This window comes from Streptomyces sp. NPDC079141, from assembly GCF_040686775.1.
In the GTDB taxonomy this organism is placed as follows: Bacteria; Actinomycetota; Actinomycetes; order Streptomycetales; family Streptomycetaceae; genus Streptomyces.
The window spans coordinates 454,071-566,740 of record NZ_JBFBLP010000001.1 but is presented as its reverse complement, the minus strand read 5'-3'; the positions used below and the strand labels follow the sequence as shown (position 1 = coordinate 566,740).

Genomic DNA, 112,670 nt, shown 5'->3' with positions numbered 1-112,670 from the left:
CGGTCTCCGCGGTGTCCCTGGTGACGGTGGGCGCGATCGTCGGCTTCGGCGGGCTCGGGAACCTCATCTACGCGGGCATGAACACCTACTTCAAGGCCCAGGTGCTCACCGCGTCGGTACTGTGCGTGGTGATCGCCGTCGCCGCCGACGTCCTGCTGCTGGGCGTGCAGCGGCTGATCACCCCGTGGACGAGGGCGGCCCGCGGATGAACACCCTCACCGACGCCTGGGACTGGCTGGCCGACTCCGCGCACTGGGCCGGGGACGACGGCATCTGGCACCGGCTGCTGGAACACCTCGTCCTCACCGTCGTCTGCCTGGTGATCAGCTGCCTGATCGCCCTGCCGGTCGCGCTGGTCCTCGGCCATCTCGGCAAGGGCGGCGCGCTCGCCGTCAACATCTCCAACATCGGCCGCGCGGTCCCCACCTTCGCCGTGCTGGTCCTGCTGCTCCTGACCCCCGTCGGCCGCTGGGGCGAGGGCCCGACCGTGGTCGCCCTGGTGCTGTTCGCCGTACCGCCCCTGCTCACCAATGCCTACGTCGGCATGCGCGAGGTCGACCGCAGTGTCGTGCGGGCGGCGCGCGGAATGGGCATGACCGGACGACAGGTGATGTTTCACGTGGAACTGCCCCTTTCGCTCCCCATGGTCGTCAACGGTGTCCGGATCGCCGCCGTGCAGCTCGTCGCCACCGCGACCATCGCAGCCCTGGCCGGCGGGGGAGGGCTCGGCCGGATCATCACGGCCGGCTTCAACCTGGCCAGTACGCCGCAGGTGGTGGCCGGCGCGGTGCTCGTCGCCGCCTTCGCGCTGATCGTCGAGGGCGTCTTCGAGGTGGCCGAACGGCTGGCGCCGCGCTGGGCGAGAGGGGTGTCATGAGACGGGTGAGGGGTGCGATGGGACGGGTGAGGGTGCCATGAGACGCCGCCACGCCCTGGCCGCCCTGCTGCTCCTGACCGGCTGCTCCACCGGCCCGTCCCTGGAGAACCGCGGCGCGGTCACGGCCCCACCCGGCGACAGCCACAGCCTCACCATCGGCTCCGCCGGCTTCACCGAGAGCGACCTGCTCGCCCAGATGTACGCGCTGCTGCTGAAGCAGGCCGGCTACAAGACCTCGATGCTCACCGTCGCCAACCGCGAACTGTACGAACCCGCCCTGGAGTCCGGGCAGATCGACGTCGTCCCCGAGTACGCGGCCACCTTCGCGGACTGGCTCAACGCCAAGACCAACGGCGCCGACGCGCCACCGGTCGGCTCCCCGGACCTGGACGAGACGATGACGGCACTGCGCCGCCTCGCCGCACCCCGCGGCCTCACCGTCCTCGACGCCGGCCGGGCCGTCGATCAGAACGCCTTCGCGGTGACCGCGTCCTACGCACGCAGCCATGGCTTGAAGACACTGAGCGACCTCGGCGCGTCGGGTCAGGAGGTACGGCTGGCGGCCGGCGACGAGTGCGTGCAACGGCCGTACTGCGCACCGGGGTTGAAGAGCACCTACGGCATCGACATCACCGGCGTCGACCCCAAGGGCGTGGGGACGACGCAGGCGAAGCGGGCCGTGCAGAGCGGCCAGGACCAGATGGTGCTGACCACGACCACCGACGCCACCCTGGACGACTTCGGCCTGGTCCTCCTCGCCGACGACAAGCACCTGCAGAACGCCGACTACGTCGTCCCGGTCGTCAACCGCTCCCGGGCCGGCAGCGAGACGGTGACCCGGACGCTCGGCGCGCTCAACGACGTCCTGACCACGGCCGACCTGGCGTCGATGAACCAACAGGTCGACAGCTGGCGCCGGTTGGCGTCGGACGTGGCACGGACCTACCTCCAGGACAAGGGCCTGCTCAAGTGACGGAGCTGTGACGTACGTGACCGTACTGGTGCGGCGAGCCGTCTTCCCGGGCGACGCCCCCGGGGGTACAGGTACTTCATGACGGTCGACGGGGGACACCGCCACAGTGCGTGGCAGAAAATGCGTGAGTCGATCGAGGGGGCCGACACCGAGCTGAAGCCCGAAGGGCTGATGCATCTGGTGCCGGCCGGACTCGGCGAGCTCTATGTGAAGTTCGGTGACCTGTATCCCGAACAGCAGCTTGATCTACAGCTCCTGTACGGCGCCTCGCAGCGCGCCTTCGAGCGCAACACCAGGGTCGCGGCGCGCGTCTCCGTGCAGCGCGTGCTCGGCAACACGCTGACCGACCGGCGGCTCGACACCGCCAAGCCGAACGACGACCTGCTCAAGTACCTGGACGCGGAGATAGCCGACCTGCGGGCACGGCTCGTGCAGGACAGCGCGACCGCGGTCAGCCGGGGCCTCAACGTCGGTCTCGCGCTGGGCTCCGCCGCCAGCCTCGTCCTGCTCGCCGTACCGCTGCTGTGGGGGGTCGGCCTGCTCCAGGCGCTGGGTGTGACGCTGAACTGCACCAACCGCTGGCATCTGCTGGGCGCGTTCGTCTGCGGAGGCGTCGGCGCGTTCGGCGCGGTGCTCAGTGTGCTGGTCCGACTGCGGGGCAACGCCGAGCAGTTGACGAAGCGGCAGAACAACGGGCGGGAAGGCCTGATCGTGCCCGGGCAGATGGCCCGCAGCATGCGCCACGAAGGCGTCTACCGGGTGTTCGTCGGATGGATCCTCGCGCTGGCGGTCTACTTCCTGCTCAGCGGCGGCCTCGTACCCGTCTTCGAGGTCCCCGCCACCGCGAGCCAGATCTGCCCCTCCGCCGGAGACCCCGGCTCGCCCGCCAAGGGCACCGACTTCTGGGGCTTCTGGTGCGCCATCGGCTTCGTCGCCGGCTTCAACGAGCGCTGGGCGTTCGGCATCCTGGGCCGGGAGGCGACGCGCAGGCCGAAGAGCGGCTGACACTCACGCGTCGGCTGCGGTGTGCAAGCGCACCCGAGGCCCACGCATGCGCGTCGGCCGTAGTCTGCAAGCACCCCCAAGGCTCACCCACGCGCCTCAAGCGTCCGCCACGGAGTCGAACCGCACCCGGTCCCGCGGCACGCCGAGTGCGTCCGCGTCCACGGAGCGGCGCAGCGCCTCGTGCAGCTTCGCCGGGGTCAGGACCCCGAGGAAGCGGGCGCCGTCCAGCACCGCCACCCATCCGGCGTCGTGCTGGAGCATCACCCCGAAGGCCTGCTTGAGCGGCGCGCCCACCGGCACCCAGGCGTTCATCCGGTGTGCGTGGTCGCCGACCGAGCCGCCCGCCGCGAGATCGTCGGCCCCGGCCCAGCCGTGCAGCTCGCCGGCGCCGTCGAGGACGACGAGCCACCTGCCGCCCTCGGCGCGCAGCCGCTCCGCGGCCGCGGCGGCCGGTTCCTCCAGCCGGGCGACGGGCGGCTGCTCCAGGTCGGCGGCCTCGATCTCGGTCACCGACAGCCGCTTCAGGCCCCGGTCGGCCCCGACGAACTCGGCGACGTACGGCGTTCCCGGGTTGCCGAGCACCGTCCCGGGTGTGTCGAACTGCTCGATGCGCCCCTGCCCGTACACCGCGATGCGGTCGCCGAGCCGCACCGCCTCCTCGATGTCGTGCGTGACCAGCAGCACCGTCTTGCGCACGGCGGCCTGCATCCGCAGGAACTCGCCCTGCAACTGCTCCCGCACCACCGGATCCACCGCCCCGAACGGCTCGTCCATCAGCAGCACCGGCGGGTCGGCGGCCAGCGCCCGCGCCACGCCGACCCGCTGCCGCTGTCCGCCCGAGAGCTGGTCCGGATAACGGGGCCCGTACGTCTTCGGATCCAGGCCCACCAGCTCCAGCAACTCCGCGGCCCGTGCCCGGGCCTTGGCCTTCTTCCAGCCGACCAGCGCAGGCACGGTGGCCGTGTTGTCGAGGATCGTGCGGTGCGGGAAGAGCCCGACCTGCTGGATGACGTATCCGATCCGGCGCCGCAGCCGTACCGGATCGACCGTCATGACGTCCTCGCCGCCTACGAGGATCCGCCCCGAGGTCGGCTCGATGAGCCGGTTGACCATCATCATGGTCGTCGTCTTGCCGCACCCGGACGGCCCCACGAGGGTCACCAGTTCGCCCTCGGACACCTCGAAACTGAGCCCGTCCACGGCCGTCGTTCCGTCCGGATACCGCTTGCTGACCTGCTCGAACCGGATCATGTCCTCACGCTAACGGCGCGGGTCGCAAGCCGCCCATCAGCGGTGTCCCACTGGCTGGTGAAGGATGGGTTCCGATTTTGAACGGTTTCAATCCGCAACTCCTCGCGCCGAGGCGTGAAGAGTTCTGCCGGAAAGTGCCTGCATTTCACGCTGCTGAAGTGGTGGACACCTGCCACACCTGCCACTAGCTTCAACCGCCGACCGAGCTGAATCGATACAACTCCGAGCAGCCGAAGGGACAACGGCATGACCGACGGAGTCGACAGCACGAACGGCAGGACAGTGCGCCGCAGAACGGTCCTCACCACCGCGCTGGGTGCCGTACCGGTGGCCATGGCGGGTGGAATCGGGAGCGGGGGGACGGCGGCGGCCGCCCCTGCCTCGGACCGCTCGGCCGTCGAGGGCCTCACGGTGGAACACCGCACGAACCCGCTCGGCGTGGACGCGCCGCACCCGAGATTCGGGTGGCGCACCGCCTCCCGCGCCCGCGGACGGCGCCAGACGGCGTACCGGATCCTGGTCGCCTCCACACCCGAGCGTCTGGCCCGGGGTCGCGCGGACGTCTGGGACAGCGGCCGGGTCGCCTCCGCGGACTCGGTGGCCGTGCGCTACGCGGGCCGCGCCCTGGCCCCCTCCACCCGCTACCACTGGACGGTCCGCGTGTGGGACGAGGACGGCCGCGCGCTCCCCGCCGCACCCACCGCCTTCTTCGAGACCGGCCTGCACAGCACCGACGGAACGACCGGCTGGGACGGCGCGCAATGGATCGCCATGGCCGGGAAGAAGTCGAACAGCGCGGGCGCGCCCCTCCTGAGACGCCAGGCCGCCCTCAAGGACCGACACATCAGCGCCGCCCGGCTGTACGTGTCCGCCCTCGGCGTGTACGACGCCTACGTCAACGGCCACCGCGTCGAGGTGCCCCAGGACGGCGGCGCCACCCACGAACTCCTCACCCCGGGCTGGACCAACTACGACACCACCGTCAGCTACTTCACCTACGACGTGACCGGCCTGGTCGCGGGGGAGCGGCAGGTCACCCTCGCGGCGGTGCTCGGCAACGGCTGGTACAACGGCCGCATCTCCGACAACAGCGCCTACTACTCCAAGGACGGCAACCGCCTCGCCCTCAAGGCCAAGCTGCTCATCCGCTACACCGACGGCTCGACGCAGACCGTCGTGACCGCGCCCGGCGACGACTGGCGGGCGACCGACACCGGCCCCTACCGCGCCGACGACATCTACGACGGCCAGACCTACGACGCCCGCAAGGAGCTACCGGGCTGGACGGCGAACGGCTTCGACGCCGCCGACTGGACCGGCACCGAGGAACACGACTTCGCCACCAGGTTCCCGGACGCCCGACTCGTCGCCTACCCGGGCGAGAGCGCCCGGCTGATGCCGCAGTGGGACCGGACCCCGGAGTCGATCACCGTCTGCACGGGCGTCACCGGCGAGGGCAGGGGCCGTGTCGTCGTCGACCCCGACCGGACCGTCACCGACCCCGCCAAGGCGGCGACCGCCCGCATCACCCTGCGCCCAGGCGACACCGCCGTCATCGACCTCGGCCAGAACATGGTCGGCGTCCCCCGCTACACCCTCTCCGGCCCCGCCGGCACCCAAGTCACCGTCCGCTTCGGCGAGATGCTCAACGACGACAGCGAAGGCGCCGACGGCCCCGTCGGCTCGGTCTACCGGGCCAACCTGCGCACCGCCAAGGCCACCAGCACCTACACCCTCAAGGGCGCCCCCGACGGCGAGACCCACCAGGACTCACTGACCTTCTACGGCTTCCGCTACGCCTCCGTCACCACCACCGACACCGTCACCTTCACCGGCTTCACCGGCCGGGTCGCCACCTCCGCCCTGCACGACATCGGCACCGTCACCACGGACGACGCGGGCACCAACCAGCTGATCAGCAACGTCCGTTGGGGCCAGCGCAGCAACTACCTGTGGGTGCCCACCGACTGCCCGCAGCGCGACGAACGCTGCGGCTGGACCGGCGACACCCAGCTGTTCTCGGGCACCGGCCTGTACAACGCCGACGCGGTGAATTTCCTCGGCCACTTCCAGGACATCCTGATCGACTCCCAGCGCACCTACGGCGCGGACGGCGCCCAGTTCACCTGGATCGCACCGGGCGCCCGCTACAACGCGCCCATCCCGGCCAGTGGTTGGGCGGACTGCGGGGTGGTCGTGCCCTGGACGGTGTGGCAGATGTCCGGCGACACCACGGTCGTGGAACGCAGTTGGGACGCCATGAAGGCTTACATGGACTGGATCCGCGGGCGCACCGGCGACACCTACGCCGGACAGGGCGCGATCTTCGGCGACTGGCTGGCGTTCCAGGACACCAGCACCCAGCTGATCAGTGACGTCTACTACGGCTACAGCGCCCGCCTCATGGCCGACATGGCCCGCGCCACCGGCCGCACCGCCGAACTACGTGCCTACGACGAGCTGTTCACCCGGATCAGACGCGCCTTCATCACCAAGTACCTCGTCACCGACGCCACCACCGGCGAGGTCACCGTCCGCTCCAGCCTGGGCGAGGCACCGCCCTGGATCGGCGGCAAGCCCGAGGACAACAGCCAGACCGCCCTGCTGTGGGTCCTCAAACTCGGCCTCTACGACACGGAGGCCCAGCACCGCCGACTGGTTGAGCTGCTCGCCGAGAACATCGGCAACGACGAGGCCTACAAGGCCTCCCACCCCGACAGCACCCGGGTCAAGTACGCCGAGAACACCCTCTCCGTCGGCTTCCTCGGCGTGAACGTGCTGGCCCCCGTCCTCACCGACGAGGGCCGCGTCGAGCTGGCGTACCGGATCCTCCACCAGGACGCGATGCCGTCCTGGCTGTACTCGGTGCGCAACGGCGCCACGACGATCTGGGAGCGCTGGAACTCGTACTCGAAGGAGGACGGCTTCGGCCCGGTCGACATGAACTCGTTCAACCACTACTCCTACGGCGCGATCATGGAGTGGATGTACGAGAGCATGGCCGGCATCGCCAAGGACCCCGCGCATCCGGGCTTCAAGCACTTCTTCCTGCGCCCGCACCCCGACCCCACGGGGAGGATCGCACAGGTGCGCGGCGCGCACCGGTCGCCGTACGGGGAGATCGTCAGCGAGTGGACGATCGAGGACCGCAGGCTGAGCTACCTGGCTGCGGTCCCCGCCAACAGCACGGCGACCCTGCGCCTGCCCACTGCGGACCCCGACTCCGTCCGCGAGGGCCGCGCACCGCTGTCCCGAGTCCGGGGCGTCGAGTACCTGGGCTTCACGGACGGCACCGCCTCCTACCGGCTGCCCTCCGGCCGTTACGAGGTGACGTCCGCGCTCGCCTGACTTCCGCTCACCAGCACCACCTCCAGGGTGCGCGGACCGTGCACCCCCTCGACCCGGTCCAGCTCGATGTCGCTGGTCGCCGACGGACCCGAGATCCAGGTCAACGGGCGGGCCGGGTCGAGGCGTTCGAGGGCCTGCGGGACGGAGGAGACGACCTGGTCGGGTACGCGTACGACGCAGATGTGGTGGTCGGGGACGAGGGTGATGCGGCGGCGGCCCTGGTCGGGGCTGCCGTCGAGGACGAGGGTGCCGGTTTCGGCGATGGCGAGGGCGCAGCCGGTGACCACGCTCTCCACCTGGTCCAGTTCGTGCGGGGTGCTCTCGGTCCGGTCCGGGATCTGCTCGGCATCGGCGTCCGCGAGCCACGACGGATCGAGCCCCGGTGGCGCGAGCACCGTCTTCGCGCCCCGCGCGGCCAGCATCCCGGCGATCGTCGTCGCCAGGTCGCCGGGGGTGCACCGGTGCACGATCGCCCGGTAGTCGGCGAGGTTCTCGGCCAGCAGGTCCACCGTCTGCTCGACGCTGCGCTGCCCGTGTTCCCGCAGATACGCCCGCTCGATCGTGACGTCCTCGCCGGGGGTGTGGGCCAGTGCGCGTCGTACCCGGCCCAGGATCTGTTCCCTGCTGCTCACTTGGCGTCGTCCTTTCCGCCGTTGGTGCGCTGCCACCAGTCCCGGAACGGTTCCGCCGGTACGGGTGGCAGATCGCGGGTGTCGCTCCAGGCGCGGCCCGGGCCGGGCAGGCTGCGGGGGTGGAAGCGGCGGGTGCGGGAGGCGAGCCGCTGCCCGGTGCGCAGGGCGCCCGGGTGCGCGAACGCCCAGCGCGCCGCCCGCATGGCCGCCCGCTCGGCCGCGTGCCCCTTCGCGGGCTTGAGTACGGCCTTGTTGCCCTCGCGGGTGACCTCGCCGCCCTGCACGACCCGCTCGCGCAGGTGCACCAGCACCTCGGGGATGTCGATGGCCACCGGGCACACCTCGTAGCAGGCCCCGCACAGGGAGGACGCGTACGGCAGGGAGGCGTCGATCTCGCTTGCGGTGCCGCGTAGTTGGGGGCTGAGGATGGCGCCGATCGGGCCCGGGTAGACCGAGCCGTAGGCGTGGCCGCCCGCCCGCTCGTAGACGGGGCAGACGTTGAGACACGCCGAGCAGCGGATGCAGCGCAGGGCCTGGCGGCCGACCTCGTCGGCGAGGGTGTCGGTGCGGCCGTTGTCGAGCAGGACGAGGTGGAAGGTGCTGGGTCCGTCGCTGTCGGTGGTGCCGGTCCAGGTCGACGTGTAGGGGTTCATGCGTTCGGCCGTCGAGGAGCGGGGCAGGGTCTGCAGGAAGACTTCCAGGTCCTGCCAGGTGGGGACGATCTTCTCGATGCCGACGACCGAGATGAGTGTCTCGGGCAGGGTCAGGCACATCCGCCCGTTGCCCTCGGACTCCACCACGACCAGGGTGCCGGTGTCGGCGACCATGAAGTTGGCGCCGGAGATGCCGACCTTGGCGCGCAGGAATTTCTCCCGCAGATGCTGCCGGGCGGCCTCGGCGAGCTCGGCGGGCGTGTCGGTCAGGCCCTCGGGGGCCGGGCGGCCCCACTGGCTCATCTCGCGGGCGAAGATGTCGCGGATCTCGCCGCGGTTGCGGTGGATGGCGGGGACCAGGATGTGCGAGGGCCGGTCCTGGCCCAACTGCACGATCAGCTCGGCGAGATCGGTCTCAAAGGCGCGGATGCCCTCCGCCTGAAGGGCTTCGTTGAGCCCGATCTCCTGCGTGGCCATCGACTTGACCTTGACGACCTCCGACTCACCCGTCTGCTTGACGAGGTCGGCGACGATCCGGTTCGCCTCCTCCGCATCGGCGGCCCAGTGGACGATGCCGCCCGCGGCCGTCACCGACTCCTCCAACTGCACGAGGTAGCGGTCGAGATGACGCAGCGTATGGTCCTTGATCCGCTTGCCGGCCTCGCGCAGCTCAGCCCAGTCCGACATCTCGGCGACGGCCTTGGCCCGTTTGTCGCGGATGGTGTGGGTGGCGTGGCGCAGATTGCCGCGCAGGGTCTGGTTGTGGACCGCCTCGTGCGCGGCCTTGGGGAAGGCCGGCATGCCCAGATACGTCCCGCTCATACGGCCTCCTCCTCGGTGCTCGCCAGGATCTCGGCGATGTGCACCGGCCGCATGCCTGTCCTGAGCCGGGTCATCGTCCCGCCGATGTGCATCAGACAGGAGTTGTCGGCCGCGCACAGCACGTCCGCGCCCGTGGACTCGGCGTTGCGGACCTTGTCCGCGCCCATCGCCGCGGAGACGTCGGAGTTCTTCAGGGCGAAGGTGCCGCCGAAGCCGCAGCATTCCTCGGCCCCCGGCAACTCGACCAGCTCCAGCCCCTTCACGGCCTGCAGCAGCCTGCGGGGCCGGTCGGCGAGGCCCAGGCCGCGCAGCCCGTGGCAGGTCGGGTGGTAGGTCACCTTGTGCGGGTAGTACGCCCCGACATCCGTCACCCCCAGCACATCCACCAGGAACTCGGTCAGCTCGTACGTCTTCGGCACCACCGGCGCCAGCACGGCGGCGAGGGTCTCCCCACGGCCCTCCGCCCGCGCCCGTGCACCCATCCGCGGATACAGCTCCCGCACCATCGCCCCGCACGACCCGGAAGGGGTGACGATCGCCTCGTACTGGCCGAAGACCTCGGAGAAATGCCGCGCCAGAGGCTCCGCCTGATGGCGGTAGCCGGTGTTGTAGTGGGCCTGCCCGCAGCAGGTCTGGGCGACGGGGAAGTCGACCTCGACACCCAGCCTGGTCAGCAGTTTCACCACCGCGCGGCCGGTGTCCGGATAGAGCGTGTCGTTGACACAGGTCAGGAACAGAGCGACACGCATCGCGGCTCCTCGGGGTTGATCATGGGATGAATGCAGCCTAGTGCGGGTTGGGCGGCCCGGGGAGACCCCGCTCACCCATCGGTGAGCCGGGCCTCCGCCTCCTGCCACCGGGCGGTGCCGCCCCGCGGTTCGTACCGCGTGAGCGGCTGGGTGCGGGTGAGCAGTTGCCGCCCGTCCGCGAGGTCACGGACGAGGCCGTGCGGCCGGGCCTGGACCAGGACGTTGCCGAGGGCCGCCGCCTCCGTCGGACCGGCCACCACGGGCAGCCCGCAGGCGTCGGCGGTCAGCTGGCACAGCAGGGCGTTGCGGGTGCCGCCGCCGACGACGTACACGACGTCAACCGGCTGGTCGGCCAGCCGCTGTGCGTCCGCGATCGCCCTGCGGTGGGCGAGGGCGAGGGAGTCGAGAATGCAGCGCGTGATCTCGGCGGGCGAGCCCGGCACCGGCTGGCCGGAGGCCCGGCAGGCCTCCGCGATCCGCTCCGGCATCCGGCCCGGCGCCAGGAACGCGGCGTCGCCCGCGTCCACCACCGACCGCAGCGCCGGCGCCTTCGACGCCTCCAGCAGCAGCCCGCCCAGATCCGGGTCGCCCCAGGCGCGCACGCACTCCTGGAGCAGCCACAGGCCCATGATGTTGCGCAGGTAGCGGACGGTGCCGTCCAGCCCCAGCTCGTTGGTGAAGTTGGCGGCCCGGCTCTCCTCGGTCAGCACCGGCGCGTCCAGCTCCAGGCCCGCGAGGGACCAGGTGCCGGTGCAGATGTACGCGAACCGTTCGCCGGCCGCGGCCGGGACGGCGGCCACCGCCGAGGCGGTGTCGTGCGAGCCGACCGCGGTGACCGGCACCGGCCCGGCAAGACCGGTCTCCTCCAGCACCTCGGGGCGCAGGAAGCCCGCCGGATCACCCGGCTGACGCAGATCCGCGAACAGGTCCAGGTCAATGCCGAGACGTGCAGCGATGTCTGACGCCCAGTCACGGGTGCGGGGGTCGATGAGCTGGGTGGTGGAGGCGTTGGTGAGTTCGGTGCCCTGCTCGCCGGTGAGCCAGTACGTCAGCAGATCGGGAATCATCAACAAGCGCTGTGCGCCGTTGAGATGATCCGCCGTCAGTTGGTACAGGGTGTTGAAGGGCGCGTACTGGAGCCCGGTGGCCGCGTACAGCTCCTCGGCCGGCACCGTCGCCCACACCTTCTCCGCGATCCCGTCGGTGCGGGAGTCCCGGTAGTGCACGGGGTTGGCGAGCAGTGCCCCGTCGGCGTCCAGCAGGCCGTAGTCCACGGCCCAGCTGTCGATGCCGACGGAGTCGACCTGCCCGGCCGCGCGCAGCCCCTCCAGCACTCCCGCGTAGAGCCCGAGGATGTCCCAGCGCAGTCCCTCCGGGAGGCGGACCGGCCGGTTGGCGAACCGGTGTGCCTCGGCCAGCTGAAGGCTGTCGGGGCCCACCCGGCCGACCATGACCCGCCCGCTGGACGCGCCGAGGTCGACGGCGGCGTACGACTTCACGAGCGCGCTCACCGCAGGAAGGCGGCCGCGACGCCGGCGTCGACCGGGACGTGCAGCCCGGTGGTGTGGGTGAGCTCCCCGCCGGTCAGCGCGAACACCGCGTTCGCCACGTGCTCGGGCAGCACCTCCCGCTTGAGGATGGTCCGCTGGGCGTAGAACTCGCCCAGCTTCTCCTCCTCCACCCCGTACACGGCCGCCCGCTGCGCGCCCCAGCCACCGGCGAAGATCCCCGAGCCGCGCACCACGCCGTCCGGGTTGACACCGTTGACCCGGATCCCGTGCTCGCCCAGCTCGGCCGCCAGCAGCCGCACCTGGTGGGCCTGGTCGGCCTTGGTGGCGGAGTAGGCGATGTTGTTCGGCCCGGCGAAGACGGCGTTCTTGGAGGCGATGTAGACGATGTCACCGCCCAGCTCCTGCGCGATCATCACCCGCGCCGCCTCCCGCGACACCAGGAAGGAACCGCGGGCCATGATGTCGTGCTGCAGATCCCAGTCCCTGGCCGAGGTCTCCAGCAGCGGCTTGGAGATGGAAATACCGGCGTTGTTGACCACCAGGTCCACCCCGCCGAACGCGAGCAGCGCGGCCTTGAACGCCTCGGCGATCTGCTCCTCCGAGGTCACGTCCACGGCAACGGCGACCGCCTTGTCCGGCCCGCCCAGCTCCTTGGCGACCGCGGCCGCGTTCTCCGCGTTGAGGTCGGCTACGACCACGCAGGCGCCCTCGGCGACCAGCCGCTCGGCGATGGCCCTGCCGATCCCGCTGCCCGCGCCCGTCACCACAGCCACCCGCGTCGCGAGCGGCTTCGGCTTCGGCATCCGCTGGAGCTTGGCCTCCTCCAGCGCCCAGTACTCGATGCGGAACTTCTCCGCCTCCTCGATCGGCGCATACGTGGAGACCGCCTCCGCCCCGCGCATCACGTTGATCGCGTTGACGTAGAACTCGCCCGCCACCCGGGCCGTCTGCTTGTCCTTGCCGAAGGAGAACATCCCCACACCCGGGATCAGCACGATCGCCGGGTCGGCGCCCCGCATCGCGGGAGAGCCGGGCAGGGCGTTGCGCTGGTAGTAGGCGGCGTACTCCTCCCGGTAGGCGGCGTGCAGCTCCTTCAGCCGGGCGACCGCCTCCTCCAGCGAAACGGCCGGCGGCAGATCGAGCACGAGCGGGCGGACCTTCGTGCGCAGGAAGTGGTCCGGGCAGGAGGTGCCCAGCGCGGCGAGGCGCGGGTGCTCGGCGCAGGCGAGGAAGTCCAGGACGGCCTCGGAGTCGTTGAAGTGCCCCACCTGCGGCCTGTCCTGCGAGGCGATCGCCCGGACATACGGCGCCAGCGCCGCCGCCCGCTCCCTGCGGTCGGCCTCGCCGAGCGCCTCGTAGCCCTCGATCACCGGGCCGAAGGGCTCCGCCTTCCCCTTCTCCTCCAGGAACTTCTCCGCGGTACGGATGATGTGCAGCGAGTTGCGCTCGCACTCCTCGGAGGTGTCACCCCACGCGGTGATCCCGTGCCCGCCGAGGATGCACCCGATCGCCTGCGGATGGGCGGCCTTCACCGCCGCGATGTCCAGCCCCAGCTGGAACCCGGGCCTGCGCCACGGCACCCACACCACACTGTCGCCGAAGCACTCCGCCGTCAGCTTCTCCCCGTCCGCCGCACAGGCCAGCGCGATCCCGGAGTCGGGGTGCAGATGATCGACGTGCGCCGCCTCCACCAGCCCGTGCATGGCCGTATCGATCGAGGGCGCCGCACCTCCCTTGCCGTGCAGGCAGTAGTCGAACGCGGCGACCATCTCGTCCTCGCGCTCCACCCCCGGATACACATCCACCAGCGCCCGCATCCGGTCCAGCCGCAACACGGCAAGCCCGCCCTCGGTCAGCGTCCCGAGATCACCACCGGACCCCTTGACCCACATCAGCTCCACATCACCCCCGGTGACGGGATCGGTATCGATACCTTTCGCCGAGGCATTGCCGCCGGCGTAGTTGGTGTTACGGGGATCGGCGCCGAGCCGATGGGACCGGGCGAGGAGATCGGCGGCGGAGGGATGGGTTGCCATGACTTCGGTTCCTTACTGAAGAGAGGGTGACGACGTTTCCCTGGGGGCGCGGGGAACTGCGCGACCAGCCACAGCCGGCCCGCACCCCGCGACGAACAGCTCCCGGCAGACGCTCACGCGCCCCAGCCGGCCTGCTCACCTCCGACCCGCTCAGCCACGATCTTCGAGGCCCACCCGGACCGGGCATACGCGGCCATGGGATCGGGGTCCAGCCCCATCTCCTCGCGCACCTCGGCAAGCAGCGGCCGCACATCCGTGTTGTACGCATCCATCACCACGGCATTCGCGCCGAGCACGTCACCGGAGGCCTGCGCCTCGGCCAGAGCGACGCCGTCAACCAGCAGCGCCTTCGCCGTCGCCTCCTGCACATTCATCACCGACCGGATGATCGCCGGGATCTTCGCCTCGATGTTGTGGCACTGGTCGAGCATGAACGCCACATCCGGCGTGAACCCGCCCCCACGCACCACCTCATACATGATCCGGAACAGCTGGAACGGATCCGCGGCCCCCACCATCAGGTCGTCGTCCGCATAGAACCGCGAGTTGAAGTCGAACCCGCCGAGCTTGTTCTCCCGCAGCAGCGTCGCCACGATGAACTCGATGTTGGTACCCGGCGCGTGATGCCCCGTGTCGACGACGACCTGCGCCTTCTCACCCAGCTTCAGACAGTGCGCATACGCCGTCCCCCAGTCCGGCACATCCGTCGTGTAGAACGCCGGCTCGAAGAACTTGTACTCCAGCAGCATCCGCTGGCCCTCGCCCAGCCGCCCGTACACCTCCGCAAGACCCTCCGCCAGCCGGTCCTGCCGCCCCCGGATGTCGTCCTGACCGGGATAATTCGTGCCGTCGGCGAACCACAGCTTCAGATCCGTCGAGCCGGTCGCGTCCATGATGTCGACGCACTCCAGCAGATGATCCACAGCCTTGCGGCGCACCACCGCATCGGGGTGGCAGATGCTGCCCAGCTTGTAGTCGTCGTCCTGGAAGGTATTGGAGTTGATCGCCCCCAGCCGCACCCCCCGCTCCTCCGCGAACTTCGCCAGCGCCGCGTAGTCCTCCACCTTGTCCCACGGAATATGCAGCGCCACCGTCGGCGCCACACCCGTGAACGCATGCACCTGCGCCGCGTCCTCCAGCTTCTCCTGCGGGGTACGCGGGACGCCCTGTTGTGCGAACACCTTGAATCGCGTGCCCGAGTTCCCGTACGCCCACGACGGCGTCTCTACGGCCTGTGTCTTGAGCGCGGCCTTCACCGCGGCGAGCTCGGTCACTTCGTGGCTCCTGTGACGTCGGGTCGGAAAGTCTTCTGAAACGCATCTCTGAAACGCATCGCTGTGAAACGATTCAAGACGGGAAGCTATGAGCCGTCCGCAGGGGTGTCAAGCCCTGCGGCCCAGGCTGATGCTCGTGACTCTGCCGTGACCTTCGTTCATCGAAATTTTTTCGATACGAACCCATTGACGTGACATGCGCTCCGTGCCTAACGTCCCGGCAACCAAGTTGAAACCTTTCACGACGTCGAGAGGGCCGTCCCGCCGACGTCGTCGAGGAGCCCCCATGACCCACCCGTCCACCACGGGTCCGGCCCCGGTTCTTGCGCTCAGGGACATTTCGAAGTCCTTCGGCGCGGTCCGCGCCCTGCGGGACGTCTCCCTGGAGCTGTTTCCCGGGGAGGTGCACGCCCTCGCCGGAGAGAACGGCGCGGGCAAGTCGACCCTGATCAAGACACTCGCCGGAGTGCACCGGCCGGACACCGGCCACGTGCTGCTCGACGGCGCGCCCGTCGTCTTCCACGGCCCCGGCGACGCCCGCGACGCCGGTATCGCCGTGATCTACCAGGAGCCGACCCTCTTCCCCGACCTGTCGATCGCCGAGAACATCTTCATGGGCCGCCAGCCGCGGCGCGTCCTCGGCCGCATCGACCACAAGGCCACGCACCGGGCGACCCTGGCCCTGATGCAGCGCCTCGGCGTCGAACTCGACCCCGACCGCCCGGCGCGCGGCCTGTCCATCGCCGACCAGCAGATCGTGGAGATCGCCAAGGCGCTCTCCTTCGACGCGCGGGTCCTGATCATGGACGAGCCCACCGCCGCCCTCACCGGCAGCGAGGTGGCCCGTCTCTTCGGCGTCGTGCGCACCCTGCGCGAACAGGGCGCCGCCGTTCTGTTCATCTCCCACCGGCTGGAGGAGATCTTCCAGATCTGCCAGCGGGTGACCACCCTGCGCGACGGCGCCTGGATCGCCAGTGAGCCGCTGGACGGCATGACCGAGGACGATCTGGTCCGCCGGATGGTCGGCCGCGACCTCGACGAGCTCTACCCCAAGCAGGACGTGAAGCCGGGCGAGGTGGCCCTGAGCGTGCGCCGGCTGACCCGCGAGGGCGTTTTCACCGATGTCTCCTTCGAGGTCCGCCGCGGCGAGATCGTCGGCCTCGCCGGACTCGTCGGCGCCGGCCGCACCGAGGTCGCCCGGGCCGTGTTCGGCATCGACCGCTGGGACGCCGGCGAGGTCTCCGTGGACGGCAAGGCCCTGGTCAACGGAGCCCCCTCCACCGCGATGGCCTCCGGGCTCGCCCTGGTCCCCGAGGACCGGCGCGCCCAGGGCCTGGTGATGGACATGTCCATCGAGCGCAACATCGGCCTCACCGGACTGCGTACGACCGTCAAGGCGGGCCTGATGGACCGCGGCGCCGAACGCAGCCGCTCCCTCGACTGGGCCGTCAAGCTCCAGGTGAAGTACGCGCGGATCGCCGACACCGTCAACACGCTGTCCGGCGGCAACCAGCAGAAGGTCGTCCTCGCCAAGTGGCTCGCCACCGGCCCCAAGGTGCTGATCGTCGACGAGCCCACGCGCGGCATCGACGTCGGCACCAAGGCGGAGGTCCACCGGCTGCTGTCCCAGCTCGCCGCCGACGGCGTCGCCGTCCTGATGATCTCCTCCGACCTGCCCGAGATCCTCGGCATGGCCGACCGCGTGCTGGTGATGCACGAGGGCCGGCTCACCGCCGAGATCGCGCGCTCCGAAGCCACCGAGGAAACCGTGATGGCCGCAGCCACCGGGAGGGCCGCCGCATGACGGTGACCACCCCTCAGCAAGCCCCCGTCGCCGAGGTGCCCAAGGCCGGTGCCACCCGGCTCGTCGACCGTGTCTTCAAGATGCGCGAACTGGCCATCCTGATCGTCTTCCTGGTGATGATCGCCGTCACCCAGGCGGGCAACAGCGAGTTCCTGTCCGAACAGGGCATCAAGGACCTGCTGCTCAACGCGACCATCCTGGTGCTCGTCGCCACCGGCCAGTCCCTCGTCGTCATCACCCGCAATGTCGACCTGTCCGTCGGCTCCACGCTCGGCATCAGCGCCTTCGCGGCCGGCACCTACCTCCAGGGCGGCGGCAACTCCGTCGTGGCGGTCCTCCTCGCGGTCCTGATGGGCATCGGCTTCGGCCTCCTGAACGGCCTGCTCGTCAGCCTCGGCCAGGTGCCCGCGCTCGTGGTCACCCTCGGCACGCTCTACATCATCCGCGGCATCGACTCGATCTGGGTCGGCTCGCGGCAGATCACGGCGGCCGACCTCCCGGACGGCTTCGTCGACTTCGGCTCCGGAGGCATCTCGGCCGTACCGTGGCTGGCGCTGATCGCCCTGGCCGTCCTGGTGGCCACCGCCTACTACCTCAAGCACTACGGCAGCGGCCGCGAGCTGTACGCCCTCGGCTCCAACCCGGAGGCCGCCCGCCTCGCCGGCATCCCGGTGCGCCGACGGATCCTGGCCGCCTACACCTTCTGCGGCGCGCTGGCCGGACTCGCGGGCGCCATGTACCTGGCCCGCTTCGGCAACGTCGACTCCGGCACCGGCAACGGCTACGAACTCACCGTCGTCAGTGCGGTCGTGGTGGGCGGTGTCGTCTTCACCGGCGGCTCCGGCAGCGTCTACGGCGCGGCGCTCGGCGCGCTGCTGCTGACCTCCATCAACAGCGTGCTGCCCGCCCTCGGCGTCAGCTCCGTCTGGGTGCTCGCCATCAACGGCATCCTGCTCATCCTCGCCATCGCGGTCGACCGGATCGTCGCGCTGCGCGTGGCCACCGCCCTGAAGAAGAGGAACGCCCGCCATGGCTGACTTCTCGCTGAGCCGAGCCATCCGCTGGGACACGGTCGTCGGCGCGCTTCTGATCGTCGTGCTCCTGCTGTCCTTCGGCACGGTCGACGGTTTCGGAAACGCTTTCAACCTGTCGTTCCTGATCGGCAGCACCCTTCCGATCGCTCTGATCGCCCTGCCCATGACCCTTCTGGTCGTCTCGGGCGAAATCGATCTCTCGGTCGCCTCCACGGCCGGTCTGTCCGGCGCCGTGATGGGCGCCCTGTGGAACCAGGGCATGACGATCGAGACGATCATTCCGATCTGTCTGCTGCTCGGTGTGGTCTGCGGACTGATCAACGGCCTGCTGGTGACCAAGCTGGGCCTGCCGTCCCTCGCCGTCACCATCGGCACCCTCGCCGCCTACCGGGGCATCGCACAGATCGTGCTCGGCTCCGACGCGGTGACCGACTTCCCCACCCAGTACCTGGACTTCGCGGCCGGACGCATCGGCGACACCTTCATCCCGTACGCCCTGCTGCCCTTCCTGGTGCTGCTCGCCATCGCCGTGGTCGCCCTGCACGCCACCCCGTTCGGCCGGTCGCTGTTCGCTATCGGTGCCAGCGAGGAGGCGGCCCGGTTCGCCGGCATCCGGGTCAAGCGGCAGAAGCTGATCCTGTTCACGGTGACCGGCCTGATGGCCTCCCTCACCGGCATCTTCTGGGCCCTGCACTACGCCAGCGCCCGCTACGACAACGCCACCGGACTCGAACTCTCCGTCGTCGCGGCCGTACTGCTCGGCGGTATCGACTTCGACGGCGGCAAGGGGACGCTCGGCGGCGCGATCGCCGGTGTCTTCCTCCTCGGTGCGCTCCAGAACGTGATGAGCCTCCAGGACGTCTCCGCCCAGTCGCAGATCGTCGTCACCGGCGTCCTGCTCGTCCTGTCCGTGCTCGGCCCCCGGGTCGCACGACAGATCGCCGTCGCCAGGGCCGGCCGCAGGGCAGCCGCGGCACCGGTGTCCAAGACGCCCGAGCCCACCCCGTAGCACCCCCCTCCGTCACTCCGCCCCATAAGGAAGAGCCGTCATGCGCAAGTCATCCCTCCGCCGTGCCTGTGTGGCCGTAGCCGCTGTCTCCGCCCTCTCCCTCGCCGCGACCGCCTGCGGTGGCACCACCAAGGAGGACGTGAAGAACGAGGGCGCCTCGGCCGCCTCGGGCGGCAAGGCCGACCCCAACGCCGAACTGAAGAAGGGCCTGACCGTCGGCTTCCTGCCCAAGCAGGTCAACAACCCCTACTTCACCTCCGCCGACAAGGGCGGCGAGACCGCGCTGAAGGAGCTGGGCTCCAGCTACAAGGAGGTCGGCCCGTCCAGCGCCACCGACACCGCAGGACAGGTCTCCTACGTCAACACGCTCACCCAGCAGCAGGTCGACGCGATGGCCGTCTCCGCGCAGGACCCGGGCGCCCTGTGCACCGCGCTCAAGCAGGCCATGAGCAACGACATCAAGGTCGTCACCTACGACTCCGACACCAAGCCGGAGTGCCGCAACGCCTTCGTCTCGCAGGCCTCCGCCGAGGACCTGGGCCGCACCGAGGTGCAGCTGCTCGCCGAACAGATCGACTACAAGGGCGAGATCGCGATCCTGTCCGCCGCGCAGACCGCGACGAACCAGAACATCTGGATCGACTTCATGGAGGACGAGCTCAAGGACCCGAAGTACAAGGACATCAAGCTCGTCAAGGTCGCCTACGGCAACGACGACGCCCAGCAGTCCTTCCAGCAGACCCAGGGCCTGCTCCAGGAGTACCCGAACCTGAAGGGGATCATCTCCCCGACCACCGTCGGCATCAAGGCCGCCGCCCAGTACCTCTCGGGCTCCAAGTACAAGGGCAAGGTCAAGCTGACCGGCCTCGGCACCCCCAACGACATGCGCAAGTACGTCAAGAACGGCACCGTCGAGGCGTTCGAGCTGTGGGACCCGGCCAAGCTCGGCGAGCTCGCCGCGCGCACCTCGGTCGCGCTGGTCTCCGGGCAGATCACCGGCAAGGAGGGTGAGACCTTCACCGCCGGCGACATGGGCGAGTACACGATCGGCAAGGACGGCGTGATCAGCCTCGGCAAGCCGACCGTGTTCAACGCCGAGAACATCGACCAGTTCAACTTCTAGTTCAGGAGCGGTACTTCATGCAGCGCGTCTGTTTCCTCCTCAAGGTCCGCGAGGACCGGCTCGCCGAGTACCGCGAACGCCATGCCGCCGTGTGGCCGGAGATGCTCCAAGCGCTCTCGGCCACCGGCTGGCACAACTACTCGCTCTTCCTGCGCGACGACGGCCTGCTCGTCGGCTACCTGGAGACCGAGGACTTCCAGGCCGCCCTCGCCGGCATGGAGGCCACCGAGGTCAACGCCCGCTGGCAGGCCGAGATGTCCCCGTTCTTCGAATCCCTCGACGGGGCCCGCCCCGACGAATCGATGAAGCCGCTCACCGAAGTGTTCCACCTCGCCTGACCCTCCCCATCAGGACCAACTGGAGCCGCACTATGAGAAGACGCACGCTGCTGGCAGGTGCCGTCGTGACCGCCATGTCCACCTCCGCCGTCACCGGCGGCACCGCCCGCGCGGCCGACCCCGGCCCCTCGGTGACGCAGACCGGCAGCACCACGCTTGACAGCCAGGCCCTCTTCTTCGTGTCGTACGACGGCCTGGTCAACAACAACTCGTTCCAGAAGAACGGCCTGTTGACCTACAAGGGCTACCAGTACGCCGTCTGGTACACCGCCGACCGCAACGCCGTCGTGGGCCGCCGCGCGCTCGGCGCGAGCACATGGTCGACGGTCCAGGTCGGCCACACGCTGCGCTACAACGACTCCCACAACGTCATCTCCATGGGCGTCTCCAAGGTCGATGGCCGGCTCCACCTCAACATGGACTCCCACAGTGACGGCTTCACCTACGTCAAGTCCGTCGCCGGGCTCATGGACAACCCGGCCGGACTGAGCTGGACCGCAAGCCGGTTCGGCGCCCCGCAGTCCACGCTGGACGGTCTGACGCTCACAAGCCAGTTCACCTACCCCCAGTTCATCTCCACCCCCGAGGGCAGGCTCCAGCTCAGCTACCGGGTCGCCGTCTCCGGCAACGGCCGCAACGCGCTTGCGGAGTACGACGGTTCGGCCTGGACCGCGCTCGGCGAATGGTCCAGCTCCACCGGCACCTACACCAGCGAGCACGGCTCCTCGACGGCCCGCAACATGTACCTGCACGGCATCGACTACGACAAGAACGGCCGACTGCACTCGTTCTTCACCTGGCGCGAGCAGAACGGCGCCGTGATGTGCAGCAGCGGCGGCATCACCAACCACGACACCGGCTACGTCTACTCCGACGACCGCGGCCGCACCTGGCGCAACAACGCCGGCACACTGGTGGGCACCACCGGCGGCTCCGACAAGGTCGCCGTCACCGACAGCGGCCTGGTGATCGACCCGCTGAACCCGGACCACTCCCTGATGAACCAGGAGAGCCAGTTCACCGACTCCACCGGCCTGCCGCACGCGATCATCTCCTACGTCCCCGGCCGCTTCGGCCAGTGCACCACGAACTACGTGACCGACCGCACCACCAACGGCCGCGCCTTCCACGTACGGAAGAACTCCTCCGGCGCCTGGCAGAAGACCGAGATCCCGGTCCCGCTCAACTCCAGCCAGCGCACCAAGCTGATCCTGGACAAGTACGACAACGCCTACGCGATCTTCCCCTTCGGCCGGATTGCCGGGGCCTCCAAGGCCTCCGGCTACACGGACTGGACGCTGCTGTACGACGGCAGCGGGCTGAACGCCTTCGGTGAGGTCGTCGTCGACGAGACCCGCATCGCGCAGGACAACGTCCTGTCGGTGATGTACCAGGTGAAGTCCACCGGTACGACACCGTCGGCGCTGCATGTAGTCGACTTCCGGCTCCCCGCCTGACCGATGCCGTTGTGGGGCGGCCTGACGGTAATGTGAAGGCCTCCCGCCGCCCCTCGTTCTCCTGGAGGTTCCTGCCTTATGGCCCAGTCGGTGGGTATCAAGGACGTCGCCCGCGCCGCCGGAGTCTCCGTCGGCACGGTGTCGAACGTCATCAACCGTCCGGACTCGGTCGCCACCGAGACCCGGGCGCGGGTGCTGTCCGCGATCGACCGGCTGGGCTATGTCCGCAGCGAGTCCGCGCGGCAGCTGCGCGCGGGCCGCAGCCGGATCATGGGGCTGCTCGTGCTCGACATGGGCAACCCCTTCTTCGTCGACGTGGCGCGCGGCGCCGAGCGGGCCGCGCGCGAGGCCGGGCTCGGTGTGATGGTCTGCAACAGCGCACAGAACCCGGGGGAGGAGGCCGAGTACCTCTCGCTCTTCGCCGAGCAGCGGGTCCGCGGCGTCCTGCTCACCCCCGCCGACGCCACCGGCCGCAACATCGAGACGTTCCGGCGCCACAACATCCCCTTCGTCCTCGTCGACCGGGTCGCCGAGGGCACCACCGAGTGCTCGGTCTCCGTCGACGACGTCGCGGGCGGCGCGCTGGCCGTCCGCCACCTGGTCGACCTCGGGCACCGCTCCATCGCGTACGTCAGCGGCCCGCCCGGCTTCAACCAGGTGCGCGACCGCCGCACCGGCGCCCTGAACGCCCTCGCCGAGGCGGGCCTGGGCCCCGAGGTGCTGCGCGAGCTGCCCACCGAGCGGCTCGACGTCGCCGCCGGCCGGGACGCCGGCGCCCGCCTCCTCGGCCTCGCCGACCGCCCTACCGCCGTGTTCTGCGCCAACGACCTGCTCGCCCTCGGCGTCCTGCAGGCCATGTACGCCGCCGGCATAAGCGTCCCCGACGACCTCGCCATCGTCGGCTACGACGACATCGAGTTCGCCGCCGCCGCGGCCGTCCCGCTCACCTCGGTCCGGCAGCCCGCCGTCACCATGGGCGCCCTGGCCGCGGAGCTGCTGCTGGAGGAGACGGAGGAGGAGAGCGGCGTGAACGGCGGACGGGGACACGAGCACCGGCGGGTCGTGCTCCAGCCCGAGCTGGTGGTGCGGCGCTCCAGCCTGTCCGCCCGCTGATCCGGCGTTCAGTACGATTTCATGATCCCGGGGATCGGATATCGGACGGACATGTGCTGAACTGGGACGCGCCTTGAACATCCGTCCGTCCCGGGAGCCCTGTTGACCGCGACCTACCGCCAGCCCGGCGTCGTCCTCACCGACCGCACCTTCACCGTGCCCCTCGACCACGACGACCCGGCGGGGGAGACGATCGAGCTCTACGCCCGTGAGGTCGTCGCCTCCGACCGGGCGCGCCAGAACCTGCCGTGGCTGGTCTACCTCCAGGGCGGCCCCGGCTTCGGGGCGAACCGTTTCGTCGGCAGGCCGGCCTGGCTCGGCCGCGCCCTGAAGGAGTACCGGGTCCTCCTCCTCGACCAGCGCGGCACCGGCCACTCCAGCCCCGCCAACCGCCAGACGCTCCCGCTGCGCGGCGGCCCCGCCGAGCAGGCCGACTATCTGACCCGCTTCCGCGCCGACTCGATCGTCCGCGACTGCGAGGCCATCCGCCCCGAGCTCACCGGCGGCGCCCCCTGGACCGTCCTCGGCCAGAGCTTCGGCGGCTTCTGCACGGTCAACTACCTCTCCACCGCCCCCGAGGGCCTCACCGCCGCGATCGTCACCGGCGGCCTGCCCTCGCTCGACGCCCACGCCGACGACGTCTACCGGGCCGCCTACCCCCGTATCGAGCGCAAGGTCACCGCCCACTACGCCCGCTACCCGCAGGACGTCGAGCGGGCCCGCCGGATCGCCGACCACCTGCTGAGCCACGAGGTGGTGCTGCCCAACGGCTACCGGCTCACCGCCGAGGCCTTCCAGTCCCTCGGGATCCTCCTCGGCGGCGGCGAGGGCAGCCACCGTCTGCACTTCCTGCTGGAGAACGCCTTCGTCCGCACCCCGCAGGGCATGCGGCTCTCCGACGCCTTCCAGGAAGAGGTCCAGGGCCTGCTGTCGTACGCCGGCCACCCGCTCTACGCCCTCGTGCATGAGGCGATCTACGGCCAGGACGCCCGCCCCACCGCCTGGTCCGCCGAGCGTGTGCGCGCCGAGTTCCCGCAGTTCGACGCCGCCAAGGCGCTGGCCGGAGACGGTCCGCTGCTGTTCACCGGCGAGTCGATCCACCCGTGGATGTTCGACTGCGACCCGGCGCTGCGCCCGCTGCGCGAGACCGCCGAACTCCTCGCCGCCCGCACCGACTGGACCCCCCTGTACGACCCGGCCCGGCTCGCCGCCAACGAGGTCCCGGTCGCGGCGGCCGTCTACCACGACGACATGTACGTCGACACGGCCCACTCGCTCACCACCGCCCGCACGATCCGCGGTCTGCGCACCTGGGTCACCGACGAGTTCGAGCACGACGGCGTCCGCGCGGGCGGCCCGCGCGTGCTGGACCGCCTGCTGGGACTGGCGCGTGACGAAATGTAAGGTCCTCGCCCATCCCTCGAACTAGTCTGCGGGCATGAGCGATCCGAAGATCACGCAACTCCAGCCCATGCCCGACGACTGGCACCGCGCGCTCGCGGTCGTGGCACACCCGGACGACCTGGAGTACGGCTGCTCGGCCGCGATCGCCGCCTGGACGGACGCGGGCCGCGAGGTCTCCTACGTCCTGGTGTCCCGGGGCGAGGCGGGCATCGACACCCTGGAGCCCGCGAAGTGCGGCCCGCTGCGTGAGCAGGAGCAGCGGGCCAGCGCTGCGGTCGTCGGCGTCTCGGAAGTGGAGTTCCTCGACCACCGCGACGGTGTGATCGAGTACGGCACCGCCCTGCGCCGTGACATCGCCGCCGCGATCCGGCGCCACCGGCCCGAGCTGGTCATCACCCTCAACCACCGGGACACCTGGGGCGGCGTCGCCTGGAACACCCCCGACCACGTCGCGGTCGGACGCGCCACCCTGGACGCGGCGGCCGACGCCGGCAACCGGTGGATCTTCCCCGAACTCATCGAGCAGGGCCTCGCCCCCTGGAACGGCGTCCGCTGGGTCGCCGTCGCCGGCTCCAGCACGCCCACTCACGCCGTGGACGCCGCACCCGGTCTGGAGCGCGCGGTGCGCTCACTGCTCGAACACCGCACCTACATCGAGGCGTTGACCGACGAGGACCCCGAGACCTACGTCCGGGGCTTCCTGAGCGCGCACGCCGAGCAGACGGGGCAGCGGTTCGGCGGGAAGCCGGCCGTGTCGTTCGAGGTGTTCGCCCGCTGACCCGGCAGGCTCAGGCGGCCACGGCCAGCTGCCCGAGCGTGCGGTCCGGGGCCACCACCCGCCCGTCGGGGAGGAGTTCACCGGTGTCGTCGAAGGCGATGGTGCCGTTGCACAGCAGGTTCCAGCCCTGTTCGGGGTGGGACGCGACGATGGCGGCGGCGTGGTGGTCGGGGCTGTCGGCGGTGGGGCAGGCGGGCCGGTGGCTGCACATGGCGTCTCTCCTCGGTCGTACGGCTCCAGCTTCTGTCGGGTCGTACTCCAGTGGTAGCCGAGCTAGTTTTCCGTTGTATGAGGGGACCCCCACAGGGCCGGAAACTCATCGGTGAGTTTCCGGCCGTAGGCTTTTCGTCATGCAAGATCACACGACCGCCCAAACCGACCTGCGCGGCGACTGCCAGAACTGCTTCGGGCTGTGCTGTGTCGCCCTGCCCTTCGCCGCGTCCGCCGACTTCGCGGTCGACAAGAAGGCCGGGACGCCCTGCCGGAACCTCCAGGACGACCACCGCTGCTCCCTCCACGCCCGGCTCCGCCAGGAGGGCTTCACCGGCTGCACGGTCTACGACTGCTTCGGTGCCGGTCAGCGGGTCTCGCAGGTCACCTTCGGCGGCCAGGACTGGCGGACCGGCCCACGGGAGCACGCCCGCGCCATGTTCGACGTCTTCCCGGTCGTCCGTCAGCTCCACGAACTGCTCTGGTACCTCACCGAGGCGCTCACCCTGCCCGCCGCCCGCCCGGTCCACGCCGAGCTGCGCCGGATGCTGGAGAAGACCGAGGAACTCGCCGGCCGCACGCCGGAGGAACTGGGCGCGCTGGACGTGGCCGCCCACCGGCAGGAGGTCAACGTGCTCCTGCTGAAGTCCAGCGAACTGACGCGGGCCGGTATCCGTGGCCGTAAGAAGGACCGCAGGGGCGCCGATCTCATGGGTGCCCGCCTCAAGGGCGCGGACCTGCGCGGGGTGAGCCTGCGTGGCGCCTATCTGATCGCCGCCGACCTGACCGGCGCCGATCTGCGGGGCGCCGACCTCATCGGGGCGGACCTGCGCGACGCCGACCTCACGGACGCCGATCTGACCGGGGCGTTCTTCCTCACCCAGCCGCAGCTCAACGCGGCCCGGGGCAGCGCCGGGACCCGGCTGCCCGGGTCACTCACCCGGCCCGCGCACTGGACAGCGCAGCTCCTCTGACGCGGGCTCGTCGGCCGAAGTGGGGGAGCACCGGGCGAGGCTCAGGAGCAGCCCTTCGGGCATCGGCGTCAGCTGCTCGATCAGGTGTGGCCGGTCTGCGGGTCGGGAGTCGGCCCCGGCGCCGTGCGGCTCGGAGAGCCGGCCGACCGCTTCATTCGCCCAGCCCGCGCACGGGACAGCGCGGCTCTGACGCGGGTTCGTCGGCCGTGGCCCTGGCCGGGCCGGAGGGGCGGCGGCGCTTGAGCCCCAGGCGCAGCCCCTCGGGCATCAGCGTCAGCCGTTCGGTCACGCGCAGCCGGTACTCCGGGTCGGGCAGCAGCTCGTAGCGGCGCAGCAGCAGGCCGAGCACGAGGGTGGCCTCGTGCAGGGCGAACTGGCGCCCGATGCACGCCCGGGCCCCGGTGCCGAACGGCTTGAACACGTGCGGCGGACGGGACCGCACCGCCTTGGGGTCGAAGCGGTCGGGGTCGAAGCGTTCGGCGTCCTCGCCCCAGACCTCCGGATCGCGGTGCAGCATCGGCGTGAGCACCAGCGCCCAGGCACCGCGCCGCATCGGGTGCTCCCCGGCCAGGACCGTGTCCCCGCGGGCCTCCCGGGCGAAGGCGGGCGCGGTCGGCCACAGCCGCAGCGACTCGTCCAGCACCCGGCGCAGATAGCGCAGTTTGGCCACCTGGTCGTAGCCGGGCCGAGCCGTGTCGCCCCAGACGCGGTCCACCTCGGCGCGGGCCCGCGCCGCGACCTCCGGGTGCCGGGCGAGGTAGTACAGGGCGAAGGACAGCGCGCCCGAGGTGGTCTCGTGGCCCGCCACCAGGAAAGTGATGACCTGGTGCCGGACGTTCTGTGCCGACAGCCGCTCCCCGGTCTCGGGGTGGGCCGTCTCCAGCATCCGGTCCAGCAGGTCGCCGTCGCCGCTCTTCGTACGGCGCTCGCGGACCAGGTCGTCGACCGTGCGGTTGAGATAGGCGATGTCGGCGTCGTTGCGCCGGGCGGCCCCGCGCAGCAGGAACGGCACCGGCACGGTGTTCAGCCGTTGCGCGTGGGCGAGCGTGCCCACCATCGCGGTCACGAAGGGGTGCGGCCGGGCCCGCTCGAAGGAGCCGAAGTCGTGGCCGAAGCCCGTGCGGGCGATCGTCTCCAGGGTCAGCTTGGTCATGTCGCCGGGCACGTCCACGGTCCGGCCCGTGGCGAGCGCGCCGTCCCAGTGGGCGGTCAGCCGTTCCGCCACGTCCAGCATCATCGAGTGATAGCCCTCCATGGCCTCCCGGCTGAACCCCGGCGCCAGGACGTCGTGCGCGAGCTGCCAGTTGGGCTCGTGGTTGTACGCCGTGAACAGGGCGTCCCCGACGACCGGGCGCAGATTGGCGATGCCGAGGCCCACATGCTTGGCGAACCGCGTCTCGTCGGCGAGGTCGGCCGTGAGACCGGCACCCCACACGAACACGAACTCCTTGTTGAACGCCCTGCGCCGGAAGATCGGGCCGAGCAGGCGGGCGTAGCGGAGGGAGTCCTGGAGCGGCCTGGTCCTGCTCGCGCCCAGGATGTCGCCGAGCAGCGGGAGCCGGCGCGGCGGATGCGGAATGCGGTGCAGCTCGGGCCAGCCCTGTTCGGCGCTGCGGAATCCCCTCGGCAGCGCGGCCTGGGTCGTCGTCTCCGCCATGACGCGATCTCCCTTGATCCTGCGGCAGGTTGAGCCTTTTTGTACGTGGGTTCAATAGCGGGTTTCAGTCTGGTCCGCTCGTTGAATCGACGTCAAGTAAGGTGCGGGCATGAGCGCGAACCAGGGGGAGCGCACCCGGCGCAGACTCAGCACCGAAGAACGCCGGGAGCAGCTGCTCGCGGTCGGGGCCCGGCTGTTCTCGGAGAGCCCGTACGACGAGGTGTGGATCGAGCAGGTCGCCGAGATCGCCGGTGTCTCGCGCGGGCTGCTCTACCACTACTTCCCGACCAAGCGGGACTTCTTCGCGGCGGTCGTCGAGCGCGAGAGCGAGCGCATGCTGCGGCTGACCGCCGCCGTGCCCGGCGTTCCGGTGCGCGAGCAGCTCACCGCGAGCCTCGACACCTACCTGGAGTACGTCGAGGCGCACGCGCACGGCTTCCGCGCCTTCCATCGCGCCGACGCGGCCGGCGACCAGGCCGTGCGCAAGGTCTACCAGCGGGCCCTGGCCGCGCAGGAACAGCAGATCCTGGCGGCGCTTGCGGCCGACCCCGAGTTCGGCGCGGTCCTGGAGGAGCGTCCCGACGTACGGCTGGCGGTGCGCGGCTGGCTGGCGTTCACCACGGCCGTCTGCCTGGAGTGGCTGCGCGGTTTCGATCTGACCCGCGAGCAGGTGCGCGAGCTGTGCGCGCGGGCGCTGCTCGGGGTCATCTCACGCTGAAGGCCCGGTAAAGGCTCCGTAGAACTCCGCACATCGGGGGCACAGGTTGGAGGTGCCGGTTGGCGTGCGCCCCGATCTTCGATAGGTTAGGCAAGGCTTACCTAAGGGAGGTACGGAATGGGTGACACCCAGAGCTGGACGGCCGCGCCTGCCGCGGCGGAGCGGGCCCGGTCGGTGCTCGCCGCCGCATGGTCCTGCGCGGTGACCGCGGAGGGCGGCCGGGAGGAGTTCGTCGGCGCGCACTCCGTGGCCGAGGACGGCAGGGTGCTCCTGGACGTGCCCGAGGACAGCGCCCTCGTCACGGCGGCGATCTGCGCGCCCCGCGGAGAGCCGACCGCCGTACTGGAGTTCGCGGACGTCGCGCCCGTCCCCGTACGCAACCGGATCCGCGCCCGCCTGTGGCTGGCCGGCTGGTTCGCCGCCGAGGAGGGCCGGCTCGCCTTCCAGCCCACGCGCGTGGTGCTGCGCCGCCCGGACGGCGCCGTGGTCGTCGACCTCGACGAGTTCGCCGCTGCCGAGCCCGACCCGCTGACCCTGGCCGAGGCCCGGCTGCTGACCCACCTCGCCGACTGCCACTCCGACGCCGTCGAGCGGCTCACCCGGCTCGTCGAACCCGACAGCCTGCACGGCGCGGTGCGCGTCCAGCCCCTCGCCGTCGACCGGCACGGACTGACGCTGCGCATCGAACGCGCCCGCGCCCACGGCGACGTACGGCTGCCCTTCCACCGGCCCGCCGACGACGTCGCACAGCTCACCGAGCGCATGCACGTCCTGCTCGCCCAGGCCAGCGCCGCCTCCTGCCCCCGCGCCCTACAGCGGCAGCGCACAGACGGCGACGGGTGACGCGAACGGTTCGCCCGCCAGGCGCAGTTCACCGCTCGCGTCGTCGACGTGGAAGACACTCACGGTGCTCGACCGCTGGTTGGCGGCGAACAGCAGCCCGCCGTCCGGCGAGAAGGCGATCTGCCGCGGGAAGTCACCGGCCACCGGCACCGTGTCGAGGAGCCTGAGCCGGGCGCCGTCCGCCTCCACCGCGTACCGGGTGAGGCTGTTGTGGCCCCGGTTGGCGAGATAGGCGTAGGCGCCGTTGGACGTCACCAGGAGCTGCGCCGGGTAACTGGTGCCCGAACCGGTGCCCGTGGACTGCGCGTCGCCGACGGTCAGCCGGCCGGTGTCGGGGTCGTAGGCGCAGACGGCGACGGTGTTGTCGACCTCGTTGGCGAGGTACGCGAACCGGCCGCCGGGATGGAAGGTCAGATGGCGCGGACCGGCGCCCGGCCGGGTCTGCGCCCGGGAGACCTCGGTGAGCGTGCCCTTCGCCTCGTCGAGGCGGTAGGTGTACACGGTGTCCGTGCCCAGGTCGACCGCGAGGACGTGGCCGCCGTCCGGGCTCGTGACGAACTGATGGGCGTGCGGGCCCTGTTGACCGGGCCCCGGCGCGGGAGACGTGTGCGTGACCAGGTCGGTGCGCTCCCCGAGCGCGCCCGAGTCCGTGACGGGGTGCACGGCCACGCTGCCGGAGGCGTAGTTCGCGCTGAGCAGCCAGCGCCCGCCCGGATGAACCGACAGATGACACGGCGCGCCGCCGCCGGTGCCCCGGCTGCCCAGCACCTTGCGGTCGGCGAGCCGGACCGCGGTGACGGCGCCGTCCGCGCGCTCGTCGACCGCGTACAGGGTGCGGCCGTCCGGATGCAGCGCCAGATACGACGGGTCGCCCATGCCGGTGAGCGTGCCCGCCCCGGTGACACGCCCCGTGCCGGGGTCGTAGGAGGCCAGCCCGATGCCCCGGCCGCCGCCCTCGACCGAGGTGTAGGTGCCGAGGTAGAGCGGGCGCGGTCCGGAGGGTCTGCGGGCCGCGCGCGTGGGGCTCACGCTCGCCTCGGCAGGCGTCGAATCCGCCGGAGCCGGGGCGTCGTCGCAGGCCGTCGCCGCCGGGAGGGCCACCGCGGCGGCCGTCCCCGCGAGGGTGCCGACGAAACGGCGCCTGCTCACGCCTGCACTGCCCATGTCCACACCTCGGGTCGTCCCTCGTCGCTGTCGCGACAGCCACCCTCGCGTGGATCACCCGGCCGGTGCAACCGAGGGACTACCAGTCACCGTCCTCCACCGGCTTGCCCGGCGCGTCCTTGAGCTGCTTCACCTGGCCCGGCGCGGGCTGCTGCCAGGGCTCGTGGTCGTCCCCGATCCAGTCGCCCACCGGCTTCACACCCTCCAGGGCGTCCGTGGGCGCCAGATCCTGCGCCTCGTCGTCGTAGTAGTCGTACCAGGGCAGCCCCGCGCGCGTGTACGCCGCCCGGTTCACGGGGGACGGAGGCGGCTCCTCGCCGGTGATACGGCGCCACTCCGGGGGCGTCACCAGGTGGACGAAGACCCGGCCGGCCGGTGTGTCGGCCCAGTCCGTCGCCGGGCGGTCGTCCCGGTAGACCTCCTGGCGCATCGAACCGCCGACGCCCAGGCCCATCGCGGGGGCGGACCGGGGGCGGCCGCCGGGCGCGGCCGCTGCCGGGGCGGGCGCCGACATCGGCATGATGGCGCCGTAGCTCCCCGTCGCGGTGACCGACCGCTGCCGCTCGGCCAGGCGCCGCTGCTCCTCACGCCAGCGCTCCCGCGCCTCGTCGGTCAGCGGGAACGACTGGAGCTGCACCCCGCCCCACACCTCCTCGCCGGTGACCTGCCCCTCCACGGTGGCCCCGAGGCCCAGCGGCACGGCCACGAACTGGCGGACCGTCCCCTTGCCGGAGTTGATGCCGTCCAGCCACGGCTGGCGCGGCAGCACCACATAGTTCTGCGGGTCCCGGGTCAGCCGGTCGCTCCACGGCCTGCCCGAGACCGCGCACACCTTGCCCACACCGACCTGGAGGGCGGCGGGCTCGGCGCTGCCCGCGAAACTCAGCCACATCGCCTCGCGCAGATACATCGGCAGCAGCACACCGCCGCGCGCCCGCCACGCCTCGGGCACGGTGTCCGGGAAGTCGGCCACCCGCCGCACCGGGAACTCACCGAGCCCGGGCGGCAGCGGATGCGTGCCGCTCTCGGGCAGCCGCAGGGTGCGGACGAACCGCACCGCCACACCGCCCGGCAACCGCAGGGTGTTCCCGTCGATCCGTACGCCCTCGCCGCTCATCCGCACGCCCCCTTGCTCCGTGGTGACTTCGTCACCTAGAACGACGCGCGGCGGCGAGACGGTTCCGGCGCAGCCGCTCGGGCACGCGGATGTTCTCCCGCAGCCGGGTCAGCCGGGGCATGCGCTCACGCTGCTCGCGCGAGACACGGTCGAGCTCCTCCAGCAGACGGCGGGAGCGGTGCTCGGTGTCCATCTCGTCCAGGATGCGGTTGACCTCGGTCAGCACCGCGCCGTGCAGCTGCCACTGGCGGGCGTCGCGCTGAACCTCCTCCAGCAGCAGCTGGGCGAGCTTGTCGCGGGTCGCGGCGGCCTGGCGCAGCTCGGTGGCGAGCCGCTCCTCCGCGGACTCCGCGCTCCGGCTGGCATGGGCGGTGACCAGGACCGCGAAGCTCACCATGGCGTCCGCGATCTCGGACAGCAGCTGCTCCACCGCGGCGCCCGTCCGGTCGGGGAACAGCGGGTCGGGGTCGCGTTCCTTCGCCAGGTCGGTCAGGGTGCGGGCGAGTACCCGCAGCACGACCATGCAGATCTCCAGGGTGTCCAGGCCGGTGCGCAGCACCACCCGGTGCAGCAGGCCCTCGCGCACCCTGGGATTGAGCCGCAGACTGTCCTCCGCCTGCCGCAGCGCCGCGTCCACCTCGACGATGTCGTGGTCGAGGCGGCGCGCCTCGTGCAACCGGGCCGCGGCGCGCTCCACGGGCGTACGGCCCGCGGCCTCCTCGCCCATGCTCAGCATCAGCTGCCGCATCCGGCGGGCCAGCCCCTCGATGGACTCGCCCGCCTCGCCCACCCACACCGGCGGCGCCAGGAGCAGGTTGCAGGCGAGCCCGACGACCGCGCCGATCAGGGTCTCCAGCACCCGCGCCCAGGCGGTGTCCCCGACGGTCGTCACGCCGAGCACCAGCATCGCGCTGATCGCCACCTCGGGCACGTACTCGTCGACCCGCACCAGATGGCCGACGGCCAGCGAGGCCACGATCAGCAGCGCCAGGCTCCACCAGGTCAGACCCACCAGCAGACTGAAGGCGATGGCGACGAGAACCCCGGCCACCACGGAGTTCACCCGGCGCACGCCGTTGGTGAGCGTGGCGTAGAGGGTGACCTGGACGACCAGCAGCGCGGTCAGCGGCGCGGTGAGCGGCGCCGCCTCGGGACTCAGCCGCAGCGCGATGACGTACGCGACCGTCGCGGCGACCGCGGACCGCATCGTCTGGACGACCACCGGGTCCCGCCTGAGCTTTGCCGCCCACGCGCGGAATTCCTGCCACTCCTGTACGTCTCGCATCCTCGCGATGTTCCCCTCTCATGCGGAACGCAAGTGTCCGCATGAAGGCTCAGGTTGATCGACAACGGGATCCCTGGCAAGGGGCGGGGACGGAGGTCCTCACACGTACAGTTTGTCCAGGAAAGCCATGAGATTTCCTGTTGTGCGGGCGATCTGCTCCTCCAGCGTGAGGCTCTCCTCGATCCGCGGGCCGCTCTCCGGGACCTTCTTGCCGCGCAGATAGAGCGAACAGGCCAGGTCGGCGCACATGTACAGGCCGACCGAGTTGCCCTCGCGGCCCGCCGTGCCCGTCTTGCGGGCGGTCATCAGGGAGACGCCGCCGCGCGGATGGGACGTCAGGCAGAGTGAGCACATGCTGTACCGCAGCAGGCTGCGCTGCGGGGGCGGAAAGCGCAGCGTGATGCCGACCTCCTGCCCCTCCCGCTCGGCCACCAGGTGACTGCGGTCCGGTGCGCCCGGATCCCGCCACCCCAGGAAGTCCAGATCGTCCCAAGGGCGTGCGTCGAGATCCCTGGGCACATAAAGACGTTTGGCCTCCCCCTTCGAGCAGTTGATGAACGACTTGCGGATGTCCTGCTCGGTGAGTGGTCTCATGGGGGGCTCCCGGGATAAGCGAGACGGCAAAACCTAGGGACACTAGGTATGTGGCTAGGCTAAGCAGCTTCATGGGGGAGAGGCCAGTGAATTTCGGCGACATCGGATCCACGCGCGCGCGGGCGGCCGTACACCACGTCGCGGCCTCGTCCCACGGACCGGAAATGCCGCCCGTTCAAGTACAGATCCTGATGCTCATGCGTGCTCAGCAGCAGTTGCAGCCGGACAGAGGCTAGCGAAGATCGCGATCCGCTCTCGGGAACGTCTGGTTCAGCTGCGGCCCCGTGGAGATGTGCTGGTGTGCCGGACGCTGCACTGTTCACCGCGGGACAGGTGGTCCGCCTGCCGTGAGATTCGACAGAGGCACGCACACGAGAGCGGCCAGGGCGTTGCCCGTGCTCCGGTGGGCAGGACACAATCACCGTCCATGCAGGGGGCATTGACGGCCGAGCGGTGGATACGGAGGACGGCATGGGGCAGCCCATTCTGGTGCGGGCAGGGGGCACCGAGTTCTATGCGGAGGTGTCAGACGGCGGCGGTCCACAGCCGGTCGGGTTGGGGGACGCGCTGTCCTTCGACGGCGTACGCGACATGATCGAGGCCGTGGGTGGGCATCTGTCCGCCGCATGGGAGAGCGCCAAGCCCGCCGAGGCCACCGTGAGCTTCGGCGTCAACCTGTCGACCAAGACCGGAAAGCTCTCCGGGCTCTTGGTCGAAGGCGGCGGCTCGGCGTCCTTGGAGATCACCCTGACCTGGAAGTACGACACCGACGGCGCCGCAGCGTCGTGACCATGGGCGGGTCCGCGCACACCGACGGGGATCGCGAACTGCGGCGCCACGTCGTGAAAGTGGTCGGCGAGGCCGGGAGAACCCTCGGCACCGGCTTCTTCGCCGCGCCCGGCCTGGTGCTCACCGCAGCCCATGTCGTGGGGGACGAGCAGGTCGTGGAGTTGGTCGCGGCAGCCGCCGCGTACGAGACGACGCACGAGGGGAGGTCCGACAAGGAGCACGAGCTGAAGCTGAGTGCGCGCGTCGTTGCCCGGTCCCGGCCGCGCACCGAGGGCGCGCTGTGGCCCTTCCCCGATCTGGCGGTGCTGCGCATCACGACGGTCCCGCTGCCCGAGCACCCGTGTGTCCGCCTCGCCCCGACCGACCCGGACCCCGAGCGGGACTGCCGGACTTGGGGGTTCGCACGTCGCGAGTACGGGATCGAGCCCCATGGCTCACCCGCGACCTTCCGCTGCGAAGGCGTCGAGGGGGATGGCAGCCTCCGGTTGAAGGGCGGGCAGGCGAGCCCGGGCTTGTCCGGAGCGCCGCTGGTGTGCCCGCGCAGCCGCGCCGTGGTCGCCGTGATCACCGCATCGCGTGACATCGACGGCGATCTCGGCGGTTGGGCGACCCCCATCTCCGCCCTCCTGCCCGGCACGCACCCCGAGAACGAACTGGCTGCCTGGGGCGGAGAGTTGCTCACCCGCAACGAAGAGACGTTCCTCGCCGACCGCGCCTCCTGGAACCGTGTCCTGCCCATGCGCGATCACCCCGGGCACACCGCCCTGAGTCGCCCCTGGGGAACCTTCAATCGCGGCCCCAGGACCAGCCCCGCCGATCTCCTGCGTGCCGACTACGGCATCGTGCCGTACGCCTTCCGCGACGACGTACTCGCCGACATCGAGCGCTGGTGCGAACAACCGCAGGCCATCGCTCTGGCCCAGGTGGCGGCGCCTGGCGGGGCCGGAAAGACCCGCTTCGCCCTGGAGCTGGCACGGTGCACCCTCGCACGCGGCTGGGTCAGCGGACTGTGGACCCGCGAACGGGACGCCGGCGCCCTCGCGGCCCTCGCTCTGCCCCGACTGGTGATCGTCGACTACGCGGAGGCCGTCGACACGGCGTCCCTGTGCGGCTTGTTGGAGATCCTGAGCGCCCACGCGTCACCCGCGGCCCCGGTACGTGTCCTGCTGCTCACTCGAGGGCAGGGCGCATCGGCGCGGGCACCCCTGACGCGCCTCGACGAGGACGCCCCGGCCGCGCTGCGCGCCGTCGTCGACCACGCCGAGGACATCACGGCCGCCGTGCGCCCACTCGACCCCGAGGAACGCGCGACACTCCACGACCGCGCCGTCCACGCCTTCGCCGAAGCCTGGGGCGTCACTCTGCCGACACTCGACACCGCCCGCCCCGACCTGACGGGCGATGCGTACGCGCGCCCCTTGGATGTGCTCTTCGAGGCGTACGACACCGTCCTCGGGGGTGGATCGGGTGGCAACCGAGTACCCGGCGTGGAGAGGGTGTTGAGCCACGAGCGCCGCTACTGGGACACCACCGCGCCGGCCGTTCCCGGACTCGGAGACGCGGCACGGCGCCGGGCCGTCGCGGCCGCCACGCTCGCTGCGGCGGCCGACGGAACACAGGCCCACGCCCTGCTCGCCGCCGCCCTCCCGGACCTCGGGATCGACGACCGGCAGACGGTCGTGGACTGGCTCGCCGACGCCTACACCGGCGACGCCCTGCTCAACCCACTGCGCCCCGACCGACTCGGCGAGGCATTCCTGGCGCGCGAGTTGGCGCAGGAGCAGCGTGCCGGGGCCGTGTCAGGGGCGCGTACGCCGCTGCTCGAAGCGGTGCTTGGGCTCCCGCATGACACTCAAGTTGCCCACGCCCTGGACGTGTTGGCGCGACTCGCCGCATCAACGCCCACGGCCATCGCGGCCATCGCGCGCGCCCTGACCGCACGACTGCCCGACCTGGTCGAGCGGGCCACGACGGCCGCGCAGGGCACCGCCCGGCACCCCGCGCGCCCCGAACTCGCCGGGAGTCTGCTGCGCTGCCTGGACGGACCGGTGCTCGCCGAGACGGCCGCCGGTGTCGAGGGCGGCGACCTCGCGCACGCCTGCCTCCGCCTCGGCGACCTGGCACGGTCGACCGGCGGCGGGCGCGTGGGCGAGGCGCTGTACGAGCGCGCCCGTGACCTGCACGAGGAAAGCGCCGATATGTACCCGACGCGCCAGACGCACCCCGAACTGGTCGCTGTGTACGGCAGGTTGGGGGACACGGCACGCGCCCGAGGCGATTTCCGCCAGGCCGCCGAACGGCACCGGCAGGCCCTGCGGCACGTCGAGAAACTCCTCGCCGCCGACCCGACCGACCGGACCTTCCTGCGCGCGGCGGCCGTCTCGCACGACCGACTCGGCGAACTCGCCCGCCTGGCCCGGGACTGGGACGAAAGCGAGCGCCGCTACCGCCGTTCCCTCGGCATTCTGCGGACCATGGCGGAGCCTGGAGCGCAGCCCGAGGAGGAAGCCCGGCAACTCCAACGGGACACCGGCGTGGCGTACAACCGCCTGGGCGATCTCCTGCGCGGCCGGGGCCGTATCGCCGAGGCGCTGGCCCACCACGGCCACGCCCTGTCCATCACCGAGACCCTGCTCGCCGGCTCCCCCGACGACGCCGTACTCCGGCGCGATCTCGCCGTCGGTCACGGCAGACTCGGTGAACTCCACCGCGAACAGGGCGATCTCGACCGTGCGGAGCGGCGCTTCGGTCAATCCCTGCGGATTCGCGAGGAGTTAGCGCGCCACGAGCCGGCGAACGCCACGTACCGGCGCGATCTCGCCCTCGGGTGCGCACGACTCGCCGAATTGGCGGCCGAACGCGCCGACGCACAGCGCGCCCGCGAGCTGTACCGCCGAAGTCTCACACTCTCCGAGGAGCTGGCCGACGGCGAGCCCGACAACGTGGTCTATCAGCGGGACGTGGAGGTGGTGCGCCAGCACCTCACCACCCTGGCGGCGAAGGCCGATCGGCAGGATCGACAATCCCTCACGATGGGTCAGTTGATGTCCACCCTCGCGGAATGCGCAGGCGAGGACGACAGCATCGACCTGGACGACGCCGACATCACCGACGTGACTTTCGACGAAATCGGCTACGACTCCCTGGCACTGCTCCAGGTCGCCGGTAGGCTGGAGCGTGAGTACGGCGTGACCCTCGACGAGAAGGATCTCGTCGACGCCGACACCCCCGGTCGATTCCTGAGCCTGGTGAACAGGACGATCCGCTCCGAGCACGACACGGAGATATCCGACCACGCGGCGACCCAACTCCCGCCCACGGAGCGCGAGATCCAGTCCTGGCTCGCCGCCCGCATCACCCACCACACCGGCATCGGGGCAGTGGCCATCCTGCCCGAGGTGCTCGTCAACGAGATCGACGGCTTCGACTCGGTGGTGTTCACCAAGCTGTTGGACGACATCGAGAAGACCTACGGCGTCTATCTGCCCTTCAGTATGAGCTGGGTGACCACCACCACACTGCAGCGCCTCGCCCAACGCCTCACCGCCGCCGTCACCGACGCCCACCCGGCGACCACTGCCTAGGCGACGTCCCTGGTGGTCGTCGCCCACTCCAGTGGCAACACCCGCGGGTCACGCAACTGCCGTGCCCCGCCTCCTCCAGCCACTGCCCACGAAGCCGGCGCGCGAGGTCGTCCGCGAGTACGGCAGGGTCGGGAGGCGCGAGCCTGAGAAGCCCCGGCGGCGGGCTCCCCGGCGGACCGGCCGAGGAGCCCGCCGTGGCACGACCGCCGGCGCGGGGCCGCCCGTGAGGCCGGGCGGTCAGCCGATGAACGACTCGGGGCCGAAGCGCCCCCAGGCCAGGAAGGCGGCCAGGGCGAGATAGGTCAGGTTCAGCGCGGCGTGCAGGGACTCCTTGCGGCGCAGGGTCACGACCGCCGCCCCCGCCATGATCAGCACTACGCCGACGGCCGCCAGCGGCACCAGCACGGGCGCGATGTCGAGCGTGGCGGGCAGGATCAGGCCGACGGCGGCCAGGAGCTCGACCGCTCCGAGGGCCTTGACGAGGCCGGGGCTGAACAGCAGGACCCAACCCCCGCCAGGGGCCTTGGCCAGCTTCTCGTAGGGGAGGAGCAGCTTGTTCGCGCCGGCGATCAGGAAGACGGCGGCCATCAGTCCGGCGATGATCCACAGGGCGAGGTTCATGGGGGCGCTCCTTGAGGTGTTGCACTCGTTGCGGTAACTCGTCGCCCACAAGGCACCGTTGACGCGATGTCTGTGACAGCCCGCCTGTGTGATGTGGGACACACGTTGCTGTGATCGTCCGCACCCGTGATTGATCATGGGCCGGTCCGCAGTCGAGTCGAGGAGACAGGAGCTGACCATGGGGGGCCAAGTCGGCGGTGACGGTGGGGTCGTGGACGGGGACGGCGGTCCGGACGCCGCCACCCGGGCGTTCGTCGCCCACCGCAATCTGCTGTTCACCGTCGCCTACGAGATGCTCGGCTCGGCGGCCGACGCCGAGGACGTCGTCCAGGAGACCTGGCTGCGCTGGACCGCCGTCGACCTCGACACGGTGCGGGACCACCGCGCCTACCTGGTGCGGATCACCACCCGTCAGGCACTCAACCGGATGCGCACGCTCAGCCGCCGCAAGGAGTCCTACGTCGGCTCCTGGCTGCCCGAGCCGCTGCTGACCGCGCCCGACGTGGCCGACGACGTCGAACTGGCCGACAGCGTCTCCATGGCGATGCTGCTCGTGCTGGAGACCCTCGCACCCGCCGAGCGCGCGGTCTTCGTGCTGCGCGAGGTCTTCGACCTGCCCTACGACGAGATCGCCGACGCCGTCGAGAAGACCCCCGCCGCGGTCCGCCAGATCGCCCACCGCGCACGGTCGCACGTCGCGGCCCGACGGCCGCGCGGCACCACCTCCGCGTCCCAGAGCCGGGCGGCCCTCGACGCCTTCCAACGGGCCGTCGAGACCGGCGACTTGCAAGGGTTCTTCGACGTCCTCGCGCCGGACGTCGTCATCCTGAGCGACGGCGGCGGCATCCGGCAGGCCGCCGTGCGGCCCATCGTGGGCCTGGACAAGGTGTCCCGCCTGCTGGCCGGCGGCCTGGGCAAGGTCGGCTCCACGCTGTCGGTCGAGCCGGTCCAGGTCAACGGCGCCCCGGCGCTGGTCCTGTGGCGCGACGGCGAGCTCGACACCGTCATGACGCTGCGCATCGACGAAGGCCGCGTCACCGGGATCTACTTCGTGCGCAACCCCGAGAAGCTGTCCCGAGTGGAACAGGAGAACGCCGTGGGCCGCTGAGCCGGGGCGGGAACTCCCCGCCGTGCGGCGGGGTGAGTCCGTAGAGTTCCTGGCACACAGCTCGGATCGGGGAGGGTGGGGCAGGGTGACGGACTCCTGGGAACGGGCCCGGCGGATTCTCGCGACGGCGGGCCTGCCGCCCGAACGTCTCGCCCGTGTACGCGTGTTGACCGGCGGCACGTACAACACCGTCGAGGAGCTGCGCCTCACCGACGGCAGCCGCTACGTACTGAAGGTGCCGCCTCCGCCCACCGTCCCGGGGCTGCGGCACGAACGTGAACTCCTCGTGTCCGAGGCGGAGTTCTACCGCGCGGCCGCCACCGTCGGCGTACATGCGCCGCGCGTGGTGGCCTTCGCGGAGCGAGAACTGCTCATGACCGCCTGCCCCGGCGACCCCTGGGACGACTCGTTCACGGACGCCGAACAGGAGGACCTGCGCACGGAGTTGGGACGCCAGGTGGCCCGCCTCCACCGCGTCACCGGGCCGGGTTTCGGCTATCCGTCCGGCGCCCTCGGCCCGCTCGCCCCCGACTGGCGCACCGCCGTCGGCGGGATGCTCGACGCCGTCCTCGACGACGCCCGGCACTACGGCGCCCGGCTGCCCCGCCCCGCCGACGAGGTGGCCCGCACGCTCCGGGCTGCCTACCCGGCCCTCGACGACGTCACCGTCCCGCGTCTGGTCCACTTCGACCTGTGGCCGGGCAACATCCTGGTCGACCGTTCGACGGGCACGCCCCGCATCGGCGGCCTCATCGACGGCGAGCGCATGTTCTGGGGCGACCCGGTGGCCGAATTCGTCTCCCTGGCCCTGCTGGGGGACATCGAGAAGGACGAGGGGTTCCTCGCGGGCTACCGGGAGGCCGGCGGCCGGGTCGACTTCGACACCGCGACCCGGATCCGGCTGGCCCTCTACCGCGCCTACCTCTACCTGATCATGATCACCGAGACGGTCCCGCGCGGCCCCGACGCCGGACGCGACCGCTGGGTACAGGAAGCGGTTGCCCCGGAACTGGTCGCGGCGCTCGACGAGATCGAGGATCTGACCCGCACCGCCTGAGCCGCCCGCCGCCCGGAGAGGTATCTTCCAGGTCGGACGGGGTACGAAGGGAGCCACATGGCGGGGCGGAACGGGCGCACGGTACGCGATCTCAGACGGGCCAACCGCGCGGCCGTCCTCAAGCGCCTCTACTTCGACGGCCCCCTCAGCCGCTTCGAGCTCGGCCCGGTCACCGGACTGAGTTCCGGCTCGGTCAGCAACGTGGTGGCCGACCTGATCGCCGACGGCCTGCTGGAGGAGGCCGGCAGCGTCGAATCCGACGGCGGCCGGCCCCGCACCCTGCTCCGGGTGGCCCCCGGCAGCGGCCACATGATCGGCGTCGACGTCGGGGAGACCCGGGTCCGCGTCGAGCTGTTCGACCTGGCCCTCACCGAACTCGCCCGCACGGAACGGCCGTTGGAGCGCCAGGGATACGAGGTCGAGGTCGTCGTCGGTCACATCCGCGAGGGCGTCGCCGAGGTGCTCGCGCACGCCGGCATCGCCCCCGATCGGCTCCTCGGCGTGGGCATCGGCGTCCCCGGCATCGTCGAGCACACGCCCGACCGCGGAGCCGTCGTCCACGGACAGACGATCGGCTGGGACGCGGTGCCGCTGGAGTCGCTCCTGCGGGAGGGCTGCGAGCTCCCCGACACCGTCCCGTACTTCATCGACAACGGCGCCAGGACCCTCGGCCAGGCCGAGATGTGGTTCGGCGGCGGACGCGGCGCCCGCAGCGCCGTCGTCGTCCTGTTCGGCTCCGGCGTCGGCGCCTGCCTCGTCACCCCCGAGGCCGAGCACGGGCGGGCCATCGAATGGGGGCATCTGACGGTACGGGTCAGGGGGCGCCGCTGCCGGTGCGGCGCGCTCGGCTGCCTGGAGGCGTACGCGGGGGCCGAGGCCCTCCTCGACCGCTGGCGCGAGGCGGGCGGGCAGCCGCCGGAGACCGCCGACCAGGAGAGCGGCCTGGCCGCGCTGGCCGCCGCGGCGGATCCGGCCGACGGCGGCCCGGCCGACCCGGCGGCCCGTGCCGTACTGGAGGAGACCGCCGAGTACGTCGGCGCCGGTCTCTCCGACCTGATCAACCTCTTCCAGCCCGAACGCATCCTGATCGGCGGCTGGGCCGGCCTCCGGCTCGGCGCCCGGCTGCTGCCCGACGTACGCCGCCACGCGTCCGCGTACGCCCTGCGCCACCCGGCCGAGCGGGTCACGATCGAGCTCGGCGGGCTGGGGCCGGAGGCGGTCACCGTGGGGGCCGCGGTCCTGCCGCTCGCCGACTTCTTCGCCCGCGGCGGCCGCCGCGCCGACCCCGAGCCCGAGGGCGCGCCGCCCGCCTGGCGCACGGCCCTGGAGGAGCGCGCCACGCACTGACGTTTCGCCGGCCGCCCGGGAGGTACTCGCGCGACCCCGGACCGCAAGAGGAACGCGTGGGAAGGAGGACGCCGTGGCCGACCGTCGCTTCGAAGAGCCCGCGGACAACGGCGGAACCGTCCCGAGGGACATGCCGGACCAGCAGGTCGGTGCGGGCGAGGACCCGTGGGACGTGGACCCCGCCGACGTGGACGAGGAAACCGACGACGTCCCCGGCGCCGACGAGGCCGGGGCGGGCCGGCAGTCCGGCCCCAGGTCGGCCTCCGTCCACCCCGAGCAGCCGGTGCCGGACGAGTCCTCGGCCTGACCCCGTCAGCTCGCCTTGCGCCCACGCAGCGGCTCGGTGTCGGCACCCTCGCCCTGCTGGATGCCGAGCAGGAACTCCTCCAGCACCTCGGGCGCCGTGTGCCGCGGACGCCAGCCCAGCTCCGTGCGCGCCCGGGCGCAGTCCAGCAGGGGCAGCCTGAGGGCCGCGTCGAACAGCTGCGGCGAGGCCGGCAGGATGTGCAGCCCCCACGCCGCGGCGATGGCCGAGCGGGCCGCCGTACGCGGCAGCCGCACCGGGCGGGCGCCGAACATCTCGCCCAGCAGCTCCGCGTCGACCGGCGGCTCGGCCGCCAGATTGAAGGCGCCCCGCACGTCGGAGTGGATCGCGAGCCGGTACGCCTCAGCCGCGTCGTCCGTGTGGAGCGCCTGGACCCGCAGCCCGGGGATGTCGGGCAGGAACGGCAGCATGTGCGGCCGCACCAGAGGGCCGGGCAGGAAACGCCCGCCGAAGATCCGGCGCTGCTCGCTCGCCGACTCCCGCTTGAAGAGGAACGCGGGCCGCATCCGCACCACCCGCACCTCCGGGTGGTCGCGCTCAAAGGTGTCCAGGGTCCGCTCCAGATAGGCCTTCTCCCGGCAGTACGCGGCGTCCGGCCAGCCGTGCGTCGGCCACGACTCGTCCACGGCGTGGTCCTTCGGCCCCGGCGAGTACGCCCCGACCGACGACGCGTGGATCAGCGCCGGCACCCCGGCGGCAGCCACCGCGTCGAACACGCGGATCGAGCCGAGCACGTTCGTGCGCCAGGTCACCGCCGGCTCGTGAGTCGGCTGGAACGCCCAGGCCAGATGGACGACGGCGGCGGCGCCCGCGAACCGCTCTGCGAGCTCCGACCCGTCGGCGGACAGGTCGACCGCGGACCACTGTGTCTTCGGGGGCGACCAGCCGGGGATCCTGCGGGCCAGCCCCAGCACGGATCCGACCTCCGCGTCCTCCGAGAGGAGACGCACCACGCTCGTGCCGACATTGCCGGTGGCGCCCGTGACGACGATCCTGCTGCTCACCTTGGACTCCTCTCGACCGCTGTCGGGGCACCCCGAGTACCCGGTGGACACGGATGCACGCGACACGCGGCTTGCGTTCCAGGCATGCCTCATTCATCCTACGCATGAGCAGGGGTAGGGTGGGCCGGGTGGGACTGTCCTTGGGAGAGCGGGTGCGGTCGGCCGTCGCCGCCCTGATGCATGCGACGGGCGAGTCGCAGACGGACCTGGCGCTGGCGCTCGGCGTGAGCCAGGCGCAGGTGAGCCGACGTCAGTCCGGCAGCGCCGCCTGGAGCCTCGCCGACTGCGACGCGCTGGCCGCGCACTTCGGCATCGATGTACTGGACCTGCTCGCCGGGCCGACCCGCGCGTGCGAGTCCCTGCCGGTACGGCGTCGGCGGCGCCGGGACGCGAGGACGGTGACGGGATGACGGGCTTCGAGGCGATCGACGACCTCCTGGCGAACGCCCGCCAGGAGGTGCCCCTGCCGCCCGCGGAGGAGCGGCGCGCCCTGCGCGAGGGCCTGAACCTCTCCCGTACCCAGGTCGCCCAGGCACTCGGCGTGAGCCCCTCCACCGTCGGCGGCTGGGAATCCGGCCGGGACCCGGGCGGCGCGGTGCGCGAGAAGTACGCGTACTTCCTCGAAGGCGCCCGCACGAAACTGGCGCCGCCGGAGCCCGAGGACAGCGCGCCGGAGCAGCCGGACCCCGGCCGCTCCGAGCCGGGCGACGACGTCGGGACGCTCACCGTCGCCCGCCCCTGTGTGCTGTGCGGCGCGCCCGCGCATCACGAGGTGGCCGGCTTCCCCCAGCACCTGGACCCCGCCGAGTGCGGCACCCCGCCCGCCCCCGAGCCCGTGCAGTCCGTGAAGGTCGCCCCCGTAGGCCGCCGTATGCAGACCGCCTCCGACACCCCCGACCCGATCGGCGAGGCGGTCGCGGCCGCGCTGGCGCAGCATGAGGGCGACGTCGAGGCCGCCACCGCCGCACTGGTCAGGCGGGCCATCCCGGACGCCATGGCGCTGCTGGACGCGACCCGCAAGGGCGGCCGCTACGACGTCGTGGCGCACCCCTGGATCCCGGACGTCCTGCGCAAGCAGACCGCCCGCGGATCCGACAGCATCTGGGAGGCCCGCCCCAAGTGGGCCCGTACCGAACTGCCGCCCGGCGCCCACGAGGTGACCGCGCTCGACATCAACGGCGCCTATCTCAGCGCATTGAAGACGCACCTCCCCATCGGCCAGCTGGAGCACTCCACCGGCTTCGGCCACGACCGGCGCCGGGCCGGCGTCCACCTGATCACCCCGCCCGCGTGGGAGCACGAGGCGTATCTGCCCAACCCGCTCGGCAACCGGGACGAACCCGGCCCGCTGTGGGTCACCGAACCCACCCTGCGCCTGCTGCTGCGCCTGTCGGGACCGAAGTACGGCTTGTGCGAAGCGCCGCAGATCCACGAGTCGTTCACCTCGGGGGCCACGGAGAACCTGCTGGAGAAGTTCCGTATCGCCATGAAGGACGCCCGTGACCGGGCGATCGCCGAGGACGACGAGGTGACGCTGGAGTACGTGAAGGCCATGTACGCCAAGTTCGTCTCCACGATGGGGGAGTCGAACTACAACCGGGAGCTGTACCGCCCCGACTGGATGCACCTCATCCGCTCGCAGGCCTTCGCCAACCTCTGGACCAAGGCGTACAAGGCGCATGACGAGGGTCTGACGGTCGTCCGCGCGATGGGCACCGACGAGCTGCATGTGATCGGCGACTGGCGGCGCGTCTTCCCGGAGGGGCGCGGGGTCACCGAGGTGAAGGTCAAGGACGTCTACTCCGTCGGCGAGAGCGACTGACCCGCCGCGCCGCGCCGCGCGCCCAGCGCCTGGCGGGCAGGAGAAAGCCCCGACCGCGACGGGGGAATCACGGTCGGGGCGGACCAAGGGCGGGTACGGATGGCGGTCGCCTCTCGGCGAAAGGCGCCACAGGGCTTCAGCCGAACGATCGTCCCTGTGAGCAAAGGTGAGGCCCGGGGACACTGTCCCATCCGTACCCACGCCTCGTTCAACGGGCAACCACCCCCGGGTGTTCCGTGCTCCGGCCCGTTTTGGGGTGATCTGCATCACCGGTCGCCGGCCTGGCGCTCCCGGGTCCAGGCCAGCAGCTCCGGAAGCGACCACGTGGTGACGACGCGGTCGGCCGGCACCCCGCACTCCTCGGCCCGGGCGCAGCCGAGGATCTGCCAGTCCAGCTGGCCGGGCGCGTGGGCGTCGGTGTCGATGGAGAACAGCACTCCCGCCGCGACCGCCCGGCGCAGCAGGCGCCGTGGTGGGTCCAGCCGCTCGGGGCGGCTGTTGATCTCCACGGCCGTGCCGGTCTCGGCGCACGCGGCGAACACCTCCTCCGCGTCGAACTCGGACTCGGGCCGCCCCCGCCCGGTGACCAGCCGCCCGGTGCAGTGCCCGAGCACGTCGGAGTGCGGATTGCGGACCGCGGCCACCATGCGGCGGGTCATCGAGCGGGCGTCCATGCGCAGCTTGGAGTGGACCGAGACCACCACGACGTCGAGCCGCTCCAGCAGCTCCGGCTCCTGGTCGAGCGTGCCGTCGTCGAGGATGTCGCACTCGATCCCGGTCAGCAGCCGGAACGGCGCCCAGGTCTCGTTCAGCGCCGCCACCACCTCCAGCTGCTCGCGCAGCCGCTCGGGCGACAGGCCCCGGGCCACCGTCAGACGCGGGGAGTGGTCGGTGAGCGCCGCCCACTCGTGCCCGAGCGCGGCCGCCGCCCGGCCCATCTCCTCGATCGGGCTGCCGCCGTCGGACCAGTCGGAGTGCAGATGGCAGTCCCCGCGCAGCAGCGCCCGCAGCCCGGCGCCGCCGCCGTCGTCGTCGTACGGGCTCCCGGTCTCGCCCTCCAGCTTCTCCAGATAGCCGGGCACCTGCCCGGCCAGCGCCTCTCGCACCACCTGCGCCGTCTTCGGGCCGACCCCGCGCAGCGTCTCCAGCGTCCCGGCGGCGGCCCGCTCGCGCAGCTCCGCCTCCGGCAGCGCCGCCAGCACCCGGGCCGCGGTGCGAAAGGCCCGTACCCGATAGGTGGGCGCCAGTGACCGCTCCAGCAGGAAGGCGATCCGGTCCAGTGCCTCGACGGGATCCATCGCCACCTCCCCCTCCAGGGTTCCCCAGCGCCGCGGACGGCGCACCGCGGGCGGGGCCCGAGAGGGCGCAGTGGCTGATCGGGTGAGCTGTCCGGTTGGCAATTGGCGGATGCGTTCTACGCTCTATTGCATGACCGAAATCGCGAGCCCGTACATCTCCCATCCGCGGATCATGGTGCTCGGGGTGCAGCCGGGCACGCCGCCGTTCCGCATCGTGGAGATCGACGGCATGGTGGTCGGTGAGGCGAGAGCCCTCATCGACGTACTGGAGACCGCCGCCGCGTACGGCATCACCGTCCACGACCTGGACGATCCGGACGTGGTGAGGTGGGTCGGCGGCGACAAGTTCACCTGGACCCGGCACTAACCCGGACCCGGCACCAGGACCGCTCAGCCCACGGTCCATTTCTGGTTGGCGCCGCCGGTGCAGGTCCAGATCTGCAGCCGGGTGCCGTTGGCCGAGTTGTTGCCGGTCACGTCCAGACACTTGTCGGCCTGTGGGTTGACGATGTCGCGCGCCGCGGTGACGGTCCACTTCTGGTTGGCGCCGCCGGTGCAGTCCCACAGCTGGACGGTCGTGCCGTCCGCGGTGCCGTTCCCGGTCGCGTCCAGACACTTGCCGAGCGCCCGGAGCGTGCCGTCGCCGCCGGCGGTCCACTGCTGGGCGGCGGTGCCGTTGCAGTCGTAGAGCTGGACGGGGGTGCCGTTGGCGGGGTTGGCGCCGGCGACGTCCACGCACTTTCCGGCGAGCCCCCTGATCGGCACGCCGGCGGCGGAGTCGCTCGTCGTCACCGACACATGGTCCACCACGAGCTGCTGCGGGAAGACGGTGGAGCCGTCCGGGTCGCCGGGCCAGTAGCCGCCCACCGCCAGGTTCAGGATCAGGAAGAACGGCTTGTTGAACACCCAGGTGCGGCCGCCGAGGTCCGCGGGTGTGCGCCGCTGGTAGACGTTGCCGTCCACCGACCAGGTGATCGAGTCCGGTGCCCAGTCGACGGCGAAGGTGTGGAAGGCGTCCGCGAAGGCCTGGCCGTTCGGCAGGGAGTAGGCCGCGCCGATGCCGCCCGCGCCGGAGTAGCCGGGGCCGTGGAGCGTGCCGTGGACGGTGGACGGCTCGAACCCCACGTTCTCCATGACGTCGATCTCACCCGAGTCCGGCCAGTTGACCGGTGTGCCGAGCATCCAGAACGCCGGCCACATGCCCTGTCCGCGCGGGACCTTCATCCGCGCCTCGACATGCCCGTACTGTGCGGTGAACTTCCCCGCGGTGTTGATCCGGGCGGAGGTGTACTGGCAGGTGCCGTACCAGCACTGGTAGTTGGCCGGGTTCTCCCGCCGGGCCGTGATGACCAGATGGCCCTGGCCGTCGAGGGCGGCGTTGCGGTTGCCGGCCGTGTAGTACTGGCGTTCGTGGTTGTTGACGTTGTCGCCGGTCTCGACCTGCCACTTCGAGGAGTCGACGGCCGTTCCGGCGGGCCCGTCGAAGGTGTCGGAGAACGTCACGGCGGCCACGCCGACGCCCGGGTCCTCCGCCCGGGCGGGGCCGACCGCCACCGACGCGACGAGCGCGCCGGACAGGGCGGCGAGAAGGATTCTGCGCAGTGAGCGGGGGGAGACCATGGCGCTCCCTTCCGTCGGGTGCCCGAGGGGACGGGTGCGCCGACCGAGGTGGGGGTGAAGGTGTCGCTTCTTGATTTAAGGAGTGAGATAAGTGCGCGTCAATACCTTGGTACGGACCAGTAGTTGAGCGAGCCCGGGCACCCCTCGCCGGCGGCTCAGACCCCGGCCTGGTCCAGGGCGCTCTGCAGGGACTGCCGGTAGCCCTGGCTGGTGTACGTGGCGCCGGACACGGTGTCGATGTCCGCGCTCTGCGCCTGGAGGGTCTCCTGGTTGAGCGTGGGGACCGCCGAGGCGGAGATCTCCCTGCTGCGCGGCGCCTCGCTGGGGGACTGGACGGCGCTCGCGCCGGTGATCCTGCCGTCGGTGAGGGTGATCCGCACCTGGACCGGCCCGTACTTCGTCTCGGCCGCGACCCCGGTGACCGTGCGCGTGGTGGGCGCGGCCGAGGTGGTCTTCGGCGGCGCCGGGGCGCTGGTGGTCTTCGTCGGGGCGGCCGACGTCGCCGTGGCGGACGGGCTGCGCTTCTTCCCGGGGGTCCTCGACGGCGAGGCCGACGCGGAGGGAGAGTGCGAGGACGCCGAGGGGGACACCGCTGACACGGCGGCGCTCGGCGTGATCGTCGGCTCGGCCTGCGCCACCGCCGGGTCCGTGGTCGGCTTGAGCGCGAGCAGCAGCACGATGCCCGAGACGGTGCCGACGGTGGCCAGCAGCGCATGCCGGAACGGATGTTTCTTCCTCACGGGACTACCAGCGCATCAGCAGCATCAGCTGTCACATGGGCCTCAGAACTCGAAGGACTCGTGGTGGATCCGGCGGTGCGGGACGCCCGCCTCGCGCAGTGCGGCGTAGGACTCCTCGGCCAGCCCCTGCGGACCGCACAGGTACACGTCGTGACGCGCGATGTCCGGCAGGATCCTGTGCAGCAGCTTCGCGGTGATCGCCGTCCTGCGGCCGTCGGGCCGGTTCACGAGGTACAGCAGTTGCGCCCCGCGCGCGTCGGCGATCGCCTCCAGCTCGTCCCGGAGCGCGAGTTCCTCGGGCGTGCGGGCCCGGTAGAGGAGGGTGAGGTCCCCGGGCGCGCCCGGCAGCGTCTCGAACAGGGCGCGCAGCGGAGTGATGCCGGCGCCGCCCGCGAGCAGCAGCACTTTGCCGCGGCTGCGCCGGGCCGCTGTCATCGCCCCGTACGGTCCCTCCGCCCACACGCGTGTGCCCGGCCGCAGCCGGGCCAGCGCCGCGCTGTGTCCGCCGACGGCCTTGACGGTGATCCGCAGCAGGTCGGGGCGGGGCGGCGCCGACAGCGAGTACGGGTTGGCGCTCCAGCGCAGCCCCTCGGTGAGGAACCGCCAGCGGAAGAACTGCCCCGCCTCGGCTCCCAGCCGATGCAGCCGCCGCCCGCGGATCAGCACCGAGACCACCCCCGGCGCCTCCGGCACCACCGACTCGACCCGCATGCGGTGCCGCAGGTTGAGCCGCACCGGGGTGAGCACGCGGTACCACAGCAGCAGGGCGCAGACCGTGCCGTACAGGGCGTACCAGGCGGCGCGGGCGGTGGCGTCGCCGACGAACTCGGCGCCCGTGCCGAGCTGGTGCCAGAAGGCGAGGTAGACCGCGGCGTAGGTGAGCAGGTGCAGGTAGTACCAGACCTCGTAGCGCATACGGCGCCGCAGGGCACCGGCGGAGACGAAGCCGACGAGGAGCAGCAGGCCCGTGCCGACCGCCGCCTCGATCATGTGCGGGTAGTCGGTGACGACGGACGTTGTCTGCGCCACGATGCCGGTGTCCGCCTGGAGTGCGTATCCGTAGAGGATCAGCACGACGTGGGCGAGGGTCAGCGACAGCGCGTAGCGGCCGGTCCGGGCGTGCCACCGCGTGACACGGTCGGATCCGACCCGTCGTTCGAGCGCGGGCACGCGCGCCATCTGGGCGACCACCAGGGCGATCACATAGCCGGCGAGCAGCCCGGTGATGCGGCCCGCGTGCACCAGCCGGTCGGCGGTGGTCGCGGCGACGGCGGGGGTGTTGCGCCACCACAGCCACAGCACGGCGGCCGCACCCGCCCAGGCGAGCGCCAGCAGGGGTGTCGCGGGAGATCGCCGGGGCCGGACCCGGCGCATGGCCTGGCGTCTGCCCGCCCGGCTGTGCTGGATGGTCGTCAACGCTGGTCTTTCTCTTGCCGGCAGCCTTCGTGTCCCGGGGACCGTACAGCGGACGGACGGCTGAAAACGATCGGGGAAGTGCGGGTGCGAGGCCGGACGCTCCACCCCGGGACCGGGGAGCGGAACGATGCACACTTCCCCGCAGCCACCTACTCCAGCGCACGCACGGGACGCGGTGTCACACCCTCGGTGGCGAAGCGGCCGCCCGGTCCGTTTCGGACACGCCCGCGGTTTCGGCTGTGGCAGACTCGCCGCCCATGCAAGACCGCGACCGGAAGACAAACCACCAGAAAACGCAGCGCCCTTCAGTGGGCGTCGCCTGTCTCGACCAGCGCGGGAAGACCGCGCGGCGCGCGACCGGCTGCACTGCCGGAACGAGGTTCTCCCTACCGGCGTCCGTACCCCGCGCGCTTGCCAGCGCCACCCGCGAAGCGCCCCCGCCCGCCCCCGACAGCGGTCCAACAGCCTCTGAATCCACCGTGATTAACCTCACCCCGAGGACGGCTGCGTGAGTCGCGCGGAACGACGCCGCCACGCCCGTTCCCGCGAGCCCCGCGGCCACTGGAAGCTCCTCGCCCTCACCCTGTCCGTCGTCTTCGCCGTCCTCCTCTTCGAGGGCTGGACCAGCCACGAGGTCGACGCCGCCAAGACACGGATCCCGTGCACGAAGCCCGTACCCGAGGCCGTCGACCGCGGCGGGCCCGTACTGCACCGCATAGACGGCAACCGCGCCGTCTCCTCGGCCGCGCCCGCACGGACCGTCGCGCTCACCTTCGACGGCGGCCCCGACCCCGTCCGGACCCCGCGCCTGCTGAACCTGCTGCGCAAGCACCACGCGCACGCCACCTTCTTCGTCCACGGCGCACGGGCGGCCCGCCACCCGGAGCTGGTCCGGCGGATCCTCGCCGAGGGTCACGAGATCGGCTCGCACACCTACACGGGGGCCGACCTCGGATCCTCGTCGCGGGTGCGCGCCGCGATGGAACTGACGCTCACCCAGAAGACCCTCGCGGGCTCCGCGGGTATCCGCACCGACCTGCTGCGCATGCCGCTGACCACTCAGGTGGACACCCTGTGCGGCGCCGAGTGGACGGCGGCCCGCCGCGCCGCCGCGGACGGCTACGTCGTGGTCGCCGCGGACCGGCCCGACCGCGATCCGGCGCACGGCATGGTCCGCCAGTTCAGCCAGACGGACCTGGCGTACCAGGAGGCCAAGGCCCTGCTCGGCAACGCGCGCGCCGACCGGTTCACCACCGTGACGGACGCGCTCGGCATGCCCCCGGCCGACACACCCGTGTCCACTGCCGAACGCTGGCAGGGCAGGGCGCTGAACTGGGCCACGACCGCCGGACACACCTTCACCGGCGCCATGACCTGGGTGCTGCTCGCGCTGGGCGTCCTCGGTGTGCTGCGGCTGCTGATGCTCACCTTCTTCGCCCGCGCCCACGTCCGGCGCCTGACCCGCTTCCGGCCCGGCGCGCCCTGGCTGCGCGAGATCAACGCGCCCGTGACGGTGCTGGTCCCGGCGTACAACGAAGAGGCCGGCATCGAGTCCACGCTCCACTCGCTGCTCGCGTCCACGCACCCGTACCTGGAGGTCATCGTCATCGACGACGGCTCGACGGACCGGACCGCGGACCTCGCCACCTGGATCGACGACCCCCGCGTCCGGGTGATCCGGCAGCCCAACTCGGGCAAGGCCGCGGCGCTCAACACCGGCCTGGCGAACGCCTCGTACGACATCGTGGTGATGGTCGACGCCGACACCGTCTTCGAACCCGACGCCCTGCACCGGCTCATCCAGCCGCTCGCCCACCCTGCCGTCGGCGCCGTCAGCGGCAACACCAAGGTGGGCAACCGGCGCGGCCTGCTGGGCAGATGGCAGCACCTGGAGTACGTCTTCGGCTTCAACCTCGACCGGCGGATGTTCGAGGTGCTGGAGTGCATGCCGACGGTGCCGGGAGCCATCGGCGCCTTCCGCCGGGACGCGCTCCTGGGCGTCGGCGGGGTGAGCGAGGACACCCTCGCCGAGGACACCGACCTGACGATGGCCCTGTGGCGGGCCGGCTGGCGGGTGGTCTACGAGGAGTCGGCCGTCGCCTGGACCGAAGTACCCACCTCGCTGCGGCAGTTGTGGCGCCAGCGTTACCGCTGGTGCTACGGCACGCTCCAGGCGATGGGCAAGCACCGCGGGGCCCTGACGGAAGTGGGCCCGGCCGGGCGCTTCGCCCGCCGCGGACTGACGTATCTGATGCTGTTTCAGGTGATCCTGCCGCTGATCGCCCCGGTCGTGGACCTCTTCGCGCTGTACGGGGCGCTCTTCATGGACCCCGCGCAGTCGGTGGGGGTGTGGCTGGCCTTCCTCGCCGTCCAACTGCTGTGCGCCGGACACGCGTTGCGGCTCGACGGGGAGAAGCTGCGGGCCCTGTGGTCGATGCCGTTCCAGCTCTTCGTCTACCGGCAGCTGATGTACCTGGTCGTCATCCAGTCCGTGGTCGCCCTGCTGGGCGGCACCCGGCTGAAGTGGCAGCGCATGCAGCGCTCCGGGACGGCCGCGGCCGAACAGCTCAGACAGCCGGTCGCCGCACGGGAGTTGTCGTCGAGGTGAGGCACCATGAGTGAACCCCGCGTGATCACGGGACGGATAGTCGGCGCAGAGGTCGTCACCGAGGACGCACCGCCCTACGAGGAGCACGAACCGGTCCGCGGCGGCCGCAGCCACAGCCTGCGGCCGCCCTGGGTGCGCCCCAGCCGGCGCCGCCGGGTCGCCCGTCTGCTGGCGCTCCTGCTGTGCGCCCTGCTCGTCACCGGCCTGGGCACCTACGCCTGGGCCGACCTCCGGCTCGACCGGGCGGTCGACCTCGGCGGCGACGCCGGGCGTCCGCCGGACGGGAGGGGGACGACCTACCTGATCGTCGGCTCCGACAGTCGGGACGGACTGTCCGAGCAGGCCAAGGAGGATCTGCACGCCGGCGGCGGCGGGGGCGGCCGCACCGACTCGATGATGCTGCTGCACACCGGCGCCCACGGCACCACGATGGTCAGCCTGCCGCGCGACTCGTGGGTGACGCTGCCGGCGTACCTCGATCCCGGCACCGGCAAGCACCACCGGCCCGCGAAGGACAAACTGAACGCCGCCTACGCCCTGGGCGGCGCCCGGCTCCTCGTGCGCACCGTCGAGCTCAACACCGGCCTGCGCGTGGACCATTACGCCGAGATCGGCTTCGGTGGCTTCGTCGAAGTGGTGGACGCGGTCGGCGGTGTGGACATGTGCGTGGACCGGACCGTCAAGGACGAGAAGTCGGGCCTGGACCTGACCGAGGGCTGCCACACCCTGGACGGCGGCCAGGCGCTCGCGTTCGTCCGGCAGCGGCATCAGGAGGCCGACGGCGACCTCGGGCGCAGCAGGAACCAGCAGAAGTTCCTCGCCGCACTCGCCCGCACGGCGGCCTCGCCGCGCACCGCCCTCGACCCGCTGCGCACCTACCCCCTGCTGGACGCGGCACTGGACACCCTCGTCGTGGACCAGGACATGGAACTGCCCACCCTCGCCGCGCTGTTCCGGGCGATGAGAAGCGTCTCCTCCGGAAACGGCAGACAGCTCACCGTCCCCGTCGCCGGGTCGGGCATCAGCACGTCCAAGGGCAGCGCCCTGCGGTGGGACGCGGAGCGGGCGGCGAGGCTCTTCGGCGAGCTGAGGAACGACCGGCCGGTGACTGCCCCCAAGTAAGGCCGCCGTCACGCTTGGTGACGCCGTGACACCTTTGGCCCGCCATCCGATGGGATATGTGTGGGGCTGGTGTTACTCATGGTGCATCTGGTGCAGGTGATGCAGCTGATGTGACGACCTTCACCCTCATGTAGCCGAAAGTGATGAATTCCTTACCCAACGGGCGCGTAAGGGACTGTACGCAGACAACGCGCCACCCTTGGAGGTTTTTCGAGTGCGACCGTTCACCCTCAACTACGTCTGTCCCAGCGGGCTTACGACCATGGTGACGCCGTACCACTTCGACGCCGCACGGCAGTTGAACGTGCTGGCCGACGGCCGCCCGGCGGTGATGGACCGGGAGCTCCTCCTCGCGGCCGGTACGACCACGTCCACCGCGGGTTCCCAGACGCACTTCGACGACTGAGGATCCCTCACCGCATGACCGTACTGATCCTCACGTCCGACGAGGACGTGACCGCCGACATGGTGGTGGCCAGGCTGCACGGGACAGGAACTCCCGTGATGCGCCTGGACCCCGCCGACCTGCCCGGCAGGGCCGTGCTGTCGGCCGACTACGCGCACGGCGACTTCGCCGGCCATCTGTCGGTCAACGGGCACGTGCTCAGCATGGGCGGCCTGCGCTCCGTGTGGCTGCGCAGGCCCGGCGAACCGGCGGCGCACGCGGCACACCCCTCGCCGTGGCTGACCGCCGAGACCCGACAGGCGCTGTTCGGGATGCTCTTCTCCGCCTCCGCGCGCTGGATGAACCATCCGCGCGACGCGGACCGGGCACGCCTGAAGCCCTGGCAGCTGAGGGTTGCCCACCTCAGCGGCTTCGCCGTACCGCCGACCGTGTTCACGACCTCGCCGCGCCTGGCGCGGGAGTTCGCCGAGGAACACCGGGAGGTGGTGGTGAAGTCCGCCTCGGGGCCGCCCCCCGACGAACCGGGGATGGCCCTGCCCACGACGCTGATCGGCCCCGACGCGGACTTCTCCGCCGTCGCGGCCGGTCCCGCGTTGCTCCAGCGGTATGTGCCCAAGCGCGCCGACATCCGGCTGACCTGCGTCGGCGTACAGCAGTTCGCGGCGCGCAAGAGGGCCGACCCCGGCCAGGTCGACGGGCGTTTCGGCGACACCGGGCACGGCTGGGAGCCGGTCGCCGTGCCCGGGCGCATCGGGGGCGCGGTGCGTGAGTACATGCACCTCGCCTCACTGGCGTACGCCGCCTTCGACTTCGCCGAGGACGAGGACGGCGTCTGGTGGTTCCTGGAGTGCAACCAGGGCGGCCAGTTCGGCTTCGTCGAACTGGAGACCGGGCAGCCGATCTCGGCGGCGGTCGCCCACTGGCTGGCCCAGCCGAAGGACACCCCCGTCTAGGGGCGACGCTCCCGCGCATGCACTGCCCGGCCCATCCGCCGCCCCAGCAGCAGATAGCCGAGCAGTGCTCCGGTGGTGTTGAGGATGACGTCGTCGATGTCGAAGGCGCGTCCGGTGACCAGGGCGCCCTGCGCGAACTCGACCAGCAGCATCACGGTCGCCGTCAGGAGCAGCACCCGCAGGACACCGCGCGCCTTCGGCGCGACGACCGGGGCGAGCACTCCGAACGGCACCCCGAGCAGCAGGTTGCCGCCGATCTGCTTGACGGCGTCGCGCAGGGCGGGCTGGTCGAGATAGGCCCGCAGCGAGCGGCCCGGGCGCACATTGGTGTGGGCCAGCGACTCCGAGGCGGGCGAGGGCTGGAGCGTGAGCCGGGCCAGGACGACGGCGAACGCGACCATGAGCGCGAACGCGGCGAGCATGGCCACCAGACGGGCCAGGAACTGAAGGGGGTTGCGCTCGCGTAGGGCGGCACGGGCCATGGGGGATCCTCCAGTCTTCAACTTCCCTTCGTGGTAGGGCGGTTACCCCCACGGCCGCTGATCACGCGGTCCCGTAACGGACGTCCACCTCCTTGAAGCCGAGCGAGCGCAGCAGCCCCTTGAGCATGTCCGTCGTGTTGCTCTCGGCGCGCTTGGTCAGCGCGCTCTCCTTCGCGGCCTCGCCGATGTGCTGTGCGGCGAGCTTCTGCACGGCCTGCTCGCTGTTGGGGTTGTCCGAGAAGAGATCGCCGAGCCGGTCGAACAGCCCGCGCTGCTTGGACACGGCGTAGGAACGGTCGGGGTCGAGTGCGGGTTCGCCGAGCGCCGCGTGCGGCAGCTCGATCGTGGCGGACGTACGGTCCTCGTCGACCCGCACGTCGTCCTTGCCGACCTTGCCGAGGTCGACGTAGGCGTCCACGGTGCCCGCGCCGACGTACAGCGTGCGGGTGCCGCGGATCGCGTCGGGCAGGTACTTGGCGTCCTTCTCCAGGTCCACGACGACCTGGAAGTTGCCCGAGGCGGCGTCGTAGCGGCTGATGTCCTGGATGGATTCCAGCAGTGCGGGGCCCGAGCGGTCTTGGGTCTCCGTGCCGAACAGGTCCTTCAGACCCGGGAGCACGCTCAGCCCGATCCCGGCGAACAGCAGCGCGAGCACCAGCGCGAAGGCGCTCACCGCCTTCGCCCAGCCGGGAATGCGCCTGGACAGGCGCCTGATGGGAGTCGTCATGGCGACGGCCCTCCTTCCTCCTGTCCGAATGCCCCCCAAGAGCCGTATGAGACCGGTCCGTTGGCCGATAGGCGCCCCTGACGGAAGCACACGGGGCGCACTAGCGTGAGAGGCCGCCCCCACCTGCCGGCCAGGAGTCCCGGATGAGCGCAGACACGCCCCGGCCCCTTCGCCCCATGCACCACATCACCTTCCCCGAGCCCGGACCGCCCCGGCCGGGCACCCTCGCCACCGGAACCCCGGTATGGCTCGTGACCCGCTACGCCGAGGCGCGCCAGGTCCTCATGGACCCGCGGTTCGACCGGCGCTCCCTGCACGCTCCCGGCGCTCCGCCGCTGCTCGTCGTGCCGAACCTGCTCGACGACCCGGGCGGGCTCCTCAACCAGGACGGGCCCGCTCACCAGCGGCTGCGCGGCACCGTGCAGCGGGCGTTCACCCCGCGCGCCATCGCCCGCTGGCGGCCCTGGGTGGCGTCCGTGGTCGACTCGCTGCTCGACGCCTTCGCCGGGCGGACCCGGCCCGCCGACATCGTCGAGGGCTTCACCTGTCCGCTGCCCGTGTCGGTGATCTCCCGGTTGATGGGCCTGGACCACGTGGACCGCGACCGGATCCGGTACTGGGCGGACCACGCCCTGTCCGGCGGCGCGCACACGGCCGAGCAGGTCGGCGCCGCGATGCGGGAGTTCGGCGTGTTCGCCGGGGAACTGGTCGCCGAACGGCGCCGGAAGCCGGGCGACGACCTGGTCAGCGGCATGGTGGCGGCGGGCGACGGGCTCGGCGGCGACGACCGGCAGCTGGTGCCCCTGGTCTGCGGGCTGGTCGTCGCCGGGCACGAGACCACCATGACCGCGCTCGGCAACGCCGTCGTGCGCCTGCTCACCGACGGCCGCGACGCCTGGCCCGGCCTCGCCCGCGACGAGGAGTCCGCGGCGACCGCGGTCGAGCAGCTGCTGCGCACCGTCCCGCTCAGCGAGGGACGGCTGCTGCCCGGACTGATCCGCCGTGCCGTCGAGGACGTGGAGATCGGCGGAGTGACGATCCCCGCGGGCAGTGTCGTCGCCGTCCAGACGAACTCCGCCGGCCGTGACCCGGAGGTCTTCCCGCCCGGCCCGCCCGACCTGTTCGCGCCACTGACCTCGCCCGGCGTCGCCTTCGGCGCCGGACCCCACCACTGCCTGGGCGCCTGGCTGGCCCGTATGGAGCTCGCCCTCGCCCTGCACGGCCTCGCCACCCGCTTCCCGTCGCTGCGCGCCGAGTTCACGCCGGAGACGATCGACTGGCGGGAGGGACAGCTGACGCGCAGCCCGCGGAGCCTGCCGGTCTCCTGGTGAGGCCGTCACGGCCGGCGGATCTCCCGGTCGCCCGACGGACGCGACCACCACACCCCCTCCCCGTGCGTGAGTCCCGGCAGCCGCAGCCCCATCTCGCGCACCCGCCGGGCCGGCAGCTCCCCGCTGATCAGCCAGGCCGTCGCCCCGCCCGTCGTGCCCGTGAACTCGGCTCCCAACGAAGCGAGTTGAGCCGTGACCGGGGCCAGCGCGTCGAGCGGGACCTCCGTCTCGAAGGCGTGGTACGGCTCGAACAGCCGGGTCCCCGCCCGCTCCAGGGCCCGGCGCAGCACGACCGGGGTCAGCCCGCGGAAGTCGGCGGCGGTGCTGACCGGGGCGCAGTAGCCGGAGCGGACGAGCGTGACCCGGTAGTCCGTGACGGCCGCGCCGCACAGGCCGGTGCCCATCGTGGCGTGCACGGTCTCCTCGATCGCCTGGTGGAAGGCGCGGGGCAGCGCCCCGAGTTCCGTCTCGTAGGCGAACCGTCCGCCCGAGCCGCGCGGCCCCGGCTCCACCCGCAGGCCCACGGTCGCCCAGTAGCGGGTGCGGTCGAGCCACGGCAGCTCCTCGCATGCCTCGCCCGTTCCCGCCGGGCGCTCCAGGAACCGCACCCGGCCCGGCTCGAACTCGGCCTCGATGCCGAAGTCCTGGACGAGCGTGGCCGCGAGCACCTCCATCTGGACCTCGCCGTACAGCAGCAGCGCGGTGGCGCCCGAGTCCGTGGGCCGGGCGTGGAGGAGCGGGTCCTGGTCGGCCAGGGCCAGCAGCGCCGAGCGCAGCGCCGCCGCCTGCTCCGGGCGCCGGGCCCGGACCAGGGTCTGCAGGGTCGGCGGCGCGAACTGCGGTGCGCGGTCGGTGACCTCGCCGAGCCGGTCGCCCACGCGCAGTCCGGCCGGGACGGTCAGCGCCGCGATGTTCCCGGCGGACAGCGGCCCCGCGCCGCCGACCACGTCCAGGCGCGTCACCCGTCCGGACACCTCGCTGGTCCGGCCGTCGGCATCCCGGCGCAGGAACGTCAGCCGCTGGCGCAGCGCCACCTCACCGTCGTACAGCCGCAGATACGCGGTGCGCTCGCCGCCGGGACCGGGGCGTACGGCGAACACCGTGCCGCGTGGGGCGGTGCCCGCGGCCGGCGGGGCGGGCGGGATCAGCCGGACCAGGCCCGCCACGAGCTCGGCGACTCCCTGGCCGCCGAGGGCGGAGCCGAAGAAGACCGGGTGGAACGAGCCGTCGGCGGTGTGTGTCGCCAGGGCGGTGCTCAGGGCGTCGGCGGTGGGGGCGGGGCCGTCCACGACCGCCGCCAGGATGGCCGGGTCGACCTCCGCGAGAGCTTCGGCCTCCGGCGGCACAGGCGTCACCCGGGCATCGGAGGTGCCGATGTCCGTGACCGACGTCAGGGGGGCGACGTTCGCGGTCAGCAGGCGCCGGATGTCGTCCAGGAGTGTGTCTGCGCGGGCGCCCGCGCGGTCGACCTTGTTGACGAACAGCAGCGTGGGCAGCCGCAGCCGGCGCAGGGTGCGCAGCAGCACACGCGTCTGCGCCTGGACGCCCTCCACGGCGGAGAGCACCAGCACCGCGCCGTCGAGGACCTCCAGGGCGCGCTCGACCTCGGCGATGAAGTCGGAGTGCCCGGGGGTGTCGATGAGGTTGATCCGGGTGCCGCCGACGGTGAAGGAGGCGACGGCCGAGCGGACGGTGATACCGCGCTCCCGCTCGATCGCGCCGTCATCCGTACGGGTGTCACCGGCGTCGACGCTGCCGAGCCGGTCGATCGCGCCGTGGTCGAACAGCAGCCGCTCGGTGAGGCTGGTCTTACCGGCGTCGACGTGGGCCAGGATTCCGATGTTCAGGGTGTGCATGCGAAAGGTCGTCCTCGAAGACCGTGGGCCGATGGGGGCACTGGGTGGTTTCGAGGAGTCGGCGCATGCGGGCGGTCCTGACATGAGGGAACACGGACGTCGCCCATGATGGCGCGCACCCCGAGGCGCTCGGCAACCGGTTTTCGCGAGGTCAGTAGCATGTGGCCGACAGCCGAGATGATCATGCGAGGAGCGGATCGTGCGAGACATCGCCGTCTTCAGCGGTAGTGCCCATCCCGAACTGGCGGCGGAGGTCTGTGCGCATCTCGGTGTGCCGCTCAGCCCCACCCGGGTCAGCAGGTTCGCCAACGACTGTCTGGAGGTGCAGCTTCAGGCGAACTGCCGGGAGCGGGACGTCTTCCTGATCCAGCCGCTGGTCGCCCCCGTCCAGGAGCACCTCGTCGAGCTGCTGCTGATGTGCGACGCGGCCCGCGGGGCGTCCGCCGGACGGATCACCGTCGTCATGCCGCACTATTCCTACGCCCGCTCCGACAAGAAGGACGCGCCCCGGATCTCCCTGGGCGGACGCCTGGTCGCCGACCTGATGGTCGCGGCCGGCGCGAGCCGGGTCCTCGCCATGACGCTGCACTCGCCCCAGGTGCACGGCTTCTTCTCGGTGCCGGTGGACCATCTGCACGCGCTGCGCGAACTGGCCACGCACTTCCGGCAGTACGACCTGTCCCGCACCACCGTCGTCTCGCCCGACCTGGGCAACGCCAAGGAGGCGGCGGCGTTCGCGCGCATGCTCGGCGCCCAGGTGGCCGCCGGCGCCAAGCAGCGCTTCGCGGACGACCGGGTCAGCATCAACTCCGTCATCGGTGAGGTCGCCGACCGCGATGTCATCGTGCTGGACGACGAGATCGCCAAGGGCAGCACCGTTCTCGAACTTCTGGACCGGCTGCGGGAGTTGGGCCCGCGCTCGATCCGGGTCGCCTGTACCCACGGCCTGTTCACGGCCGGGGCGCTCAAGCGGATCGGCGAGCAGCCCGACGTACTGGAGATCGTGTGCACCAACACGGTCCCCGTGCCGGAGGAGGAGCGCACCGACAAGCTGCGGGTCCTCACCGTCGCCCCCCAGCTCGCCGAGGCCGTGCGCCGTATTCACAACGGCGAGTCGGTCAGCGCCCTGTTCGATGCGCCGCGGAGCGAATAGACAGGAGATAGCCGGGTAACGCCCGGCCTCACTCCCGTGACCAGGAGGGCCCCAGTGGCGAAGGCGAAGTTCGAACGGACCAAGCCGCATGTGAACATCGGCACCATCGGTCACATCGACCACGGCAAGACCACGCTCACGGCGGCCATCACGAAGGTGCTGCACGACCGGTTCCCCGATCTGAACCCCTACACGCCGTTCGACCAGATCGACAAGGCGCCCGAGGAACGGCAGCGCGGCATCACCATCTCGATCGCCCATGTCGAGTACCAGACGGAACGCCGGCACTACGCCCATGTCGACTGCCCGGGGCACGCCGACTACATCAAGAACATGATCACCGGAGCGGCGCAGATGGACGGCGCGATCCTCGTGGTCGCCGCGACCGACGGGCCGATGCCGCAGACCAAGGAACATGTGCTGCTGGCCCGGCAGGTGGGCGTGCCGTACATCGTCGTCGCCCTCAACAAGACGGACATGGTGGACGACGAGGAGATCCTGGAACTCGTGGAGCTTGAGGTGCGCGAGCTGCTCACCGAGTACGAGTTCCCGGGCGACGACGTGCCGGTGGTCAAGGTCTCCGCGCTCAAGGCGCTGGAGGGCGACGGGCAGTGGACGCAGTCGGTGCTCGACCTCCTCGACGCGGTCGACTCGGCGGTGCCGGAGCCGCAGCGTGATGTGGACAAGCCGTTCCTGATGCCGATCGAGGACGTGTTCACCATCACCGGCCGCGGCACCGTCGTCACCGGCCGGATCGAGCGCGGCACGCTGCACGTCCACAGCGAGGTCGAGATCATCGGCATCCACGAGCAGAAGACCAGGACGACCGTGACCGGCGTCGAGATGTTCCGCAAGCTCCTCGACGAGGGCCGGGCCGGCGAGAACGTCGGACTGCTGCTGCGCGGGGTCAAGCGCGAGGACGTCGAGCGCGGGCAGGTCGTCATCAAGCCCGGATCGGTCACCCCGCACAAGGAGTTCGAGGCGCGCGCGTACATCCTGTCCAAGGACGAGGGCGGCCGGCACACGCCGTTCTTCGACAACTACCGTCCCCAGTTCTACTTCCGCACGACCGACGTCACGGGCGTGGTGACCCTGCCGAAGGGCACCGAGATGGTCATGCCGGGCGACAACACCACCATGTTCGTCCAGTTGATCCAGCCGATCGCGATGGAGGAGGGTCTGAAGTTCGCGATCCGTGAGGGCGGCCGGACGGTCGGGGCGGGGCAGGTCACCAGGATTGTGAAATAGCGCGGTTCATCGAGAACAGCACCGGTTACACCGAGCCGGACGTGGCCTCGGGCTGACCCTGGCCCAGGGCCGCGTCCAGCGTCGGATGCGGAGGCAGCAGCCGGGCCAGCCCGGTGATCCGCAGCACGCGCAGCGTGAGCGGGTGCGTACAGACCAGGTGGAGCTGTCCGCCGTGGTCCAGGACCCGGCCGCGCGCCCGGTACAGCAGGCGCAGACCGGAGCAGTCGAAGAACTCCACCGGCCTGAGGTCGATCACGATCCGCGGCGCCGGCTGTGCCGTCAGCCGGTCGAGGTAGGCGACGAGCTCGATCGCCGCGGCGATGTCGATCTCGCCGCGGAACTCCAGCACCGTGTGTCCCCGGTCCTGGCGGACGCGCAGGTGCCGGCTGAGCGGTGCGGGTTCCTGCTGCACGTCGATGTCGCCTCCAACCGGCTCATTCGGCGGTGGGGTTGCAGGTCACCGGGGACCGGGGTGACATCGTGCAGCGAGCGTACGAGCGCGAGAATGTCACGGGACACCGAGTGAGCGCAAAACCGTTCCTCGCCCAGCAAGTTACCCCCGATGGGATGAAGTTGAGCATGTTCGATTGACATATGTCGTCGAATTCGGCCGGAGACCTCCCGAGGTGGCCGGGACGCGTTACGACAGGGCGTGCCAGGCCTTCGACAGGGCCTGGCGGAACTGCTCGGACTGGTGTGCCGTGAGATCCCGGACCATCCGCTCCTCCAGCTCCCGCACCGGACCCTCGTGCCGTGCGAGCACCTCGCGCCCGGTGTCGGTGAGCAGGATGAGCAGTTCGCGGCGGTTGCGTGGATTGCGCTCCCGGCGGACCAGACCCCTGCCCTCCAGTGTCCGGACGAGGTCGGCGATGGACTGCGCGGTCACGAACGAGTCGCGGGCCAGCTGGGCGGCCGACAGTCCGTCGTGCCGCTCCAGCACGGTCAGCGCCGTGTACTGCAGCGCGGTGATCCCCGACGGCCTGACCAGCTCGTCCAGGTGGGATCGCACCACGAGCTCCACTTGTTTCACCATGTAGAGGAGTGACGGAGGAGCCTTGGTTCCCTGTGTGCCGACCATGGACCCAGCCTAGGGCATTGACAGGAATCCTGTCTGTAATGAGACTGCGGACCAACAGGAATCCTGTTTGTTGAACTCTTGGCAACGAGGCTGAGGAGTGGCGATGACCGCCTTCGAGATCGAACCCGGCCGGCTGTTCATCGGGGGCCGGTGGTGCGAGGCCGCCGACGGAGCGCGCACCGAGGTGGTCGACCCGTCCCGGGGCGCGGTCGTCACCACCGTCGCCGAGGCGGGCCCCGCCGACGTCGACGCCGCCGTGCGCGCCGCACGAGAGGCCTACGACGACGGCGCCTGGTCCGGGCTCGGCGGCCGGGAACGCGGCCGGATCCTGTACCGCGTCGCCGAGCTCATCCGGGCCAACGCCGACGAGCTCGCCGAGCTGGAGAGCCTGGACGTCGGCAAGCCGATCACCCTGTGCCGCGCGGTCGACGTGGCCAACGCCGCCAACGACTACGAGCACTACGCCGCCTTGGCCCACTCCCTGCACGGCGCCAACCGCGACACCCCCATGAACGCCCTCGCCTACACCCGGCGCGAGCCGCTCGGCGTGGTCGCCGCGATCACCCCCTTCAACTTCCCGCTGATCCTGGCCGGCTCGAAGATCGCCCCCGCGCTCGCGGCCGGCAACACGGTCGTCCACAAACCGGCCGACGAGACCCCGCTCAGCGCCCTGTACATGGCCCGCCTGCTCACCGAGGCGGGCGTCCCGGACGGCGTCGTCAACGTGGTCACCGGCACCGGCCCGGTGGCCGGCGAGGCCCTGCTGCGCCACGCCGGCATCGACAAGATCGCCTTCACGGGGTCCACCGCGGTCGGCCGGCACGCCGCGAGCGTCGCCGGTGCGGCGCTCAAGCCCGTCACCATGGAACTCGGCGGCAACGCCGCCCACGTCGTCTTCGAGGACGCCGACCTGGAGAACGCCGTCGGCGCGATCATCAAGGGCTTCGTCTTCAACACGGGCCAGTTCTGCATGGGCGGCCCCCGCCTGCTGGTCGCCCGCCGGGTCTACGACACCCTGCTCGGCATCCTCGCCGAGGCGGTCCCCGGCGTCCCGGTCGGCGACCCCCGGCGGCCCGAGACCGTGGTCGGCCCGATGGCGGGGGAGAGGCACCTGAGGAAGGTCGAGGAATACGTCGACCTGGCCCGCAAGGAGGGCGGCCGCATCGTCTGCGGCGGCGAGCGCATCGACCTCGACGGCGGCTACTACTACCGGCCCACCGTGATCGCCGACCTGCCGAACGACTCCCGCGTCGTCCAGGAGGAGATCTTCGGCCCGGTCCTCACGGTGCAGCCCTTCGACTCCGAGGACGAGGCCGTCGCCCTCGCCAACTCCACCCCGTACGGCCTGGCTTCGGGCGTCCAGACCCGCAACCTCGCCCGCGCCCACCGCGTCGCCGGCCGGCTCCGCGCGGGCATCGTGTGGATCAACGACTGGGCGATGCTCGACCCCGCCGTCCCCTTCGGCGGGGTCAAGGACTCCGGGTTCGGCCGCGAGTACGGTCCCGAGGCGCTCGCCGCCTACACCCAGGTCAAGTCCGTCGTCGTCTCGCTCGACTGAGCCCGCTTCCCAGGGAGTTCCTGCGATGCCCATCACCACCCGAGCCGCCGTCGTCGAGTCCGGCGGCGCGCCCTTCACCCTCTCCGAGGTCACCCTCGACGACCCCGGACCCCACGAGGTGCTCGTCCGCCTCGTGGCAACCGGTCTGTGCCACACCGACCTCGGCGTCGCGAGCGGCGGACTGCCCTTCCCGCTGCCCGGAGTCCTCGGCCACGAGGGCGCCGGAGTCGTGGAGGCCGTCGGAGCGGCGGTCTCCGGCGTCGCGCCCGGCGACCACGTGGTGCTGTCCTTCACCTCCTGCGGCGACTGCCGCAACTGCCGCGGCGGCCACCCCGCCTACTGCGCGACCTGGCTGCCGCTGAACCTGATCGGCGGGTGCCGGGCCGACGGCACCGGCACCATCAGCCGGGACGGCACCCGGCTCGGCGGGCACTTCTTCGGCCAGTCCTCGTTCGCCGAGCGGGCGTTGGTGGACGAACGCAGTCTGGTCAAGGTCGATCCCGAGGTGCCGCTGACGTCGATCGCGCCGCTCGGCTGCGGAGTGCAGACCGGCGTCGGCGCCGTGTGGAACGTACTGAAGCCCGAGACCGGCGACACGGTCGTCGTACTCGGCGCCGGGGCCGTCGGCCTGTCGGCGGTGATGGCGGCCGCACTCACCCCGGCCACCACCGTCGTCGCCGTCGACCGTGTTCCCGAACGCCTGGAACTGGCGCGGGAGTTGGGTGCCACGCACACCCTGGACACCGTCGCGGGGCTCGCCGACTTCACCGCCGACGGCATCGTCGAGACCACGGGCAGCACCGCCGTCCTGCGCCAGGGCGTCGACGCGCTCGCCGCCCGCGGCACCCTGGTCGTCGTAGGGGCTCCGCCGTTCGGCACCGAAGTCGCGCTGGACGTCAACGGGTTGCTGGCCGGCAAGCGGATCGTCGGCCTCACCCTCGGCGACGCCGAGACGCGGACCTTCATTCCGGCCCTGGTACGGCTGGTGAAGGAGGGGCGTCTCCCGCTGCACCGTCTGATCAGCACCTATCCGTTCGCGGACATCGAGCGGGCGGCGCGGGACATGCGGGAGGGCAAGGCCGTCAAACCCGTGCTGGAGTTCTGACCCCGGTCAGTCCACCGTCAGCACCAGCTTCCCCGCGGTCCGGCCGGTGTCGCCCAGCTCGTGCGCCTTGGCGGCATCGGCGAGCGGGAAGGCCCCGGCGACCGTCGCCCGCAGCTCGCCCTTCTCGACGAGGTCGGCGATCGCCTTCATCCCGCTGTGCGAGGCGTCGACGAGCATCCACAGCGCCCGCACGCCGAGCCGCTCCGCCTGCGTGTACAGCTCGTCGGAGGCGACCGGCAGGATCGAGACCAGAAGCCCGCCCGGGCGCAGTACGCGCAGCGAGCGGAGGCCGGTGTCGCCGCCGATCGTGTCCAGGACGACGTCCACGTCCCGCACCGCCTCGGCGAAGTCGGTCGACCGGTAGTCGACCGGCTCGTCCACGCCCAGCTCCCGCAGGAAGTCGTGCTTGCCCGCGCTCGCCGTGCCGATGACATACGCGCCGCGCGCCTTGGCGATCTGCACGGCCACGTGCCCGACGCCGCCGGCCGCCGCGTGGACCAGCACCCGCTGCCCGGGCCGGACGTCGGCCGTCTCGACCAGCGCCTGCCACGCGGTGAGGGAGACCAGGGGCAGAGCGCCCGCCTCGGCGTGGTCGATCACGGACGGCTTGTGTGCGAAGGCCCGGGCCGGGCCGGTGACGTACTCGGCGTGCGAGCCCTGGCCGTAGGGGTAGGGCAGCATGCCGAAGACCTCGTCGCCGGGCCGGAACCGGGCGACGCCGAACCCCACCGCCTCGACGACGCCGGAGACGTCCCAGCCGAGGACGAACGGCGGCTCGCCCAGGAAGAGGCCCAGGGCCCGGTGCTTCCAGTCGGTCGGGTTGACGCCGGCCGCACGCACCCGGACCAGCACCTCGTTGGCGCGCGGGGCGGGGCGTTCCAGCTGTACTTCGGCAAGGACCTCGGGGCCGCCGAGGGCGTTCTGGCTGATGGCTCGCATGGTGTTCTCAGTGCTCATGGTCATTCAGCCTGCCGGGGGCGGCGACGCCGGGAAATGGCATGATGGCCAACCTTCGATAAGATCGTGCCATGCAGCACATGGAGCGCGTAGTCGTCCTGGCGCTCGACGGGGTCTACCCCTTCGAGCTCGGCATCCCCGCCCGCATCTTCGGCGCGGCGGACGGCCGCTACGAGGTGGTCACCTGCTCGGTCGACGGCAGTCCGGTGCGCAGCAACGCCGACTTCACCATCGGTGTCGGGCACGGCCCGGAGGTCCTGGCCACCGCCGACACCGTGGTGATCGCGCCGATCTCGCCGACGGAGATCACCGAGACCCTGCCGGAGCCGGTCACCGCCGCCCTCGCGCTGATTCCCCCGACGGCGCGCATCGTCTCCATCTGCACCGGTGCCTTCGTCCTCGCCGCGGCCGGGCTCCTCGACGGGCACCGGGCCACCACCCACTGGCAGCTGGCCGACGCCTTCCGGCGCCGGTATCCGCACATCGCCCTCGACCCCGACGTGCTCTTCGTCGACGAGGGCCGCATCCTCACCTCGGCCGGTGCCGCCTCCGGCGTCGACGTCTGTCTGCACCTGGTGCGCAAGGACCACGGCAGCGAACTGGCCAACTCCGTCGCCCGCCGCTGTGTGGTCCCGCCGTTCCGCGACGGCGGCCAGGCGCAGTACATCGAACAGCCCGTCCCCGACCAGGGCGCAGCCAGCACGGCCGCCACCCGCGCCTGGGCGCTCGCACGTCTCGGCGAACCCCTGACCCTGGCCGCCCTCGCCGCCCACGCCCGGATGAGCCTGCGCACCTTCGCCCGCCGCTTCAACGACGAGGTCGGCCTCAGCCCCGGCCGCTGGATCGTGCAGCAGCGCGTCGCCCGCGCCCGCCATCTGCTGGAGGCCAGCGACCTGTCGGTGGACCACATCGCCGGCGAGGTCGGCTTCGCCACGGGCGCCTCCCTGCGCCAGCATCTGCACGCCGCGATCGGGGTCTCCCCACAGGCGTACCGGCGCACGTTCCAGGCGGCCCGGCAGGGGTGAACGTTCTGTGTCACTGCCGCGTCGGAGGAGGGAACGGCAGGACGAAGGAACAGGGGTGGGGATGCGCAGAGGACTGATGGCGACGGCGGTCGTGCTGGCCGTGGCCGCGGTGGGCTGCGGCGACGGCGGCGGCGAGGAGGCGGTCGTCGAGGGCTCGGCGCCGACCACGCCGTACAGCGGGCCGCTGTACGTGCCCGTGAAGAACCTCGACGAGGACAGCCCGCGGGCGACACGCATCGAGTCCGGCGCCGCGGGCCGCGCCCTGGAGTGCGACGGGGAGATCTACGACGGCGGCGGAAGCGGAACCTGGAGCGAGGGCGACGGCGGCGGCACGCCGGAGGAGGGCCTGGAGGCCTACTTCGACATCGAGCAGCCGGACGTGCCCCGCACCGGCTACCGGGTGGAGCGTGAGGAGGACGAGCGCGTCCTGTTCTCCCTCGACGTGGACGGCCGGACCAAGGTCGCGGTCGTGGTCGCCAAGGACGGGAAGAACCGGCCGGGCTGGGGGCCGGAGACCAGCGCCTCCTGCGACCCGGCCGAACTCCCCGAGAGCTTCACCGACTCCCAGTGGTACGAGATCTGGACCGACCGGGACGGGCGGCGGGTGCCGATCACGACGGTGCACAGCAATGTGGGACCGGAGCACTGCGACTGGCAGTCAGCCCACTTCCTGTCGACGGGCCGGGGCAAGGACGGACGGCTCTACGCCCGCGACCCCGACAAGGTGCTTCCGCCGGGGGCGCTCACCTCCGCCTACGACGGCGACGTCCCGATGCCGGGCGACGCCCGCGACACCGGATACCGGTACGGGGAGCGGGAGTTGTGGCTGACGAAGGACGACCGGGCGCCGGCGTACGTCCGCACCCCGGACGGCGTGGAGGCCTGGCCCCAGGTGAACGACGGCTTCGGCTGCGCGTAGCCGTCAGCGGCTGGCGTGCAGGGCGACCAGCAACTGCCAGACCTGATGGGCCACTTCCTCGGAGCCGGCCTCGATCATCCCGTGCAGCCAGTCGGCCAGCACTCCGGCGAACGTGGCGGCGACGGCGGACGCGACGAGGGGGGCGTCCGCCGCGCCCACCAGCTCCCGTTCGCGCAGGCTGTACGCGCGCAGGTCCCGGTGCAGCACCCGGCCGAGTGGGCCGCCGCCGCCCGGGCTCAGCAGCGCCCGGTACAGCGCGGAGTGCGGGGTGAGCGAGGCGAAGAACTCCACCAGCGCGGGCGGGGCGTGCACCGGGTCGGGCCGGCCCCGCCAGGCGTGCAGTGCCTCCACGGCCTCGCGCACGACATCGGCGCACGCGTCGACGGCCAGCGCCTCCAGGTCGTCGTAGTGCACGTAGAAGGTGGCCCGGCCGACCCCGGCCCGGCGGACCAGGGCGGCCACCGACACCTCCGCCAGCGGGCGTTCGGCGCACTCGTCGAGAAGGGCCTGCCGCAGCCGGGCCCGGGTGCGCGCGGACCGCGGGTCCTCGGGCGGGGGCGTGCTCACCCGGCGACCAGGACGGCGGCCAGGGCGAGGGCGCCGGGCAGCGCCTGGGCGATCAGGATGCGGGGGTTGGCGGTGGCGGCGCCGAAGACGCCCGCGACCACGACACAGACCAGGAAGAAGACCTGGACGCGGTAGCCGGTCGGGTCGGCCGCGATCAGGCCCCAGATCAGACCGGCCGCCAGAAAGCCGTTGTACAGACCCTGGTTGGCGGCCATCGGCGCGGTCGCCCGGGCCATCTCCGGATCGAATCCGTGCAGCCCCCGGCCCGGCTTCTTCTGCCACAGGAACATCTCCATCACCAGGATGTAGAGGTGCAGCGCGGCCACCAGGCCCACCAGCACGTTCGCGACCGTTTCCATCGATGCTCCACTCTCTCGTTCCTGGACAGATGTCCACTGTACATGGACAGGTGTCCAGGTTCGATTCGGACCGATTCCTGGCGGAGAGTGACGGAACCCTCACCTCCGTCGACCGGGCCTGGTTGATCCTTTCGCCCTTGAACCCGATAAGCTCCCGTACAGCGCTGCGAGTTGACCCGGTCGCGATCGGTGCTCTCGCGGTGCGTACTCATGAGTGCGGTCCCCTTGCACACCCCCCTTGTTCGGTCGCGTTGGTTCGAAGGATGCAGATGGAACTCGCCACTCCGCCCCCGGCGGCGCGGGCACCTGTCGCCTGGTACAGCTGGTGGCTGATGCCGCTGGCTTTAGGAGGCGGAACGGTCGCCGCGACATTCATGAGCTCCGAGCGAATAACCGCCGCCGTCGCCGGTGCCGCCGCGACCGCGGCGAGCAGCGTGTGCGTACGGCTCCTCGTCCGCACCCGGACGCAGCTGCGCCGCGCCGAGAGCGGGTTCCGTGCCTCGCAGGCCGAGCACTCGCAGCAGTGGCAGCAGCATGTGGCGGGCCTGGAGCGGAAGTTCGCGGCCGAGCGCGTGGCCCAGGAGGGCGAGCGCGCCGCCGTGGAGGGCCGGCTCGCCGAGCAGGCCGACGCCTATGAGGCGCAACTGGCCGAGCAGGCCCGGGCGTTCGAGGAGCGGCTGGCCGGACAGGTCCAGTCCTACGAGGCCCAGCTGGCCGATCAGGCCGACGTCTTCAAGGAACAGCTGGCCCACCAGCACGAGGCGGTCGCCCGCCTCGCCGCCGAGCAGCTGCCCGAGGCGCTGGAGCGGCTGCGCGCCGGAGAGGCGGTCGACGACCTGCTGCCGGTCGCCAACCAGTGCGCCAAGGTGAGCACCGAGCTCCAGGGCGAGCTGCGCAAGATCATGCGCACCTCCCTGATCGGTGTCGAGGCGGAGTTCAACCGCTCGACCTCCGCCGAGCAGGCCGTGATCAGCATCGGCAACCGCATCCACGTGCTGACCAGCAAGCTGCGCGGGCGCCTGCACGAGATGCAGGGCGAGCACGGCCGGCTGCCGTCCGTGGCACGCGGTCTGATGGAGCTGGACCAGGCGATCGGCCCCGCCGACTGTCTCGCCGCCAGCGTCGGCGTGCTCGGCGGCTCGGACCGCCCGGGCCGGCAGTGGCAGGAGCCGCAGCGGCTGCTCAGCGTGGTCCGCGGCGGCATCGGCCGGATCAAGGACTTCCACCGGGTCGAGGTACGGCAGCTGCCCGAACTCGGCGTCGACGGCGGTCTGGTGGACCACCTCACGCTGATCTTCGCCCACCTCCTGGACAACGCGGCCCGCTACTCGCCGCCCACCGAGCCGGTGGTCGTCTCCGGCAAGGAGGTGCCGAACGGCGTCGGCATCGAGATCCAGGACTCCGGCAAGGGCCTGAGCGAGGAGAAGAAGCGCGAGGCGGAGCATGCCCTGGCCGGCACCGCGCCGGGCGCCGGACTCGGCGGCATCTCGGAGGACGCCAGCATCGGCCTCCGGGTCGTCGGCAGCCTGGCCCGCCGCTACGGCATCCGGGTCACCTACGCCGACTCGCCGTGGCTCGGCACCTCCGTGGTGATCGTGGTCCCGCACAAGTACTTCAGCCAACTGCCCACTGCCGCCGCGGCCACCGCGCCCGCCGCCCCGGCCGCCCCGGCGGCCCGGACCGCGGCGACCGCCACGGGTCTGCCGGCCCGTACCCCGGTCACCGCCACCGAGCCGGCCGAGGCGGAAGCGGGTGACGACGTGGAGACCACGCCCGGAGGTCTGCCCCGCCGCCGCAGCAAACGCGGCGAGACGGCCAGGACCGAGCCGGCCGAACGCGCCGAGCGCAGCGAGGGGACCCCGGTCGCGGCCGTCCCGCCGGACGCGTCCTTCGCCGGCCTGGCCGCCTTCGCCACCGCGGGCCGCGAGCCCGGCGAGGGCGGGCCCGCCGAAGGCCCCGACGCCACCGCCGGACGCGAGTCCACCGAGCAGCGAACTGAAGAGAGCGACAAGTCCGTATGACGCAGCAGGGAACCGACGTGAGCTGGGCGCTCCGCGATCTCGTGGAGTCCATCCCGGAGATCCGCTTCGCCCTGGTGGCCTCAAGTGACGGCAAGGCCATCACTTCCTACGGCGCCGAAGACCCCGACGACGTGGACCGCTTCGCCGCCGTGGTGGCCGGTCTGCAGGCACTGGCCCAGCCGGTCGCCGAGCAGTTCCCCAAGTACGCGGGACAGCTCAGGCTGGCGATGATCGAGGTCGACGGCGGCCACCTGTTCGTCGTACGGGCCGGGGTGGAGACGTATCTCGGCGTCCTCGCCCGGGAGGGCCTGGACCAGGGTCTGCTCGGCCACCAGATGAGGGACCTGGCGCGCAGAATGGGAGAGCTTCTGGGCACCACTCCGCGCCTGGAGGAGCACTCTGGATGAGTGCCCCCCGCCGGCCCATGGACCCGTCCGGTCTTGAGCGCTACTACGTCCTGACGAAGGGGCGCAGCGGACCGGGCGGTTCGGCGTCGAGCCTCGACGTGGCGACCCTCATCGTCTCGCGCGGGGCCCCCGTACCAGGCATGCAGCACGAGCACGAGGAGATCCTCCGGCGCTGCCGCGATCCGCTGTCGGTCGCCGAACTCGGCGCCCACCTCGGACTGCCCTTCAACATTCTCGCGGTGCTGCTGACGGATCTGCTGGAGGCAGGCCGCGTCGAAGCCCGTGACCCCATCCCGGCGCACGACGCCGGCCGCGGGCCCGACCTCGCGCTCCTTGAGGAGGTACTCAGTGGACTTGAAAGGCTTTGACCATCCCGGGGTGCAGGCGGCCCACGGCGGCACCCGCTCGGTGAAGGTGATGATCGCGGGCGGGTTCGGCACCGGGAAGACCACCATGGTCCGCTCGGTGAGCGACATCAAGCCGCTCACCACGGAGGAGACCCTCACCCAGGCGAGCGTCGACGTCGACCACCTCATCGGGGTCGCGGACAAGACGGAGACCACCGTCAGCCTCGACTTCGGCAAGATCGGCATCAACGACAGCCTGATGCTGTACCTGTTCGGCACCCCGGGCCAGGAACGTTTCTGGTTCCTGTGGAACGGCCTGTTCAAGGGGGCGCTCGGCGCGGTCGTGCTGGTGGACACCCGTCGGCTCGCCTCCAGCTTCCGGGCGATCGAGGAGATGGAGCGGCAGGAGGTGCCGTTCGTCATCGCCCTCAATGTCTTCCCCGACTCCAAGGAACACCCCGTCGAGGAGATCCGGGACGCTCTGGACATCCCCCCGCACATACCGATCGTTGCCTGCGACGCCCGCGACCGGGCATCCAGCCGTGACGTACTCATCGCCCTGATACGTCACTTGCAGGAACGCTCCGCCGTCGCACTGGAGCCCCGATGAACGACCAGAACCCCGCCGGTCCCGACGCCCCCCGCGGCTGCCCGGTCGCGCACGGTTCGGACGAACTCGTCCGGCTGTACGGGCCCGAGGCGGCGACCGACCCGCGCGGCATCTACGAGCGGCTGCGCAAGGAGCACGGCTCGGTCGCGCCGGTGCTGCTGGAGGGCGACATCCCCGCCTGGCTGGTACTCGGCTACCGGGACAGCCGGCGCGTGCTCGACAACCCCCGCCAGTTCGCCCGCGACGGGCGGATCTGGCGGGACTGGCGGGAGGGCCGGGTCGCGGACAACTCTCCGCTGGTTCCGATGCTCGCCTGGCGCCCCGACTGCGTGTCCCAGGACGGCGAGGCCCACCGCCGGCTGCGCGGTGCCGTCAGCGACGGGCTGCAGTCCGCCGCCGCCCGCGGTGTCCGGCGCCACGCCACGCACTTCGCCAACAAGCAGATCGACGCGTTCGCGGACTCCGGCCGCGCCGACCTGGTGGCGGACTACGCCGACTTACTGCCGATGCTCGTGATGGCCCGTGTGCTGGGGCTCGCCGAGGCGGAGGGGCGTCGGCTGGTCGAGTCCTGCGCCCAGGTCATGAAGGGCGGCGAGGACGCCGTCAGGCACGACGGCGTGATCAGGGAGATCTTCGGCGAACTCGCCGAGCGCAGACGGTCCGAACCCGGCTCCGACCTCGCCACCGGCCTGCTGGAGCATCACGCGGCTCTCGACCACGACGAGGTCGTGCTGCACCTGCGCGCGGTGCTGATCGCCGCGCACGTCACGACCAGCCTGCTGGCCCGGGTGCTGGAGCTGGTCCTGACCGACGCCTCCCGGCTCTCCGGGCTGATCAGCGGTCAGCTGAACATCTCGGCGGTGGTGGAGGAGGCCATGTGGAACTCTCCGCCGCTGGCCGTCCTGCCGGGGCGTTTCGCCGCCAGCGAGGTCGAACTGGGCGGGCACCGCATCGAGGAGGGCGACCTGCTCGTCCTCGGTCTCGCCCCGGGCAATGTCGACCCCGAGATCCGGCCCGACCCGGGAGTGTCGGTGCACGGCAACCAGGCGCACCTGGCGTTCGGTTCGGGCCCGCACGAGTGCCCCGGGCAGAGCATCGGGATGTCCATCATCGAGGTCGCGGTGGACGTCCTGCTGCACCGACTGCCGGGCCTGCGCCTGGCCGTGCCGCCGGAGGAGCTCGGCTCGACCGCGTCGACCTGGATGTCCCTGCTGGACAGCCTGCCGGTCGAGTTCGAGGTATAGGCCCTGAGACGACGATGCCCCGGCCGGGTCACCCGGCCGGGCCATCGTCGTCCGTGGCGTCAGCCGTCGAGCCAGTCGCCCGCGACGTCCGAGGGACGGTGTCCCGTGGCGTTCCAGAGGAAGTGCGGGTGGGCGCAGCCGAACATGTAGGCGAGCAGCGCGGTGTCCTCCCGCCCGGTCCCCGGGTCGTGCAGGGTGTGGTAGAACTCGGCGCCGACTGCGCCGGAGTCCTGTTGGACCTGTCGGGCGCGGGCCGTGGACGCTGCGGCCCTGGATGCCTCCACGGCCGCGATGTACGTACGGCGCAGAATCTCCCACGTGGTGTCGGTGTTGCCGTGCCAGGGGCCGTGCACTGCTTCGAAGGCATGGAGCTCGGCGTCGAACAGGGCCCAGGTCTCGGGGAACTGGGCTCGGCAGCGTGCGGACAGTTCGGCGGTCCGGGGGCTCAGCGCCGGTGCGGTGGGCCGCGGGGCGATGGTGAGCGTGGTGCCGTGGGTGAGGATGCCGGTGCACGCGTTGGGCTGCAGGTCGCACAGCGGGCAGTCCTGGGCCGGGGCCAGGCCCTCGGTGATGCCGTCGAACCACAGGGCGTGGCGGCCCGTGAGCCCCATCCAGACGATGGTGCTGGGCATCAGCCACGTGTCCCACATCGGGAGATGCGCCTCGGGCATGCAGCCGTACTTGACGGAGGCGATGGCGGAGGCGGCGTAGAGGGCCTTGGTGTGGGCGGGTATGTCGGCGAGCCAGAAGTTGCTGATCTCGCCGGTGAGGGCGTCGGCCCGTACGTCGGACATGTCGTCGATGACGCGGCACAGCAGCAGGGAGGCGAGGTGTTCCTCCTGCCAGAGTTCGGTGTCGGGTGCGACGTGCCAGAACAGGCAGTCCATCATCTGCAGGAGTGAATAGGTGCTCTGGCCGAGGGGGTTGGTCTGGGGGAGTACGACGTTGCCCGCTTCGTGCTGCTGGAGCCAGTACTCGTCGACGGATCGCTTGTGGGCCGCGAAGAGGCCGCAGACCAGGGCCCGTGCGGTGTTGATGCTGAAGTTCTCGGCCAGGCGGTCTTCGATGAGTTGGGTGAGGCGGGTGGTGTCTATGGTGTCGATCACGCGTTTGTACTCGTGGAAGAGCAGGATGTCGTCCTCGAAGCGGTGGCGGTAACCGAGGTCCCGTTCGAGGTCGTTCATCTGCCGGGCCAGGGACCAGCCACCGGTCAGGACGCTGTCGAGTTCCCGGTGGTACGGCCAGGTCTTGACGGCGAGGGGAAGACCGGCGCTCTGCCGCCAACCGTAGTCGGCCGGCGTGCGTGCGGGAGGCTCGGGCAGCCGACGGCACAAGGAGCAGTCACAGGCGGCCGTCCGCTCCTCCTCGCGCGGCGGGGTGAGTGCCCGGCTCCGCCAGGCCCCCTCCAGCATCGCGCAAGTCAGCCGGCAGACCTCGACATCGGTGGCGACCTGGGGGAAGGCCGCTTCGATCACGCGCAGGCCGGCGTCGAGCCGCCGCAGCCTGGCATGGCCCTCCTCGTCGGGCGGGAGGAACGCGCGCGGCGCCAAATGGAGGGCTCCCTCCACATGCAGCGTGGTGCCGGTGTGGGGGGAGCCGAGGGCGTCCAGCCGCTGCTGAGCGGCGTTCTGGCAATCTCGGAACTCTTCCGCGCACTCCTTGGTGTGCTTCACGAAGAGGCGGGCCAGGGCGTTCCCCGCCTCCGCCGACTGGAGCTGGGCGTTGGGCTGCGCCGGGATCAAGCTGTCGGTGGATGTCATGCGCTTCCTTTCGGGAGACGTGGCGCGAGGTCCCCCCGCCCTGCGGGCGGGCGGCCGTACGACCGCCCGCTCATTCGAACTCACCTTCCCGATGCGAAAGTTGAATCGGGAAGCGGAACGAGGCTTCCCAGGGCGCAAATGATCTACACCGTGACCCGGGCGTGATCTCCGTTACTGCTCAAGCGCCTTGAGCTGCGTACACTCGCGCGCCCCCGACATAGGTCAGGGCCACCCGGGTCTCGGCGAGCGCCTCCGGCGGAATGGCGAACGGATCCCGGTCCAGGACCACGAGGTCCGCCAGTGCCCCCGGTTGCACCCGGCCGGTGTCGTCGAGGTGGTTCACGTACGCCGATCCCGCCGTGTAGGCGGTCAACGCCTCGGCGAGCCCGATGCGTTCACCCGGCAGGAACACCGGCCCCGCGCTCCCCGGCGTCACCCGGTTGACCGCCACATGGATCCCCTCCAGCGGGTCGGCGCTGCTCACCGGCCAGTCGCTGCCCGCCGCGAGCCGGGCGCCGGAGCGCAGCAGCGCGCCGAACGGGTACTGCCACGCGGCCCGTTCGGGTCCGAGGAAGGGAACGGTCAGCTCGTCCATCTGCGGCTCGTGCGCGGCCCACAGCGGCTGGATGTTCGCCGTGGCCCCGAGCCGGGCGAACCGCGGCACGTCGTCCGGGTGCACGACCTGAAGATGAGCCAGGTGGGGCCGCGTGTCGCTCGGCCCGTTCGCCTCCCGCGCCGCCTCGATCGCGTCCAGCGCGTCGCGCACGGCCCGGTCGCCCAGGGCGTGGAAGTGGCACTGGAAGCCGAGCGCGTCCAACTCGGTGACGTACTTGGGAAGTTGACCGGCGTCGACAAAGCTGGTGCCCCGGTTGGCGGTGGCGCAGCCGCACCGGTCGAGATAGGGGTCCAGCAGTGCGGCCGTGCCGTTCTCGGCGACCCCGTCCAGCATGATCTTCACGGTGCCCGCGCCGAACCGGCCGTGGCTCAGGGCGGCCCGCCGCTCGACCAGTTCGGGAATCTGCTCGGCCCCCCGCGCCCGGTCCCACCACAGGGCGCCGACGACGCGCGCGGTGAGCGAGCCGTCGCGGGCGGCCGTCAGATACGCCTCGGCCGGGTCGTCCATGCCGAGGAAGTCCCCGATCAGGGCGTCCTGCCAGGCGGTGATGCCGAGCGCGTGCAGCCGCTGCTGGGCGTGCAGCAGCGCCGCCAGCCGGTCGGCGGGCGTGGCCCGCGGTGTGAGCCGGCCGACGAGCTGCATCGCCCCCTCCTGGAGCGTGCCGCTCGGCTCGCCCGTCGCGTCCCGCTCGATCCGCCCGTCGGCCGGGTCGGGCGTGTCGCGGGTGACACCGGCGAGTTCGAGGGCCCGGCTGTTGACCCAGGCGCCGTGATGGTCCCGGTTGGGCAGATAGACCGGCCGGTCGGGGACGATCGCGTCGAGCAGCTCCTTCGTCGGCGTGCCGCCCTCGAAGGCCTCCATGGACCAGCCGCCGCCGGTGATCCACTCCTGTTCGGGGTGGGCCTCGGCGTAGGCCCGGACGGCGGCGACCGTCTCGGCGGCCGTCCGCGCCTCGGTCAGATCGCACCGGGACAGCTCCAGGCCCGCCGGCACCGGGTGCACATGCGCGTCCTGGAACCCGGGCAGCAGCAGCCGTCCGGCGAGGTCGACCACCTCGGTGCGCGGCCCTGCAAGCTCCAGGACCTCGTCCCGTCCTACGGCGGTTATGCGGTCGCCGGTGACGGCGACGGCGGTGGCGGTACGGCCCTCGGGGGTGAGGACGGGGCCGCCGGTGAAGAGCAGATCTGCGTGCATGGTTCCGTTTCCTAGTGGGGTGTCGGGATCAGGTGCGGGGCCTCGGCGTCGGTGCCCCGGCCGGTGAGGAAGTACGGCGACCTGCGCACGAACCGGGCCCAGGCGGCGGCCAGGAAGCCGGAGGCGATCATCGCCAGCGGAGTGGCCAGCAGGAACCAGCCGTTGTCGGCGCTGACTTCGAAGTGGTCGGTGGAGGTGTAGAACGACCAGCCGAGATAGCCGCCGAGCCCGAGCAGGGACAGGGCGCTCAGTGCGGGCACCACCACCGCGCGCATCGCCTCCCGCCAGTTCTCGCGCAGCAGGGAGCGGAAGCGGACGGCGGCGGCGAGTGCGGTGAGCGCGTAGGACAGGGCGACCACGATGCCCACGGCGCTCACCGTCGCCATGATCATGTCCGCGAGTCGCGGGATGACCAGGGAGAGCGTCGCGACCGCCGCGGCGAGCGCGCCGATCAGCAGCGTCCCGGCGGCCGGAGTCCCGTACCGGGGGCTGACCTTGGACCACACCGGGCCGAGCGTACGGTCCCGGCTCATCGCGAACATTCCCCGGGCCGCCGGGATCACGCCGGCCTGGAGCGAGGCGACCGCCGAGAACATCAGCGCCACCAGGGGGAGCGCCGCGAGCGGCTGGGAGGCGAGCCGCTCGCCGAAGAACGCCAGACCCTCCGCGCCGTGACCGGCCAACTCCTCCTCCGACAGGACGCGTTGGAAGGCGACCGAGCCGAGCAGGAACAGCCCCAGCATGGTGAACAGGGTGGTGAAACCGGCCCGGGAGGCGTCGCGGGGGTCGCGCACCTCCTCGTTGACGGTGAACGCCGCCTCGAAGCCCCAGTAGCAGAACACCGACAGCAGCAGGCCCTGCGCGAGCGCCGTCGGCGAGGGGATCGCGAACGGGTCGAACCAGCTCAGGCTGAAGTCGTGCGGGCCGGTGACGATGCCGTAGCCGCAGAAGCCGAGCAGGACGACGTACTCGAAGATCAGCAGCCAGCCCTGGAGGCGGGCCGCCTTGCGGACGCCGGTCACGGCCGTCCAGGTGACCGCCGCGAGGACCACGACGCCCAGGGCGGTCGTCTGTGCGGTCGACCCCGGATCCAGGTCCAGGCCGCCCAGCCGGTGCACGCCCGCGTCCCCGGCGAGCTGGATGATCGCCGAGCCGGTGACGGCCGTGGTGTACGCCAGGAACGCCACCGTCGCCACGATGGTCACCCAGCCGACCATGAAGCCGAGCCAGGGGGTGAGCGAACGGCCCACCCACACATAGCCGTTGCCCGCGTTCGGCTCGACGCGGTTGAGCCGGGAGTAGGCGCCCGCGATACCGAGCACCGGCAGGAACGCGAGCAGCATGATGGCCGGCAGATGCAGGCCGACCACCCCGGCCGTGACACCGAGCCCGATGCCGATGCTCGTGGTGGCCGCCGTGCTGGAGGCGGCGATGGCGACGCCGTCGAGGACGCCGAGGGATCTGCGCAGCGCTGGTGGGTCCACGGCTGGGGGAGTAAGGGTCATGGCGGGCTCCGCTCGCACCAGGGGGCCTGGTCGGCCCCGGTGACCGCACATGAAACTGTCCGGGTACTTAACAGGTCAACAGTGTTGTCGTAAGGTGCCGCCAACCCCTCCCGGGAGGCATCCATGACCGACCGCGTCGTCCCGGCCGCCGAGCGGCGGCGCCGGCGTCCCACCAAACAGGGCGTCGTCCTGTCCGAGGAGCTGATCGTCGCCACCGCGCTGCGGCTGATCGAGGAGCACGGCGCCGAGGCGCTGTCCGTGCGCCGGCTGGGCCGCGCCCTGGGCGCCGACCCCAGCTCCCTGTACCGGTACTTCCGGCACACCGACGACCTGATGCTCGCCATCGCCGACGAGCTCATCGGCCGTACCCTGCGGATCTGGCGGCCCACCGGCGACTGGCGGGCCGACCTGCGGGACCTGGGCCTGCGCATGCACGCCGGGTCTCTCGCCCACCCCAGGGCCGCGGTGCTCAGCGCCTACCGCGTCACCGGACGCGAGCACGAGATCCAGGCCGTGGAGACCATCCTCGGCGTGCTGCGCGACGCCGGTTTCCCCGACGCCGAGGCGGTGCGCATCTACCACGCCTTCGTCGACCAGGCCCTCGCCTTCGCCGCGCTCGACTCCGCGAGCACGGCCCTGCCGAAGGCCGCCCGCGACGCGGAGGCCGCCGTATGGCCGGCCACCTACGCCCGGCTGCCCGCCGACACCCACCCGCACATCGCGGCCACGGCCCGCCATCTCGTCGCCGACATGCGGCGCAGCGCCTACCCGGCGGCGCTGGACCTGCTGCTGGAAGCGGCGGGCGCGCGACTGGCGGCAATCCGGGGACAGGCCTGACCCCTCGCGGTCACACTGGACATGTTGATCAACGACGTCCCGCCCGGAGGCACTTCACGATGGCCGCTCAGCCCGCACGCCCCGCCAAGCAGCGCAAACTCGACACCCTGCACCGACTGGAGCACGACGAGGACGTGTGGGTCGCCACGGCCGGCCCCGACGGCGCGGCGCCCTACCTCGTGCCGCTGTCCTTCCGCTGGGACGGCGACACCCTGCTGCTGGCCACCCCGGCCGCCAGTCCCACCGGCCGCAACCTCAAGGAGACCGGCACGGCGCGCCTGGGCATCGGGCCGACCCGTGACGTGGTGATGATCGAGGGCAGCGCCGAGGCCTTCACCCCGGCCGAGCTGTCCGAAGGGGAGGCCGACCGGTTCGCCGCCAAGACGGGCTTCGACCCGCGCGAACTGTCCACCCCCTACCTGTACTTCCGGGTGCGCCCGCAGCGCATCCAGGCCTGGCGCGAGGCCAACGAACTCTCCGGTCGCGAGCTGATGCGCGACGGAGTGTGGCTGGTCGCGGACTGATTCCGCCGCTCGGGGATATCCGCAAGGGGGAGGGCGGCGGGGCAGACCGCCCCGCGCCCGCGGACCGTACGGAGGAGACATGGCACTGGTGAAAGCGGGCGTCGTGGTGCTCGACTGCGCCGAGCCCGAGAAGCTCGCCGTGTTCTACAAGGCGCTGCTGGAGGGCGAGCAGACCGCCGCCACCGCCAATCGCGTGGAGATCAGGGGCGCCGACGGTATCCGGCTGGCGTTCCGCCGCGATGTGAGCGCCACCCCGCCGAGCTGGCCGCGCCCGGAGGACTCCTTCCAGGTCCACCTGGACTTCGTGGTGGAGGACCTGGACGCGGCCGAGCGCAGGGTGGTCGGACTGGGCGGCCGCCCGATGGAGACGAAGGACTACTTCCCGGGCCCGTACGAGGAGCGCGGCTACGCGGACCCGGCGGGCCATTCGTTCACGCTGCGCAAGGGACAGCGGCCGACGGCGCCGAAGCAGGGGTGAGCCGAGCGCCCCGGCAGGGGCGCCAGCAGCCGGGGTTCAGTCCCGGCCACCCTTCTCCGCGGCAGGCCAGACGCCGGTGGTGCGCTCGATCGCCTTCGCCCCCGTACGATCGACCGCACTGCGCACCGCGGCGAAGATCGCGCCCTGGATCGCGGCTGCCAGCAGGATCTCCCCCCAGCCGCGGTCGCGGTCCAGCGCGTCGGGAGCGTCCTCCTCGTCGCGCAGCACCATCCACGTACGGCGGAAGGCGAGCCCCGCCAGTGCCCCGCTGACCCACCCCAGGACGAAACCCAACGGCCTGTAGGCGAGGGGGAGTTTCTTCCTCTTGGCCACGTCGGTCTCCTTCGTGTCGTCGGGCTCAGGCCCGGCCCCGGTCCGGCACCCGTTCCTCCCTGGGCACGGGCCCCGGCGGGGTGCCGTCCCCGAACGGCCGGCCGCCCAGCTGCTCGCGGTGGTGCGGGGTCAGCCAGCCGGACGGATCCGGGCCGAGCGGCACGATGCCGGTCGGATTGATGCCGGTGTGCACCTGGTAGTAGTGCCGCTTGATGTGGTCGAAGTCGACGGTGTCACCGAAGCCGGGCGTCTGGTAGAGGTCCCGGGCGTAGGCCCACAGCACCCGGTTCTCCGTCAGCTTCCAGCGGTTGCACTTGAAGTGGCCGTGGTAGACGGCGTCGAAGCGGACCAGCGTGGTGAACAGCCGGATGTCCGCCTCGGTGAGGGTGTCGCCGACGAGATACCGCTGCCCCTCCAGCAGTTCGGCCAGCCACTCCAGCCGCCGGAAGACCCGCGCGCACGCCTCCTCGTACTCCCGCTGACCGATGGCGAAGCCCGCCCGGTACACACCGTTGTTGACGTCCTCGTAGACGGCCGCCATCACCTCGTCGATGCGGTCGCGCAGCGCACGCGGGTACAGGTCGGGCGCCTCCGCGCGGTGCAGGGAGGTCCACTCGGTGGCGAAGTCGAGGGTGAGCTGCTGGTAGTCGTTGGTGACCAGCCTGCCGCTGGGCACGTCCACGATCGCGGGCACGCTCACCCCGCCGGGAGCGTCCGCCTCCCGCCGGTCGTAGGCCTCGGCCAGGTAGCGGATGCCGAGTACGGGGTCGCGGCCGCCCGGATCGAGGGTGAAGCGCCAGCTGCGGTCGTCCTGGACCGGATCGGCGACCGCCAGCGACAGGCCGCTGTCCAGCCCGAGCAGCCGCCGGGAGATCACCGCCCGGCTCGCCCACGGACAGGCACGGCTGACGACCAGCCGGTAGCGGCCCGCCTCCACCGGCCAGCCGTCCCGGCCGTCGGCCGTGATCCGGTCCGTGAAGTGGCTCTTGGACCGCTGGAACGACCTACGGCCGTACGAGGCGTTCCCGAGCCCCTCGCCGTCACTGCGCATGACCTCTCTCCTCCCGGCCGGACGACTGCCCCACGCCCACCGGGTCCCCCGATTTCCGCACTCGGCACGGCGTGCGGCGGCACACGAAAGCCCCGCCGCGACGGGGGAGCGCGGCGGGGCCTGACGCACGTGTGCCCGGCGGACACCGGTTCATGCGTGACCGGCCGAGAATTTTTTTCCGGACGCCCTCAGTCCCCGTCGACGGGCTCCAGCACGAAGACCGGGATCTCCCGGTCCGTCTTCCGCTGGTAGTCGGCGTACGGCGGATACGCGGCCACGGCACGCTCCCACCACGCGGCCTTCTCCGCCCCGGTGATCTCCCGGGCCTTCATGTCCTGCTTGTCCGGGCCGTCCTGAAGCTCCACATGGGGATCGGCCTTGACGTTGAAGTACCACACGGGGTGCTTGGGCGCCCCGCCCAGCGAGGCGACCGCGGCGTACCGCCCCTCGTGCTCGACACGCATCAGCGGCGTCTTGCGGAGCTTCCCGCTCCTGCTGCCCCGGGTCGTCAGCAGGATCACGGGCAGGCCCGTGTCCCTCAGCGTCGTCCCCTCGGTGCCGCCGGAGCGCTCGTACAGCTCCACCTGCTCGCGCACCCACCCGGTCGGGCTGGGCTCGTACTCGCCCTCAAGAGGCATGGCATCGGTCCCATCGTTGTGTTCCGCGACTGCCTGACACGTCCCTCAACACTGGCCCGGGCCGGTTTCATCCGTCCCGCACGTGACCGCCCCGCGGGGGGAATCCAGGCCAGAATTCCCCTTCGGGTGATCTGGCCGAACTTCGCGTCGAACCGTTCGATGCCCCGGGCATCTAATGACGACCGGCACGACGCCCCCCTTCGTCTGCGAGGTCTGCCATGACGGAACCGGACACCGTCGCCTTCCCCCAGAGCCGCACCTGCCCCTACCACCCACCCACCGCCTACGACCCGCTGCGCGGCACCCGTCCGCTGGCCCGGATCACCCTCTACGACGGCCGCCCGGCCTGGCTGGTCACCGGCCACGCCCTGGCCCGCAGCCTGCTGGCCGACCCGCGGCTGTCGGCCGTGCGCTCCCGCCCCGGCTTCCCGGCGCCCACCGCGCGCCTGGCGGCCGTACGCCATCGAAGGACCGCACTGTTGGGCGTCGACGACCCCCAACACCGCGTCCAGCGACGACTGATGGTGCCCTCCTTCACCCTCAAGCGGGCCGTCGAACTCCGCCCGGAGATCCAGCGGATCGTCGACGGGCGGATCGACGAGATGACCGTGCAGGGGCCGCCCGCCGAGCTGGTCGGCGCCTTCGCGCTGCCCGTGCCGTCGATGGTGATCTGTGCGCTGCTCGGCGTTCCCTACGCAGACCACGAGTTCTTCGAGGCGCAGTCACGACGGCTGCTGAGCGGGCCGGCGCCCGCCGACACCCAGGACGCGCGCGACCAACTGGAGGGATATTTCGGTGAGTTGATCGACCGGAAGCAGAAGCGGCCGGAGCCCGGCGAAGGCATCCTCGATGAACTGGCCCACCGGCAGCTGCGCGAGGGCGAACCCGGCCGGGAGGACCTGATCGCGCTGGCGCTGATTCTGCTCGTCGCGGGCCATGAGACCACCGCCAACATGATCTCCCTGGGCACCTTCACCCTTCTGCAACACCCCGACCGGCTGGCCGAGTTGCGCGCCGATCCGGAGCTGCTGCCCGGCGCGGTCGAGGAACTGCTGCGGATGCTGTCCATCGCGGACGGGCTGCTGCGGGTGGCGATGCGGGACATCGAGGCGGACGGGACGACGATCCGGGCGGGCGAGGGCGTGGTCTTCTCCACCTCGGTCATCAACCGCGACGAGTCCGTCTTCCCCGAGCCCGACATCCTGGACTGGGGGCGGGCCGCCCGCCACCATGTCGCGTTCGGCTTCGGTATCCACCAGTGCCTCGGCCAGAACCTGGCCCGCGCCGAGCTGGAGATCGCCCTGCGCACCCTTTTCCGGCGGCTGCCCACGCTCGCCCTCGCGGCTCCGGCCGACGAGATTCCCTTCAAGCCCGGCGACACGCTCCAGGGGATGCTGGAACTCCCCGTGACCTGGTAGGAGGCTGACGGCCATGCACATCGACATCGACCAGGACCTCTGTATCGGCGCCGGCCAGTGCGCACTGGCCGCACCCGGCGTCTTCGCTCAGGACGACGACGGCTTCAGCACCCTGCTGCCCGGCCGGGAGGACGGCTCCGGCGACCCGATGGTCCGCGAGGCCGCCAGGGCCTGCCCGGTCGGCGCGATCACCGTGGCGTAGCGCCCAGCAGCAGCCGCGCCGCCGCACGCGCCTCCCGCGCGGGCTCGGTGCTCCTGGTGATGCCCGCGGTGACCATCGCGCCCTCGGCCAGCAGGAACAGCTGCCCGGCCGCCGCGCCGGGCAGCCCCGCGTCCGTCACGAGACCGGTCAGGTACTCCCTGAACGCCCGCTTGTGCGCCCGCACCTGGGCCGTCACCCGGGCCGACGTCGCGCCCAGCTCGCCGTAGGAGTTGATCCACGCGCAGCCGCGGAAGCCGGGCTCGCCGAACCACTGCTCCAGCCAGTCGAAGACCGCCAGGATCCGCTCCTCGGGGTCCGGACTCTGCTCCACATGGGCGGCCAGGCGTCCGCGCCAGCGCTCGTCACGGCGCTCCAGATACGCCTCCACCAGCAGTTCCTTGGCCGGGAACAGCTGGTAGAGCCGCTTGAGCGAGACACCCGAGGTGCCGCGGACGTCGTCCATGCCCACCGACTGGATGCCCCGCCCGTAGAACAGCTCCTCGGCGGCGTCCAGGGCCCGTTCCCGGGCGGTTGCGCTGTCCATGTCCGACCACTCTCCGTACGACCGTCGCTTGACGGGAGAACCATCGTTCTCCTACGGTGTCGATCGTAGCGGAGAACGCACGTTCTCCCGAACCGTACGGAGGACCGCATGACCGCCCGCCCGCCCCTGCCCCCGTTCACCCGCGAGACCGCCGCCCAGAAGGTGCAGGCCGCCGAGGACGCCTGGAACACCCGCGATCCGCACAAGGTGGCGCTCGCCTACTCGGAGGACTCGGTCTGGCGCAACCGCGACACCTTCGTCACCGGGCGCGCCGAGATCGTCGAGTTCCTCACCGCGAAGTGGGCGCGCGAGGACGAGTACGCGCTGCGCAAGGACCTCTGGGCCTTCGACGGCAACCGCATCGCCGTCCGCTTCCAGTACGAGAGCCGCGACACCGACGGCCGCTGGTGGCGGTCGTACGGCAACGAGCTGTGGGAGTTCGACGAGCACGGCCTGATGACCCGACGCGAGGCCAGCATCAACGACGTGGCCATCGAGGAGAGCGAGCGCCGCATCCTCGGCCCGCGACCGGAGGCGGAGCGGGGAGCGTCGTTCCCGCTTCAGTAGGGTTTTCGGATGACCGAACAGGCCGGGAAGACCGGGAAACCCTTCCTCTACGTCGTCGTCTGCGCCGCCGGGATCGCCGACGGCGTCGACAAGCTCATCACCGCCGCGCAGGAGCGGGGCTGGGAGGTCGGCGTCATCGCCACGCCCGTCGCGATGAACGGCTTCTTCGACACCGCCGCCGTCGAGACCCGGACCGGCCGCCCGATCCGCTCCGCCTGGCGCACCCCGGGCGACCCGCGGCCCTTCCCACCGCCGGACGCGGTCGTCGTGGCACCGGCCACCTTCAACACCGTCAACAAGTGGGCGGCGGGCCTCGCCGACACCCTCGCCGTGGCCACCCTGTGCGAGACCTACGGCCTCGGCGTCCCCGTCGCCGTCCTGCCCTGCGTCGCCGACGCCCTGGCCGCCCACCCCGCCTACCGGGAGAGTCTGACCCGGCTGCGCGCGATGGGCGTCCGCTTCGGCGAGCCCTACTCGGGAGAACCCCAAGAGGGCGGCGGGCGACCGGAGTTCGGGTGGCAGCGGGCGCTGGATCTGCTCGACAGGCCATAGGGGCGGCCAACCCGGCCCAGGCGTTTCGCAGGACGTACGCTCCCCCTGGTACCGACCCCGAAGGCAGGAGCAGCAACGATGCAGTACGTGAAGCTCGGTTCGACGGGCCTGGACGTGTCGCGGATCTGTCTGGGCTGTATGACCTACGGGCTGCCCGACCGAGGCGTGCACGAGTGGACGCTCGACGAGGAGGCGTCACGCCCGCTGATCCGTCAGGCGCTCGAAGCCGGGATCAACTTCTTCGACACCGCGAACATCTACTCCGACGGCACCAGCGAGGAGATCGTCGGCAAGGCCCTGCGCGACTTCGCCCAGCGCGACGACGTCGTGCTGGCCACCAAGGTGCACGGGCGGATGCGGCCCGGGCCCAACGGCGGCGGCCTGTCCCGCAAGGTGATCATGACGGAGATCGACCACAGCCTGAGCCGGCTCGGCACCGACTACGTCGACCTGTACCAGATCCACCGCTACGACCCGCACACCCCGGTCGAGGAGACCATGGAGGCCCTGCACGACCTGGTGAAGGCCGGCAAGGTCCGCTACATCGGCGCGAGTTCGATGTACGCCTGGCAGTTCTCCAAGATGCAGTACACGGCCGAGCGGTACGGCTGGACGAAGTTCGTCTCCATGCAGAACCACTACAACCTCCTCTACCGCGAGGAGGAGCGCGAGATGCTGCCGCTCTGCGCGGACCAGGGCGTCGGCGTGCTCCCGTGGAGCCCGCTGGCCCGCGGCCGGCTCACCCGGGACTGGGGCACGGTCACCGAACGCAGCGCCAACGACAACTTCGGTAACCGCCTCTACCAGGAGGGCGACCGCGCGATCGTCGACGCGGTCACCCGCGTCGCGAACGACCGCGCAGTGCCGCGCGCCCAGGTCGCCCTGGCCTGGCTGCTGCACCAGGACACGGTGGCCGCGCCGATCGTCGGCGCGGCCAAGCCGCGGCACATCGAGGACGCGGTGGCAGCGGTGGAGCTCGAACTCAGCGACAAGGAGACCGAGGAGCTGGAGCAGGCGTACACGGCTCGTCCGATCGTCGGTCATTGACGGTCAATGGGGTCCCTGTGGCGCGAACTCCGTGCCGCAGGGGCCCGCCCCCTCGCTCTCCGGCAGCACGACCCGCTCGCCGCCCATCGTGAGGGTCCGGTAGTAGCCGCCGATCCGCGCGGTCGAACGTCCCACGTAGTGACCGATGAACGACCGGCGGAACCGGTCGGACGAACGGTTGGGCTGCGACCCGTGCACCAGACTCCCGTTGAAGAACAGCACGTCGCCCGGCGCCAGGTCGACCGGCACCGCCGCAAGCCCGGCCGGCGGCGGAACGTACTCCCGCGCGAACGAGACGTCCTCGTCCGCCACTTCGGGACAGAACAGGTCCATCTCATGGGTGCCGGGGACGACTTCGAGGCCCCCGTTCTCCCGGTCGATCTCGTCGCAGGCGATCCAGGCCGCCACACAGGTGCCCGGCTCGACCCGCAGATAGAAGTTGTCCTGGTGCAGCGCCTGCCCACGGGCACCCGGGGGCTTGAAGTAGAACATGCTCTGCGCGGCCAGCACCTCCTCCCCGAGCAGCACTTCCAGCACGGAGCGCAGCCGGGGGTCGAGCAGCACGCCGCGGGCCGTCCCGTTGATCTCGTGCGGCTGCATCACCCGCGGGTACCTGCGCAGGGGGTCGGCGTCCGACCCGCGCGGCTCGAAATGCCCCGGCACCGGCCCGGCCGCGTGCAGCGCCGCGAACTCCGCGCGCAACCGCTCGATCTCGTCGTACCCGAACAGCCCGCGTACGACGGTGAATCCGTCCGAGCGGAACCGGGGCAGGATGGAGGCGCCGGAGGCGCCGATGTCCGTGGCTGTCATGCGTCCACTCCTCGTTCAGGTGTCCTCGGCCCGCCACGCTAGGCCGACGCGCACCCGAGGAGGATGCCCGTGCATGCTGACCGATTGCCCGACACTGCTGATCCCGGCGACCCCGCGCCGCCGCCGGGCGTGGTGGTGATCGGGCACTTCGACCAGCCGCCGGGCTACGGCGTCGACCGGCCGCGCGGCGCGGACAGCTGGCTGTTCACCTGGACCACCGGCGGCCACGGGCGGCTGCGCCAGGGCAGCGCCGTGACGCGGGCCGGCGCCGGGGACCTGGTGGCCCTCGCGCCGGGCGTCCCGCACCGCTACGGCGTCGAACCGGGCGCGGAGCACTGGCGGTTCTGGTGGGCGCACTGCCAGGCCCGCCCCTCCTGGCAGTCCTGGCTGCGCCCGTACGACGCCGGGGACGGGATGTACGTCGTGAGCCCGACGCCGGCCGCGGTGCACGACCGCGTGGCGGCGGCGTTCGTCCGTATGCTCGCCGACGCGCGCTGGACGGGCGCGGAGGCGCCGCCCGCCGCGCAGGCCACGGACGACTCGATCGCCGTGGCGCACGGCACCGCCGCCCGCGAACTCGCCCTGTGCTCACTGGAGGAGGCCGTCCTGCTCACGGCCGCCACCGCGCGGACGCCGTCGCCCAGGCCCGGCGTCGACGCCCGTGTACTGCGTGCGGAGGCGCTGATCGCCGCCGATCCCGCCGCCCCGCACACGGTCCGATCGCTCGCCGCGCAGGTCGCGCTGTCGCCCTCCCGCTTCGCCCATCTGTACACCCAGCAGCTCGGCCGCTCGCCGATGCGGGCGCTGCGCGAGGCGCGGCTGCGGCATGCCGCGCGTCTGCTGGAGAGCACCGACCTGTCCGTGGAACGTGTGGCGGCGGCGTCGGGCTTTGCCAGTCCCTTTCACTTCAACCGGGTCTTCCGCGAGCGGTACGGGATGCCGCCGGGCGCGTACCGGGCGGGCGGCCCAATGGTTGGCGCCGGAGTCGGGGAAGGCGGGTGAAGGTGAATGGGCCCGTATGACCAGGCGATGGAGCCGGGGCACCCATGCTCAATGGTTTTCGGCGGCGTCCTGAGCGAAGCCGACTGATTGCCATTTCCGATTTCATGCGGGACCCCGCAATCCACGGGATTGAGTTATTGACGGTCGGTCAATTGCCTGTGGCTACTACACGGTACGAAAAGTTTCGGAATCACTTGTTCCCTGTCCTTGACCTGTGCAAAGGTGGCCAACGCTCCCTCACGCCCCACGCTTCACAAGAGCCGCGCCCGGAGCATACCTATTGGTATGGACCTTCAATGCCGCAAGTTCTCCGGAGGAATGCCGTCGTGCATGACGCAGGCCTGTCGAATTCACCGGACGCCGCCGACCTCTTCGATGTGACCGACGCCGAACTGAGCGCCGAACTGAAGAAGTGGACAGGGGCGTCACCGGCGCTCCACCCCGTCGGTGAACTCCTGGACCGCCACTGGGAAGCGGGCTTCGCCTATGCGCGGCTGTGCACCGCGGACGCACGGTCCGCGGGCATGCTCACCACCGCGGCGTTCACCCGGCTCTTCGGCGAGACACTGCGGCAGACCGGGCCTACCTCGGCATGGCGCCCCCACCTGCTGGTCACCGTCCGCCGTATCGCCGCCGAGTGGGACACCGACCAGCGACGCGAACTCCTCCACCCCGAGCTGCAATCCGGCGCCGACGGCCAACGCGCCGCCGCCCGCCTGCTGCCGCCCGCCCACCTGCGTCTGCTCTCCGGGGCGTTCCAGCGGCTGCCCCAGTCGGCCCGCTGCCTGCTGTGGCACACCGAGGTCGAGGCCGAACCGCTGCGCACCCCGGCCGGACTGCTGGGCCTGGACGAGGAGGGCGCCCGGATCGAACTCGGGCGCGCCCGCGACCGGTTGCGCGAGGAATGCCTCCAGCTCCACCGCGAACTCGCCCCGGAACAGGAGTGCCGCCGCTACCTCCGGCTGCTCGACGTCACCTACCGGCGCGGCGGCGCCGACCTCGACCCCGACCTGCGCGAGCACCTGGACCACTGCCGACACTGCCGACCCACCGCCGACCAGCTGAGCTCCTTCAACAGCTACCTGGGCCCGGCACTGGCAGAGGCCGTCCTCGGCTGGGGCGCGCAGGCCTACCTGGAGTCCAGGACGGCCGTTGACGACGCCGACGCCGAGACGGCGCCGGCGGCCATGGCGGGGGAGGACTTCAGCACCGTTCAGGAGATACCGCCGGTTGTGGGCAGGGGCGCCCCGGCTGCGGCTGCGGTGTGGCCGGGGCCGCCCGCAGCAGCCGCCGCCGTTCCGCCTGCCGGGCCTGCGCCTGCTGACGGTACGGAGTCCGGCGCTCGCGCGGGCTTCCGTCGTCGGGACCCGGCCGGTTCGGAGTCCGGCCTTCGCTCCGGCTCAAGTCGTCGGGATTCCGCCCGTGTGGAGCCTGTTGCGCCGCCAGGCCCTCAGTCGGGCCTGCGTGGGTGGGACTCGGTCGGCGTGGAGCCTGGTGCGGAGTCCGGCGCTCGCCCGGGCCTCGACGGGTGGGACCTGGCCGACATGGAGTCCGGCCTTCGTCCCGGCTCCCGCAGCCAGGACCCCTCCCGTACAGACCCCCGCGCGGAGCCGGGCCCTCGCCCGGGCCGTCGTCGCGGCGCCGCCCGCACGGCGTCCGGCCCCGGCTCGGCCCCCGCCGGTCGCTCCGCGCAGCGCAGTGCGCGGCGTGCCGCGCGGCGGCGCAACCTGGCTGTGGCCGTGGTGACGGTGGCCGCCGTGGTCGTGGTCCCGTTGGTGCTGTGGTCGGCGCTCGGTCCGGGCGACGAGACCGGTCCGGCCGACGGTGAACGGCCCTCCGAGGCCTCCGGCTCCGGCAACGCGGCGAGCACCGACCCGTCCTGGGCCGGTGCCGAGGAAGCCGCGCAGGGCACGCTGACCGGGCGGCTGCACAACCTCTCCTCCGGCCAGTGCGTCGGCGTCGTCGGCGGCAAGGCGGTCCTGGGGGCCGAGACCGAACTCGTCAAGTGCTCCGCGCAGGCAGGACAGCAGTGGTCGTACGAGACCGACGGACTGCTGCGCAGCGTCGCCGACCCCGGTCTGTGTCTGGACTCCCGCCTCGGCTACTCGGTGCGGCTGGCCCCGTGCACGGAAGCGTCCCATCCCGACGCCCGGAACGTCCGCTACGACTTCACGCTCCGGGGCGCCCTGGTCCCGCGCTGGAACCAGGACCTGGCCCTGACCCCTGCCGCCACGGACGGCTCCGGTGCCCTCGTGGTGAAGACGCGAGCGGAGCGGACGCGGGCGGAGGCCGCGGCCCAGCGCTGGGTGGTCGACACCTCCAAGCCCGAGCTCCAACTGGAGGTCGTCAACTGGGACATGGTCGAGGAGACCCCCTCCGCGAGCCCTGCTCCCCGCCCGTCGAACACACCCACGGCCAATCCGTCACCGAAGCGGTCGTCGCCGGACCCCACGCCGACCGCCTCGGACCCGACGCCCACGCCCACGCCCTGCTACGCGTATGGGTGCTCATGGGACGGCGACTACGGCTTCGGAGACGGCCGCCACTCCGGAGACGGCGACGGACGGCACTGAGGAAGCCGCGGATCGGCCCCCTGCGGACCGCTCAGGGCCCCGCGCCCGGCGCGAACACGGTGAGGTGCACCGTGGAGGCGTTGCCGGACACCGGCACCGCACCGGCCGTCCACGGCACTTCGAGCGGTTCCCGCTCGTCCGGCGGGGTCACCAGCAGTGCTGCGGGGCGGGCGGTGCGGGCCCCGCTGATCTGCGGGCTGCTGAACGACAGCCCCGCCCAGGCGCTGCTGCCCGGCGCCAGGGTCACGGACGCGGGGGAGCCGGGGGAGCGCTCGGGGTCCGGGCCCAGCTGGGCGCCCGAGGCGTCGACGAAGGCGGCGCCGGGATAGCCGTAGACCGTGCAGGTGCGGTCGGAGGCGTTGGTCAGGACGATCGGGAAGTTCCGCTGGCCGGCGCCCGGGTCGACGCGGCCGACCTCGGCGCGCAGCTCGGTGGTGCGGCAGCGGCCCTCGGTGACCGTGGTCCCGGCCGCGGACGGGGTGGGGGAGGCCGGTTCGGTGGCGGCGGCCCGGTCGCTCGGGCTGCTGCTCGACGGCGTTCCGGCGGGGGTGTCGGACGGGGCGGGCAGTTGCTGCGGGGCGGTCGTCGTGCCCTCGGTGCCGCACGCGGTCAGTGCCCCGAGCACCGCGACCGCGCTCGCGACCAGGGCGGCCCTGCGTGCGGAGGAGGACGTGTTCGCCATGGTTCTTCACGCTCCTGAAAGCGCTGCTGAAGGTTCGTCAGTCGGTGCCCGACGGGTGGTGCCTCTTGTTGAGTGTCCGCCGCACGCAAGGGGAAACCCAGAGGCTTACCGGCCGGGTCACTCCTCGTCGACAAGGGCCAGCTCGGCCCAGATCGTCTTGCCGTCGGTGGTGTGCCGGCTGCCCCAGCGCTGGGTGAGCTGGGCGACCAGCAGCAGCCCGCGCCCGCCCTCGTCCCAGGTCTTGGCCCGGCGCAGATGCGGGGCCGTGTGGCTGCTGTCGGAGACCTCGCAGATCAGGGTGGCCGCGTCGTGGATGAGCCGCAGCCTGATGGGCTGGGAGCCGTACCGGATGGCGTTGGTCACCAGCTCGCTCACCACCAGCTCGGCCGTGAACGACGCCTCGCTCAGCTCCCACAGGTCGAGCTGCTCGACGACCTGCTTGCGGATCGGTGCGACCAGCGCCGGATCGGCCGGGATGTCCCAGGTGGCCACCTGCGACGCGGGCAGCCCCCGGGTGCGCGCCAGCAGCAGCGCGACGTCGTCGGCGACCCCGCCCGGCGGCAGCAGCATGTGCAGGATCCGGTCGCAGGTCTCGTCCAGCGAGTCGGCGGGGGCCGACAGTGCCTCGCTCAGCAGCGCGTGCCCGGCGTCGGGATCGCGCTCGCGGCTCGCGATCAGACCGTCGGTGTAGAACGACAGCACGGTGCCCTCGGGCAGGTCCAGCTCGGCCGACTCGAAGGGCAGTCCGCCGAGGCCCAGCGGCGGCCCCGCGGGCAGGTCGAGCTGCCGGGGCGCTCCGGCCGGCGGGACCAGCACGGGCGAGGGGTGGCCCGCCCGGGCCAGGGTGCAGCGCCGCGAGACGGGGTCGTACACCGCGTACAGACAGGTGGCGCCGACCTCGCCGGGGCTGCCCTCGCTGCCCGCCTCCGCCGACAGCCGGACCACCAGGTCGTCGAGGTGGGTGAGCAGCTCGTCGGGGGCCAGGTCGATGTCGGCGAGGGTGCGTACGGCGGTACGCAGCCGGCCCATGGTGGCCGAGGCCTGGACGCCGTGACCGACTACGTCGCCGACGACCAGGGCGACCCGCATCCCGGACAGCGGGATCACGTCGAACCAGTCCCCGCCGACGCCCGAGCGTGCCGCCGGGAGGTAGCGGGAGGCCGCTTCGACGGCGGCGGTGCGTGGCAGCGTCCGGGGCAGCAGGCTGCGCTGGAGGGCGAGGGCGGTCTCGCGCTCGCGGGAGTAGCGGCGGGCGTTGTCGACGCACACGGCCGCGCGAGCGGTGATCTCCTCGGCCAGCAGGACGTCGTCGTCGGTGAAGGGGTCCGGCCTGCGGAACCGGGTCAGCACGGCGACGCCGAGGGTCAGGCCACGGGCCTGGATCGGCACCGACATCGTGGAGTGGATGCCGTACTCCCTCACCCGTTCGCTGCGGGCCGAGTCCTGGCGCAGCCAGTCGTCGAGCTGGCCGGTGGGCACCGAGGCGACGACGGACCGGCCCGCCGTCAGCGAGGCGGCCTGCGGGGACTCGGCGGGGTAGAACTCCAGCTGCCCCGGTTTGACCACCGCCTCGGGGCTGCCCGGGTTCACCGACTGGTGGGCGGCGCGGCGCAGACCCACCGGGGCGACGAGCGGCGTGGGCGGTTCGCCGCCCTGACCCTGCGGGTCGAGCAGGTCCACGCTGACGAAGTCCGCGAGCGCGGGCACGCACACATCCGCGAGCTCCTGCGCCGTTCGGGTGACGTCGAGGGTGCTGCCGATGCGGACGCTCGCCTCGTTGACCAGCTGGAGCCGCTCCCGGGCGAGGTAGTTCTCGGTGAAGTCGTGGGCGGCCAGGCACACCCCGTGCACCCGCCCGTCGGCATCGGTGACCGGCGCCATCCGGGCCAGCCAGGCGTGGGCGCGCTCCTCGCCGCCGGTACGCATGTACGTCTGCACGTCCTGGGCCCGCCCGGTGGCCAGCACCCGTGCCAGGTGCTCCTCCAGCTCCTCGCTCTGCGTCTTGCCGCCGATCTCGGACAGCCGCAGCCCCCGGATGCGCTCCTCGGGCAGCCCGATCACCTCGGCCATGGCGTCGTTGACCCGGCTCAGCCGCAGCCGCTCGTCGTAGACGGCGACGGCGCACGGGGACTGGATGAGCGCCGAGGACAGCGGGTCGTCCGGGGAGCGGGGGGCGCGGCCCTCCAGCGGGGTGACCACGAGCCAGTGGGCCGCGCGGCCGCCGTGGGGCGGCCGGTGGTGGGCCAGCAGCCAGACCCGCACGGTGTGGCCGTCGTGGTGGCGCAGCGCGAGCGTGCCGTGCCAGCGGGGGCCCGTCGGGGCGGGCACGGCGCCGTCGACCACCAGGTCGGCGGCGGGCCGGCCCACGACCTCGGCGGGCGGCCAGCCCAGCAGACGCCGGGCACCGGCGTTCCACTCCAGCAGGGTGCCGTGCTGATCGATGACAGCCCGAGCCGTTGCGGCGTCGTCGAACGGGTCGTGCGGGGTCATCGTCGCCACTCCAACGCGGACACTCACAGTGAACAGGCGCGTCACTTGAGTTCCAGCCTAGTGCGTCCGGGCCTTCGGCGGACGGGAACCCCTGTGCGGGCGGTCGAACGAGCGAGACCGGGAAACCGGCACGGGGCGCCCAGGGCTCTCCCCGACCCTTGACGATGTTGTGTGGCATCCCGTCAGAATCTGTGTGTTCACGATCAGTTGTGAGTACTTCTGGGCCCTGATGAGGGAGAGCCGCCATGACGGTCACACGCAGATCGGTACTGATCGCCTCCACGGCCGCGCCCGCGGCCGGAGCGCTGCTGGGCGCTCCGGCGCAGGCCGCCGAGACCGCAGCGGGCGCCGGGGGCCGTTCCGGCCGCCACACCGTCCCGCTGCGCGACGGCTGGCGCTTCGCGCTGGTCAACCCGGGCGGGATCACCGACCCGACCGGCGCGTACGCCGACGCCGCCGACCCCGGACACGACGATTCGGCCTGGCGGGAGGTCGCCGTCCCGCACGACTGGTCGATCGAGCTCGCCCCGACCACCGAGCACGGCACCACCAGCGGCACCGGCTTCTTCCCCGGCGGCCTCGGCTGGTACCGCCTGGCCTTCACCCTGCCGCCCACGCTCGCCGGCAAGCGGATCTCGGTGGAGTTCGACGGCGTCTACATGGACTCGTACGTCCACTGCAACGGCGAGGAGGTCGGTCGGCACCCTTACGGCTACACCGGCTTCGCCCTGGACCTGACCGACCTGCTGCACACCGACGGCACCACCGAGAACGTCCTCGCGGTCAAGGTGCAGAACCAGCTGCCCAGCAGCCGCTGGTACTCCGGCAGCGGCATCTACCGCGAGGCCCGGCTCGTCGTCACCGAACCGGTGCACGTGGCGCGCTGGGGCACATACGTCACGACCCCGGACGTCACCGAGGAACGGGCCGTCGTCCGCGTGCGGACCTCGGTGGTCAACGCCTCCGGCAGCGGCACCGACGTCGAGGTCGTCTCCCGCATAGCCGGCCCCGGCGGCCGCACCGTGGCCCGTGCGTCCACCACCGTCGCCGTCACAGACTGGGCGACCGCGACCCATGAACTCACCGTCCCCGAACCGCGGTTGTGGGACTTCGCCGCGCCGCACCGCTACACCCTGCACACCGAACTCCGCGTCGGCGGCGAGACCGTCGACACCTACCGCACCCCCTTCGGCATCCGCACCTTCCGCTTCGACGCGAACGAGGGCTTCTTCCTCAACGGCTCCCACACCAAGATCCGGGGCGTCGACCTCCACCACGACCTGGGCGCGCTCGGTGCCGCGGTGAGCATCGACGCGGTCCGCAGACAGATGACGATCATGCGGTCCATGGGCGTCAACGCCCTGCGCACCTCCCACAATCCGCCCGCCCCGGAGGTGATCCAGGTCTGCGAGGAGATGGGCGTCATCATGATGGTCGAGGCCTTCGACTGCTGGCGGACGGGCAAGAACCGCTACGACTACGGGCGGTTCTTCGACGAATGGGGTGCCAAGGACGCCACCGAGATGGTGCTGGCGGCCCGCAACTCGCCCGCCGTCGTCCTGTGGTCCATCGGCAACGAGGTCCCCGACTCCACCTCCACCGCCGGCCTCGCCATGGCCGACCGCGTCATCGACGCCATCAAGGCCGCCGACGCCACCCGGCCGCTCGTCATCGGCTCCGACAAGTACCGGCGGCTGCCCGCCAAGGGCTCGGCGGCCGACCTGATGCTGGCCAAGCTGGACGGTCTCGGCCTCAACTACAACACCGCCAAGTCCGTGGACGCCCTGCACGCGGCCTACCCGCACCTGTTCCTCTTCGAGTCCGAGTCCTCCTCGGAGACCTCCACCCGCGGCACCTACCAGGAGCCCGAACGCCTCAACACCGGCGAGAACTACACCCCGGGCCGGCGGGCGACCTCCTCGTACGACAACAACCTCGCCTCCTGGACCATGAGCGGGGAGTACGGGCACAAGAAGGACCGCGACCGCAAGTGGTTCACGGGGCAGTTCCTGTGGTCGGGCATCGACTACATCGGCGAGCCCACGCCGTACGACGTGTTCCCGGTGAAGGCGTCCTTCTTCGGCGCGGTCGACACGGCAGGCTTCCCCAAGGACATGTACTACCTGTTCCGGAGCCAGTGGACGAGCGAGCCCATGGTCCACCTGCTGCCGACGACCTGGAACCACGAGGCGGGCGACACGGTCGAGGTGTGGGCGTACTCCAACGTCGACACCGTCGAACTCTTCCTCAACGGCCGGTCCCTGGGCACCCGGACCTTCGACACCAAGGAGACGGTCGACGGCCGGGTCTACCTGGAGACCACCGAGGCCACCGGCGACGACAAGACCTTCACCGACGGCCCCTACCCCGGCAGCTACACCAGCCCCAACGGCAGCGCCGGCAAACTCCACCTGACCTGGAAAGTGGCCTACGAGCCGGGCGAGTTGAAGGCGGTGGCGCGCAGCGAGGGCAGGGTCGTCGCGACCGACGTGCTGCGCACCGCCGGCCGGCCGCACTCCGTACGGCTCACCGCCGACCGCAAGTCCCTTGCCGCCGACGGCCGTTCACTGGTCTTCGTGACCGCCGAGGTCGTCGACGCCCGGGGCGTGCCGGTCCCCGACGCCGAGGACCTCCTCGCCTTCGACGTGCGCGGAGGCTCGCTCGCCGGGCTCGACAACGGCCGCCAGGAGAGCGCCGAACGGTACCAGGCGAGCACCCGGACCGCCTTCCACGGCAAGGCACTCGCGATCGTGCGGTCCGGCACGAAGGCGGGCGAACTGACGGTGACCGCACGGGCCGAGGGCCTGCGCGCGGGCACCCTCACCGTGCGCACCACGCACGCCGACCAGGTCGCGCTGACCCCGGCCGCGGACTTCGCGCCGGACCAGCCCGAACCGCCGAAATACCCGCACGCGGACGCCAGTTACTCCGGCCGCCCGGACACCCTCCCGGCTGCCATGCTCGACGGCGACCCGGCCACCGGCTGGTCCAACGCCTTCCACAAGGCACCGACGGCCCTGCTGCCCGCCTTCGACGGCGCCCGCGCCGAGGACTGGGTCTCCGTGGACTTCGGACGGGCGCGGACCCTGGACCGGGTCGAGGTGTCCTTCACCGTCGACGCCGGACACACCCTGCCCGCCTCCGTCGAGGCCGCCATCTGGGACGGCCGCAGGTGGGCGCCCGTCACCGGGGCCTCCGTCGACTGGGCCACCGCCTCGGACGCGCCGACGGTGATCGCCTTCGACGCGGTGCGCGGCTCCCGGCTGCGCCTGACGCTGACCAGCCGTCACCCCGGCGAGGCGCGCGGGGCGCTGTGCATCAGCAGGCTGGCGGCGCCGGGCGTCTGACCGGGGCGCGCGCGGTCCGGGCGGGAAGTGCTCCCACCAGTCCCGTCCGGACCGTTGACGCCGTGTCATGACTGGAACAACCATGGCGTACGTCAGTAAATGGGAGCGCTCCCATCGCGAGCGTCACCCGTACCTCCCCGAGGAGCCCAGGCGTGAAACGACGCAGAACGACCCTGTTGTCCCTGACTGCCCTGCTGGCGGCGGGACTTACCGCGCTGCCGACCGCAACGGCAGGCGCCGAGGAGGTCGAGCAGCTCAAGAACGGCACCTTCGACACGACCACCGAACCGTGGTGGGCGACGAGCAACGTCACCACCGCCCTGTCCGACGGACAGCTCTGCGCGAACGTCCCCGGCGGCACCGCCAACCGCTGGGACGCCGGCGTCGGCCAGAACGACATAGCCCTGGTCAAGGGCGAGACCTACCGCTTCTCCTTCACCGCGAACGGCGCCCCCGAGGGGCACGTGGCGCGCGCGATCGTCGGCCTGTCGGCCGCGCCGTACGACACCTACTTCGAGGTGACGCCGGAACTGAGCGTCTCCGGGAACTCCTACACGTACACCTTCACCTCGCCCGTCGACACCGCCCAGGGGCAGGTCGCCTTCCAGCTCGGCGGCAGCCCGGACGCCTGGCGCTTCTGCATGGACGACGTGTCGCTGCTCGGCGGAGTGCCGCCCGAGGTCTACGAACCGGACACCGGCCCGCGCGTGCGCGTGAACCAGGTCGCCTATCTGCCCGCCGGGCCGAAGAACGCCACCCTGGTCACCGACGCCACCGGGAAACTGCCCTGGCAGCTGAAGAACGCCTCCGGGGCCGTGGTCGCCCAGGGCTGGACCGTGCCGCGCGGCACCGACGCCTCCTCCGCCCAGAACGTCCACTCCATCGACTTCGGCGGTTACCGCAAGCAGGCCGGCGGCCTCACCCTGGTCGCCGACGGAGAGACGAGCCGCCCCTTCGACATCGGGACGGCCGCCTACGAACGGCTGCGCCTGGACGCCGCGAAGTACTACTACACCCAGCGCAGCGGCATCGCGATCCGCGACGACCTGCGCCCGGGCTACGCCCGCCCCGCCGGCCATGTCGACGTCGCGCCCAACCAGGGCGACGGCGCGGTGCCCTGCCAGCCGGGCGTGTGCGACTACACGCTCGACGTCACCGGCGGCTGGTACGACGCGGGCGACCACGGCAAGTACGTCGTCAACGGCGGCATTTCGGTGTGGGAGCTGCTGAGCACCTACGAGCGCGCCCTGCACGCCCGCACCGGCCGGCCGGAGAAGCTGGGCGACGGCACGCTCGCCATCCCCGAGAGCGGCAACAAGGTTCCCGACCTCCTCGACGAGGTCCGCTGGGAGCTGGAGTTCCTGCTGAAGATGCAGGTGCCCGCGGGACAGCCGCTGGCCGGCATGGCACATCACAAGATCCACGACGAGCAGTGGACCGGCCTGCCGCTGATGCCGCACGACGACCCGCAGAAGCGTGAGCTGCACCCGCCGTCCACCGCGGCGACCCTCAATCTGGCGGCGGCGGCCGCGCAGGCCGCGCGCCTGTACAAGCCGTACGACAAGGAGTTCGCGGCGAAGAACCTGGCGGCCGCCCGCAAGGCCTGGGCGGCGGCGCTCGCGCACCCGGACCGCTACGCCTCCGAGAGTGACGGCATCGGCGGCGGCACCTACGCCGACAACAACGTCACCGACGAGTTCTACTGGGCGGCGGCCGAGCTGTATCTCACCACCGGCGAGAAGGAGTTCGCGGACCGTGTTCTCAACTCGCCCCTCCACACCGCCGACATCTTCGGCCCCCTCGGCTACGACTGGGCCCGCACGGCCGCGGCGGCCCGGCTCGACCTGGCGACCGTACCCAGCAGACTGCCCGGCCGCGACAAGGTGCGTCAGTCCGTGATCAAGGGGGCGGACGGCTACCTGACCACCCTGAAGTCACACCCGTACGGCATGCCCTACGCCCCCGCCGACAACCTCTACGACTGGGGCTCCAACCACCAGGTCCTCCACAACGCCGTGGTCATCGCCACCGCGTACGACATCACCGGAGGCTCGAAGTACCGGGACGGCGCGCTGCAGAGCATGGACTACCTCCTCGGCCGCAACGCGCTCAACATGTCGTACGTCACCGGCTACGGCGAGGTCAACTCCCATAACCAGCACGCCCGTTGGTACGCCCGTCAACTCGACCCGAGCCAGCCGAACCCGCCGCAGGGCACGCTGGCCGGCGGGCCGAACTCCGGCATCCAGGACCCCTACGCACAGAGCAAACTCCAGGGCTGCGTCGGCCAGTTCTGCTACATCGACGACATCCAGTCCTGGTCGACCAACGAACACACCATCAACTGGAACTCGGCCCTGACCCGCATGGCGTCCTTCGTGGCCGACCAAGGCTGACCCGCTGAGGCCGCCCGGGCGGCACACTGAAGGCATGAACTCACCGGCACCGCAGGTCGATCCGCGCCGCACCACCGTTGTCGTGGTGGGCATCGACCGCTACGAGGCGGGGCCGGCCTGGGATCTCGACGGGCCCGTGGCCGACGCGCTGCGGTTCGCCGAGTGGTTCATGTCCCGAGGTGTGCCGCCCGAGCGGATCACCGCACTGCTGTCGGCTCGCGCCCCGAAACCGGACGACTTGCCGTACCCCGTGCTGGAGGCCGACCGTGCCACGGTGCACCGCACGCTGCTCAGAACCGTCACGGCGGCCCCGAGCGACCTGCTGTGGGTCGTGTGGGGCGGCCACGGCGTCGTGGACGCCGAGGGCCGACGCAGACTGCTCTACGCGGACGCCACCGCCCACGACCCCCTCAACCTCGACTTCGACGCGCTCTTGACGTACTACCGCTCCGCACGCGGCCACCCTCGCCAGATCTGGCTCGTCGACGCCTGCCAGAGCCTGCGCGATCCGTGGCGCGCCCGCCGCCTGCTGCCGCACGAGGACTACGGCGCCGCCAGCCCGGTGACCGCCCGCAATCAGGCCGTCCTCTTCGCCGTACGCCCCGGCGAGGCCGCAGCCAACCTCACCCCCTCCCGCACCGGCCTGTTCAGCCGCGAGGCCCTGGCCGTCCTCGCCGACGACGCCGCCTGGCCACCGGACCCCGGCGCGGTCATGGACCGCCTGCGCGACCGCTTCACCCACCTGCGCGCCGCGGGCCTGCCGCAGCAGACACCCACCTACGTCTGGTCGCGCACCTGGGACGGCGACGAGGGCCAGCTCCTCTCCCTCGGCCATGCCGACGGCCGCGTCCCCGAGCAGGACACCGACCTCACCCCGGACCGCCTCCGCACCCTGACGGACGCTCTGCTGGCGGTCCCGGAGTTCGTGGAACCGCACGGCCGGGAGGAGATCCTCGGCCTGCTCAGGACCGGCGTCCGCGCCGCCATTCCCCGGCACAGCCGAGCACGTCTGGACACGATCAGCATCGTGCGCACGTGTGCGCGGCGGCCTGGGGCGCTGCGGGAGTTGGGGGAGGCGGTGTTGTTGTGTGCGGGGGGCGGGGCGGGGGCGGAGCGGGTGCACGGACTGATCGTCGAGGTGACCGGTCCGTAAAACTGGTACCGGGTCACGCCCCGGACTGCGCGTCGGCCGTCGGTGGCTTAGCATCCGGCCCTATACACGAGCCTCGCGAACCGGCGGACTCCCGGGACCCCGTCGCAGCGCCTCTCGACAGCCCGGCCGACCTCACCCCGCAGCAGCTCCGGCCCTTGGTGGACGCCCTGATGGCGGTCGAGGAGTTCGCGGAGCCGGGCGGCCGCGAGGTGATCCTGGGCCTGTTGCCGAGCAGTGTGCGGTCCGCCATTCGTCGCGACCGCCGCTCGCGCCTCGACACGATCAGCATCATCAGCACCTGCTGGCGGCGCCCCGGGGCACTGCGCAAGCTCGCGGAGGCGGTGTTGTTCTGCGCGGAGGGAAGCCCTGAGGCCGAGCGGGCCTACGGCCTGATCGTCGAGGTCACGGGGCATCCGGCCTGATCGGCCGTCACGTCGCTTACGCATCCCGGCTGTCGGTCCCATAAGCTCGGGCCCCATGTACGAGCCCCGTGAAGCGGCGGAGTCCGCGAGCGTCGACTCCTGGTTGCCCCGACTGTCCCATCTGACGCTGGAGGACCTTCCCCAGGTCAGTCACGCGGCGCTGCGGCCCGCGATGGACGTGCTGCTCGACAGCGTCGACCGGTCGTTCAGCACCCGGGCCGGCAGTGACGGAGGCTGACCGGGAGCTGGGCCGTCACCGACTCGACGGCGCCTTCCTCCGGATGTTCTGTTCCACCGGTGAACGCGACCAGGTGGCGCACACACTTCTCGACGCCGAGTACAGCCGACGCCTCCTGATGCTGCGTCTGCTGGTGGACGAGGTCGCCGCCCGGCCCGCGGCGGTCGGTGCGCTGGCACCCGCGCGTGAGGCGTGGGAGCTGCTCGCGCGGGCCCAACGCCGCAACCCGGACGCGGTGCGCCGGCTGCTGATGGACCCGCAGACGGGGCTATGGGCGGCGCATGTGCTGCGCAGGCTGCGCGGTTCGGCGGACGACGACGCCCCGCTGTGGACCGACGTCGGGCAGCTGCACGCCCTGGCCGCGGCCGGTGCCGTCCTCGCCGGGCTCGACTTCCGGATGGCCGTACCGGCCCGGGAAGGGTCCGTACTTCTGCCGTGTCTGGGACAGGCGTGGTCCGCCGACGCGGAACCCTGGGCTCTGGCCGAGGTAAGCGCGCTCGGCGGTGCGGCCCAAGTGCGGCTGGAGGGCGGGCCCGTGGTGGACGTGCCGGCCGATGCCACCAGGGACGGTGCGGGCTGGCGGGGCATGCGGCGGCTGTCCACCAGCCATCAGGGCCTCGCTCTCGCCCTCACCGTCGACGATCTGGCCCTGTATCCCGTCGTCGCGGGCGCGGCGAGACCGGCCCGGCTGGACGAGGCGGCCGTGCGGCGCTGGCAGTACGCGCTCGACCGGGCCTGGGCGCTGCTGGTCGAGGACCACCGCGAGAGTGCGCAGGCGCTCTCCGCGGGGCTGGTTTCCCTCGTACCGCTGCCGGCGGGCGAGCGGTTCCGGACGGACAGTGCCTCGGCCTCGGAGGCGTTCGGATGCGTGATGCTCTCCGAGCCTGGCTCCGACGGCCCGGACCACGAGGACACCGTGGAGTTCGCGGTGACGCTGGTGCACGAGTTCCGGCATACCCTGCTCAACGGACTCATGCACCTGACGCCGCTCACCGGTGACTGCCCGGACCTCTACCACGCACCCTGGCGGGACGACCCGAGGCCGCTGACCGGCGTCCTGCACGGCGCGTTCGCCTTCTCCGGCGTGGCCCGGTTCTGGCGCACGCGCTGCGCCCGCGACACGGGCAGCGCACTTGAGCGCGCCCGGTTCGAGTTCGCACTGTGGCGGAGCCAGTCCCGTGCCGTGCTGGAGACGCTCGACGCCCTGCCCGCCCTGACCGCGACCGGCCGGGCCCTCGTGCGCGGCCTGCTGGCCGACCTCCGGTCCTGGCACGACGAGGCGCTGCCCGAGTCGGCCGTACGGACGGCGGCCCGGGCAGCGGCCCACCAGCGGGCCGCCTGGCGGGTCCACCATGTGGTGCCCGACGAGGAGACGGTGCGGGCGGCCGCGGACTCCTGGACGAGCGGCGCCGAACCGCCGCGCGCCGTCGCCGCGGACGCCCGTGGAACCATCCGTACCGACCCCGAAGGACGCCGCCTGGATGTCGTCGCGAACCTGCTCCGCCTGAAGATCGCGGACCCGCCCGCCTTCGCCGCCGCAGGAACGCACCTCAAAGGGGTCACCGCAGCCGACCTGGCATACGTCGCGGGCGATTTGACGGAGGCCGAGGCCCGGTACACGAGGGAGGTGGCCACCACCGCGCGGCCCGTCTCCTGGGGCGGACTCGCACTCGTCCTCGCCGACCGCGCGACCGGCGCGGGCCACCGCGCCCTGGGAGAGCGGCCGGAACTGCTGCGCGCCGTCTCCGGTGCGATCACCCGGCGGTCCGGGAGGACGGTTCCGCCGGTCGAGCTGGCCGACTGGCTGGCCCGCGCCTGGGACGGCGCCGGCGCTCACAGCGGCAGCGGATCCATGTCGCAGTCCACCCGGTGTTCCCTGCCCAAGGCCCGGCGGACGACGGGGTGATCCGCCCCGAGCGACCGGCCGAGCCGCTGCGCCGTCGCACTGTGCAGGCGTTCCGCCTCCTCCTGCTCGCCCAGCGCCCGTAGGTCCAGGGCGAGGTTGGCGGCGCAGGCCAGGGTGGAGGGATGGTCCGGTCCGAGCACCTCGGTGGACAGATCGAGGGTCTCGCCGTCCAGTTCCCGGGCCGCCGCGTACTCGCCCAGCTCGTACAGGTCACCGGCCAGGTCGGTCGCGCACACCAGGGACGACGGATGGCGCGGCCCAAGGGCCCGGCGGAACTTCTCCAGCACCCGCTCGTCGGCGGCACGCGCGGCCTCCGCCTCGCCGAGCAACCGGTGTGTGATGGAGAGGTCCACCTCGGCCGACAGCGTGTGCGGATGCGCGGGCCCGTAGGCCTCGGCGTACTTCTGGTGGATCCGCACGCCGAGATTGCGGGCGGTGGTGAGCTCGCCCGAGTGCCGCAGGTCGATCGTCAGCTCCAGCGTCGACGCCATGGAACCCGGGTTGTTCTCGCCGTACCGGCGGATCAGGGCCGCCTGGGCGCGCTCGGCCGTCTCCCGTGCCTCCTGGTGCAGGCCGGCCTTGCGCAGCGCCACCGCCAGGTGCCGGTGACTGGACAGGGTGAACGGGTTGTCGGGGCCGAGCAGGCGCAGGGCCCGCTCGGTCAGCTCCCGCTGGTGGGTGAGGGCGGTGTGGTAGTCGCCGAGCTCACGGATGTCGAGGACGAGGCCGAGCCAGGTCATGAGGCTCACCACGTGGTCCTGGCCGTAGTGCCGCTGCTTGCTGTCCCAGGTCGCGGCGTCGAGCTCGCGTGCGGCGGCGAAGTCCCCGGCGAGGCGGAGGCTGACGCCCCGGTTGTGGGCGGCCCGCAGGGTCTCGGGGTCCTCGGGGCCGAGCAGCCGCACATAGCGCTCGTGCACCGACTCCGACAGTTCCAGGGCGGCCGTGAAGTTGCCCTTGACCCGGCGGTCTATCGCCACGTTGCCGAGCGCGGCGAGGGTGTCCTCGTGGTCCTCGCCGACCGTGCGCCGGTAGGCGTCCAGCACCCGGTCGTTGACGGCCGCCGTCTCGGCGTACCGGCCCATGCTGAACAGCACGACGCCCAGCCACCGGGACACCTCCAGGGTCTGCGAGTTGTCCTCCCCGCTGTCCTGCCGCCAGGCCTCGTAGGCGGACTGCGCCAGTTGCAGCGCGGCGTCGAAGTTCCCCGAACGGCACAGGTACCGCACCTCGTTGACGATCAGCGCGCGCACCCACCGGTCGGTGGACCGGACGGCCTCCGAGACGATCAGGTGCGGGTACAGCTCGCCGTAGCGCGGCCAGTGGTTCACGTCGTGCGGGTCGGCGGGATCATGGGCCGCCAGCAGCAGATGGGTGCCCTGCCGCATGCGCTGCTGCTCGGCCTCCGTCATCCGGGCGATCAGCGCCGCCTGGACGAGCCGGTGCATCTGGAGGGAGTTGGTGCGGAAGTCGAACCGGGCCAGCGAGTGCCGGCCGATCTCCCGGATCGCCTGGCCGAGGCGGATCGGGTCCTGCAGGACCGCGTCGAGCTGGGGGGTGATGGTGGCGCCCCGGCGTCCCGCGAACAGATTGCGGGAGATGGACTCGGGCGCGCAGAACGCGCACAGCTGCAACAGCTGCATGGCCGCGGGGTTCTTGGTCTCCAGATGGTCCAGTGAGACGTTCCAGGCGGCCATGACGGGGAACTGGTAGTCCAGCGGTGCGCCGAGACTGAGCAGGTCGACCTGCTTCTCGTCCAGCAGCCGCAGGTATTCGTCCGCGGGCATCCCGGTCTCGGCGCGCCAGGCGGCGGCCTGTTCGACGGCCAGCGGCAGATCGCCCAGGGCCTCCGCCAGGCGGTCGGCCTCCTCGTCGCTGATGTCGGGGCCGCGCCGGCGCAGCAGGTCCACGCTCTCCTCCCGCCGGAAGACGTCCACCTCCAGCGGCTTGGCGACGCCCGCCCACTGCGGATTGCGCGAGGTGACGAGGATGTTGCCCGGCCCTCCGGAGGGGAAGTAGGGGCGCACGGCCTCGGGGCTGTCGGCGTTGTCGAAGACCAGCAGCCAGTTGTCGTAGGGCTCTCCGCGGCGCAGCGCCTCCAGGACGGCGGTCACGGACCAGGTGGCGTCGCTGCCCGCCTTCAGGCCGAGCCGCGGGGCCAACTGGACCAGGGACAGTGCGATCTGGGCGGTGCGTTCGGCGGAGATCCACCAGACGACGTCGTAGTCGCCGAGGTGGCGGTAGAGGTACTCCACGGCGAGCAGCGACTTGCCGACACCGCCCATCCCGTGCAGGGCGTTGGGCAGCACGGCCGTCGCCTTCTCCCGGCGCAGCCTGCGGTGCAGGGCCTCCAACAGCTCCTCGCGGCCGGTGAAGTTGGGGTTGCGCGGCGGCACGTTGCCCCAGACGGCCGGGGTGGAGCGCCGGTCGGCCGGCACCGGGGGCCCGCCGGGCGGGATGTCGGTGCGCGGCTGCGGTCCGTTGGTCGGCTGGTTCACCAGTTCCTCCTGCTTCCGGAGGTGCGAAGGGGGTGGCGCCGGTGCTCTCCCGGCGGAATCGGCCGGGCCCGCGAGGAGCGGCGGGGCCCCGGCCGCCACGATCTCGCGCTCCAGCGCCCGCGCCTGGGCGGCATGCGGACCCGACAGGGCATGCAGTACGGCGATCTCCGCCTCGGCCCAGGCGCGGGTCTCGGCGTCCGCCCGGCGCGGCGGCGGGCTGTGCTGCCCGGCCAGCAGCTCGGGCACCCGCCACAGCCCCCGGGCCGACGGCCCAAGGGCCTCGCCGACCAGGTCGACGACCTGCCGCAGCTCCTCGGTCCGCCCCGCGGCGAGCAGTTCGCCCCGGACGTCCGGCGCGAAGGCGTAGGCGATCCGCGGACCGGCCGTGGGCGGCGGGCCGGTGACCGGGTGGATCAGACCATGGGTGAGCAGCTGGACGAAGTCGGAGATCCGGGCCCGGGGCCGCAGCCGGGTCAGCACCCGCCGGACCAGGGGGACGGCCAGCGGTGTCGCGGCGATCAGCGTGCCCAGCGCCAGGGCCTCCGGCGACACCGACCGGCGGAACGCCGCGACACGTTCGGCGGCCCCGGACCGGGGTCGCTCCGGGGGCGGGCCACCCTGCTCCGGGGCCACGAAGGTCAGCGGAAGCCGGACCGACGTCCCCCGGGGACCGGTGATCAGCCGCACCCACGACGTCAGGCTGCGGGGAGTCAACTCCAGTACGGGCACCGGCAGATACGAGGTGGCGTCCGTCGCCTCCCCGGGCGTGCCGAGCCCCATTGCCCTTGCCCGCGTCCCGAGTTCGCGGTTGGGTGCCCCGGGGCCCGCCGACCGCGGCGACAGCGGCCAGGTCGGGATGCCGGCCTCTGGCCAGGCCTGGTGGGGCAGCAGTTGGACGACGGCCAGCGGGCCGGATCGCGCCCACCGGTGCAGTACGGGTCCCAGGGCGCCGGTGCGCCAGCCGGGCGCGTTGCCGTCCGTGACCACCAGCGTGAGCCGTCCCGGCAGCGGGGCGGGCCCGCGTCCCGGTGGCCGTGTGCGCAGACCGCACCGGTCCACGCGGCGGAAGGCACGTGAACGGCGCAGCAGTTCGGTGAGCTCCGCGGCCGTGTCCTGCCAGACGGCCATCCCGGGGTCGGTGTCCACCGCCACGACCACGTCCCAGGGGTGTGGTCCGCCAAACCCCCGCAGCGCGCGCAGCGCGCCCTGCGCGTCGGCGATGTCCGTCCAGCGCCCGGGGTCCGTCCAGGGAGCGCACCCGCCCCGGCCGTCGAAGGACGTCATGGCCCCTCCACGGCAACCCATCGCCAGACGGCGTCGAGGGCTGCCTCCCCATCCTCGATTCCTTCCCGGCTTCCGCCGGGCGCACCCGCGTCGAGCAGATGCAGGGCGTCGAGGAGCGGTCCGGTCACCGGTCCGGAACCGTCCACGGCCAGGTCGAGCAGCGTGTCGGCATCCGCCGCGGGCAGGGCGGGGAAGCGCGCCCGGACCAGCGCCGCCAGCCGCTCCCGGGCCGGCGGCGCCAGCTCCAGGGACACACAGTGCCGCAGGAAGGACGGCGACAGGTCCCGCTCGCCGCCGGTCGTGACGACGACGAGGGGCGGCTCGTGGCAGCGCACGCGCGCGTGCCGAACCGTCGCCGTGCCGCCCGCCTCGCAGGTGTGGACCAGGGAGCCGGAGTCCGTCCCGTCGGGGGAGCCGAGGAGCTCGGGAATGGTGAACTCGCCGTCCTCCAGGACGCCCAGCAGTTCGTCGGGCAGGTCGAAACCGCCCCGGTCGAGATCGTCGACCAGGACGACACGCGGTAATCGACGCGCCAGCAGGGCGGTCCCCAGCGGGCCCAGGCGCACCGAACCGGCGCCCGCGGGACCGTACAGCCCGTCCCGCAGGGTGCTGCCGCCGGTGATCCGCCAGCGCAGCACCGGCCCCAGACCCAGTTCGCGTGCGATCCGGTACGCCAGCGCCGACTTGCCGGAGCCCGGCGCGCCGCCGACCAGCAGCGGGCGGCGCAACCGGAGCGCGAGGTTGACCCGCAGCACCTCTTCGGGATCGGCCGCCCACGGGGTGTCGGCGGGCCCCAGCATCCTGGTTGCCGTCTCGTCCGGCCGGGGCGGCTCAGGACCTTCGGGCGCGCCGGAGAAGGTTCGCCAGGGTGGCGGAGCGGGCCAGCGGCGATCGCGCTCGGCCTGGCTCAGCGGCACGCCGGTGCCGCGATAGAGCCACCACGAGTCCATGGGCGCATCCTCCTTGCGAGGGCCGGCCGCGGGGACCGGAACGGGGGTCGGGACCGGGTCACAGCGGTTTGCGGTCGGGGTCGTCCCACAGCACCGCGAGGTGCCGGCCGATGTGGTGCTCGGGAGTGCCGGAGCCGAGTACCGCGGCCTGCCGGCGGAACCGGGTGATCCGTGGCAGCAGATCGGCGAAGCCGCCGGCGAACAGGTCGCTGAGCACCTGCCGGAACTCCGTCGTGGACTCGCTCGTCCGGTGCCACACCACGACCGGATACCCGGTGCGCAGCGCCGTCCTGAACTCCAGGCTGCCGTGCGCCCGGTCCGCCTCGGGCGGTTCGCTGAGCACCGCCGCCACATGCCCCTCGTCCAGCAGCCCGGCCGCGACCCGGTCCGGATGCTGGGCGCTGGTGTTCGGGATGCTCATGTAGACGGAGCTGGTCGTCGGCTCCTGGCGCAGCTTCTGCCAGCGCAGCCGCCACCAGCCGTGCCAGCGCTGGTCCAGCAGCCGGTCCAGGCTCCGGATCACCACCGCCGGATAGGTCATGCCGAGGAGCAGGTGCGGATCCTCGGAGGCGTCCAACGGCCATGACTCCACAGGCAGGTTGATGAGTTCCAGCGGGAGCACGAACTCCAGCCGCAGCTGCCCCGGACGGTCGCCCTCGGCCCGCTCCACCTCGGAGATCACCTCGCTGACCGTGCGCTGGAGATCGGCGAACGGAATCACCGGGCTGTCATGGCGCCCCTCGAAGTCCCGTCCGCGGGCGTCGGAGTGGAACCAGTGGGACACGGTGTAGTGCCCCTCGTCCAAGGGCGCGGGCATGATCCGGATGGCGAGGTGCTCGTCGTGCGTGACGGGCTGCCGCTCCGCCGGCCGCACATACCGTCTTCGGTCGAGGGTGTCCCCGAACTCCCAGCGCAGGGCGCGATGCCGGTTGATCGCGCGGACCTCCTGGCGGTGCGCCGCGTCCATCCACGCGGACGCCTCGTCCAGATACGCCATCCACGGCGGCACCTGTCCCGGCGCCGTGTTCTGGCCCACCAGGTAGAGGAAGTCCGACCAGGCGGTGGTGGAGTGTTCGGGGAGGGTGCGTAATCGGGACAGGGTCGCCCGGCCCACCAGCCGCCGGCGCTCGTCGTCGGTGAGCCGCAGTGACAGCAGGGACTCCGCCAACAGGCCCCAGGACGCGGTGAACTCGGCCGGCAGGGTCCGCGCGGCCTTCCACTCGTCACAGAGCCGGAACATCTTCAGCGACTCGGCGGAGCCCGGGTCGAGCAGGTCGAGGACGGCGGCGAGGCAGGACAGGCCGTCCGGTCCGCGGCCGTCGAGCGGGCTCTTCATGCAGAGCAGCAGCAGGGCGATGTACTGGTTGCGCGGGATGCTGTGGCGGGGCAGCCGGCCCGTGCGCCCGAGCCGGTCGACCACGAGGACCAGGAACTGCTCCTGGTCCTCGGGCGTGCGCAGGCTGTCGCTGCCCACCAGGACGTCCACGGCGGTACGCCGTATCCGGTCCTCGATCTCCTCGCACAAGGAGGCTCCCCCCTCCGGCGCCCCACCCGGGCGCTCCCTTGCCCTGTCCGAACGACTCGCTGTGTACGCCTGTGACACAAGATTAGGGGCCACGGTCCTCCGGGGAAGAGGATCGGCACAGCGGGCGCCGGACAGGGCGTGGGAGTGCTAGGGGTCGCGCCGTACGAGCTCCCCGGGCCGTTCATGCGCGGTCAGCGTGTGCAACTGCGCCTGATCGAGGGGCTCGTGCACCTCCACGTACTCGCCGTGCGGCAGCCGCTTGATCACGCCCGTCTCGCGGCCGTGCAACACGCGCTCCTTGTCGCGGAGTTGGAGACCCAGGCAGATGCGGCGGGTGATGACGAAGACGGCCGCCGGGACGACGAACACCCCGATCCGGATCGTCCAGGTGACCACGTTGATCGACAGGTGCAGCCGGGTCGCGACGATGTCGTTGCCGCCGCCCGCCAGGAGCAGGAGGTAGAGGCTGATCCAGGACGCGCCGAGGGCCGTGCGGAACGGGCGGTTGCGCGGGCGGTCCAGGAGGTGGTGTTCGTGTTTGTCGCCCGTCAGCCAGGCCTCCAGGAACGGGTAGACGCCGATGAGGATCAGCAGGAGGGGGAAGACGAGGATCGGGATGAGGACGCCGAGGACGAGGGTGTGGCCCCACAGGTTGATCTCCCAGCCCGGCATGACGCGGACCAGGCCCTCGGCGAAGCCCAGGTACCAGTCGGGCTGGGCGCCCGTGGAGACCTGGTCGGCGCGGAAGGGGCCGTACACCCACACCGGGTTGATCGTCGCGACCGCGGCGATGACGGTGAGGGTGCCGAAGACCAGGAAGAAGAAGCCGCCCGCCTTCGCGAGGTAGACCGGCATGAACGGGGCGCCGACGACGTTGCGTTCGGTGCGGCCGGGCCCGGCGAACTGGGTGTGCTTGTGGTAGACGACCAGCAGGACGTGGGCCACTACCAGCGCCGCCATGATGCCCGGGATCAGCAGCACGTGCAGCGAGTAGAAGCGGGCCACGATGTCGTCGCCCGGGAACTCGCCGCCGAACACGAACATCGACAGGTACGTGCCGACGATCGGTACCGACAGCAGGGCGCCGTTGACGAACTTCAGGCCCGTGCCGGACAGCAGGTCGTCCGGGAGCGAGTAGCCGAACAGGCCCTCGAACAGGCCGAGGAAGAGCAGCGACCAGCCGAACAGCCAGTTGATCTCCCGGGGTTTGCGGAACGACCCGGTGAAGAAGTGCCGCATCATGTGCGTGAACATCCCGGCGATGAAGATCAGCGCCGCCCAGTGGTGCAGCTGCCGGATCAGCAGTCCGCCGCGCACGTCGAAGCTGATGTCCAGGGTGGAGGCGTACGCCTCGGACATGCGCACGCCGTTGAGCGGCAGGTAACTGCCCTGGTAGGTCACCTCGTTCATCGACGGGTGGAAGAAGAGCGTGAGGTACACGCCGGAGAGGATCAGGACCACGAAGCTGTACAGGCAGATCTCGCCGAGCAGGAAGGACCAGTGGTCGGGGAAGACCTTGCGCAGATACTTCCGGCCGAGGGTGTGCGTGCCCAGACGGCCGTCG

The 112,670-nt window shown here is 71.7% G+C and carries 99 protein-coding genes (2 of these 99 cut by a window edge); 58 read left to right on the top strand and 41 right to left on the bottom strand.

Annotated features, from left to right (window positions below; genetic code table 11):
* From AB0Q90_RS02605 to AB0Q90_RS02590, 4 genes are all read left to right on the top strand, one after another.
* Positions 1–209, top strand: the 3' portion of a protein-coding gene (locus tag AB0Q90_RS02605) for an ABC transporter permease (RefSeq protein WP_363162588.1). The gene continues 472 nt to the left of window position 1, outside the view; the window shows 209 of its 681 coding nt (coding positions 473–681); the start codon falls outside the window, past its left edge; the stop codon is at positions 207–209.
* The gene (locus AB0Q90_RS02600) at positions 206–877 is read left to right on the top strand and encodes an ABC transporter permease (protein WP_363162589.1); all 672 of its coding nucleotides are present in this window, start codon (positions 206–208) and stop codon (positions 875–877) included. The genes AB0Q90_RS02605 and AB0Q90_RS02600 overlap by 4 nt, the downstream gene beginning before the upstream one ends.
* A 37-nt stretch (positions 878–914) precedes the next feature.
* Positions 915–1,850 (top strand): ABC transporter substrate-binding protein, encoded by a 936-nt coding sequence (locus AB0Q90_RS02595; RefSeq protein ID WP_363162590.1) that lies wholly within the window; start codon positions 915–917, stop codon positions 1,848–1,850.
* 120 nt (positions 1,851–1,970) lie between these two features.
* Positions 1,971–2,855: a hypothetical protein gene (locus AB0Q90_RS02590; RefSeq protein ID WP_363162591.1), complete on the top strand. Its 885-nt coding sequence runs from the start codon at positions 1,971–1,973 to the stop codon at positions 2,853–2,855.
* Between the two features lie 96 nt (positions 2,856–2,951).
* Here the strand turns inward: AB0Q90_RS02590 and AB0Q90_RS02585 are convergent, their stop codons facing one another.
* Positions 2,952–4,106, bottom strand: coding sequence for a betaine/proline/choline family ABC transporter ATP-binding protein (locus tag AB0Q90_RS02585; RefSeq protein WP_363162592.1), 1,155 nt, complete (start codon positions 4,104–4,106; stop codon positions 2,952–2,954).
* A 246-nt stretch (positions 4,107–4,352) separates the two neighbouring features.
* Between AB0Q90_RS02585 and AB0Q90_RS02580 the strand changes: the two genes are divergently transcribed.
* Positions 4,353–7,454, top strand: a complete 3,102-nt coding sequence (locus tag AB0Q90_RS02580) for a family 78 glycoside hydrolase catalytic domain (RefSeq protein ID WP_363162593.1) — start codon at positions 4,353–4,355, stop codon at positions 7,452–7,454.
* Here AB0Q90_RS02580 and AB0Q90_RS02575 read toward each other — a convergent pair.
* The 6 genes from AB0Q90_RS02575 to rhaI form a co-directional block, all read right to left on the bottom strand.
* Complete coding sequence (locus AB0Q90_RS02575) at positions 7,427–8,086, bottom strand: lactate utilization protein C (RefSeq protein ID WP_363162594.1); 660 nt, start codon at positions 8,084–8,086, stop codon at positions 7,427–7,429. The two genes, AB0Q90_RS02580 and AB0Q90_RS02575, sit on opposite strands and share 28 nt — an antisense overlap.
* Entirely contained in the window at positions 8,083–9,561 is a 1,479-nt protein-coding gene (locus AB0Q90_RS02570) for a LutB/LldF family L-lactate oxidation iron-sulfur protein (protein ID WP_363162595.1), read from the bottom strand. Before AB0Q90_RS02570 ends, AB0Q90_RS02575 begins: the two co-directional genes overlap by 4 nt.
* Positions 9,558–10,310 carry a (Fe-S)-binding protein gene (locus tag AB0Q90_RS02565; protein ID WP_363162596.1) on the bottom strand — a complete coding sequence of 251 codons (753 nt, stop codon included), beginning with the start codon at positions 10,308–10,310 and terminating at the stop codon, positions 9,558–9,560. Before AB0Q90_RS02565 ends, AB0Q90_RS02570 begins: the two co-directional genes overlap by 4 nt.
* Before the next feature lie 71 nt (positions 10,311–10,381).
* The gene (locus tag AB0Q90_RS02560) at positions 10,382–11,821 is read right to left on the bottom strand and encodes a rhamnulokinase family protein (protein ID WP_363162597.1); all 1,440 of its coding nucleotides are present in this window, start codon (positions 11,819–11,821) and stop codon (positions 10,382–10,384) included.
* Entirely contained in the window at positions 11,818–13,857 is a 2,040-nt protein-coding gene (locus tag AB0Q90_RS02555) for a bifunctional aldolase/short-chain dehydrogenase (RefSeq protein WP_363162598.1), read from the bottom strand. Before AB0Q90_RS02555 ends, AB0Q90_RS02560 begins: the two co-directional genes overlap by 4 nt.
* A gap of 113 nt (positions 13,858–13,970) precedes the next feature.
* Complete coding sequence (rhaI, locus tag AB0Q90_RS02550; RefSeq protein WP_363162599.1) at positions 13,971–15,131, bottom strand: L-rhamnose isomerase; 1,161 nt, start codon at positions 15,129–15,131, stop codon at positions 13,971–13,973.
* Positions 15,132–15,417: 286 nt separating this feature from the next.
* On the opposite strand from rhaI, the gene AB0Q90_RS02545 reads away from it, so the two are divergent.
* The 9 genes from AB0Q90_RS02545 to AB0Q90_RS02505 all read left to right on the top strand — a co-directional run bounded on the left by AB0Q90_RS02545 (position 15,418) and on the right by AB0Q90_RS02505 (position 25,191).
* Positions 15,418–16,935, top strand: coding sequence for a sugar ABC transporter ATP-binding protein (locus AB0Q90_RS02545; protein ID WP_363162600.1), 1,518 nt, complete (start codon positions 15,418–15,420; stop codon positions 16,933–16,935).
* Entirely contained in the window at positions 16,932–17,972 is a 1,041-nt protein-coding gene (locus AB0Q90_RS02540) for an ABC transporter permease (RefSeq protein WP_363162601.1), read from the top strand. Before AB0Q90_RS02545 ends, AB0Q90_RS02540 begins: the two co-directional genes overlap by 4 nt.
* Positions 17,965–18,978 (top strand): ABC transporter permease, encoded by a 1,014-nt coding sequence (locus tag AB0Q90_RS02535; protein WP_363162602.1) that lies wholly within the window; start codon positions 17,965–17,967, stop codon positions 18,976–18,978. The genes AB0Q90_RS02540 and AB0Q90_RS02535 overlap by 8 nt, the downstream gene beginning before the upstream one ends.
* A 40-nt stretch (positions 18,979–19,018) precedes the next feature.
* A complete protein-coding gene (gene rhaS / locus AB0Q90_RS02530) occupies positions 19,019–20,101 on the top strand; it encodes a rhamnose ABC transporter substrate-binding protein (protein WP_363162603.1) in 1,083 nt (360 codons plus the stop codon).
* A gap of 17 nt (positions 20,102–20,118) precedes the next feature.
* Entirely contained in the window at positions 20,119–20,439 is a 321-nt protein-coding gene (locus tag AB0Q90_RS02525; RefSeq protein WP_363162604.1) for an L-rhamnose mutarotase, read from the top strand.
* 32 nt (positions 20,440–20,471) lie between these two features.
* Entirely contained in the window at positions 20,472–21,896 is a 1,425-nt protein-coding gene (locus AB0Q90_RS02520) for a BNR repeat-containing protein (protein WP_363162605.1), read from the top strand.
* 78 nt (positions 21,897–21,974) lie between these two features.
* Positions 21,975–23,009 (top strand): LacI family DNA-binding transcriptional regulator, encoded by a 1,035-nt coding sequence (locus tag AB0Q90_RS02515; RefSeq protein ID WP_363162606.1) that lies wholly within the window; start codon positions 21,975–21,977, stop codon positions 23,007–23,009.
* Between the two features lie 102 nt (positions 23,010–23,111).
* Positions 23,112–24,413: an alpha/beta fold hydrolase gene (locus tag AB0Q90_RS02510; RefSeq protein WP_363162607.1), complete on the top strand. Its 1,302-nt coding sequence runs from the start codon at positions 23,112–23,114 to the stop codon at positions 24,411–24,413.
* Between the two features lie 34 nt (positions 24,414–24,447).
* Positions 24,448–25,191: a PIG-L deacetylase family protein gene (locus AB0Q90_RS02505; RefSeq protein ID WP_363162608.1), complete on the top strand. Its 744-nt coding sequence runs from the start codon at positions 24,448–24,450 to the stop codon at positions 25,189–25,191.
* A 10-nt stretch (positions 25,192–25,201) separates the two neighbouring features.
* Here the strand turns inward: AB0Q90_RS02505 and AB0Q90_RS02500 are convergent, their stop codons facing one another.
* Positions 25,202–25,402, bottom strand: coding sequence for a DUF5999 family protein (locus tag AB0Q90_RS02500; protein WP_363162609.1), 201 nt, complete (start codon positions 25,400–25,402; stop codon positions 25,202–25,204).
* 139 nt (positions 25,403–25,541) lie between these two features.
* Here AB0Q90_RS02500 and AB0Q90_RS02495 point away from each other — a divergent pair, with 139 nt between their 5' ends.
* Complete coding sequence (locus AB0Q90_RS02495; RefSeq protein ID WP_363162610.1) at positions 25,542–26,375, top strand: pentapeptide repeat-containing protein; 834 nt, start codon at positions 25,542–25,544, stop codon at positions 26,373–26,375.
* A 151-nt stretch (positions 26,376–26,526) separates the two neighbouring features.
* On the opposite strand, the gene AB0Q90_RS02490 is transcribed toward AB0Q90_RS02495, so the two are convergent.
* Complete coding sequence (locus AB0Q90_RS02490; protein WP_363162611.1) at positions 26,527–28,032, bottom strand: cytochrome P450; 1,506 nt, start codon at positions 28,030–28,032, stop codon at positions 26,527–26,529.
* A gap of 109 nt (positions 28,033–28,141) precedes the next feature.
* On the opposite strand from AB0Q90_RS02490, the gene AB0Q90_RS02485 reads away from it, so the two are divergent.
* Together AB0Q90_RS02485 and AB0Q90_RS02480 are read left to right on the top strand one after the other, a co-directional pair.
* The gene (locus AB0Q90_RS02485) at positions 28,142–28,750 is read left to right on the top strand and encodes a TetR/AcrR family transcriptional regulator (protein ID WP_363162612.1); all 609 of its coding nucleotides are present in this window, start codon (positions 28,142–28,144) and stop codon (positions 28,748–28,750) included.
* Positions 28,751–28,867: 117 nt separating this feature from the next.
* The gene (locus AB0Q90_RS02480; RefSeq protein WP_363162613.1) at positions 28,868–29,593 is read left to right on the top strand and encodes a DUF2470 domain-containing protein; all 726 of its coding nucleotides are present in this window, start codon (positions 28,868–28,870) and stop codon (positions 29,591–29,593) included.
* Here the strand turns inward: AB0Q90_RS02480 and AB0Q90_RS02475 are convergent.
* From AB0Q90_RS02475 to AB0Q90_RS02460, 4 genes are all read right to left on the bottom strand, one after another.
* Positions 29,561–30,757 carry a lactonase family protein gene (locus AB0Q90_RS02475; protein ID WP_363162614.1) on the bottom strand — a complete coding sequence of 399 codons (1,197 nt, stop codon included), beginning with the start codon at positions 30,755–30,757 and terminating at the stop codon, positions 29,561–29,563. The two genes, AB0Q90_RS02480 and AB0Q90_RS02475, sit on opposite strands and share 33 nt — an antisense overlap.
* A gap of 79 nt (positions 30,758–30,836) precedes the next feature.
* Positions 30,837–31,874: a hypothetical protein gene (locus AB0Q90_RS02470; protein ID WP_363162615.1), complete on the bottom strand. Its 1,038-nt coding sequence runs from the start codon at positions 31,872–31,874 to the stop codon at positions 30,837–30,839.
* A gap of 31 nt (positions 31,875–31,905) precedes the next feature.
* On the bottom strand, positions 31,906–33,159 hold the full coding sequence (locus AB0Q90_RS02465) for an aromatic acid exporter family protein (RefSeq protein WP_363162616.1): 1,254 nt from the start codon (positions 33,157–33,159) through the stop codon (positions 31,906–31,908).
* 99 nt (positions 33,160–33,258) lie between these two features.
* Positions 33,259–33,753, bottom strand: a complete 495-nt coding sequence (locus tag AB0Q90_RS02460; RefSeq protein WP_363162617.1) for an FBP domain-containing protein — start codon at positions 33,751–33,753, stop codon at positions 33,259–33,261.
* A 471-nt stretch (positions 33,754–34,224) separates the two neighbouring features.
* Here AB0Q90_RS02460 and AB0Q90_RS02455 point away from each other — a divergent pair, with 471 nt between their 5' ends.
* Both AB0Q90_RS02455 and AB0Q90_RS02450 read left to right on the top strand, forming a co-directional pair.
* The gene (locus tag AB0Q90_RS02455) at positions 34,225–34,542 is read left to right on the top strand and encodes a CU044_2847 family protein (protein ID WP_180291909.1); all 318 of its coding nucleotides are present in this window, start codon (positions 34,225–34,227) and stop codon (positions 34,540–34,542) included.
* A 2-nt stretch (positions 34,543–34,544) separates the two neighbouring features.
* A complete protein-coding gene (locus tag AB0Q90_RS02450; RefSeq protein ID WP_363162618.1) occupies positions 34,545–38,126 on the top strand; it encodes a phosphopantetheine-binding protein in 3,582 nt (1,193 codons plus the stop codon).
* 237 nt (positions 38,127–38,363) lie between these two features.
* Here AB0Q90_RS02450 and AB0Q90_RS02445 read toward each other — a convergent pair whose 3' ends face one another.
* Positions 38,364–38,747, bottom strand: a complete 384-nt coding sequence (locus AB0Q90_RS02445; RefSeq protein WP_363162619.1) for a DoxX family protein — start codon at positions 38,745–38,747, stop codon at positions 38,364–38,366.
* A 178-nt stretch (positions 38,748–38,925) separates the two neighbouring features.
* On the opposite strand from AB0Q90_RS02445, the gene AB0Q90_RS02440 reads away from it, so the two are divergent.
* The 4 genes from AB0Q90_RS02440 to AB0Q90_RS02425 all read left to right on the top strand — a co-directional run bounded on the left by AB0Q90_RS02440 (position 38,926) and on the right by AB0Q90_RS02425 (position 42,566).
* Positions 38,926–39,855: an RNA polymerase sigma-70 factor gene (locus AB0Q90_RS02440; protein ID WP_363162620.1), complete on the top strand. Its 930-nt coding sequence runs from the start codon at positions 38,926–38,928 to the stop codon at positions 39,853–39,855.
* Positions 39,856–39,940: 85 nt separating this feature from the next.
* Positions 39,941–40,912, top strand: a complete 972-nt coding sequence (locus AB0Q90_RS02435) for an aminoglycoside phosphotransferase family protein (RefSeq protein ID WP_363162621.1) — start codon at positions 39,941–39,943, stop codon at positions 40,910–40,912.
* Positions 40,913–40,969: 57 nt separating this feature from the next.
* The gene (locus AB0Q90_RS02430; protein ID WP_363162622.1) at positions 40,970–42,259 is read left to right on the top strand and encodes an ROK family protein; all 1,290 of its coding nucleotides are present in this window, start codon (positions 40,970–40,972) and stop codon (positions 42,257–42,259) included.
* Positions 42,260–42,332: 73 nt separating this feature from the next.
* The gene (locus AB0Q90_RS02425) at positions 42,333–42,566 is read left to right on the top strand and encodes a hypothetical protein (protein ID WP_363162623.1); all 234 of its coding nucleotides are present in this window, start codon (positions 42,333–42,335) and stop codon (positions 42,564–42,566) included.
* Positions 42,567–42,571: 5 nt separating this feature from the next.
* Here the strand turns inward: AB0Q90_RS02425 and AB0Q90_RS02420 are convergent, their stop codons facing one another.
* Positions 42,572–43,588 carry an SDR family oxidoreductase gene (locus tag AB0Q90_RS02420; protein ID WP_363162624.1) on the bottom strand — a complete coding sequence of 339 codons (1,017 nt, stop codon included), beginning with the start codon at positions 43,586–43,588 and terminating at the stop codon, positions 42,572–42,574.
* Between the two features lie 128 nt (positions 43,589–43,716).
* Between AB0Q90_RS02420 and AB0Q90_RS02415 the strand changes: the two genes are divergently transcribed.
* Positions 43,717–43,998, top strand: coding sequence for a helix-turn-helix transcriptional regulator (locus AB0Q90_RS02415; protein ID WP_363162677.1), 282 nt, complete (start codon positions 43,717–43,719; stop codon positions 43,996–43,998).
* Positions 43,995–45,410, top strand: coding sequence for a helix-turn-helix transcriptional regulator (locus AB0Q90_RS02410; RefSeq protein ID WP_363162625.1), 1,416 nt, complete (start codon positions 43,995–43,997; stop codon positions 45,408–45,410). The genes AB0Q90_RS02415 and AB0Q90_RS02410 overlap by 4 nt, the downstream gene beginning before the upstream one ends.
* 266 nt (positions 45,411–45,676) lie before the next feature.
* Here the strand turns inward: AB0Q90_RS02410 and AB0Q90_RS02405 are convergent, their stop codons facing one another.
* Positions 45,677–46,708, bottom strand: coding sequence for a PHP domain-containing protein (locus tag AB0Q90_RS02405; RefSeq protein ID WP_363162626.1), 1,032 nt, complete (start codon positions 46,706–46,708; stop codon positions 45,677–45,679).
* Between the two features lie 130 nt (positions 46,709–46,838).
* Between AB0Q90_RS02405 and AB0Q90_RS02400 the strand changes: the two genes are divergently transcribed.
* On the top strand, positions 46,839–47,075 hold the full coding sequence (locus tag AB0Q90_RS02400; protein ID WP_363162627.1) for a hypothetical protein: 237 nt from the start codon (positions 46,839–46,841) through the stop codon (positions 47,073–47,075).
* 23 nt (positions 47,076–47,098) lie between these two features.
* On the opposite strand, the gene AB0Q90_RS02395 is transcribed toward AB0Q90_RS02400, so the two are convergent.
* From AB0Q90_RS02395 to AB0Q90_RS02385, 3 genes are all read right to left on the bottom strand, one after another.
* The gene (locus AB0Q90_RS02395; RefSeq protein WP_363162628.1) at positions 47,099–48,328 is read right to left on the bottom strand and encodes a family 16 glycosylhydrolase; all 1,230 of its coding nucleotides are present in this window, start codon (positions 48,326–48,328) and stop codon (positions 47,099–47,101) included.
* A 155-nt stretch (positions 48,329–48,483) separates the two neighbouring features.
* Complete coding sequence (locus AB0Q90_RS02390) at positions 48,484–49,068, bottom strand: FMN-binding protein (RefSeq protein WP_363162629.1); 585 nt, start codon at positions 49,066–49,068, stop codon at positions 48,484–48,486.
* 42 nt (positions 49,069–49,110) lie between these two features.
* On the bottom strand, positions 49,111–50,442 hold the full coding sequence (locus AB0Q90_RS02385; RefSeq protein WP_363162678.1) for a ferredoxin reductase family protein: 1,332 nt from the start codon (positions 50,440–50,442) through the stop codon (positions 49,111–49,113).
* Positions 50,443–50,992: 550 nt separating this feature from the next.
* Between AB0Q90_RS02385 and AB0Q90_RS02380 the strand changes: the two genes are divergently transcribed.
* The 4 genes from AB0Q90_RS02380 (at position 50,993) to tgmB (ending at position 55,573) form a co-directional block, all read left to right on the top strand.
* Positions 50,993–53,092 (top strand): bifunctional polysaccharide deacetylase/glycosyltransferase family 2 protein, encoded by a 2,100-nt coding sequence (locus AB0Q90_RS02380; RefSeq protein ID WP_363162630.1) that lies wholly within the window; start codon positions 50,993–50,995, stop codon positions 53,090–53,092.
* A gap of 6 nt (positions 53,093–53,098) precedes the next feature.
* On the top strand, positions 53,099–54,214 hold the full coding sequence (locus AB0Q90_RS02375) for an LCP family protein (protein WP_363162631.1): 1,116 nt from the start codon (positions 53,099–53,101) through the stop codon (positions 54,212–54,214).
* 214 nt (positions 54,215–54,428) lie between these two features.
* Entirely contained in the window at positions 54,429–54,620 is a 192-nt protein-coding gene (tgmA, locus tag AB0Q90_RS02370; protein WP_363162632.1) for a putative ATP-grasp-modified RiPP, read from the top strand.
* Between the two features lie 14 nt (positions 54,621–54,634).
* Positions 54,635–55,573 (top strand): ATP-grasp ribosomal peptide maturase, encoded by a 939-nt coding sequence (gene tgmB / locus AB0Q90_RS02365; RefSeq protein ID WP_363162633.1) that lies wholly within the window; start codon positions 54,635–54,637, stop codon positions 55,571–55,573.
* Here tgmB and AB0Q90_RS02360 read toward each other — a convergent pair.
* Both AB0Q90_RS02360 and AB0Q90_RS02355 read right to left on the bottom strand, forming a co-directional pair.
* On the bottom strand, positions 55,570–56,055 hold the full coding sequence (locus AB0Q90_RS02360) for a VanZ family protein (protein WP_363162634.1): 486 nt from the start codon (positions 56,053–56,055) through the stop codon (positions 55,570–55,572). The genes tgmB and AB0Q90_RS02360 overlap by 4 nt on opposite strands.
* A 61-nt stretch (positions 56,056–56,116) precedes the next feature.
* Entirely contained in the window at positions 56,117–56,782 is a 666-nt protein-coding gene (locus AB0Q90_RS02355; RefSeq protein WP_363162635.1) for a DUF4230 domain-containing protein, read from the bottom strand.
* A gap of 143 nt (positions 56,783–56,925) precedes the next feature.
* On the opposite strand from AB0Q90_RS02355, the gene AB0Q90_RS02350 reads away from it, so the two are divergent.
* Complete coding sequence (locus AB0Q90_RS02350) at positions 56,926–58,113, top strand: cytochrome P450 (RefSeq protein WP_363162636.1); 1,188 nt, start codon at positions 56,926–56,928, stop codon at positions 58,111–58,113.
* Positions 58,114–58,118: 5 nt separating this feature from the next.
* On the opposite strand, the gene otr(A) is transcribed toward AB0Q90_RS02350, so the two are convergent.
* On the bottom strand, positions 58,119–59,969 hold the full coding sequence (gene otr(A) / locus AB0Q90_RS02345) for a tetracycline resistance ribosomal protection protein Otr(A) (protein ID WP_363162637.1): 1,851 nt from the start codon (positions 59,967–59,969) through the stop codon (positions 58,119–58,121).
* A gap of 199 nt (positions 59,970–60,168) precedes the next feature.
* Between otr(A) and AB0Q90_RS02340 the strand changes: the two genes are divergently transcribed.
* Together AB0Q90_RS02340 and tuf are read left to right on the top strand one after the other, a co-directional pair.
* On the top strand, positions 60,169–61,122 hold the full coding sequence (locus AB0Q90_RS02340) for a ribose-phosphate diphosphokinase (protein WP_363162638.1): 954 nt from the start codon (positions 60,169–60,171) through the stop codon (positions 61,120–61,122).
* Between the two features lie 54 nt (positions 61,123–61,176).
* On the top strand, positions 61,177–62,370 hold the full coding sequence (tuf, locus tag AB0Q90_RS02335) for an elongation factor Tu (RefSeq protein WP_363162639.1): 1,194 nt from the start codon (positions 61,177–61,179) through the stop codon (positions 62,368–62,370).
* 25 nt (positions 62,371–62,395) lie between these two features.
* On the opposite strand, the gene AB0Q90_RS02330 is transcribed toward tuf, so the two are convergent.
* Entirely contained in the window at positions 62,396–62,782 is a 387-nt protein-coding gene (locus tag AB0Q90_RS02330; protein WP_363162640.1) for an anti-sigma factor antagonist, read from the bottom strand.
* Between the two features lie 228 nt (positions 62,783–63,010).
* Positions 63,011–63,448 (bottom strand): MarR family transcriptional regulator, encoded by a 438-nt coding sequence (locus AB0Q90_RS02325; protein ID WP_363162641.1) that lies wholly within the window; start codon positions 63,446–63,448, stop codon positions 63,011–63,013.
* A gap of 103 nt (positions 63,449–63,551) precedes the next feature.
* Between AB0Q90_RS02325 and AB0Q90_RS02320 the strand changes: the two genes are divergently transcribed.
* Together AB0Q90_RS02320 and AB0Q90_RS02315 are read left to right on the top strand one after the other, a co-directional pair.
* Positions 63,552–65,006 carry an aldehyde dehydrogenase family protein gene (locus tag AB0Q90_RS02320; protein ID WP_363162642.1) on the top strand — a complete coding sequence of 485 codons (1,455 nt, stop codon included), beginning with the start codon at positions 63,552–63,554 and terminating at the stop codon, positions 65,004–65,006.
* Between the two features lie 25 nt (positions 65,007–65,031).
* Entirely contained in the window at positions 65,032–66,111 is a 1,080-nt protein-coding gene (locus AB0Q90_RS02315) for an NAD(P)-dependent alcohol dehydrogenase (protein ID WP_363162643.1), read from the top strand.
* Between the two features lie 6 nt (positions 66,112–66,117).
* Here AB0Q90_RS02315 and AB0Q90_RS02310 read toward each other — a convergent pair whose 3' ends face one another.
* On the bottom strand, positions 66,118–67,068 hold the full coding sequence (locus AB0Q90_RS02310; protein ID WP_363162644.1) for an NADP-dependent oxidoreductase: 951 nt from the start codon (positions 67,066–67,068) through the stop codon (positions 66,118–66,120).
* Between the two features lie 71 nt (positions 67,069–67,139).
* On the opposite strand from AB0Q90_RS02310, the gene AB0Q90_RS02305 reads away from it, so the two are divergent.
* Both AB0Q90_RS02305 and AB0Q90_RS02300 read left to right on the top strand, forming a co-directional pair.
* Complete coding sequence (locus AB0Q90_RS02305) at positions 67,140–68,093, top strand: helix-turn-helix domain-containing protein (protein ID WP_363162645.1); 954 nt, start codon at positions 67,140–67,142, stop codon at positions 68,091–68,093.
* Between the two features lie 61 nt (positions 68,094–68,154).
* The gene (locus AB0Q90_RS02300; RefSeq protein ID WP_363162646.1) at positions 68,155–69,012 is read left to right on the top strand and encodes a hypothetical protein; all 858 of its coding nucleotides are present in this window, start codon (positions 68,155–68,157) and stop codon (positions 69,010–69,012) included.
* Between the two features lie 3 nt (positions 69,013–69,015).
* Here AB0Q90_RS02300 and AB0Q90_RS02295 read toward each other — a convergent pair whose 3' ends face one another.
* Both AB0Q90_RS02295 and AB0Q90_RS02290 read right to left on the bottom strand, forming a co-directional pair.
* Positions 69,016–69,579 carry a TetR/AcrR family transcriptional regulator gene (locus AB0Q90_RS02295; protein WP_363162647.1) on the bottom strand — a complete coding sequence of 188 codons (564 nt, stop codon included), beginning with the start codon at positions 69,577–69,579 and terminating at the stop codon, positions 69,016–69,018.
* Entirely contained in the window at positions 69,576–69,938 is a 363-nt protein-coding gene (locus tag AB0Q90_RS02290; RefSeq protein ID WP_363162648.1) for a DUF1304 domain-containing protein, read from the bottom strand. Before AB0Q90_RS02290 ends, AB0Q90_RS02295 begins: the two co-directional genes overlap by 4 nt.
* Positions 69,939–70,207: 269 nt before the next feature.
* Between AB0Q90_RS02290 and AB0Q90_RS02285 the strand changes: the two genes are divergently transcribed.
* Genes AB0Q90_RS02285 through AB0Q90_RS02265 form a run of 5 tightly spaced genes read left to right on the top strand, consistent with a single transcriptional unit; the run spans position 70,208 to position 74,567 of the window.
* A complete protein-coding gene (locus AB0Q90_RS02285) occupies positions 70,208–71,959 on the top strand; it encodes an ATP-binding protein (RefSeq protein ID WP_363162649.1) in 1,752 nt (583 codons plus the stop codon).
* On the top strand, positions 71,956–72,366 hold the full coding sequence (locus AB0Q90_RS02280; protein WP_015655861.1) for a roadblock/LC7 domain-containing protein: 411 nt from the start codon (positions 71,956–71,958) through the stop codon (positions 72,364–72,366). The genes AB0Q90_RS02285 and AB0Q90_RS02280 overlap by 4 nt, the downstream gene beginning before the upstream one ends.
* Positions 72,363–72,734: a DUF742 domain-containing protein gene (locus tag AB0Q90_RS02275; protein WP_363162650.1), complete on the top strand. Its 372-nt coding sequence runs from the start codon at positions 72,363–72,365 to the stop codon at positions 72,732–72,734. Before AB0Q90_RS02280 ends, AB0Q90_RS02275 begins: the two co-directional genes overlap by 4 nt.
* Positions 72,715–73,323, top strand: a complete 609-nt coding sequence (locus tag AB0Q90_RS02270; protein ID WP_363162651.1) for an ATP/GTP-binding protein — start codon at positions 72,715–72,717, stop codon at positions 73,321–73,323. Before AB0Q90_RS02275 ends, AB0Q90_RS02270 begins: the two co-directional genes overlap by 20 nt.
* A complete protein-coding gene (locus AB0Q90_RS02265) occupies positions 73,320–74,567 on the top strand; it encodes a cytochrome P450 (protein ID WP_363162652.1) in 1,248 nt (415 codons plus the stop codon). The genes AB0Q90_RS02270 and AB0Q90_RS02265 overlap by 4 nt, the downstream gene beginning before the upstream one ends.
* 59 nt (positions 74,568–74,626) lie before the next feature.
* Here the strand turns inward: AB0Q90_RS02265 and AB0Q90_RS02260 are convergent, their stop codons facing one another.
* From AB0Q90_RS02260 to AB0Q90_RS02250, 3 genes are all read right to left on the bottom strand, one after another.
* A complete protein-coding gene (locus AB0Q90_RS02260) occupies positions 74,627–76,327 on the bottom strand; it encodes a hypothetical protein (RefSeq protein WP_363162653.1) in 1,701 nt (566 codons plus the stop codon).
* 178 nt (positions 76,328–76,505) lie between these two features.
* Positions 76,506–78,137: an amidohydrolase gene (locus AB0Q90_RS02255; protein WP_363162654.1), complete on the bottom strand. Its 1,632-nt coding sequence runs from the start codon at positions 78,135–78,137 to the stop codon at positions 76,506–76,508.
* Positions 78,138–78,148: 11 nt separating this feature from the next.
* On the bottom strand, positions 78,149–79,642 hold the full coding sequence (locus tag AB0Q90_RS02250; protein ID WP_363162655.1) for an APC family permease: 1,494 nt from the start codon (positions 79,640–79,642) through the stop codon (positions 78,149–78,151).
* A gap of 123 nt (positions 79,643–79,765) precedes the next feature.
* On the opposite strand from AB0Q90_RS02250, the gene AB0Q90_RS02245 reads away from it, so the two are divergent.
* From AB0Q90_RS02245 to AB0Q90_RS02235, 3 genes are all read left to right on the top strand, one after another.
* Positions 79,766–80,479 carry a TetR/AcrR family transcriptional regulator gene (locus tag AB0Q90_RS02245; protein ID WP_363162656.1) on the top strand — a complete coding sequence of 238 codons (714 nt, stop codon included), beginning with the start codon at positions 79,766–79,768 and terminating at the stop codon, positions 80,477–80,479.
* A gap of 59 nt (positions 80,480–80,538) precedes the next feature.
* Positions 80,539–81,003 (top strand): pyridoxamine 5'-phosphate oxidase family protein, encoded by a 465-nt coding sequence (locus AB0Q90_RS02240; protein ID WP_363162657.1) that lies wholly within the window; start codon positions 80,539–80,541, stop codon positions 81,001–81,003.
* Positions 81,004–81,082: 79 nt separating this feature from the next.
* Entirely contained in the window at positions 81,083–81,481 is a 399-nt protein-coding gene (locus tag AB0Q90_RS02235; RefSeq protein WP_363162658.1) for a VOC family protein, read from the top strand.
* Between the two features lie 36 nt (positions 81,482–81,517).
* On the opposite strand, the gene AB0Q90_RS02230 is transcribed toward AB0Q90_RS02235, so the two are convergent.
* The 3 genes from AB0Q90_RS02230 to AB0Q90_RS02220 form a co-directional block, all read right to left on the bottom strand.
* Entirely contained in the window at positions 81,518–81,814 is a 297-nt protein-coding gene (locus tag AB0Q90_RS02230) for a DUF4235 domain-containing protein (RefSeq protein WP_363162659.1), read from the bottom strand.
* 25 nt (positions 81,815–81,839) lie between these two features.
* Positions 81,840–82,865, bottom strand: a complete 1,026-nt coding sequence (locus AB0Q90_RS02225; protein ID WP_363162660.1) for a glutathione S-transferase C-terminal domain-containing protein — start codon at positions 82,863–82,865, stop codon at positions 81,840–81,842.
* Positions 82,866–83,053: 188 nt separating this feature from the next.
* Entirely contained in the window at positions 83,054–83,503 is a 450-nt protein-coding gene (locus tag AB0Q90_RS02220; protein ID WP_363162661.1) for a nitroreductase family deazaflavin-dependent oxidoreductase, read from the bottom strand.
* Between the two features lie 218 nt (positions 83,504–83,721).
* Here AB0Q90_RS02220 and AB0Q90_RS02215 point away from each other — a divergent pair, with 218 nt between their 5' ends.
* Positions 83,722–84,921, top strand: a complete 1,200-nt coding sequence (locus AB0Q90_RS02215) for a cytochrome P450 (RefSeq protein ID WP_363162662.1) — start codon at positions 83,722–83,724, stop codon at positions 84,919–84,921.
* A gap of 13 nt (positions 84,922–84,934) precedes the next feature.
* Complete coding sequence (locus AB0Q90_RS02210; protein WP_363162663.1) at positions 84,935–85,123, top strand: ferredoxin; 189 nt, start codon at positions 84,935–84,937, stop codon at positions 85,121–85,123.
* Here AB0Q90_RS02210 and AB0Q90_RS02205 read toward each other — a convergent pair.
* On the bottom strand, positions 85,110–85,667 hold the full coding sequence (locus tag AB0Q90_RS02205) for a TetR/AcrR family transcriptional regulator (protein WP_363162664.1): 558 nt from the start codon (positions 85,665–85,667) through the stop codon (positions 85,110–85,112). The two genes, AB0Q90_RS02210 and AB0Q90_RS02205, sit on opposite strands and share 14 nt — an antisense overlap.
* A 108-nt stretch (positions 85,668–85,775) precedes the next feature.
* Here AB0Q90_RS02205 and AB0Q90_RS02200 point away from each other — a divergent pair, with 108 nt between their 5' ends.
* The 3 genes from AB0Q90_RS02200 to AB0Q90_RS02190 all read left to right on the top strand — a co-directional run bounded on the left by AB0Q90_RS02200 (position 85,776) and on the right by AB0Q90_RS02190 (position 87,833).
* On the top strand, positions 85,776–86,234 hold the full coding sequence (locus tag AB0Q90_RS02200) for a nuclear transport factor 2 family protein (RefSeq protein ID WP_363162665.1): 459 nt from the start codon (positions 85,776–85,778) through the stop codon (positions 86,232–86,234).
* 9 nt (positions 86,235–86,243) lie between these two features.
* On the top strand, positions 86,244–86,786 hold the full coding sequence (locus AB0Q90_RS02195; protein ID WP_363162666.1) for a flavoprotein: 543 nt from the start codon (positions 86,244–86,246) through the stop codon (positions 86,784–86,786).
* Positions 86,787–86,864: 78 nt separating this feature from the next.
* Positions 86,865–87,833 (top strand): aldo/keto reductase, encoded by a 969-nt coding sequence (locus AB0Q90_RS02190; protein ID WP_363162667.1) that lies wholly within the window; start codon positions 86,865–86,867, stop codon positions 87,831–87,833.
* 3 nt (positions 87,834–87,836) lie between these two features.
* Here AB0Q90_RS02190 and AB0Q90_RS02185 read toward each other — a convergent pair whose 3' ends face one another.
* Complete coding sequence (locus tag AB0Q90_RS02185) at positions 87,837–88,643, bottom strand: phytanoyl-CoA dioxygenase family protein (protein ID WP_363162668.1); 807 nt, start codon at positions 88,641–88,643, stop codon at positions 87,837–87,839.
* A gap of 63 nt (positions 88,644–88,706) precedes the next feature.
* Here AB0Q90_RS02185 and AB0Q90_RS02180 point away from each other — a divergent pair, with 63 nt between their 5' ends.
* Entirely contained in the window at positions 88,707–89,645 is a 939-nt protein-coding gene (locus tag AB0Q90_RS02180) for a helix-turn-helix domain-containing protein (protein WP_363162669.1), read from the top strand.
* A 326-nt stretch (positions 89,646–89,971) separates the two neighbouring features.
* A complete protein-coding gene (locus AB0Q90_RS02175; RefSeq protein ID WP_365732563.1) occupies positions 89,972–92,218 on the top strand; it encodes an RICIN domain-containing protein in 2,247 nt (748 codons plus the stop codon).
* A 31-nt stretch (positions 92,219–92,249) separates the two neighbouring features.
* On the opposite strand, the gene AB0Q90_RS02170 is transcribed toward AB0Q90_RS02175, so the two are convergent.
* Positions 92,250–92,900, bottom strand: coding sequence for a DUF4232 domain-containing protein (locus tag AB0Q90_RS02170; protein ID WP_363164736.1), 651 nt, complete (start codon positions 92,898–92,900; stop codon positions 92,250–92,252).
* A 117-nt stretch (positions 92,901–93,017) separates the two neighbouring features.
* Entirely contained in the window at positions 93,018–95,390 is a 2,373-nt protein-coding gene (locus AB0Q90_RS02165; RefSeq protein WP_363164735.1) for a SpoIIE family protein phosphatase, read from the bottom strand.
* A 245-nt stretch (positions 95,391–95,635) separates the two neighbouring features.
* Between AB0Q90_RS02165 and AB0Q90_RS02160 the strand changes: the two genes are divergently transcribed.
* The 6 genes from AB0Q90_RS02160 to AB0Q90_RS02135 all read left to right on the top strand — a co-directional run bounded on the left by AB0Q90_RS02160 (position 95,636) and on the right by AB0Q90_RS02135 (position 104,852).
* The gene (locus AB0Q90_RS02160) at positions 95,636–98,737 is read left to right on the top strand and encodes a glycoside hydrolase family 2 TIM barrel-domain containing protein (protein ID WP_363164734.1); all 3,102 of its coding nucleotides are present in this window, start codon (positions 95,636–95,638) and stop codon (positions 98,735–98,737) included.
* Positions 98,738–98,889: 152 nt separating this feature from the next.
* A complete protein-coding gene (locus tag AB0Q90_RS02155; protein ID WP_363164733.1) occupies positions 98,890–101,133 on the top strand; it encodes a glycoside hydrolase family 9 protein in 2,244 nt (747 codons plus the stop codon).
* Between the two features lie 34 nt (positions 101,134–101,167).
* Entirely contained in the window at positions 101,168–102,286 is a 1,119-nt protein-coding gene (locus tag AB0Q90_RS02150; RefSeq protein WP_363164732.1) for a hypothetical protein, read from the top strand.
* A 170-nt stretch (positions 102,287–102,456) separates the two neighbouring features.
* Entirely contained in the window at positions 102,457–102,708 is a 252-nt protein-coding gene (locus AB0Q90_RS02145; protein ID WP_363164731.1) for a hypothetical protein, read from the top strand.
* Positions 102,709–102,763: 55 nt separating this feature from the next.
* Positions 102,764–102,946 carry a hypothetical protein gene (locus AB0Q90_RS02140; RefSeq protein WP_363164730.1) on the top strand — a complete coding sequence of 61 codons (183 nt, stop codon included), beginning with the start codon at positions 102,764–102,766 and terminating at the stop codon, positions 102,944–102,946.
* Positions 102,933–104,852 (top strand): HEXXH motif domain-containing protein, encoded by a 1,920-nt coding sequence (locus tag AB0Q90_RS02135; RefSeq protein WP_363164729.1) that lies wholly within the window; start codon positions 102,933–102,935, stop codon positions 104,850–104,852. Before AB0Q90_RS02140 ends, AB0Q90_RS02135 begins: the two co-directional genes overlap by 14 nt.
* Here the strand turns inward: AB0Q90_RS02135 and fxsT are convergent.
* The 4 genes from fxsT to AB0Q90_RS02115 form a co-directional block, all read right to left on the bottom strand.
* Complete coding sequence (gene fxsT / locus AB0Q90_RS02130) at positions 104,780–108,631, bottom strand: FxSxx-COOH system tetratricopeptide repeat protein (protein ID WP_363164728.1); 3,852 nt, start codon at positions 108,629–108,631, stop codon at positions 104,780–104,782. The two genes, AB0Q90_RS02135 and fxsT, sit on opposite strands and share 73 nt — an antisense overlap.
* The gene (locus AB0Q90_RS02125; protein WP_363164727.1) at positions 108,628–109,581 is read right to left on the bottom strand and encodes a MoxR family ATPase; all 954 of its coding nucleotides are present in this window, start codon (positions 109,579–109,581) and stop codon (positions 108,628–108,630) included. Before AB0Q90_RS02125 ends, fxsT begins: the two co-directional genes overlap by 4 nt.
* A 58-nt stretch (positions 109,582–109,639) precedes the next feature.
* Positions 109,640–111,106: a hypothetical protein gene (locus tag AB0Q90_RS02120; protein WP_363164726.1), complete on the bottom strand. Its 1,467-nt coding sequence runs from the start codon at positions 111,104–111,106 to the stop codon at positions 109,640–109,642.
* Between the two features lie 147 nt (positions 111,107–111,253).
* Positions 111,254–112,670, bottom strand: partial view of a cytochrome bc complex cytochrome b subunit gene (locus tag AB0Q90_RS02115; protein WP_363164741.1) — the 3' portion only. The gene runs 41 nt beyond the window's last position; only the last 1,417 of its 1,458 coding nucleotides appear in the window; its start codon lies beyond the right edge, outside the window; its stop codon occupies positions 111,254–111,256.

What these genes read in the sequence shown, in the direction of transcription:
- AB0Q90_RS02395 (WP_363162628.1), bottom strand. Translation starts at nt 48,328, where the DNA reads ATGGTCTCCCCCCGCTCACTGCGCAGAATCCTTCTCGCCGCCCTGTCC.
- AB0Q90_RS02460 (WP_363162617.1), bottom strand. Translation starts at nt 33,753, where the DNA reads ATGAGACCACTCACCGAGCAGGACATCCGCAAGTCGTTCATCAACTGC.
- AB0Q90_RS02240 (WP_363162657.1), top strand. Translation starts at nt 80,539, where the DNA reads ATGGCCGCTCAGCCCGCACGCCCCGCCAAGCAGCGCAAACTCGACACC.
- AB0Q90_RS02525 (WP_363162604.1), top strand. Translation starts at nt 20,119, where the DNA reads ATGCAGCGCGTCTGTTTCCTCCTCAAGGTCCGCGAGGACCGGCTCGCC.
- AB0Q90_RS02205 (WP_363162664.1), bottom strand. Translation starts at nt 85,667, where the DNA reads ATGGACAGCGCAACCGCCCGGGAACGGGCCCTGGACGCCGCCGAGGAG.
- AB0Q90_RS02595 (WP_363162590.1), top strand. Translation starts at nt 915, where the DNA reads ATGAGACGCCGCCACGCCCTGGCCGCCCTGCTGCTCCTGACCGGCTGC.
- AB0Q90_RS02165 (WP_363164735.1), bottom strand. Translation starts at nt 95,390, where the DNA reads ATGACCCCGCACGACCCGTTCGACGACGCCGCAACGGCTCGGGCTGTC.
- AB0Q90_RS02565 (WP_363162596.1), bottom strand. Translation starts at nt 10,310, where the DNA reads ATGCGTGTCGCTCTGTTCCTGACCTGTGTCAACGACACGCTCTATCCG.
- AB0Q90_RS02375 (WP_363162631.1), top strand. Translation starts at nt 53,099, where the DNA reads ATGAGTGAACCCCGCGTGATCACGGGACGGATAGTCGGCGCAGAGGTC.
- AB0Q90_RS02585 (WP_363162592.1), bottom strand. Translation starts at nt 4,106, where the DNA reads ATGATCCGGTTCGAGCAGGTCAGCAAGCGGTATCCGGACGGAACGACG.
- AB0Q90_RS02215 (WP_363162662.1), top strand. Translation starts at nt 83,722, where the DNA reads ATGACGGAACCGGACACCGTCGCCTTCCCCCAGAGCCGCACCTGCCCC.
- AB0Q90_RS02450 (WP_363162618.1), top strand. Translation starts at nt 34,545, where the DNA reads ATGGGCGGGTCCGCGCACACCGACGGGGATCGCGAACTGCGGCGCCAC.
- AB0Q90_RS02580 (WP_363162593.1), top strand. Translation starts at nt 4,353, where the DNA reads ATGACCGACGGAGTCGACAGCACGAACGGCAGGACAGTGCGCCGCAGA.
- AB0Q90_RS02285 (WP_363162649.1), top strand. Translation starts at nt 70,208, where the DNA reads ATGGAACTCGCCACTCCGCCCCCGGCGGCGCGGGCACCTGTCGCCTGG.
- AB0Q90_RS02320 (WP_363162642.1), top strand. Translation starts at nt 63,552, where the DNA reads ATGACCGCCTTCGAGATCGAACCCGGCCGGCTGTTCATCGGGGGCCGG.
- AB0Q90_RS02235 (WP_363162658.1), top strand. Translation starts at nt 81,083, where the DNA reads ATGGCACTGGTGAAAGCGGGCGTCGTGGTGCTCGACTGCGCCGAGCCC.
- AB0Q90_RS02190 (WP_363162667.1), top strand. Translation starts at nt 86,865, where the DNA reads ATGCAGTACGTGAAGCTCGGTTCGACGGGCCTGGACGTGTCGCGGATC.
- AB0Q90_RS02300 (WP_363162646.1), top strand. Translation starts at nt 68,155, where the DNA reads ATGCGCAGAGGACTGATGGCGACGGCGGTCGTGCTGGCCGTGGCCGCG.
- AB0Q90_RS02325 (WP_363162641.1), bottom strand. Translation starts at nt 63,448, where the DNA reads ATGGTCGGCACACAGGGAACCAAGGCTCCTCCGTCACTCCTCTACATG.
- AB0Q90_RS02220 (WP_363162661.1), bottom strand. Translation starts at nt 83,503, where the DNA reads ATGCCTCTTGAGGGCGAGTACGAGCCCAGCCCGACCGGGTGGGTGCGC.
- AB0Q90_RS02600 (WP_363162589.1), top strand. Translation starts at nt 206, where the DNA reads ATGAACACCCTCACCGACGCCTGGGACTGGCTGGCCGACTCCGCGCAC.
- AB0Q90_RS02495 (WP_363162610.1), top strand. Translation starts at nt 25,542, where the DNA reads ATGCAAGATCACACGACCGCCCAAACCGACCTGCGCGGCGACTGCCAG.
- AB0Q90_RS02445 (WP_363162619.1), bottom strand. Translation starts at nt 38,747, where the DNA reads ATGAACCTCGCCCTGTGGATCATCGCCGGACTGATGGCCGCCGTCTTC.
- AB0Q90_RS02500 (WP_363162609.1), bottom strand. Translation starts at nt 25,402, where the DNA reads ATGTGCAGCCACCGGCCCGCCTGCCCCACCGCCGACAGCCCCGACCAC.
- AB0Q90_RS02490 (WP_363162611.1), bottom strand. Translation starts at nt 28,032, where the DNA reads ATGGCGGAGACGACGACCCAGGCCGCGCTGCCGAGGGGATTCCGCAGC.
- AB0Q90_RS02410 (WP_363162625.1), top strand. Translation starts at nt 43,995, where the DNA reads ATGACGGGCTTCGAGGCGATCGACGACCTCCTGGCGAACGCCCGCCAG.
- AB0Q90_RS02505 (WP_363162608.1), top strand. Translation starts at nt 24,448, where the DNA reads ATGAGCGATCCGAAGATCACGCAACTCCAGCCCATGCCCGACGACTGG.
- AB0Q90_RS02430 (WP_363162622.1), top strand. Translation starts at nt 40,970, where the DNA reads ATGGCGGGGCGGAACGGGCGCACGGTACGCGATCTCAGACGGGCCAAC.
- AB0Q90_RS02290 (WP_363162648.1), bottom strand. Translation starts at nt 69,938, where the DNA reads ATGGAAACGGTCGCGAACGTGCTGGTGGGCCTGGTGGCCGCGCTGCAC.
- AB0Q90_RS02440 (WP_363162620.1), top strand. Translation starts at nt 38,926, where the DNA reads ATGGGGGGCCAAGTCGGCGGTGACGGTGGGGTCGTGGACGGGGACGGC.
- AB0Q90_RS02210 (WP_363162663.1), top strand. Translation starts at nt 84,935, where the DNA reads ATGCACATCGACATCGACCAGGACCTCTGTATCGGCGCCGGCCAGTGC.
- AB0Q90_RS02305 (WP_363162645.1), top strand. Translation starts at nt 67,140, where the DNA reads ATGCAGCACATGGAGCGCGTAGTCGTCCTGGCGCTCGACGGGGTCTAC.
- AB0Q90_RS02535 (WP_363162602.1), top strand. Translation starts at nt 17,965, where the DNA reads ATGGCTGACTTCTCGCTGAGCCGAGCCATCCGCTGGGACACGGTCGTC.
- AB0Q90_RS02400 (WP_363162627.1), top strand. Translation starts at nt 46,839, where the DNA reads ATGACCGAAATCGCGAGCCCGTACATCTCCCATCCGCGGATCATGGTG.
- AB0Q90_RS02185 (WP_363162668.1), bottom strand. Translation starts at nt 88,643, where the DNA reads ATGACAGCCACGGACATCGGCGCCTCCGGCGCCTCCATCCTGCCCCGG.
- AB0Q90_RS02245 (WP_363162656.1), top strand. Translation starts at nt 79,766, where the DNA reads ATGACCGACCGCGTCGTCCCGGCCGCCGAGCGGCGGCGCCGGCGTCCC.
- AB0Q90_RS02200 (WP_363162665.1), top strand. Translation starts at nt 85,776, where the DNA reads ATGACCGCCCGCCCGCCCCTGCCCCCGTTCACCCGCGAGACCGCCGCC.
- tgmB (WP_363162633.1), top strand. Translation starts at nt 54,635, where the DNA reads ATGACCGTACTGATCCTCACGTCCGACGAGGACGTGACCGCCGACATG.
- AB0Q90_RS02405 (WP_363162626.1), bottom strand. Translation starts at nt 46,708, where the DNA reads ATGGATCCCGTCGAGGCACTGGACCGGATCGCCTTCCTGCTGGAGCGG.
- AB0Q90_RS02515 (WP_363162606.1), top strand. Translation starts at nt 21,975, where the DNA reads ATGGCCCAGTCGGTGGGTATCAAGGACGTCGCCCGCGCCGCCGGAGTC.
- AB0Q90_RS02465 (WP_363162616.1), bottom strand. Translation starts at nt 33,159, where the DNA reads ATGCGAGACGTACAGGAGTGGCAGGAATTCCGCGCGTGGGCGGCAAAG.
- AB0Q90_RS02250 (WP_363162655.1), bottom strand. Translation starts at nt 79,642, where the DNA reads ATGACCCTTACTCCCCCAGCCGTGGACCCACCAGCGCTGCGCAGATCC.
- AB0Q90_RS02195 (WP_363162666.1), top strand. Translation starts at nt 86,244, where the DNA reads ATGACCGAACAGGCCGGGAAGACCGGGAAACCCTTCCTCTACGTCGTC.
- AB0Q90_RS02555 (WP_363162598.1), bottom strand. Translation starts at nt 13,857, where the DNA reads ATGGCAACCCATCCCTCCGCCGCCGATCTCCTCGCCCGGTCCCATCGG.
- AB0Q90_RS02315 (WP_363162643.1), top strand. Translation starts at nt 65,032, where the DNA reads ATGCCCATCACCACCCGAGCCGCCGTCGTCGAGTCCGGCGGCGCGCCC.
- AB0Q90_RS02310 (WP_363162644.1), bottom strand. Translation starts at nt 67,068, where the DNA reads ATGAGCACTGAGAACACCATGCGAGCCATCAGCCAGAACGCCCTCGGC.
- AB0Q90_RS02545 (WP_363162600.1), top strand. Translation starts at nt 15,418, where the DNA reads ATGACCCACCCGTCCACCACGGGTCCGGCCCCGGTTCTTGCGCTCAGG.
- AB0Q90_RS02590 (WP_363162591.1), top strand. Translation starts at nt 1,971, where the DNA reads ATGCGTGAGTCGATCGAGGGGGCCGACACCGAGCTGAAGCCCGAAGGG.
- AB0Q90_RS02280 (WP_015655861.1), top strand. Translation starts at nt 71,956, where the DNA reads ATGACGCAGCAGGGAACCGACGTGAGCTGGGCGCTCCGCGATCTCGTG.
- AB0Q90_RS02260 (WP_363162653.1), bottom strand. Translation starts at nt 76,327, where the DNA reads ATGACATCCACCGACAGCTTGATCCCGGCGCAGCCCAACGCCCAGCTC.
- AB0Q90_RS02355 (WP_363162635.1), bottom strand. Translation starts at nt 56,782, where the DNA reads ATGACGACTCCCATCAGGCGCCTGTCCAGGCGCATTCCCGGCTGGGCG.
- AB0Q90_RS02180 (WP_363162669.1), top strand. Translation starts at nt 88,707, where the DNA reads ATGCCCGTGCATGCTGACCGATTGCCCGACACTGCTGATCCCGGCGAC.
- AB0Q90_RS02475 (WP_363162614.1), bottom strand. Translation starts at nt 30,757, where the DNA reads ATGGGCAGTGCAGGCGTGAGCAGGCGCCGTTTCGTCGGCACCCTCGCG.
- AB0Q90_RS02160 (WP_363164734.1), top strand. Translation starts at nt 95,636, where the DNA reads ATGACGGTCACACGCAGATCGGTACTGATCGCCTCCACGGCCGCGCCC.
- AB0Q90_RS02255 (WP_363162654.1), bottom strand. Translation starts at nt 78,137, where the DNA reads ATGCACGCAGATCTGCTCTTCACCGGCGGCCCCGTCCTCACCCCCGAG.
- AB0Q90_RS02140 (WP_363164730.1), top strand. Translation starts at nt 102,764, where the DNA reads ATGTACGAGCCCCGTGAAGCGGCGGAGTCCGCGAGCGTCGACTCCTGG.
- AB0Q90_RS02470 (WP_363162615.1), bottom strand. Translation starts at nt 31,874, where the DNA reads ATGAGCGGCGAGGGCGTACGGATCGACGGGAACACCCTGCGGTTGCCG.
- AB0Q90_RS02145 (WP_363164731.1), top strand. Translation starts at nt 102,457, where the DNA reads ATGGCGGTCGAGGAGTTCGCGGAGCCGGGCGGCCGCGAGGTGATCCTG.
- AB0Q90_RS02125 (WP_363164727.1), bottom strand. Translation starts at nt 109,581, where the DNA reads ATGGACTCGTGGTGGCTCTATCGCGGCACCGGCGTGCCGCTGAGCCAG.
- AB0Q90_RS02570 (WP_363162595.1), bottom strand. Translation starts at nt 9,561, where the DNA reads ATGAGCGGGACGTATCTGGGCATGCCGGCCTTCCCCAAGGCCGCGCAC.
- AB0Q90_RS02170 (WP_363164736.1), bottom strand. Translation starts at nt 92,900, where the DNA reads ATGGCGAACACGTCCTCCTCCGCACGCAGGGCCGCCCTGGTCGCGAGC.
- AB0Q90_RS02485 (WP_363162612.1), top strand. Translation starts at nt 28,142, where the DNA reads ATGAGCGCGAACCAGGGGGAGCGCACCCGGCGCAGACTCAGCACCGAA.
- AB0Q90_RS02385 (WP_363162678.1), bottom strand. Translation starts at nt 50,442, where the DNA reads ATGCGCCGGGTCCGGCCCCGGCGATCTCCCGCGACACCCCTGCTGGCG.
- AB0Q90_RS02455 (WP_180291909.1), top strand. Translation starts at nt 34,225, where the DNA reads ATGGGGCAGCCCATTCTGGTGCGGGCAGGGGGCACCGAGTTCTATGCG.
- AB0Q90_RS02360 (WP_363162634.1), bottom strand. Translation starts at nt 56,055, where the DNA reads ATGGCCCGTGCCGCCCTACGCGAGCGCAACCCCCTTCAGTTCCTGGCC.
- AB0Q90_RS02350 (WP_363162636.1), top strand. Translation starts at nt 56,926, where the DNA reads ATGAGCGCAGACACGCCCCGGCCCCTTCGCCCCATGCACCACATCACC.
- AB0Q90_RS02265 (WP_363162652.1), top strand. Translation starts at nt 73,320, where the DNA reads ATGAACGACCAGAACCCCGCCGGTCCCGACGCCCCCCGCGGCTGCCCG.
- rhaS (WP_363162603.1), top strand. Translation starts at nt 19,019, where the DNA reads ATGCGCAAGTCATCCCTCCGCCGTGCCTGTGTGGCCGTAGCCGCTGTC.
- fxsT (WP_363164728.1), bottom strand. Translation starts at nt 108,631, where the DNA reads ATGACGTCCTTCGACGGCCGGGGCGGGTGCGCTCCCTGGACGGACCCC.
- AB0Q90_RS02275 (WP_363162650.1), top strand. Translation starts at nt 72,363, where the DNA reads ATGAGTGCCCCCCGCCGGCCCATGGACCCGTCCGGTCTTGAGCGCTAC.
- AB0Q90_RS02225 (WP_363162660.1), bottom strand. Translation starts at nt 82,865, where the DNA reads ATGCGCAGTGACGGCGAGGGGCTCGGGAACGCCTCGTACGGCCGTAGG.
- AB0Q90_RS02480 (WP_363162613.1), top strand. Translation starts at nt 28,868, where the DNA reads ATGGGTGACACCCAGAGCTGGACGGCCGCGCCTGCCGCGGCGGAGCGG.
- AB0Q90_RS02540 (WP_363162601.1), top strand. Translation starts at nt 16,932, where the DNA reads ATGACGGTGACCACCCCTCAGCAAGCCCCCGTCGCCGAGGTGCCCAAG.
- AB0Q90_RS02150 (WP_363164732.1), top strand. Translation starts at nt 101,168, where the DNA reads ATGAACTCACCGGCACCGCAGGTCGATCCGCGCCGCACCACCGTTGTC.
- AB0Q90_RS02520 (WP_363162605.1), top strand. Translation starts at nt 20,472, where the DNA reads ATGAGAAGACGCACGCTGCTGGCAGGTGCCGTCGTGACCGCCATGTCC.